The following is a 109,947-nucleotide window of genomic DNA, read 5'->3' as shown; positions in this document are numbered from 1 at the left end:
ATGCACTCGAGCTCGTGGGGCGACTGGGCATGGGCCAGCTCGAATACCTGATGGAGTTCGTCCGCTACGGCGGCATAACGAGCCAGAAGGGCGAGCCCTTGGCCAACGGCGCGCTGCTCGAGGGCGACAAGCTGGTCGAACAGCTTAAGGCCGTACTGACGGGCTACACCCTCGGAGGCTCCAAGTCCATCGGCAGCGAATCCACCCCTACGGATGCGAAGATTGCGTTCGAGCTTTACAAGGCCATTCGCCATCGCCTTTCCTGGGTGCACACACCCGAGGGCGGACACGGCGTGCATTTCACGGACCCCTATCTGCTGAAGCACACGGCGGAGCCTAAGGTGGCCCTTGTTCCCGAAGGCCCCGCGGCGTCGTCGCTTGACCAACTGCCCCCAGGTTGTTTTGTTGGCGAACGCGACGGTCGCTGGACAGTGGTGCAGCCAACCGACTCGACGTGGGCCGTCATTGCCGAGGCACGAGATGCCGCAACCGCGGTGGCCAATGCGCGGATAAAGCTTGGGCTGACCGACGGCATCTGACCTCCACTTTCATTTTAGGACGCCCCAATCACGGGGCGTTTTTTTATGGCGCTTGGTTGCAGCAACTGGGCGCCGTTTGGTGAAGAAGAAAAGAGGAAACGGCTCTCAAACGACATTGCTTTCGTTAGTTGCGCAGTGCAACGAACGATGCTATACTAAAGGCCTGCGCAGGCCTTGCGCTTTTTCACACCATAAAGCATGACTTCCCCGCTCCCACCGTCTTCCTTCGACCTCGCTGTCTATATCGGCCGCTTCCAGGGCATGCACCTCGGCCACCAGGCCCTCATCCTCGACGCACTGGCGCTCGCACCGCAGGTTGCCATCGTCCTGGGCTCCGCCTTCCAGGCGCGCAGCCCCAAGAATCCCTTCACCTGGCAGGAGCGCGCCGACATGATTCGGCTGGCGCTGCCCGAATCGGACCGCGAGCGCGTGTTCTTCGTGCCGGTCCGGGACTACTACGAGGACGCTGACTGGGTTGCTGCAGTGCGTGCCGGTGTCGCCGAGGTGGTGCCCGCTGCCCGCAAGGTCGCGCTGGTCGGACACTTCAAAGACCACACGAGCTATTACCTGAACCGATTCCCTGGGTGGGCGCTTCAAGAGCGTCCCCGATTCTCGGACCTGGACGCAACAGCGATTCGCAGTGTCCTGTTCGACACCCCTGGCCAGCCGCGCGAAGCAATTTTCATGTTGCTCAAGCCAATGGTCCCCGCGGGCGTCTACGACTACCTGACGGCCTGGTGGTCGCTGCCCTGTCGGTCGACCCTCGCATGGGAGGCTGAGTGGCTGCGTGGTTACAAGGCAAAGTGGGGGCATATCAAGTCTTCCAACGCCGGCGACGCGGTGGTCATCTGCGGTGGGCATGTCCTGCTCATCCAGCGAGGTGAAGGCGCGGGCAAGGGGCTCTACGCCGTGCCCGGTGGCTTCATGGAGGATGGCGACCGCTTCTATGAGACAGCGGTGCGGGAGCTTGCGGAGGAGACCGGGCTCGCCTTCCTGGATACCACGCTGCTGGACGCGCTCGAGGACTCGGCCGTCTTCGACCACCCAGGTCGCAGCCCGCGCGGCCGCATCATTTCTCAGGCCTTCAAGTTCAATCTCGGAAACCTGCGACTCCCGGAGGTCAACGCGCAGTTCGACCCTGATGGAGGTGCCAAGAAGGCGCGATGGGTGCGAATCTCTGACCTGGCACGCATGGAAGACCAGTTCTTCGAAGACCACTTTCACATCCTTGACCACTTCCTGCGCATTACGTCGCGACCGCTCGGCGTTGGTCAAAAGAGTGCATCCCGACAGAAACTGTCGATTGCCTAACGCCCTCCCCGGCCGGGAGGGTTGGCAGCGCATGGAAAAGCGGAGCATGTGCTCCGCTTTCGGTATTTGTGAAGGCGACGGTGTTCAGGCCCTTGGTGTCACAGAGGAACCGCTGACCAACCGTGCCAAGGGACCTCCCGGCGAGCCTGGAGCCGGGAGCCAACTCAGACCATACTTCTTGCGGTCCGGGATGGAGAGCGTACGGACAGGCTGTTGGAAGGCTGTGTTGCGTGAGGCCTTTGGGCCGCCCGCCGGCGGTCCCGGCGGCGATGTCCGGGGCCGGGCCTCTGCGCGACGCCGGTCGTCCGCATCGCTCCAGTTGACCGCGAAGGCCATCAAGGTCGCGATGACCGCGAGCACGAGCAGGCACTCGAAGGCGTTCCACGCTGCTTTGCCTCTCGGGTTCGGCTTGAGCACGTCCGGTGGCGTCCAACTGCTCGAAGTCTCGCGTTTCACGCTCGGACTCCACTCGCCAGGGCGGCTAGCGGCATACGATTCGCGCGTTGCCTTTACCGCGCTCGTGGTAGGCGTCGCGGGGCTGCCCATGCCTGAAGCGGAAACCCCCGCGCTGAAGCCTTGGTATGTCGGCGGGCTTCCACCTTCGGGCTGCGCTTGCCGCCATTCAACCGTCGAGAGCACGTCGGGCGGCGCTGGGGAAGCGGCGGCTGGAAGCGGCGCGCCCGGCTCAGGTGAACTGGCTAGCGCGGGGTCCGGTAAAGCGCATGCCTGCCCGCTTTGGCTGGCTTCCTGAACGGCGGCGTCGACCAGCTTGTCCGGGACGTCACAGAGCTTGTGCTCAATTTTCTGAAGTTCCCGGTTGAAGACCAGGCACTGCTCTTTGGCAGCTAGGGCACTTGTGGATAGCTGCATCGCGGTGAGCGCGATGGCAGCAAGGAGCGCCTTTCGTTGTGTTTGCATGGGGTGCTAATGATTGGTATATAAAACGTCTAGCAACCTCGTGCATAAAATTGGCTCGCGCTTAATAAAAACCGCGGGAAAATCCCCAGATTCCGGCCAAAAACAGCCCAAGCACCACAACTGCACGAGCCTTCGCCAGGAGGCCGGTGCCCGCCGAGCCCAACGCGCGCTGCAGTCGCCGCGACTCCTTGGCGAAATCGCGGCGGCTTCCGAGCCGAAAACCGTCGTCGTGCAGGACCTTGTTCCTCATGGTGGCAATCCAGCGCAGGCCCGGTTCGGTGTTTGGAGGCAATCGGTGGCGCGCGGCAGTCGTGAGCGCGTGAAGCCCCTTTCCTCGGGCACCATAGCGTGTGGCCAGCAGTTTTTCCAGCCGGCGGGACCAGGTGATGACAAGCTCGATGTCGGACATGCAGCGCAGAAGTAGTTCTCGCGTCTAGGTATCGAGCATAAAAAAAAACGCCCCTGGATGTGAGGGGCGCTTGGGAGAATTACCGCAGGCTATGCGGCCAGGACAGCCCTACGGGCTTCCGCCAGGGCAGTGAGGCGCGTTCTGTGAACGGCGACGCCGGCGGGCGTGTCAATGGTCTCGTAGGGAGGGATGGGGTTCTCAAGCAGGAAGCGGAACGCCTCGCGCAGGAAGATTCCCTGCCGATAGTCGCGATGCAGCTGCCCGGCCCGGCCTCGCTTGTCAGCCTCGACGGCTATCAGGAAAGGCTCGAGCAACTCGGGCTGGGCAACGAGCGGAAGCCGCTCGAACAGCCGAATCACGCCCCGTGGGTTCATCTCAAACGCGCGGTGCACGTTGAGATGATGCTCGCAGACGAGCAACGCCAGGGTCTTCCAGTCGTTCGGGACGCCGAGCCTGTCGCTCACCTCAGCGACCGGAGCGAGGCCGGCGTGCTCGTGGTTGATGTGCTGGGGCAGCTCGCCCTGTGGCGTCAGCGCCTTGCCCAGGTCATGGACGAGAGCGGCGTAGCGCACCTTGGGGTCTGAGGACAGCATCGCTGCGGCCTCCAGGGTCAGCTCGATGTGCCTTCCTGTGTCGATTTCGGGGTGGTGCTCCGGGCTTTGCGGGATGCCGTAAAGCGCGTCGACCTCTGGCAGGAATCGTCTGAGCTCACCGCTCGCGCGAAGACGAGCCAACTCCTCATGAGGGGCTGGGGCAGTTAGCCAGGCGAGCTCGGCGGGGATGTCAAAGTGAATCGTCATGCAATTTCCTTGGGGTTCTATTGCCCGTCTAGACACGAACGGCCCGCAGCCCCCAAAAAAGAGCCTACCAGGTTGGTAGGCTCTTGAATCAGGCAGCGAGCTGCATGTTCGGTTCGTTCGAGGCGTGGGTGCCGCGCAGCTGGACCGGGACGGGCCGGCCATTCGCTTCGCGGAGGCCAACGCGCAGGGTGTCCACCGCGTCCTGCTGGTCCAGCCCTTGGGCGCGCAGGCCATCGATGGTCTGCTTGTAGAGTTCCTTGCCAAGGTACAGCCCCGAGGCCGATGGTGCAGACTTACTCGCAGCAGCCTTCTTCGGCGTTGCCCGCTTGGCGGGAGCCTTCTTGACAGCAGGCTTTTTGGCCGCAGGAGCCTTCTTCGTGGCCGGCTTTTTTGCCGTGCCAGTCGCCGCAGCGGCCTTGCTGGATGCGGTCCTCTTTTTGGCCTTGGCCGTGGTCTTCTTGGTCATGGTGATGGTGTCCTGTCCTTCTGGTGAGCCCCGTATCGGAGGGGTAACGACATGTCTAGCAACCGGGACACGCCCTGCTAAAAGAAAAAGCCCGCCGAAGCGGGCTCTATGTAGAGGAGCTAGCAGCTCATCACTGGCCTGGAAGCACGGGCTCGTTGACGATGCCACCTACGGTATTTCCAACGCCGCCGTTCCCCCCATTTGCCGGCACCGGCGGAGGCTCACCGCCCGGGGCGATGTCTGCCATCGCGCACGATTGGGTACGCACGCGAATCCAGCCTTCCCCGTTGCCGGCAACGATGACGCGGAAGGAGAGGGTGTTGTACCCCGCGACCAGGAAGGGGCGAAGGTCAACATAAGCGTTGAAGAACCAGCTTTGGTTGAGTTCGGGGTACCCGCAGCCAGTGCCTGTTAACGGGTTGGGGTTGAGGTTGTTGATGTTGTGCAGGTACTTGACCATGAAGGGCCTGCAGCCCTGCCCACAGGTGTACCCTTCCACGGTCGGATTCGATGCATCGCCACCTACGCCGGACATCTGAGCGTCGCAATAGTCGAAGGACTGGGGCGCGCGAATCACGCAGGTTTGCTCTTCCAGGGTGTACCCCTCGGGGCACTGGCAATTCAACCGGCCCCCGAAGCAGCTGGCGGGGGTTGAGTCGACGATGGCCCCTCCTGCACACTCGTACTTCCCGGTCGCACCAAGGGTGCAGCCGGCACTAGCGGGGAGACCGGTCCCTGGCGTCGTGCTGAGCTCCAGTGTCTCCATGCCTGGGGCGGGCCCAAGGAAAACGATGTGCTCGTTCACCTTGACCATCATCCAGTCGTCGAAGCCCTCGGCAATCATGGCGAATTCATCCGTCGCTTTTGGGTTGCCTGTCGTGAACCCGACAGCTCGGTCGTAGACGCCCGAGGGCCAGTAGTTGTCGCCAATCGTGCCGATGTAGAACTCGCGCACCGGTCCGACTTGCGACACTTGATTCACCGCCATGTCAGGTGAGGCTGCAATGTTGTCGAAGTTGCCGCTTCCTGCAGCGTCCGAGCGCAGGGGCGCTACGTACAGGATGTTAGGCGTGCTGTCGTGGCGCATCAGGCTGTTGTCGCCCGGATGCGGTGAAATCACGTACGTATCGGGGCTAAGCCCTTGAAGCTCGCCGATAGGGATTTCCTTCGAGAACGGCTCAGTCGGAGAGGCCATCTTCCCTTGGAACTGCTGAATCGCTTGGTACTGAACCAGACCGGTGGACGGCGTAGCCAGGTACCGCTCGGCGGTTAAGCTCAACGCGTAGCCGAAAAAGCCGGAGTTCTTGAGCGAGCCGCAGCTGACAATGCGTGCGTCATAGGAAATCGCGCCCTGTGCGACCATGTCGCCGTTCGCGTCTTCTACGTACACCGGCTCGAGCTGGCGCACGTAGTCGACGAAGGCCGCCGTTGCCCCATAATCGTTGAGCAGCTGCCGGATAGTCGTCGGCCCGTAGCAGATGCCCGGGTAGTAGCCGTGGTCCATCAGGCAAGCCAACTTGTCCGAGCCGGACTGGTCCTGGTCATAGGCGCCGCCTGTGTCCACCGTGACACGGCTGGTGATGGGCTCCCACTTCTTGTTGCGCACTTCGTATGAGAGCATCCCGGCGAGGGGGCTATTTGCCCAGCTCTGAGGGAGGCCATCCACCATGGTCTTGGGCGTGTATTGGGCAAGGATGAAGACAGGGTCGCTGTCGATGATTTTGGGGCTGCCGTACACAGCGCGGCCGCTGGTGTCGATGTTTGCATTCCAGGCCATGGCCTTCTTGCGCACACCGGTCGCCGTGGCCAGGTTGAATTCCTGGGTAAAGGAGAAGAAAGCATTCGAGATGCCTTCCTTCTTGATGTACCGCCCCACCTTCGTTGTGAACGCGTTCTGGTTCATCTGCATCCACATCTCTGCGGCCATCAGGGCTGCTTGCTGGGTGCTCGGATTTCCAATCGGGATGTTCGGGAGCGTCCCGACGTCATAGCCTGAAACCTCCGTCACAAGCCTGTCGGCAGCGAGCCCCCCCGACGCTACCGCCAACGGGGCAACCCGAGCATGCGCCACGCTCTCGCCCTTGATATTGACCTCCTGGCTGCTGTACAGGACGGTCTTGAAGGGAGAGGACGTCAGAGGACGCGCCCGCGGCGTCTGCGCGAGGCTGCTTGTGCCGACAAGCAGCGCGGCAAGGATGATGAACAGGCGTTTCATTGAGGTGAGGCCGGGTTGTGGTGTACGCGGTATAGGGAACGAGGGTTTAGCCACGCCGGTTCGGCCTGTCTAAACCGCCGGTAGCTAGACGGCGTAACGTCTCAATGAAAGCTGAAAATGCTTAAGCCATTTCTGCGCTCCGTCTCCTATCTCGTGATGGCAAGCTTGCTGTTCACGGGCATGCCTGCGCCCATGCCCAAGGCCTTCGCGCAAGCCGCGCCTATCAGCAACTGCGCCAACGTCCTCGCAGCCGACCAGGGCATGGACCCCGCCTGCAGTGCGAAGCGCTTCGGCAGCCAGGTCGTCGCCTATCCCAAGCTCCAGTGGGAGCGCATTGCCGAGGTCCCAGCCCCCACGGTGACAACCGGCGGAGGCGTCTTGCCGCCCTCGACCGAATCGTTGGCCATGGCCAATCGTGCTGCAATCGCGCTCGGCGTTCCCTCCAGCGAGGTCACGAGCGCCGTCCAGATGTTTCCGTCCAACGTGCCTTTCGTGTTCGCGCGCTACAACCCGCTGGACAACACGATGTCGGTCGACATCTTCAAGCTCGAAAAGGGTGGTAGCGGCAACAGTGTGACATCGGGCCTCTACCATGCGAAGTTCGCGCCGAGCCACGGCAACTTCTGGAAGGCGTCCGGCGCCTATCTCGACCCTCAGCGCCGTATCGCAGGGGACACTCCGGGACTGAACCCCTTCGAGGCCTTCACCTGCCCGGCTAGCACGACGTTCTGCAACCTGAGCGTGTCGGGAGCGCAAGTGGTTGTGGGACATGCAATGCGATATGTCGGAGCTCCGCTGAGCGTCCTTGCGGTTGCTCAAACTCGGTTCGACCAGACGCAGACCAAGAGTGGCAACGCCTTTAAGAAAAAGGTGACCACCAAGGTCTACGGGATGGCAAAACCCGCATGGCTGATTGGCTATCCCGCCCAGTTCCAAGCGCGCTCGAGCACCATCCCCATGGCCGCATACTGCGCCAATGACCCTCGCGCCACAACCTGTGCCCTGTACCAGACGGCAAGTGCCGGCGTCATGTTTGAGCAGTACGAAGGCGGCTCGCTCTCCGCGTATGAGGACGCCTGGCTTATCGACCAATGGACGAAGTCCGGCCTTGGCTGGCTCGCTGTGCTGGTCGTCGCGGTGGTGCTCAGCTTTACCGTTGCAGGCATTGGTGCAGCCGTCGGTCTGAATGCCGCGGCCGCGACCGGCGCGGTGACGTCCGGCGTTGCGACAGGCGTCATGGGCGGCTACCTTGCGGCTGCTGGCGTCACCATGGGTAGCCTCGCCATGTCCGTGGCGGTGGAGGCTGCGCTTATCGGGGGCGCGATGATGCTAGGGGGGGCCGACCTCAGTGGCCCCTTGAAGTTCGGCTACAACGCCATTTATGGCCAGGTGGAGAACGTCAAGGGATACAACGACCCCCCTAACTACGACAAGAACAACCAGCTGCTGAACATGAAGGTCGTCCCCCTGACGCACAACGAAATCACCGGAAACGCGTACGGGAACGCGCTGACTGGCTTCGCAACCACCTTTCAGGGGACCTGCCCTCCTGGAGCGGCCTTGGCCAACTGCGCCGGTGCGACTGGCGTCATCCAGCACGCGGACCAATATATCGAGCAAAATCAGGTTCAATTCTTGCGGGATAACGGCGGAAAGATTGTTCGCAACGACGCGGGTGGCGGGTTCGGCCAGTAAAGGGGCCCATCCTTCTCATGCCACACAACGGCGCCGACATCTAAAATCGTCGGGGACCGTTGGCTTATAGGGATGGCATATGGTATAGGCCGCCTTTGTGTGCTAAAATAGGCGCACTAAGTACGAAAGAATTCCGACAACGGTCGGCGCAAAGATTCCACCTATATCAAGGCAAAGAAGTGAAGATTGTTTCCCGATTCGCCGTGGCCATCACGGCAGTGATGCTGTCGGCATGTCAAACTCCCATCATCCATGGAATCAACAAGACGCTCAACGCTGGGACGGGGCTTCCTGCGAACATGCAGCATCGGAATATCGCGGCTGAAGTCGTGCTCGACGAGGCTTGGCCCGGCAACTACCCCTTTGCCAATCGCAATATTCTCTACACCTTCGGAATCGAGTCTGGCTCTCCGGAGTACGACATGCGCGTAGTTCGACTGAACATCCGGCAACCCGAGTACGGCGCGTGGGTGAGCACGGGGCAGAAGGTATGGCCGACGTCGGCCATGGTTCCTGACCACCTTCGGGCCCTGAAGGCGGGCGACCGCGTGGAGGTGCGGCAGACTGGCATGTACGACGTGAACAAGGACTTTGTGGCCAAGGGTGAAGGCAACATCGTCGTAGGCGTCCTGTGCAGCAAGGGTGACCCTGGATACGACGACTGCTTGAAGAAGCTCCCGCGCATCGGGAAGTTCCCCGGCTTCGGCGAGACGGGAACGCTCTACCCGGCAAGCGTTCAGGAGTACGGTTTTACGTTCACGCCGAAGTACGACAAAGACGGCAAGGCAATCCGCTGAGGCATCCGGGCCCCCGTTACCTAAAGGCCGCGCCCTCGCCCGGCGCGGCCTTTCTACATCTGGCGCATCAATGAGTACCAAGGTCTATACCGGCTTTCGAATGACGGCCAAGCACTTTCCTGAGGTGCTTTCGAGCCTCGGGAGGGCCTCTGCTCAGCTGGCTGACTTGGCCGAGCGCCAGCAGAACCAGTTCCTGGCGCTGCGAGCGGCTTCATTCGTCGACGCTGTAGCACTTGGCAAGGCTTCGGCAGGGGCGGGAGCGGGGCAGAGCCCGCTGGAGGCGGCGCAGGCCGAACTTGAGGCTCGGCAGGCAGCGATTCGCCGCACAAATCGACGCGACCCTGCGGTCGACTTTGAAGCCAAGTTCGTGTTGTGGCACTGCCGTCGCCAGGACAGCTACCTCGGCCTGCTCCAATCGGAACTTCCCGGGGCCCTGAACCGGGTTCTTGGCTTGGGCGTCGCACGGGCATACGGCTATTGGAACAACACGGACAAGCCGGACGATGTGTCGGTGCTGCAGTGGAGCAAGCGCCGGCTCGCCTGGGATGAGTGCCTGGATGGCCGGTCTGGGCCGAGCTTCACCGTGGAGGTGCCTGAGCCCGCCTGGTTGACGGCCGCGGAGGTGTTCAAAGCCCTCCCATCCTACGAACAGCGAGTTCGAGTGGCGGTCGACGAGATGGCACTGACGGCCTATTTTGAGGCGCATCCGCTGGATGGAGGCTCTGCCTACACCGCGCTCAGTGCTTTTCGCCAGGCTAAAGCACTTGAAGGAACGCTGGCGTGGCAAAGTGTCCAGGATGCTCAGCGGGTCGTGACTGAAGCGCTGGCGCCTGAGCTAACGCTTTCGATGCTGACCACGGCCATAGGGCAGCCATGCCTGCAAGGGGCTGGCGCATAGTCAGGGCGCCTCCGCTCGGTCTCAGCTGCGGAGGGCGTGGGCCTCGTCGAACAGGCGCTCGAGCAGGGGCCACTCGCCCCGCAGGCCGTCAACCACGGCTTTCGCCCAAGCGAAATACGCCGCCACCCGCTCGTCCGGCCATCCCACAGGCGGGCTTTTGGCCATGTCCCTCAGGTTGCAAATCTTGTCAGCAAGCTTGGCGGCCTTCGCCCTTCGGGAGGCATGAGGCGCATGGTCGATTTGGAACTGTTTTCGCAGTGCCTTCGGTAGGCTCTTGTCGTCGGTCATCTCGAGAACGACCTGAAGGACCTCAGCGCCGAACAGCTCCAGCAGCTCAGCTTCCGTGGCGTCCGTGTCCTCCAGCGTGTCATGGAGAAGCGCAGCGGCCAGGATAACCCCGTCATCGATGCCCGCCTCATCCGCCAGCACCGCGGCCAGGGCGAGCGGGTGGTTGATGTACGGGTCCGCCTGCGCGTCCTTGCGGCGCTGCCTGCGATGCTTCTCCGCCGAGAAGAGCGCGGCCCGCATCACTTTACCAGCATCTGAAGTCATCGTTTAGCTCGGAAATTGTCAGGTGTCGTCAAACCTCGACGACCAGCGCTGGATTGAAGGACGAGTTTTCGAAGCGCATCGGTTCGCCCTTGGGAGGGTACTTGGAGCGCGGGTATCCGCGTGGATTCACGACGAAGCGCGTCTGCCCATGCTCGTAGGAAAAGGAGTCGTGAACGTGGCCGTGAACCCACAGGGCGGGCTGGAGCAATTCTATGAGGGGCCGCAGGTCGCTGATGAAGGCAGGGGTGATGGAGTCCCCCGCATAGCGCGGCGCGATGCTTCCAGGGTGAACGCCATGGTGCGTGATGACGACCGTACGGCCGGCAAACGGCGTGCTCAGCTTGGTTCTGAGCAGCCGCAACGACTTCCGGTGCGCCGCTGCAGCGTCGGAAGGGTCGAAGTGCCTGAGCTCCCCCTTGCGGCGCAGCGCAATCGCGCGGTGGTCCACCAGCATCGAACGCGCGGCGTGCATGCTGTAGGCGGCAGAACCACCGTTTGTGCCCAGCAGGTAGTTGGTCCACAACGTGGCGCCGAAGAAGCGTACACCCCCAAACTGCACCAAGCGGTTGTGCAGCAGCGTGACGCCGGCCTTCGGCAGCTCACGGCTCAGTTGGCGCAAGGCGTCGCTCATGACCGCAGAATAAAATTCATGATTGCCAGGGACGAACAAAACTGGCCGGCCGGCGGCGGCGTAGTTCGACACCAGTTCGCGCAGCGGGCCTAGGTCGCGCGTCAGGACGATGTCGCCCGCGAGAACGAGCGCATCCGCGAGGACAGGCAGTGGGCCGGAGGCGTAGAACTCCAAATGGAGGTCCGACAGGACATGCAGCTTCATGAGTTCCCCTGGGTGGTCTTGGCCACTCGTTCGTATTCCGCCGGGTTTGTTGGCAGCCCCGCGAGCCGGAGGTGGTCGACCGTGAATTGGAAGGCCATCGCGCGGTTGGTCAGAATCAGCCAAGCGTGGTACGCGCGTAGCCAAAACGGTCCGTAGGAGCCCTTTGGCTTGGCGATGTAGAAGCCGTCGGGGCGGAGCTCTTCGCGCGGCCCTGTATACGGCTGGCCCTTGACCGAATCGACCGTCACCGGGAGGTGCGGCCGAGCCCGGCCACCGAACTTGGTGTGCTCCCACGATTCCTTCATGGCGCCCCCGTCGCCTCGAGCGCCTGCCGCGCGCGCTCCTTGGCTCCGCCGGCGTAGTCGACGGTCAGGACAATGCGCCCGCAGTCAGGGTCCTGCGCCGCGGCGATGAGCCAGGGCACATTCGATAGGGCATGCTTGGCCAACTGCTCGGAGAAGACCGGAATCGCGACAACGGCCTCATCCGTGCAAGAACGCAGCTGTGCGAACCGGGCGCTGTCCAGAGTGGCTCGGAACGTGAAAACCTCGAAGCCGTCACCGCGGAGCACCGCATACAAGTCCCATTCGCCCACTTCCGTGCTCACGTCGGCCTCTTCTCTGAACTCGCGAACCATCGCCTGGAGCGCCGTCTCGCCCGGCTCTACCTTCCCCCCAATGCCGTTGAGCCGCCCCGCCTGCCAAGCGGGGCGAGCTTTGATGATGAGAGCGACCTGGGCGCTGGCCTGCTCAAACGCAAACCCTAAAACGTATTGTTGCATAGGTGACAAGGGCCGGGAAGCGGCCGCGGGGGATGTCACCCATTTAGCGAGCGCTGTTTAGCCGTCGCGCGTCACGCCCTTAGCGCTTGCCGTCGAGCTGGTAGATAAGGTTATATCGGCCCGTTTCGAGCCAGGACAGGTCCACGTGCCAGTAGTAGCGGTCTCGCTCCTGGGCAAGCTTTTCGGCCTGCTCCATGGCCTGCCCAAGCTGTGCGTGGGACCAGCTGTTCACGTCCATCATCTTCTCGAGCACCTGCCCATAGACGCCAAGGCGTCTCGCAAACCCTAGATGGTGCGCCTTGTGACAAATACCGCAAAGGCTGATGAGCCCCCCGAGAGACTGGACGCACATCAGGTCGTCAAAGGCCCACTTTTCGTGGCATTCGACCCGCCCTGCTTCCCCGCAGATTTCGCAGCGGTTTCCTGCCGCCGCGTAGCAGTGGCGACGCAAGGCATCCCACTTGGCTGGAGTGAGGGCCGTTCGCAGATTCTGTTCCCAACTGGAGGAAGGGAGCATCTCGGGGAGCAGCGCAGGCTTGTCAGGGTACTTCCACCGCAGCGGAAGCCAGTTCCAGACGTTGTCAAGGTAGGCCTCCGCGGGCACGTGGAAGCCCAACTCTCGGCTGTATTCCGCCCCTTCCTTCAGGGCGGCGCGTTCATCCCAACGTGGAACGCATAGGGGAATTGCGTTAGCTGTAAGCATAAAGTGATAGTGTCAAGGCAATAGCTGATACTTTCTAGTCTATACCGTAAATAGCAGCCGATTTAGCCTTGCAACGGTATAGGTCTCAAGCTAAAATGTAGGCTCCAACAACGCAGACATGTAGGAATCGACCGACAGATGAAAAGCACTGCAACAGCCTCCACCACGCCCTCCGAGAAACGCCCCGCCCGCGAGGCCGGCAGCGTTGGGACGGCCGTCCTGGAGTCCCGTTCTATTGGGACAACGGGCGTCTTGAATGCCCGTCTGCCAGCTGATTTGCCCCGCGCGGCACCTCGATAGGTCTAAAGTATTCGCTGAATGCTTAAGTGAGCGCGAATGTGAGGATGCCCACATTTGAGCTCTGAAACCGGATGCAGGAAATGTCCTACCTGCGTACATTTCAGCCTATCGATTAAATGGTGTTTACGGAGCTTTTAGATGGTTTACGATTTTAAGGTTGTTTCCAGTACGAAGATTGAAGAGTCGGAGCAAGCCTATTTTTTCCAGCTTCAACGCAACGCTGAACGCGCCCTTGCCGCGGATGCGGTGCAGGCTGGTGACGCCCTCGCTGCATGCGAGTACATGGATTGCGTTGACGGTGGCGACCTGGAGATGGACAAGTCGGTGTATCGCCAGTGCACTTCGCTCGTGATGAGCTACATGTTCTCCGTCGAGAAGAAGGTTGCTGAGGCCCTGACCGCCAAGAGTTGGGCCGCCAAGACGCTGTTCGGCCTCCTGACGGCGCAGAACGAGCAGTTCGAAGACCTGCCGACTTTCCAGATGGTTGCTTGACCTCATTTCCTCCGGCGCTGCTGGCCCGGGGTGTCCTTTGGCGCAGCGGCGATGGTCGCTAGACCGATTAGGACATCGAGAGATGAGTTTTAGCAGCACGCGGGCGCCCAAGGGTGACTCTCGCGTGTGTCAGAGGAGAGTATGTAATGGCAGTCGTGAACCAAAAACTGATTGGGCCAAGCGGCAAGGCGGCCTGGACGTGCCAAGTCACCGGCGAAGTATTGCACTCCGAACGTGCCTTTGAGACGCTCGTGTCGTCGCGTGGCGGCGGCGGCTCGGTAGGTCCCTCCGGGGGCTACGTGGCGCCCCCGCGCATCACTTCGGAGTCCGTTGAGCATCAGGACTTGTTCGTGCGAGATGACGCCGGCGTCGAGCATTCCTTCAGCTGGAACAGTTGGTCCCTGCCCGTACGGCCGGGGAACAGGGTTTCGGTTATGTGGGGTGGCCCAGAAGGAAGTAGCAGTGGCACGTACCTCTTTGCGAGCAACCTGGATACCGGCGAGTCGCGAGAAGACCCGAAGGGGTTCCGGTCGTTCGTGCGGCGCGGCGGCTTGGTGGCCGACGTGATTTGGATGAAGACGATTTACGTGCTCACGTTTCTCGTCACCGCGTTCGCCATGTTCTACCTGCTCGCGAGCTATGCCAACGACCGGCCGCCTCGCTGGCTCGCCGAGTATCCGCCGTACAACGTGGCATACGCGGAGATGGCCAAGGCCAGGGAAGTCACTGTACGCGCCGACCGCCTCCGTCTGACACCTGGTCGTTACGCAGAAACCGAGCGGGTCTATTCGGCATACCGCGCGACGCAAAGGCGCTTGAAGGAGGTTGAATCCGAATTCAATGCGGCCCGCCAGCGCAATTGGACAGTCGCAGGGGCGCTCGAGTTCGCCGCGACGGATGGTACGAAGTACCTGTGGTGGCTGCCGGTGGTTTTCCTTTGCTCGTTGGTCGCGTGCATGGTCGTTGTGCAGGTCCTGATGTCGGGTGCTTCCCAGCACAAGAGGGAAGTGGCCGCCGACGGCATTCGGCGCCAGGCCGGGTCCTTGTTTGCGCAAGGCCTGCTCCAGCAGCCCGCGAAGGCATAGCGCCGTCTCATTTTCGTGAAGCTCGCCAGTATCGGGCGAGCTTCTTTTCTTTTGCCGCGCCTCGGCCTTACTCAAGTTCTACCCGGACCTACGTGCGCGGACGGTTGCGCCCGGTCCTTATGACCTCGCTGACGGTCATTCTCTCCATGCTGCCGGCGGCGATGGGTTTCGGAGCTGGCTCTGAGAACAACGAGCCTCTGGCAGTCGCCATTATCGGCGGCATGGTCAGCTCGACTCTTCTGAGGCTGGTCGTGGTGCCTGCCGCCTACAGCTTGTCCGGTCGCAGAGTGACGGCATAACCGACGCAAGCGGCGAATACTCGCTCTAAGAAAAAGGCACCTCCCGCAGGTGCCTTTCCCTTTGCATTGCAGATGAACGAGGCCCGGCCCCCTGGCCAGGTTTCCGCGTGCCCCACGCTAGGGGAGGTGCCTTTACTAAGGGCGGCGTCCCTCGCCGTTTGTTAGTGAAAGGATTTAGATGAGAACGAAAATTAACCGCCTGCTGCTCGCCAGCGCGATGACACTCGCCGGAGCGAGCGCCTTTGCGCAAGGCGCGCCGCTTGTGAATCGCGTGCAGCCCCCGACGAACCACGCTCCGGGACAAGTGTCCACGCCTGCGCAGGCTCGAGACGACTTCAAGGCTCTCCCTCCGCCGCTCCATTCGGAGCTCGGCCCCCGCCCGGAGTTGCGTGCACACGCCGAGAAGGTCCAACGCGGTGAGCACGCGCATGCCAGGCGCGCGAAGTTCAAGCCGACCCCGGAGATGCACCGGCTCCACGCCGCGATTGCCGAGAGCCACGCCAACCTGGCAGAGGCCGAGCGTACGGGCGACCAAGCCGCTACCCTGGCCATGAAGCACAGGCTCAAGCGGGACCACGCCGCGCTGCGTGCAGCACGTGCCGAGCTGAAGCAGCGCGCGGACGCCGAATTCCGGCATTCCGAGTTCCGAGGCGGCCGACCACCAGGCCCTGATGCCGAAGGACGCCATCCGCCTCCCCCGCGCGACGGCTTCGGCCCGCCGCCCGCCCGGCCAGCTCCGCAACCTGCGCGCTGAACCGACAGGCCCCAAGCCCCGCCCTGCTTCGTGCAGCGCGGGGCTTTTTCATGGGCCGCGGCTAAACCAGGTAGCTGCACGCAATTGCTATAGCGCTCCGTCTGACCCATTGGCTAGACGGGTCAGCTTCCCCAACACGAAGGATTCCGAATGACATTCAACCGCATCTCTGTTGCTACCGCCCTGTGCGTTGCAGCATCCGTGTGCCTGGCGCAGTCCCCGTCGCTGGCCGGCGCGCCGAGCTCGGGCGCCCGCCAAATCTGGCTGGACCCCGCCAGCGTCCCCGGTGGCGCTCACGCAATTCCTGCCAATGCGGAAACAGACGCCATCGAAGCTCGCATCAACGCCACCTTCGAGCGACTGGGTAAGGCGAAAACGCAAGGCGACATCGACTCGATGGCGGCCGTCAAGCAGAAGCTGAAGGCGGACTTCGAGGAGCTCAAGGCCAAGCGCCTTCTCATCCAGGCAGCGCAAGGTGGCAAAGACCCCGGCGCACCGCTGCGAGGTCTGCCGCTGGGCTCGCGCGCCGGCTCGGCCGGGCAGGCGCCCGGTCGCTAACCGCAGTCCGTTCAGGCCCGGAAATCGACGCAGCATATGACCACCCCTCTCCAATTCGTGGAATCCCTGAGGGCGCTCCCAGCCTTCCCGGATGTCTTCAATCCATGGCGAGACCACGACCCGGTGAACGACCAGAACGAACTGGGCCCCAGCATCCGGGCAGCCAATCTGGAGCGTTACCTGGCCGCGCGGGTGGGCAAGGCCCGCCTGCTGTTGGTAGCAGAGGCACCCGGCCACAGAGGTTGCCGCGTCAGTGGCATTGCAATGACGTCGGAGCGCATCATGCTCGGGCACCACCCGGTGATTCCACACCACGCGGTCTTCGAGGGACCGAAGCAGCAGACCAGCCTCCCGGAGCTGCACAAAAAGGGGGCCAACGAGCAGACTGCCAGCACCGTATGGGGCTTGCTGCTCTCCCTCGGACTGGCCCCGGAAGAATTCGTTCTCTGGAACGCCTTTCCGTGTCACCCGCACAAGCCCGGTGAACCGCTGTCGAACCGTGCCCCAACGCCGAAAGAGGTGGCTGCCTGCGCGGACGTGCTTCGTGACATGCTGACCTTGCTAGGTACGGCCCGTGTTGTTGCGGTCGGCCGAGTGGCCCAACGGCAACTGCAGGTCCAGGGCGTCGAAGCGCCCTACGTTCGCCACCCGGCGATGGCAGGTATCAATCAGTTTCGCGAACAGGTTCAGGCTCTCGCCTCGTCGTTCCGTTGAAGTGCCGCGCGTGCGCGCGGGATAAGTCCCCTCCCTACACGGCTAGTACCCCATTTTTGGACTTCCGTGGTCATGGACTTCGTTTCTCAATTGGCGCCAGCCTTCTGCGCCGGACTCAGCGGCGCTGCGCTCCTGTGGATGTGGCGAAAGTGCGCATCCCGGTGGAACAACGCCTTCCCGTTGGTCAAGAAGGCGTTGGAGCTCTCGCTGTGGGCCTGGGCCATAGCATCCGCGGGTTGGTTCCTCTACGCCGTCGGGCATGCGCCGGACTTCAAGCTCGCGCTCGTTGCAGGCTTGACCGGCTTCGCCGTTCCAGCCATCTACAACCTCCTGAAGTCGCGTCAAGGCGGTAAGGATGAAGTCAAACGCGGGACGAACGTCGCAACCGCTGCTGTCGTCAAGCGTCAGGTCAAAGCGAATCGCAAGCCCACCCGGCTCGAAATCGGGGGCGTGCCGATTCCCTTCGACTCCGAGCCGTACCACCTGCTTTTCGCCGGTTCAACCGGCACAGGCAAGTCGGTCGCCATCAACCAGGTCCTGGACCAGCTCCGTGCAGCCAATGACACGGTGATTCTTGTCGACAGCGGCGGCGGCTTCATGGAGAAGCACTACCGTGCCGACACCGATTTTGTCTTCAACCCATTCGACGCCCGGTGCGTCAACTGGTCGCCCGTTCTCGAGATGCAGGGTGAATGGGATGCCGAAGCCATGGCGCGCTCCATCGTTCCCGATGGTGTCGGTGACAGTAAGGAATGGAATGGATACGCTCAGACACTGGTGTCGTGCGTGCTGCGGCAGCTGTGGTCAAAGAACAAGATGACGTTGCGGGACTTCCTCTACTACGTCCAGGCGGCCACGGTCCCTGAGCTCAAGGAGCTGCTTCAAGGCACAGCTGCGATGGCGCAGCTCTCGTCGGAGAAGACGTTCGGCTCCATCCGGACCATCGCCGCGAACTACCTGACCCCCTACGCATACCTGCCGAATGCCGGTGAGCCGTTTTCCGTGTCGGAGATGATTCGACAGGAACACTCAGGCTTTCTCTATGTCACCTACAGGGACGACCAGCTCGACAGCCTTCGAGCGCTAATCGCCTGCGTGCTGGACGTGGCCGCGCGAACCATTCTTTCGATGCCCCCCGACGAGAACCGTCGAATTTGGCTGGTGCTGGACGAGTTCGCCTCTATCGGCCGCGTGCAGTCCATCGAGGCTGTGGCCACGAAGGCTCGCAAGGCGGGAGGTTGCTTGCTGCTGGGCGTTCAGTCCGTCTCGCAGCTTCGGGACCGATACGGCGAGTTCGGGGCGCAGACCATCCTATCGTGCTTGTCCAGCTGGCTGGTGTTGCGGTGCGCTGACGCAGACACCTCGGAATACATGTCGCGCTATATCGGCGACGTTGAGCTTTTGCGGAAGAACCGCAGCAGCAGCACATCCGACACCGGCGACTCGACGAGCCAGAACGAGCAGCAGGCCACCCAACGGGCCTTGCTGCCGTCGCAGATTCAGGGACTTCCCAACCTGCAAGGGTTTCTGAAGCTGACCGGAAACTACCCCATCTGCCAGGTGAAGCTCGAGCTGCCTGCCAAGCGCCGCCCCACTACTGCCGCCGCTTTTGTGGGCCGGGACTTCACGAAGCGCCCGATGCTGAAGCTCGTGGCTGACGTCCCGGCCGCCGACGCCTCGACGCCCCCACGCCCTGAGGTGGGGGCCGCGGCGAAGCCGAAGGCGCCCGTCCTACCGCTAGGCGGCGCGCCACTTCTGCCAGTCCATCCACAAGCGACGGCGCCTGCCAAGGCCGAGGTCGGACTACTTCCGGCGGATTCGAAGCTCCTTGTTTCCCGAGCTGGCCCTGCCGTCAAGCTTCCCGGCCTCGACCTGCTGCGCCGAGCTCCGCAATCTGATTCCAGCCGCTGACCATGTCGACACCTCACTCGTCCCCATCGCAGTCGAATTCCGGGGGAGGGCCCCGTCCAAAGGGAAAGCGGCCGCGCAGTGGCGCTCACGCCGCGGAAAACGTGTTCTCCTTCCTGGGAACTGGCGGTTCCCGCCCTGCCGGCGGGCCCGGCGCGCAGAAAGCCCCTGCGGCTTCCGTTTCAAGGGGGCCGTCAGCTGCTACGCCTTCACAGCCTGTCGGAGTGAAGGGAAAGCCACGCACAGCTGCGTCGACGGCTCAGACCGGCGCAGCGGCTAGTGCACAGGGCGAGCAGAGCAGGGAAACTGAGAGGAAAGAAGCCAAGCGCGCGCCTGACGCGGCGCCGCTGAGCCTTGGCGGCGCGGTCAAGGGGGCGGTCACCGCCGCTGTGGGTCTCGCAGGCGTGGAGCAGGCGAATTCTAAAGTCGCGGCTTCTGCTGCCTGGCGCGACCAGTTCAAGGCCGAATCGAAGGAACTCAACCGAGCTGCGAACTTCCTGAACTCGGCGCTTCAGCAAGGTAAGGCTCGCGAGGAGATGCTGGTCGCTGCCCAAAGCCGACTTACCGGGCCGCCTCTGGCTCATGTCTCCGACTTGCTTGCAGATTCGGAGTCCCTGGAGCTCATCAAGGAAAAGGTCGGCGCACTCAACAAGGTCGCTGGCGCGCTGCAGCGTGCCGCTGACCGAGGCGACGCCCCTGGCGACGCCATTTCATTTGCGCACAACAAGGGGGTGGCCCAGCACCCAGGCTTGCTGAAGGCGTTGGACGCCGCGGTCGCCGAGCAGCGAGCACCCGAAGGGGCTGCAGGTGCGAGTGCCGCGCCCAGCACCTCGACCGCACAAGTCAAGCCACTGACGGCCTTGGAGGCAAATCGCGAGCTTGTGCTCGAAGCTTCAGACCGCCAGATTGATGCTTCGTCCCAACGCGCGGAACAGCCTGACGCCGCCGCGGCGCGGGAGGTGGTCACAGCTCAGGCTACTGCCACGATAGAAGGGGCCAGCACAGCGTCCGTCGCGAAGGCTCAGCGAGAAGAACCTGCGGCAGTGAAGCAAGGGCCGCCGCAGCCGGCAAAGAGCGCCTCGCATCCTGCCCGACCCACGACCGTCCAAGGGGCGGGGCAACAGGCCAAGGATGTGACTCGCGCCGCTGAAGCACCAACACCGCAGCAGGGCTCCGCTCCAGGGCCCAGGCAGGTTGACGGGCAGGGCGAGCAGGCCAGGGTGGCTGCCGAGCGTGGGCGCGGAAGCGCAGAAGCTCCGGAATCTGCGGCGCCCCTGCGGTCCAATCCAGCCGGTGAGCGCCCCGGTGCCGAACCCGAACCATCTGGATTGCGAAACTCATCCCAAGGTCCAAGCCGCGGGGAGGCCGCACCTGCCGAAAGGCCCGTCGACACCAAGCGTATCGAAGTTGTTCAGCCGTCGGAGGTTCGTGCTTCAGGTGGCCTCGCCCACCCGCAGTCCGGTGCACCAACGAAGGAGATGTCCGAAGCCAAGCCGGTGGTCGCGCGCGAACCCGGCCTGCCGGCTACTGTCGTCGCTGACAAAAACAGTCCTGCTGTTGGCAAGCTTGAGCCATCGCGGGACCTGGAGAAGGCTCTCGCAGCGCCCTCCCCTGCGCCAGCGGCCGTGCCTCGCGCGACCCTGGAACAAACGCTCGCAGAGCACATGCGCAGCCAGGGCTTCGACCGCGAGGCGGTGTCCAAAGTTGGAGAGATTGCGGCTGCTGTGCGCGCGAATGCCAATGTGCGGCCCGAAGGGCAGAGCGTTGTCGTGCTGCACAAGTCCGGCGAGGCCCTTGCCACGGCGACCACCGAGCGCAGCGCTGCCCAGGTGGCGAGGCAGGGCGACACCGTCGTGTTTGCAAAGACGCTGGAGCACATCGCAGAGAAAGGCCTGAACCTTGAAACGGTCAGGAACCTGCGTGCCGCTGCGCCCAACCTCCCTGTGGGGACGACCAATCTTGAAGTGGCCGACCGCGCCGGTCGGGACTTCCTTGAGCGAGCGGACCGTAGCGTGCAACCCCGGGATGCGGCGCAACCGCGGGCCGCCGCAAGCGCACAGCCTGCAGCGGCGCCTGCGGCGGCTGAATTGGGCGATGACACCCTCAAGAGGCGCATCCAGGAGATGCGTGACCGCACAAGGCAGGTCAGCGAGAGCCATCATGAGGCGCCTGCGATTTCCCGCGAGGAGCTCAAGCGGGAGGAACCGGCTGCGAGGGAGCTAGAGAGGGTCAAGGTCTTCAAGCTGGGCGGCGGCTCGTAAACGATGCGCTACGAGAAAAGCCCCGCGATGCGGGGCCTTTGCTTTGCGGAGCCTGGGATTACTCGGCCATGGACATCTCTTCCGCCTCGGCTGCTTCAGGCGCTTCCGAGGCGCGTTCCTGTTCGCCTGCTGTTTCCCTGAAGTCTGGCTCATCAGGCGAACTGGTGGCAGTCTCCTCGCCGAACTTCCTGAAGGTTTCCGCCAGGTCGTGTGGCTTGGTCTCCTGCCCCCGAAACCCGGGCGGCTTGCTCGAAGTCCACGGCCTTGGCTACCTCGACGTCGGGCTTGCCGCGAGACTCCTGGTCGAACCGGTCACGGACGGTGTCCATCTGCTTGTTGTAGGCGGGGTCCGCCAGGCTGTCCAGTCCTTGAATGGTGTTCGACAGCTCTGCCGCTCCCGAGAGCTCCGAAGTAACGCCAAATGATGCGTCTAAACTGCCGGCGAAGAAGCTAAACTGGTTTAGCTTCAGACCTTAAGCTGCTAAAATAGATGCAACGCCTAAGCACTGCCTCTATCTCTTACAGCCTGCCTAAACCCGCACCAAGCGGCGCAAGGGCGGCGTGGCCCTCTCTGCGCTATACGCCAGACAAGGACACTCAACATAAAGACCAATCCAATGACCAACAACAACAAACACAACACCCAGGAAGGTGTCGTCACCGCCCATCCAAAAGGCTTCGGCTTCCTGACCACGGCTGCCGGCGAAGAATTCTTCGTTCCGCCGCCACTCATGCGCAAGGTGGTCCCCGGAGACACCGTTCTCTGCAGCATCGTCGAGTCGCCCAAGAAGCCCGGCCAATTCCAGGCGGGCGACATCCGCGTTCTGGAGCGCAAGCCTTCTACCTGGCAGGGCACCATCAACGTCGTTGACGGCCGGCTGATGCTGGTTCCCGATGCGCCGTGCTTCATGCCCATCGAGGTGCGAGGGCTGACGTTCGCCGCCGCTGGCGTGGTTTCGGTTCGAACCGAGGCCATCGACTTGAAGGCACCGGTTCTCCGGACTCGCCTCGAGCGCATCCTGGGGGCGCGCGACCGCCGCGGCTTCGACCAGGACTACGCACTTGCGCTGCACGATTTTCCCCCGCACTTCGACCGGCGCGCCCACGAGGAAGCGGTTCGCATCCCGCTGAGCTTGTCGGCTGACGACCTCAAGGGTCGCGCGGACCTACGCCAGATTCCCTTTGTTACCATCGATGGTGAGTCCACCCGGGATTTCGATGACGCCGTTTACGGCCTGCCTTTGACTTCTGGGGGCGCGAAGGTCTACGTGGCCATCGCCGACGTCTCTCACTACGTCAAGCCGGGCAGTGCTCTGGACCGTGCGGCGCGCGAGCGTGGCACCTCGGTCTACTTGCCGGGCAAGACGGTTCCGATGCTTCCCGAGAAGCTCTCCAACGGGGTCTGCTCCTTGGTTCCGGGCGAAGACCGCCTCGTGGTGGTCGCCGAGCTGGAGCTGGACGCCGACGCTCGCGTGCTGAGCAAGAAGTTCTATCGCGCTGTAATGCGCTCGGCAGCGCGCCTCACGTACAACCAGGTTCAGGCCTGGTTTGACAACGCGACGCACCTTCCGCACAGCATCGAAACGTCGCTGACGGCGTTGACGGCGGTCTTCCGCAAATTGCTCGCAGCACGCGAGGTCCGCGGCCAGCTGTCCTTTGATGACAAGGAGGCAAAGCTGGTCATCCGCGAGGATGGCGAGTACAGCCTGGAATTCGAACAACGCACGGACGCCCACAAGCTCGTCGAAGAGCTGATGCTGCTGGCAAACAATGCCGTCGGCCAACACCTGAAGGACAAGCTGCCCGCCGGCCTCTTCCGGCACCAGGCAACCCCCGAAATGGAAGATTGGACGGAGCTCAAGGACTGGGCTACCGCGCACGGCCTGACGCTCGAGGGTGAAACGCCCGCTCTGCCCGCTCTCGCTCAGCTCATCAAGAGCGCGCATGAAGGCGGCAGCGGCCTCAAGGCTGAGTTGGCAGTTCGGGGCGTCATGCAGTCCGCTGTGTACCAACCGGGCACCGCCAGCCACTTCTCCCTGGGCTATGCGGCGTACACGCACTTCACGAGTCCGATTCGTCGGCTGGTTGACCTGCTGGTGCACCGGCTCCTGCTGGGCGAGGACCTCGGCGAGTCCGTGGTTTCGCTAGGTGAGCAGTGCTCGCGACGCGCGCACGGTTCGCGAATGGCCGAACGCTATGTCTGGGACCGCATCAAGAAGCGGCTGCTCGCACGCGACGTCGCGAAGAGCGACCTGCTCAACGCCCACGTGGTCAGCTCCAGCCGGCGCGGATTGCGGGTGGTGATTCCAGCCTGGCAGTGCTCTGCGCTGTTGGAGTCGGATGTGCTGCAGGCCCACGGCTGTGAGTACGATGCCGAGGCCGGCCACTGGGTCAACGGCGCCGTCTGGGAACCTGGCCACAAGCTCAGCGTCAGCTGGGTGGACCTCGAGGACGCGGACGGCCGCACCGAGCTCTACGCGATTCCGGAGGCGGTCCGCCCGCGTCTGTACTAAGTGATTTCAAGCCCCTATCGGTTATCCGGCGGGGGCTTTTCTTTGGGCGAGCCCCGCCCGAATTGGCAATAAATTGGCGATAAAGCCGGATATGCGTCAGTTTATTGACGCGCTGACCTGAATGAAGGCATTGAATCATGCGTGTTGCGTATACCTCAAAGAATTGGCTGCTCTCGGAGGGCGGAACCCTTCAGGGCTTGAGCCTCGGTTTCGACCACTGCGCTGAGCACGGCTGTGGCGTCAAGCCGTTGATGGCCGCGCTGGGCATCGCCCTGCCGCAGTTTCCGCAGGGAGTCGAAGACCACCGAATCCAGGTCGTTCCCGACCTACTGGCGTACATCGAGTATGAGGGTCGGTCCAAGGACAAGCGGTTCAAGCCCTATCCTGCCGCGCTGCTGATGTACAGCTGCGACTTGGCCGCTCTGCCGCCGGGTCGGCCCCGCACCCAGGCAATGGAGCTCGTTCGCGAGACGCACACCGAATTCTGGCCCGACCACCCGCAGAAGCTCGGCGCCAAGGCTCGCGATGACCTCATGACCGCCTGGAATCGGAATGGGTTTGCCATCCATGTACGCGGCGCCGAGAACATCGCACGGTTGCGCGAGCTTCACGAAGCAATTCAGCGAAAGGACGTTGTCCTGGCGATGCCCTGGTCTCACTCGTTCCTGCGCGGTGGCCTGAGCTTTGCCATTCTCGGGGCGCTCACCGCTGACGACAAAGCCGCTGCGGCCACGCGCTACGCAGACGCGAAGGCCTTGTCCCTGGCGGCCGAGGCGACCGGCATCGAAGTTCGGCTCAAGGCCGCGGGCATGCGGGTTGACAGCATTCGTGCGGATTGGGCCGACGAACGCAAGCAGGGGGTGGTCTTCTTCATGTCCCCTCACTACTCCCACAAAGCGCGCTACGGCTGGTACACGGTCGCTGACCTTGACGCATGGATTGCTGGCACCGGCCCGGTGCGGGCCCATCCGGAGCTGACGGTGTACGAGGAGCAGCCCGCTGCCCGCGAGTGGTCCATCCGCCTGCTGCGGGGCTTGAACAAGCAGGGCATTCAGCAGCGCTTTCACTCGCAGCTCGTCTGGAAGGACGAGGCTGCCAAGGTGCCTGGCATCAACCTCAGAGTGCACTACCAGAGCGAGCACCTCCTTGCTTCGGGCATATACGACTTCGAAGAGCTTATGACGCAGTACGCGGACCCGCTAGAGCACCCGGTGCCTTACGACCGGCTGGAGGCAGCCGCGATTTAGGCGGTCCGCGGGGGCCTGCCCTATACGAAGAAGGCAACCCTCAAAGGAACTCATGAGCAAACAAAACATCGTCATCTACCACGCGGACTGTCCAGATGGTTTCGCCGCAGCGCTTGCTGCCTGGCTGAAGCTACGGGATACCGCCGACTACCTGCCGTACCAATACGGCATGGCGCCCCCGGATGTCACCGGCAAGGCCGTGTACATCGTCGACTTCTCGTTCCCGCGCGAACAGGTCGAGGCCCTGGAGGCTGTCGCAACACGCGTCGTGCTTCTCGACCACCACCAGACCGCCATCGACAAGCTTGCGGGCTACAAGTGCACCTGCGGGAAGGTCCGCCTCGTGCGCGACGCCAAGGCTGGTGCATCCGAGCCTGCGACCGTGCACCGGCACAGCAGTCACACGGCGCTTGACATCTCGAAGTCGGGCGCCCGCCTCGCGTGGGAGTACTTTCACGGTCAGTTCGATGTGCCTGAACTTGTTCAGTTCGTCGAAGACCGTGACCTGTGGCTCTGGCACTTCGGGGACCACACGCGGCACTTCCTCGCCAAGCTCGACTCGCTTCCCATGGATTTTCCGACGTGGAATCGGGTGCTGCAGATGAACGAGGGCGAGCGCGCAACGTTCATGGCGGCCGGCCAGGCAATGTGCCAGAAATTTGACGCCATTGTCGCGACCATCGCCAAGGAGGCCGTGCCGGTCAGCGTCATGGGGCACCAGGGACTGATGGTGTGCGGGCCGCGGGAACTCGCCAGCGATGTTGGCGCGCTGCTTGCCAAGCAAGCGGGCACTTTCGCAGCCGTCTGGACACTCGAGAACACCGGCCAGCTGAAGCTCTCGCTGCGGGGCGTCCGCGGCTTCGACGTTCGGGCGCTGGCGGAGGCTTTCGGCGGCGGTGGTCACAAGGAGGCTGCGGCGCTGCGCCTTCCGGCTACCCGCATCACCGACCTGGTTGCAGGCGTACTGAACCCTACGCCGGCAAGCTGATTTTGAGCCCCTCCTCCCCAGCTACGGCCCGGCGAGCGAGGGGCTTTTCTATTGCCGCCGGCCAACATCGGCAGCAGCAACCTGGCCCCAGCTCCGGGGGCGACTTTGGCGTTCAGGGCGTGTGTTTTGGCCAGGCCTTGACGCCCGCCAGCTCAAGACGCCGCATCACATCCGCGTGTTCCAGCACCAGCACCCGTTCGCCCGGGCCCATGTAGGCCGCACCACGGTCAAAGTGGAAGTGGGAGCGGTGGAGCAGGCTGCGCTTGAGCCGGTTGTGTCCGCAGTAAGTGAGCGCAACGCCGGGCTCAAAGGGGTTACCTGTGACCTCGAGGACCTCGCCGTCGCCAAGGTCCACCGTCAGCGCTTTGTGTGCGCGCCGGCCCTCTCCGCAAAGGGCGCGACCCCATGTGAGGAAGGGTTCGGCGTACTCGAGCAACTGCTCATCCAGCAGGTGCTCCTCTCTGATGAAGCCGGAGGTGCGGTCGCGAGTCAGCTGCGCGTGTGTCACATTGAATTCCCCTGCTTCGTGGGCGACGCGCATGACCAAGGGGCAGGCTTCGAGCAACGGAATGAGCGAGTTCAGCTCGACTTCGTCGGCGAGGGACAGCCCGTCGAGCCAGCCCGTTCCGTTCCGCGGGTTGTAGGCATCGAGGATGCTGTGGTAGCGGGATGGTCGCCCTGCCCGGCGAGTCAGAAGCAAGCCCTCGTGATTTCCGAGAACGGCCTTGAACCAAGGCTGGCGCAGCAGCCCGAGGCAGTCCAGGTTCTGCGGCCCGCGGTCGACCAGGTCCCCTACCGAGAACAGCCGGTCGCGCGACGGATTGAATCGCACGGCGACCAGCTCTGCAACCAGCTCCGCGTAACGGCCGTGGATGTCTGAGACGATGAAGTCCCTGCCACCCGCTCGGCTATTTGTGCCGATGGCGGCAAATGGGGCGCCAGGGAAGATGCGGTATTTGTCGGTCATTACGTGGAATCCAATTCCACGTAAAGCGACCGGCTTTAACCCTTTTCCCCAGGTCCCTCGTTGTCTGCCTGACCCTAGATTGAACGTCTAAAACGCATCTTTTGGCGTTTCAGCCTTGCCGTGCTATAATGCTTTCACGCTGTGGAATACGCAGCCCACTTTCGAACTGTCCTGGGCGCAAAACCCCTGTCCTCACCGACAGGGGTTTTTGCATTTGGCGGGCGTCGTGGCCATCCCGCCGGATGCGCCGGCCAAGAAAAAGCACCCGCGGAGGGGTGCTTAATGAAGGGCGAGCCCTACGCTGGAACCAAGTTGGAGAACTGTTCCCCGGCGAAGAGCTTCTTGTACGTAAACAGCAGCTGGGTGGCTTGGCGCTCGAACATGCCTGACATTAAATTCGGCTGGCGAGACCAGGCGTATTCACCGAAGCTGTAAGCAAGCCAATGCTCGAAGCTTGTGTCGAGCTCTGCCGCGTATGGCCGTGCTACCAAGTGGCCTGAGCAACGTCGGAGAAACTCCGCAACTTGCTCGACACCCCAGCCGCAGAACTCGAAGCAATTCGCGAGATTCGTGTCGAGCTTGCTGCCGAAGTAGTCCTCCGCGGGGCTGAAGCCATTCGGATGCGGCGGATTTCCGAGCTGCTCCATTCGAAGGAGCAGGTACTGCGAAACCAGGTAGTCGAAGTTGTGGACGACGAGACCTGGGTGCTCGCCTGAGCCGCCGCCCAGCACCAGGTTGGAGGGGGTGCAACCGAAATCGGATGCTCCGCGCGCCGCCTTGACGGTGGCGTTGGAGTGGTAGACCGGATAGCCCGCGAGCGTGCCGACGCGTTTGTGAGGGATGGTATCGATGTAGCTCATGATGAGGTTGATGTTGTCCTGTCGCCTATAGGGACATCGGGTCCCTCGGCTATTGCGGAAGAAAGGAACGGCCGCCTCGAAGACGAGGCGGCCGTGAATCAGAAGGCTGGCAATCTGCGATGCTGCGTCCACCATGCGGCGAACTCGAAGAGCGAGCGATGGACGCTATCGTGAGGGTACTTGCCCTCAAGGCCCCTGTTGGGAGAATCGACGTTCTGGTAGTCGACCCAGGCGCGATGCACGCGTTCTGAGATGCCGTCGAAGTTCTCGAGCAGGTCGTCGACGAATGCAGCGGGCTGCAAGTCGGCGATGGCGTCGAGCTTGGGATTCCGGTGGTCATCACCGCGGCCGGTGGCAATGACGCGCTCCACAGGAAACCCCAACTTCTGGAGGTTTTGGTGTCGCGCGCCGGCGTACTTCTTGGGCATCGAGCTTACGCAGACAATGCGCCAGCTCGCGGCCGAGAGCAGCTTGGCGCCTTCAACGGCGCCCTCGAGAGGCTCCATCGTCGACCAGAATCGGTCGTCGAACGCATCGAAAAACTGCTCCTTTTGAGCTTGGTCACGGAAGGCCACGCCGTATTCATTGGAAGCGTGGTAGCAGTTGTCTCGCACACGGGGCAAGTCGCTTCCGAACGCTGCGCGCCAGACACGCGGGTAGGTGGCGTTGTAGTCCAGCTTGACGCCATCACAGTCGATGGCGAGCACATTGTTTTCAGTCATCTAGGTTCCTTCAAAGGGATTGGGTGCCTTCTAGGTCTAGGGACCGTCCATTCGCCCTATAGGGCCCACGTCAGGGCCGGAGGCTTCTGGAGACCGAGGTGACCGCTCGTCTCGGCTTGAAAGCATCATTCCCGCAGCCCCTCTCAGGGGCTGCTTTTTTGTTCTCTGCTCGGGCTTGTGGTCGGCAGCGCTGCCTACTACACTGGCCCATTCAGCAATGGCAACACTGAGATGCCTAGCCTCGGCGAGGTCTTCTTGCCGGCGAGGTTAGGCAGAGCCGGCTCTTATTGGTCCCCAATATGAGCCGGCTGTTTTGAGACGAAAGAAGACGACCCAAGAGCAAGGTGCTCTTGGGTCGTTTCGAATTACGCAGCAGCCAGCTGGACTTTGTTCGCGCGCAATGGTGCTACAGCGCCGGCCTCCAGCCATTGGTTCAGCTGGTCGAAGCTGTAGGGCCCCCAGTAGTCCGCGTCCACATTGAACCCAGGGTTCATGGCGTAAATGACCTCCCCGTCAACCACGCCGTCCTTCCAGATGGGCCAGATATGCAAGATGCTGCGGTGCTGCAGGGTGCGAGCTTTTGCAAGCAGCTCATCTGCTCGGCCGTTGGCATGCAGCCGCACATCGGATTCAAACGCGGCCTGGGCCTTCGCCATGGCTTCCCTGTGCCGCGGCTCCAAGAGGTCCTCAATCGCGATGATGACGCCGCTCAGGCCGAGGAGACCCTCCCCTTCGAGGAACGTCCCCGCGAAGATGGCTCTGCCAGCCTTCACGGCCTGCGCGAAAGCACGCAGCTGCTTCACGCGCTCCTGCCCCTTCACCTTGATGCCAAAGCTGCGTTCATCCCACGCCCCGCCCAGGCCGGTCGAATCGCCCACGACATTGAGCCTAAGCTCCGCATCGATGAACGAATTGCCGAAGGCTGCCGCGCGCTTGCCAGCGATGTACACCAGGGCAGCCGCCGGCTCGCCCTGTACCAGGCGCTCTTCGTAGACGACATTGGCCAGGTCCCGGACAATGCGCTTGGTTGCCATCAGGTCTGGGCAGTGGAGCCGCCCATCCTTGCGAAGCCTTTGAGCAAGCGCCAGACGGGATACGCCGGGCCCTTCCGTCAGGGCCGCACTCAGGGCATCCATGCCGCCTTGATGCTCGGTCGTTGCGTCAGAACCTGTGGCGACTGCCACCAAGGCCCCGGAGCTGTTCACGACCAAACGAGGCTTGTTTCCTTTTCGCATGCTCGAGCTTTCCTTGAGAGTTGCTACCTCCCCTATAGCGAAAGCGCGCGCTCAGGATGCTGTATCAGGCAGGCTCGCCGATTTGGTGCTCACCAACTGCCAGGGTAGCGACGAACCGGTCGAATTCGGCGAGCCGGCCATGCGCCTGAAGGAGCCGGAGGAGGGTGGATAGCTGCAGGTCCCCTCCCCGTTCCGCGGCGATAAGCGTAGGCTTGGAGACGCCCGTGCTTTCGGCCAGGCGCCGAAGCGAGCTCTGCTGGCGCAGGTCGCGCAGGTGGCTACCCAACGATGCGAGCCGGGCAGTGTGCTCAGGCGACGGTGACATGTTCATCGACCGGTACGCCGGCATACAGCGGCGCGCCCGACAGGGATTCCTCCATCGCCACCCCTTCGAGAAGCCGCTGCGCTTCGGCGACAGCAGCTGCCGGGGCACCGTCCACGATGAAGCGATTGCCGACACGAGCGCGGGCGCGCTGGCTCCACATGTAGGCGGTGGTTCTCGACTCGCCCACTTCGATGAACCAGCTGATGTCATGCGGCGCACTGAAGCCGAGCATATCGGGCATCGTGACTTCGTAGCCCTTGCGAAGCAGGTCTTCCCACAAGGTGGGCGCCTCTTCGAGGACAACTTCCAGGTTCAGGCTCTCGTCATCAAGTTGGGCGAGATTGCGAATGCGGGGCATGTTGTTCTTCTTGGTGCCGAACACCTCGGCTGTCGTTTAAGTGTGTGGGGTCAATTATACGTTACCAGAGGCTAAAGCGCAACTTACGTTCCGGTCATTGCGATTTGCGCGTCTTGCAGCTCCCCAACTCTCCTAGCGCCGTCGCAAATTCATTACTTGCTGGTGCTAGAACGACTCCACGACAGCTTTACTACGCTCCCCTGAACATCGAACCAAAAATCGCGATAGAGTCTAAGACTCTGAAATATCGATTCTTCACACCAATGACTCAAACGTACAGCCAACTCCAAAAGCAAATTGCTGCGCTTCAACGACAAGCCGACAGCGTTCGCGAGAAGGAAGTCGGGGGCGTTGTTGCCCGCATCCGGGAAGCAATTGAACACTATGGACTTACTGCGGAACAGTTGTTTGGCGGCAAAGGCGTTAAGTCGACGAAGGCAGTCAAGGGGCGCACTGGCGCTCGAGTGGCGAAGTTTGCGGACGAGAACGGCAACACCTGGGGAGGAATGGGTAAGCGCCCTGATTGGCTGAAAAAGGCCCTTCTCTCGGGGAAGTCGCTTGCGGACTTTGCTACTGCCGGTGCGCCAAAGAAGGCAGCTTCTTTGAAGTTGTCAAAAGCAGGCAAGAAGCGCCAGGCGAAGGTCAGCTACAGCGACAATGCAGGCAACAATTGGTCGGGTATGGGCCCGCGCCCCCGTTGGTTGCGCGAAGCTTTGGAAGCAGGCAAGTCCCTGGACGATTTCGCGCAGAAGGCCTGATGGCCTCAGAGCGATTTCAGGCTGTCCGGCTGGCCTTTGGCGCTGACTGCAGGGGCTAGCTGGTCCAAACGGTCCAACTCGACGATGCTCTCGCCAGGGCGCAGGCGCCGCAGGACCATCGTGATTCCTCGCGCATCATCGGATGGTCATCGATGACATAGATGTTCATTCGCCGCTGTTTATGGCGGGAATTCATCCGCTGCGTGTAAGACACTTGCGCAAAGAAAAACCGCCCGAGATGTCTCGGGCGGTTGAAGAAAGCCTTTAGGCGGCCAGTTTTTCAATGATTTTCTGGAACGGTGGAAGCTGTTCCAGCATCTGGCGGCCGTAGCTGGTGGATGCCAGCCGGCGGTCGAAGACGGTCACGCGGCCGCGGTCGGTTTCACGACGCAGGAGGCGACCCACCATCTGTACGAGCTTCACCATGGCGTCCGGCAAGCTGCGCTTCGAGAAGTATTCCTTTCCGAGCAGGTCGGACAGTTCCTGTTCCACCGGATTGGTCGGCACCGCGAACGGCAGTGACACAATGATGACGTGCTCGCACAGCTTGCCAGGGAGGTCGAGACCTTCCGCCAACGTTGCCGTGCCAACCAAGATGCTTCCCTTGCCCGCCTCAACGCGGTCGGTGTGCATCTTGCGCAGCACAGGGACCACATTGTCGCCCTGCACCAGCACTGCGTCCTCGCCGAACTGATAGCGCAGCTTCGGCACGAACTCCTTGAGCATCGCCCAGCTTGGAAACAAGATGAGAGTCGCTTCCTTGCGGTCGATGGCCGTCGGCAGCTTCAGGGCCAGCTCGCCCATGAACATCTTGCGCTCCGCCATCTTCGGCGTTGCGTTCATTCCGGCGACGGTGAGCGTGCTGTTCCTGTAGGGGAACGTGTACGGCAGCACCATCGTCTTGGACTTGTCCGGCATGCCGGCGCGCGACTTGAAGCGAGAGAACCCGCCGATGTCGCGCAGCGTTGCGGAAACGATAGCGACCCCCTTTGTGCGGGCGCTCTGCCAGAGCAGCGGGCCGAGCACGTCAGCGCCTTCCAGCGGCGAGCAGTGCAGCGAGAGTGCCTTGTCCTTGCGGAACAGCCACTTCACACGCCGCCCAGGGGCGACCATCATGCTGATGCACTCGGAAAGCTCCTTGAACGCTCGGTGAACGTCCAGGGCGCGCCGACCGAGGTCGGTGGCCTTGTCTTCCACTGGCTTGGGCAGGCCGGTGAGCTCGCGCAGCGCGGCCAGCGTACCCGCCGTCACCAGCATGGCTGGCATCATGGCTGCAAGCAGCACCTTCATCTGCAGCTCCACGTTCGGAGGCAATTCGCCCTTCATGAAGCGACGCTGCGCCGTGTCGGGGTCCACTTCGATGTCGTTGAGCAGCGTCGTGAGCTCGTCCAGCGGGCCCCCAATGGGCTTGCGGTCGAAGTCGTCGATGTGCACGTTGTACGCGCCCAGCTGTTTCGTGAGCTCCGGGCTACCTTTGAGGATGGCTTGAATCCCGCTCAGCTTGGGCAGAACCCGCAGGAACGAGGCCAGGTCCGCTTCGCGCGCGCCCACTGCAATCGCCTTTTCCGGGAGGTGGTGCCCCTCGTCGAAGATGATGTAGTAGTTGGCCACCGGCAGCGCCGACGTTTCGCCGTCCACCGCGAGCAGCAGGTCGCGAAGGACGAGGTCGTGGTTGGCAACGATGATGCGTGCGCCTCCAAGGCGGCCGCGAGCGCGGAAGTAGGTGCAATCCTTGTAGCGGCTGCATTTCTTGCCGGTGCAAGTGTCCGAGGACACTGCAATCGACCGTACGTTTTTCGGGCGGCCGTGCGTCCAGGTGTCAAAGTCACCATCCCAGCGACGAGCGTTGGCTTGGTCGACCATGAAGTCGAGCTGGTCGGGGTCGACCGCCGCGGCAGCGTCGTCGATGAAGGTCTCCTGGCCATCCGCGTTCAGCAGGTCCCGGATTTCCTCCGCCTGCGTAAGGCAAAGGTAGTTCCCCTTGCCCTTTGCGAGGGCGACGTCGTTCGCCATGACGAGCCCTGCGCGCACGAGTGCGGGCAGGTCCTTTTCAAACAGCTGCGACTGCAGCGCCTTGGTTGCGGTGGAGACCACGAGGGGCTGGACCGGGTTTTCGCCCAGCACATCGGACGCCGCGAGTGCGCCGATGAGGTAAGCGATGGTCTTGCCGGTGCCGGTGGGGGCCTCCGCAGCCAGGGGCACCGCGGTGAGAAATGCGTCAGCGACGGCCTTCGAGAGGTCCACTTGCTGGTCGCGCAGCAGGAAGGTGCGGTCGCGGGAGAGTGCCGCGTAGGCAGCGTCGACCCAGGCGTGAGCGCGCTTCGACGAAGTCATTGTGGTCATGTTGTTCTTCCTTGGTACGAGAAAAGTTGTTCCTGGCACCTGTAGCTACGACGCTTAAACGACGAGGCCTTTAGGGAGGCGGCCGGATAAACGCTGGCCTTACACAGCCGGCATCTCCCTGACCACGTTTTCACAGGCCACCTCGTGTCACAAGCTCACATCGACCTTCCCCAGCTCCCCTTCTGGCTGCTGCGAATGGCAGCTCAACCGGACCTTCTGCCTCGCTTTGTCCACAATCCGGTCGTCTTCGCAGCCTGGTACGCACCGATTGCTGCCGCGCTCGAGTGGCCGGCTGACGTCGTGGCCATCCAGACGGCCCAACGGGGCAAGAAGATGAACCTGGAACGCATGAGCAGCCTCCTCAAGCAGGTGAACTACGCGACGGATTCCTCATCCCGGGACGTCGAGTACATGCGCAGCATCCTGGAAGGTCTTGCCGTGCACGACTGGGTCGCAGCCGAGCCACAGGCCTTCCTGGAACTCGTGAACGCGGCGCTGCGGAAGTTCAGCAAGCACTACGATTTCATCCTCGACAAGGCAAAGAACAACTTTTCCCATCGGGTGCAGGAGCTGGTGGACTGCCTTGAGCTAACTGACCTCGAGCGCGATTTGCTCGTCTTCGGCGTTGCGTCCGCCGTTAGCGACGAATTGCGCACCATCCTGTCGAGACTGGACCAGTCCAACCGTCTCGCCCCTGAGGTGTTCGCAGGGATTTTTGGTGTGTCCGTCGCAGAACTGGCAGGTGCCCTGGCGGAAACGTCGCCGCTGCGCCTTTCGGGGCTGCTTCGCACCCGTGGCACCTTGAACCGCTACCCAGTCGTCTCGGAGTTCTGGATTCGCGTCCTCGCCGAGTCCCCCGAGGGGCTGGCCCGCACGCTGACCGAGCCCATCGTCTTTCGCCCGACCTCCGGCGTCCCTGCCCGCTTGCCCTCCGACGACCTCGACCTGGCCGCGGCGCTGGTCGCGAATGCATCCGAGCCTGGCGTCAACCTGATGTTGTACGGGGCCGGCGGCCTGGACAAGCAGGGGGTCCTGCGGGAGCTGGTGGAGCGAACCAACAGGAACGCCCATCGTCTCGCCAAGCTGGAGAGCTCGTACGGCGAGGAGCCAACCATTGCGTACATCGCCCAGCGCTGCCTGCCGACGGTCGACAAGGCCGCCCTCCTCGTGCTCGACCGGCCGGATGCCATCCTGGAGGCGCAGCCTTCAGGTTACATGGCCAAGATGTTCGGGCTCGAGGTCGACCCCGGGCAGGTCGCGCCCTTCGATGAGCTGATACTGACGTCAAATCCTTTGCCCACGGTCTGGCTGTCGGCGAATGTCAGTAGCTTGTCACCAGACACGGTGTCCCGTTTCGTGTTTCACGCGGGCCTGCAGAAGGCGCGGCGTGAAGACCGGCGCGCCCAGCTGGAGCGCACGGTGAAAGGCCTGGACCTTTCGCGCGAGACCGAGGAAGCCCTGCTGCGGCTGGAGGACGTGTCAGGCGTCCAGCTGGAGGCCGGCATGCGCGCCGCACGCCTTTTCGGAGTGCAGACACCGTCGGAGTATGAAGCGGCGCTTCTGCAGGCCGTCAAGCGCAGCCTGAAGGCCCTGGAGCGCGGCACCTCGCCCAAGGCGAAGGAGTGCGTGACGCAGTACTCCCTTGATTTCCTGAACTGCGCGGGGCGCTTCGGTCCGAAGCAGATTCTCACCGCGCTGACCCGTACTCCGAAGGGGTCCATCTGCCTGTACGGGATACCGGGCACCGGGAAGACCCAGTACGTCGAGTACTTGGCCCAGACGCTGGGCAAGCGGCTGCTGGCCAAGCGCGGGTCCGATATCATGAGCAAGTGGGTTGGAGAGACCGAAAAGAACATTGCAGCGATGTTCGAAGAGGCGGAAAGCGAAGACGCAATTCTCTTCCTCGACGAAGGCGACTCGCTCTTGGGCGACCGCAACAAGGCTCACGCCTCGCACGACGTGTCCAAGGTGAACGAACTTCTCGCCGCCATGGAGCGCTTCACTGGGATTTTTGTACTCGGAACCAACCTTTTCGAGGGCTTGGACACCGCCGCGCTGCGCCGCTTCACTTTCAAACTGCAGTTCCTCGCCCTGACGGCGGAGCAACGCTGGGAGATGTTCCTCAACGAAGCCAGCCTGCGAGAGACCCAGGAAGGTATCAGCGAAGCGGACAAGGCTCGGTGGAGCGAGGAGCTCATCTTCATGCCAAACCTCTGTGCCGGCGACTTTGCGACCGTCAAACGCCAGTGTGTCCTGCTCGGGGAGAGCCTGTCGCCAGACGAGTGGATTGGCCAGCTTCAGCTCGAGTGCCAAGTCAAGTCCAGGGCCCAGGCTCAGCCTGGGGCACCCCGCACGACTGTCGTCTGAACAGCAGGCAGCCGGAGGTTGCCTTAGTGCTTGCCGCTGGCCATCACGTCCAGCCGGGCGCGTGGGCAGCCGCCGGCGCGAAGCTACCAGTCCGCTACGAGGGACATCGGGTCGACGCCGCGCGTAAACAGGTTCTGAATGACAGGCCAGTCCCGGAAAGGTGCTTCCAGTAGTGCGTCATTGCCCATGCCCTTCTTGGCGTCAAGTAGCGCTTCCGCTGCGAGCACGTGATGGCACGCGCTGGACATGACCGGCATGTGTTCCGCCCACCGAGCAAGGTGCTCCAGGTCCTGAGGCACTTCTTCTGACATATCCCAACTGCGGGCAACCTGCGCGCTGAGTTCGAAGGCCTCGTCGAACTCGGGCATGCCGTGGAGCCAGTGGCGGGAGTCCGATGCAACTGCCATCATCGCCGGCATCGTCGCGCCGTGCATGCGGCCCATGGCGAGGGCGATGCCCAGCTTGTCCACGATGGCCACGAACGCAAGGTGCGTCTGGTCCGCCACGACGTGCTCCGGCGACGCGTAGGGCGCGATGCGTCGGGCGGTCGCGAGGACTGAGAAAATGTGCCGGGTCAGGAAGTTTCGCAACGGCTGCAGGTGCGTTGGGAATGTGACCAGGTCGAGTGTGAAGATGGCCAGCAGCGCGTCGTACGAGGCGCGCGTGCCAATCACTCTCACCGCATCCCGAACGGACTTCACTGAGTTGCCGCTGCGGTGGTACCCCGCGGCGTTTGACAGCGAAATGAGCCGCGCGACTGCAGCCGGGTCCTTCAGGGTCAGCAGCTCGAAGGTGCGAGGGTTCGTCCGCTCAGTTGACGTGAGCCCCATCAGCCGAGAGAGGGCGTCCGACAGAGGAGGAATCCGGGAATCCGAGGTTTGAAGGGGAATAGGCTGGCTTGTGGCAGGCATCTGGTCAGTCAAGGCGGGTAACTCGGTGTCTCACGGGGGATATCGGCAGGAGGTAAGGAAAACTGTAGTGTGCCCCACCCACAATTTACTTACAGGGCATGGCATCTAAAACGTAACTCGCCTCTTTATGCGTCAAGGCCAGTGACGAATGGCAGTTCCCCAGGCATCCGGGACCCCGCGTCCTCCAGCGAGAACAAGTGAACGATGGAGTCCATTAACTCGAGGCCGGCACTCGTTTGACTGATATGCCCGGTCTTTTCGAGCAGTGTCTTTCTTCGACTGACTTCTTCTCGCCCGACTCCCAGGTACGACGCCACGAGTTGCTGGGGAATTTTCACCTTCATGAGCCGGCGGCCGTCCGTCGTCGGCTCTGACATGGCCCAGAGGAAGTAAGCGTACTGAGCTTCCCCTGAAAGATGGACCACGCGGGCGCGGTGAAGATAGTGATGGGCCAAGCGGCGCTCCAAGCCGTCGAGATACCAGACCGCAAAGTCGGCGCTGGACAGAAGAGCCTCACGGAAAGCTTCGACGGGCCACAGCACTGCGGCTGAAGCGCTGACAGCCGACAACGTGCCGGACGAAAAAATTCTCAATCGCGTCGACCCGCTGAATACGTCAAGCGGCCTGACGAAGTCGCTTGCGATGCCTCCCTCGACATCGCCAGTAAAGGAAAGGACTAAAAGTCCGGAGCGCAGGGCGACCACCGGTGGAGACAGCTGTCCGGGCGGAATGACGACCTCGTTCCTGGCGAACGTGCGGACCGTTGCGCTCTCTGCCAGCTTCTGGCGTGCATGGTCCGGTAAATTCGAGAAGGCCTGGGGTAGCCCCAAGAGCGCTTTGGACAATCCGTGCCTCCGTTCCGTGCGGCCCATGCCGCTGCATCGTTGCGCACGGAGCCTGGTTCGCGGACATCCGAGCAAAAGCTCCCCTAGCGTAACGAGCGTCTGTGACCGCAGAGGGGCGCCCGGGAACCTGTAAAAAGCTATCCCTTTCAGGGTGGGCGAGGAGAGTCTAACGCAGCAAACCTGACCTATCCACCACCCGCTGAACGTCCGGGCCGGCAGCTGCGCTCTTTCGTCACGAAAGGGCAATCTCTATACGAGTCAGGCTTAATATTGGAGGTTTGATGTACGTACGCATTGTCAGCAAGCGGAAAGGCGGCACGCCCCCACGAGATGGGGAACTGGTTGTTGCTGTGGACCGCACGAACGCAGTACTTGGCAACAAAGCGGTTTTGAAGGACCACCTGGATGCCGCTGGCCGGGATGCGGCCATCGCGAGTTTCGAGCGAGAGAGAGCCCTGGACGAAGAGCGCGAAGGACCCATGACCCGAGAAATTCGACGCTTGGCCCTGCTTGTTCAAAGCGGCCAGGCCGTTGCTCTCCAGTGCTGGTGTGCCCCGCGCCGCTGTCACGCTGAGCTGATTCGGGCCCAAATGGGGCGCATTCTCGGTCGCGAGCTCGCACCTAGGGACGAAGCCGGTCAAGGTGCGCCGCCCGTGCAAGATTCCTTGTTTTGATTCCTCACCGCGCCAAATGGGCGCGGTGTCTCTTTTGCGGGCCGGTGTGCGCAACGTCACAAACCGCAAACTCGCTCGCGACGCACGGGTTTGGTGCTGGCAGGAAGTGCTCGCCCATCCCGGGCCGCTCCGCAGTCAAAAGCAGGCCGCGGGTTTACGGCGCTGGGTTGCTAAAATGCGGCGCCCTATAGCCAAAAAGTTCGCATGCGCGTTTCTGTAGCCACCCTTCTCGAGGCGCCCATCCCGGCGCGCCTGGCCAAGCGTCCTCGGGATGCCAGAGGCTTCCCAATTCCGATGACGGTGCTCATCAAGCCTGATGGAGCTCCGGATTTCCGGGTCACCGACGTCAAGCGATGGCTCCGGGTCGTTACTGGCCGCATTTGCGCGATGTGCGGTGAGCCTCTCGGCCGCCACCTCGCATTCATCGGAGGACCGCGGTCCCATGAGTATCGGGTGTTCACGGACGCGGCGATGCACACGGACTGCGCAAGCTACGCGATGTCTGTTTGCCCCTTCCTTGCATTGGCGAACAGCCGGCACTCGCGCAAGCTTCCCGAAGCCGGCGGTGTCGCGTTGCGGGCCACCGACGAAGCTGTGCTTGACCGCCCGGAAAAGATGTTTATCGGGGTGACCACCAGCTACCAGCCGCTGCGCCTCGAGGATGGCACGCTGGTTGTGCAGGCTGGCCAGTGGGAACGCGTTGAATGGCATGAGCCGCACGCGCGCGGCGTCGCAGACGCGGCGTAAGCGCATTGCAATCGTCGGGGCGATGCGCTACCTTTGCGGGCTCTTTTTGAAGGTTGACCTCCGTGAAGAAACCCCTCAGATTCATGATGGTCGAAGACGAATCCAAGCTTCCCCTCGTGGCCGACCCCTTGGTCCTGGATGCGGACGAAAAGAAGCTTGTCGCGGCCGCACTCCTGAACCGGCTAGGCCTGTCCGAAGATTCACCGGCGGCATTCCGGGACCGCTGCGAGGTGATTGCCTGCTATGACTCGGTCGAAGGTACCGATTGCTACTACCACTGCATCGCAGAAAAAATGGACGGCAAGAAGCCGTCCATGTGGAAGTAGCTGTTGCGCTGCGTTACGCGGCGGCGAGGCCGAGTTTCACGAGCTCCTTGTGGCCAAGCTGGCGCCTGGAGATACCGTAAACGTCCTTGCGGCCGTACAGCCTCTCGAGGTTGCCGCGATGGTAGTCATCAGCCTGGCCAAGGACAGCGTCGCAAAACACCTTCGGGTCGGCGATGCTCGTCGTTGCGTACACCCGTCCGCGCCTTGCGAAAGGAAGCGGGGTCAGGTGGCTGTAGCGCACCAGCGGCGCCAACGGTGCCAGCTTGACGGCATACCAGATGCCGTCGACGAGGTGTGCCTGAGTTGACGCGTCGATGTCGCGGCGGCGAGCCGCGACCTCCTCGGCCGCGCGCTCCGCCCAGCTCTTGCGACCGGATTGGCGCGGAGTGCCGCCATGCAAGCAGCGCGACGTCGGGTGAACGTAGAAGTCGTACCAGTCGGCCGCGATTTGCACCCCGTAGTAGGGCGTGGTGACCTTCACGACGCCATCGATGTCGATGAACGTATTCACGGCCACGTCGCCGACGGCATGGGCAATGGCTTCCTCGGAACGAGCGCCCTTGAGGCCGCGCAGTTCCGAGTGCACCTCGTCCCAGGGCTGACCGATGCGGCTCGCCAGGAAGCGATGAAGCGGCTTGAAGGAGAGGTAGCTCTCCTTCGCGGCCCGACCGTAGCCGGTGCGATAGCGCAGCTGCATCGGTTCGCGCGAGAGGGAAACAACTTCTCCGTCAATCACGCGGACCCGGGACGGGGCGTAGCGGTAGCGAGAGGCGCTTCGGCCGTGTTCGGAGAGAACTTTCTGCATGTCTTGACGCATGGGATAAGGCTTTCTGTGTTGTTGACCTATCCCATGTAGCGAACGCCGGGCTCGTCCTTCCCTTCCGACCGGCATGAAGCCGCCAGGAAGGTCCGGCGGCGTTCTCCGAGACAAGCGCTTCAGTCGGTCAGGCCAATCTGAATGAAGCCTTTCTGAGCGGTGCCGCGCCCGCCGACGACAACAGCCAGCTGGCCGCTTTGCACAGCCCAGAGGCCACCGGGCCCCTGGTTGGCGATGCGCATGCCCTGCGGACCGGCAGTTCCGGTGCCGATAAGCCCGTAGGCGAGCGCTTCTTGGGACCCGTCGTAGCGAGTCACGGCTGCGCTGTATGTCGTCGCGTCAAGTACGAATTTGACCCAGCCGGCCGCGGTGTCGGCGCCTCGAGCCGTCGTGTACGGCCATGCCGCGGAGTCTTGCAGCCCGATGCGGAACACCGACATGTTGGCGACCTGGCTGTTGAGGCCCGCTGCCAGGTACACGTTCTCCTTGCCCACCCGAGCGACAGCGAATGCGCCGACGTCGTTGGGATTCGCCCTGTTCGTGATGCGCCAGCTCGTAGCGGAGTTGCCTGGCGTCACGTCGTAGGTGAGAACCGATGCGGGCGGGCAGGCCTCGATGCGCCTGACGCCAATGTCGTCGCACATCAGGACGGCCGCGCCACCGGGGAGGACCTGGACCTGACGGATGGTCGAATCCCGTCCAGTTGGCGTCAGGTCGATGCCGAACCGGTTGTACGTCCCTTCCAGGCCGGCCTGCTCAGTCACGAGGTTACGAACAGCAACGAACGGCTGTACGGAGTAGGCGATGAATGGACCCGCCTGCGCGAGCTCCAAGGGAAAGGACCCGACGACCACGTCGTCCGTCAGCCGGAAGCGGGCGTTGTCCACGGCGATTTCTACCCGGGCGCTCTTGAACGAAAACGTGCCGGGCTCCTCGGCGCGGGCGCTGAACGTGCCCGTGACGGTCGAGCCGGCCGAGTTTGTCAGCTCGTAGGTGCTCAGGTCGAGATTGAGGGATAGCTTTTGCTGCGTACCGTTGGTCGCAAAAACGAGGAACTCGCCGTTGCGTGCGTCACCTGCCATGACCGCCAGGACGACCTCTGAACTCAGGTCGCTGCCAGCAGCGTTCGCAGTAACCGTATAGGTCGTCTGCTGCGCCTTCGTATTCACTACCTGCGCCGACCATTGGTTGTCGACAGCTGTAGGGTTTCGCAGTTGGACAAACCCGGGGTCGGCAGCCTTGGTCGACCATGTCGCACCCTGGCTGGGCGTGATGACGACGGTGTCGCCTGGGCGCACAAGGTATCGGCCGTCACTTGCCGCAGAAGCCTCCGCGCCGTTGATTGCAACGACCGTCGTAAGCTTCGCCGCAGGCGCTGAGGGGCCCGTCGCGATGAGGCCACCAACCCCGCTTGACCCTCCCCCGCCTCCGCCGCACGCTGCTATTGCCGTGACCATTGCCACTGCTACGAAACATCGAATCGCACGCATCATCCAGTCCGCCCTCTTGGTTGATTGGGCCGAACGGATGCCGGCCCTTGGGCGCGACTGTAAAGGGCGGTGACTTCGTGTCCGTCTAAAGGATTCGTTTTCCGGTGGCGGGTAGCACTTAAGGGCTACCTGCGTGAACTACTTCACGGGCTACTTTGGCGAGGCAGAAACAGAAAAGGCCCCGAAGGGCGAAATCTGCAAAGACTCGGCCGAGCGCCGAGCCAGTTGCGTGCTCAGTTCGGAAGACCGAGGAACTGCTTGAGCTGAGGCGTCGACAGGGAGCCGGACTGCGAGCGAACCTCCCCATTGACCTTGGTGACGATGAACGGCACGCCGTCGTCCTTCGCTCGCATGCTGTTGAACAGTGCGGTGTTGGCCGCGACCTTGTCCTTGAAGCGCGCGACGGCGTCGCTGTCTGCCGTGAGTCCGCCCTGGCGATTGAGGATGCTGGTCTCGTTCTCGGTCATCGCCTTGGCCGGGTCTGCCGCGCCGAGGATGGTTGCGCCTTGCGGTGCACTGGCGCGCGAGAGCATGCCAATCGGAATCCAGACGATACGGGCGCTCGCGCCAAGCGGCTGGGCCGCGTTCCACAGGTGGGCGCAATGCGGGCACTGAGGGTCGAAGAACACGTAGGCCACCTTGGCCGCCAGCGGCGCGCCCAGCGTGAAGCCGGTTGTCTGGCCCGCGATGGAGTCATAGGCGGCCTGGACGGTGGTCGAGAAAGGCGCCGGGGCCGGGGTGGCAGCCGTCGCCACGGAAGTGTCGCAGGCGCTCAGGGCGAAAACGGAGGCTGCGGCGGCGAGGATGATGGTGCTGAGGCGGTGTTTCATGGAAGCGAAGCGTTTTAGGTTGAGCTGTTTGAATCTTTGGTGGCCAGTGCTCGAGCACGGCGGCCGTGTACGTGAGGGGCCGACGGGTCTTCCCCTCCGAGGAGGTGCGGCATCCCGAGTACCTGCGCGAGACGTCCAACCTGTCCCCACGCAACGGAAGGATGACCTCGCTCGATGCGCGACACGGTCTGCCTGCTCAAAGCGCTTGCAACTGCCGCGTCCTCTTGGGTCATGTTCCTGTCCATGCGCGCCGAGCGAAGTACCTCGCCAATGCCGCGGAAGCGCTTTCGCAACTCCTCGTCCATGCGCGCTTTTTGGTCCACTTTCATGGGGTAAAAGCCTTATATCTCACTTTGGGAATGGACGCATTATAGTCTAAAATCAAACTGCGCACCATTGGCTAAAATGATTCAACATCCAGCAGTGCCGGTTTGCTGTGTAGCCACTCTCCCCCTCGATGCGTTTTAGGTCGCGGCTGGCCGACGAGCTGCCGCACGGTATGCTTCTGCCTTCATCGAGAAGGACCACCCGCGGCGCTCTGCCACCAAATAACCCCTGGTCGTGAGCTCATTGAAGACCGGAGCGCTCATCCGGTCGCTGCGAAGCAACAAGGCCTCGAGCGCCTCGGGCGAGAGTTCTTCGGTAGCGTCTGCCGCATGCGCTGCACGTGCCACCCTCTTCAGGTACTGAATGTTTTTCGCCATGTCGCGTGTAGCGGCACGGCTTAGCCATGGCTGTGGCTGCTCGGAGAGATGCCCCACCATGGCAGAGCAAGCTTCGAAGAAAAGCCCTCCTCGCAGTCGCGCGGGAGGGGGGCTTCATGGAATCAGCGGGTGACATTCCTCCCGCCCCTGAAGGCGGGGGCTTCCTACGTTTTAGGTCAGGCGCTGAGCCCGGACCTGTCCGGCGTGGTGCTCGTCTCAGCCGCTCAAGTTGGGCGCCAGAGCGCCTGGCAAGAGCTGCGGGTTCTTGACTCCCGCGGTAGCTTGCGCACCCGCGGTACACGCCAGCCGTCGGCCGGTGGAGGATGGACGCTTCACAGGAGGCTCTGTCGCTTTGCGCGAGGCCTTCACCGGTCGCCCGGCTTGGCACTTGCCTTCTCCACGTCTGACGAGGCCCTGCCCGGGCTCCGGGGGCTTCACCGCCCCGAGGTTTGAATATCCGAACGCGATGTCCATCGCGATGTTGGCGCTGACCGCGTCGCGGTCCGCCGACAGGCCGCAGGCCGCACAGACGTGCCAGCGCTCCGAGAGGGTCTTGGGCACCGATGCGCCGCACAGGCACGTCTGGCTGTTGCCTCCGATGCCGGGACGCCGGCTGGCGACCGGAACGTAGCGCTCTCCGAGTGCGTGCTTGAGCAGTCCCTTGAACATCGCAGGGGCGACGTCCGAGACGCTGCGGCTGGTGCGCCGGTTCCGCTTCATGAACTCGACCCCGTGCTCCTCGACCGCGATGAGGCGGTACTTCTGCTCGAGCTGGCGCGCGACCTTGCGCAGCTGGTCTCGGCGCACGCACTCGATGCGCGAGTGCAGGATGGCGACCCGCCGAATCTGGCGCTTGAGCCGATTGCTGAGCGGGCGGTGGTCACGCTCCGGCAGCGGCCCATGGAGCCCCAGGGCCCGAAACGCCTTCCTGTATGCCGCGAGCTCGCGTTTGCGGGCCTCGAACTGTCGGCTCATCTTGCGCTGCTCGGCCTTGAGCCGCGGCAGCATTTGCTTCAGGGGCTTCGCCGGCGTATGGGTGGTGCCGTCGGCGAGCGTAGCGATTCGCGCGAGGCCCGTATCGAGCCCCGAATCCGGCAGCAGCGCCACCTCGGGAGAGGCGTGGCGACGCCGTCGCTCGCAGTGCTGCACCTGCACCTCGCAGGTGAATTGCGCGAACCAGCGGCCCTGCTTGAACACGAGGGTCACACTCTTGACGCGGCCCGGCAGCTTGCGCAGGCCGATGAGCCGCGCCTCGCCGAGCCGGCTCATGTGCAGGCGCCCGCCTTGAATCTTCACCGCAAAGCCGTACTGCGTGAAGGTGAGGCTGCGGTAGTTCTTGCGCGGCACGGCCGTGGGTGCCCCGCGCTCGCCCTTGAGCCACGCCTTGGTGGCGTGGTCGAGGCGGTCGGCAACGTTCTGCAGGACCTGGGAGTGCACGCCGGCGAAGCGATGGTCGCGCGCCGCCAGAGCGCGCACGGTCTGGTACTGGTCGGCCTTGGCGAGATAGCGGTGGCTGCCCCCGGTGGCCCGGGCGGCGCGGCCCAGGGCACGGTCGTGCTCGCGTTCCCGGCGCAGATGCTCGCGCAGCTCGCACAGCACGTCGAGCGTTCCGTGCAGGCGTGCACCCAGCGCGGGCGACACCTCGAGCACGCCTTCGCGGACCTCGTAGGTCACGTCGTGCTTGGGATAGGAGGTCCGCTTGGCGCGAACTTTAGACGTCGGTAGCAAAGTCAGGCTAGATTTTAGGAAAGTATAGCCTATAGAGGTCCGCTTTGACTCAGCCTAGTCCGAGTCGGCTCACCTATATCGGCAAAGCGCAGATAGCCTGCAATACTCGCGCCTTACATCCACGGCCTGAAGACCGTGGGTTTACGGCGCTGGCTGGCTAAAAGGCTCGCTTTGCGACTAGGCGATAGCCGAGGCGGTCCGCCCAAGTCTCGAGAAGTCGCACTTGGCCTTCATCCGTCGTGTGCTTGCAAAACGCTCGACTTTGCACCTTGCCGAGGTTCTCACCGACAGTGATGGCCACGGAGAAGTCCGCGTGATGGCACTCGACGACGTGGGCGGCATTCGCGTAGTTGCCCGCGGCGACGTCCTGCCTCGTGTCCGGAACGACCGAAGCCGTTCGGATGGCTTCGGCGAGCTTGGCGCCGAAGCGCGGGTCGGATTCGATTTGTCCCAAGGCGTCGTGCATCACGACGACGGTGGCGTTCATTCCCATTTCAATGTCCTGTTCAGCGTGGTTGCTGCAGAGTCTAGCCACCTCGGCCAAGCCCAGGACGAAAAAATCGCCCTGAGCTCACGAAGTCTCAGGGCGAGGCGCCATGCCTGTTGCCGGGCCGGCTGCAAGAGCGGAGGTGTCCAGAACCATCCGATGGGTCAGGGAGGAAACCATGACACAGCTGTATAGGGGACGTTTTTATACGCGGCGCTGAGCAGGGGATGGGCAAAAAAAGGCCCCGGACGCACGGGGTTCCGGGGCGGGGCGAGTGCCGATGAATATTCGGCTGCCCAAGGTGCGAGCCGCGAGGCTCCATCAACATCGTCTGGAAAGGCGACGAACTGTCTATCGAGAGGTTTTAGCCGCGGGGCCGAGGCGTCGCTATTCGATGTCAGGACTTCCACAACCAGCCGCAGGGCATCAGACACCAGACACAATGGACGGATACACCAACTTCACCATTCAGGAGCGCAACGGCTACCCGCACTACGCTGGCCCCCAGTTCCTAATCACGGCATCGGCCTGCGAGGCAACCCCATTGGTCGGGCATCGGCTGAGGTCGCTCGACGAGGCGCGGCGCGAGGTGCGCGGTCGAATCATCAACCGGATTCACCGTGCCGAACAGTTGCTCGCTGGCTGGAAACGGCAGCTGACCGAAGTCGAGACAACCTACCAGCCCGTGCGAACGCTGCTGGAGACGCTTGCAGCTTTCCGCGACGACATCGTCGGGCACCTGACTGAGTTCCGTGAGTCGTCGGTCGGCGGCCTGTTCAAGTTCGGCCAGCTCAGCATCAGCTGTGGCTACATGAACACCCCGAACCTCATCGTGTTCCAGCTTGCAGAGTACGACAACATCACCCTGTTGTTTTTGCCGCAGGACCTGCTGGCCCTCAACCAGCTGTTGAAGGATGCAGGCTTCAGCTTGCCGTACACCGACTGGAACGGGGAGCATTGCAATTCGTACTCGGTCAAGCTTTGCCCGGCGGATTTCCTGGTCAACCAGGTCCCCGCTGCCGCCTAGACAGCCTTCTCCTTCTCCCCTTGTCCCCTCATTCGGGCGCTCCTTTGCGGAGCGCTCTTTCTTTTTGGGGCAGCGCGCTCGGGCCGCGCTTGCTATAGAAGGTAGTTCAACTGTGCTCAAGCACCACAAGGAGTCTCCTATGAAGAAGTTTCTGTTTGCCGCTTTCGCTGCGCTGTCGATGATTGCTGTGTCCGCCCACGCTGACGCTGTCAACACCACCAGCTCCAAAGCTCTCGTCCCCGCGTCCGAAGCAGTTCCCGCTGCATCGGTTTCGGAAAAAGCCGGGAAGTTCGTGGGCCTGGCCATCACTTCGCCGTTCGCGCTCATCAAGTCGGTCGCCCCAACCGCGCTTGATGGCATCAAGTCGGTTGCCGGTGATTTCAAGGAAGGTTTCGTCAAGGGCGCCACGTCCTTGACCAGCTCCACCCCTGCCGTTTCGCAAGACAACGGCCAAACGCAGGCTGCAACCTCCACCTCGGGTCGTTCCAACGATTCCGTCGAGAAGGGCGTAGTTGTCAGCGAGTCCCCGTCCACTCCCACGGCCGGTCCTTCGCTGCCTCCGCACGTTGCCAAGGTAGTTGCGCTCCTGCGGTCGCCCTCGGCTTCCGTTGCGCATCGGACCGATTACCCTAAACAGTAATCGTCATTCAAAGCACCGACCCCTTGGTCGGTGCTTTTCTTTGCGCAATCGACTCGGTCGCCAGCTGCTCTGCAGCGCATAATAAAAAAAGCCGCCCCGAAGGTGGCTTTCGAAATCACGGTGGGCTGACGGTGTCCCAGTCATAGCGACAGTAGCCGGTAAGCGTCACACGGAAGCGTCCCTTCTTGCTCCCGGGGCGAAGGGCCCCAGCAGCTGCCAGTCGGTTCGCGTCGCGCAGCTCGCAGCCGATGAAGCGGTACTCGGGGCACTGCCGTGGTGCCTGTCGCGACGAGAAAGCCGTCGGTCAGTGACCAGCGGCTGTGAATCGTGCTCAGTTCGTCACGGTGACGTGAAAGGCGGCGTTCAGCTTCATGACTGTACGGCCCATCTGTTCCCCTAGGTGCGGGCTGCTGTGCCTGGTTGATAATCGACCCGGTGGGACTCGGTGGGCAGCGGCACCTCCCACCGAAACAGCATGCCCAGCAGGGCCTTGTTGCTCAGTGTCGAGTCACGCTTGTTGTTCCGGCTCAGCAGGACGTCCTCAGGCTGCTCGAGGTAGACAATGCGGACACGAGCGTCGTACGCGTACAGCAGGTCCAAGGTCTTCTGCCGCATCTGGGCGCTTAAGTGCGTGCTGTTCCAGGCGAAAGGAACACGCCGGCGCAAGAGCTCCTTCGCCTTGTCGACTGCGAAATGCGCGGCCTTGCCGTCGTTCTCGCCATGAGCCAAGTCCAGCTCCTCGCGCGCGTCGTCGAAGGAGACGACAGGAAGCTCGGGGTGGTTCGTGTCGAGCCAGTGGTTCTTGCCGGTCGCTGGAAGCCCAGACAGCACGATAACTTCCGAGCCTGGCTGCGCGAAGAAAGGGTAATCCGGGCTGATTTCGCCCTCCCTGCGGAAGTACGAGACGGCAGTGTGCTCATCGGCCATGTGCCGTGGTTGGCCGTAGCACTCCTGCTCTTGCGCGAGCAGGCGGAACAGCTCGACGTTGTCGATGGTGTTCTGCCAATCGCTTGCGGGGTCGGTGCGCCGGCCGCGCGCGTCAGCCTCCGCCAAGAGGGCCAGCTCCCGCAGGTTCACTTCGTGCGACCACTTGTGAGCAAGGAACGCGGCGTTTGCCTTGCGCAAGCTGATGAAGGGTTCCTGGTGGTACCGAATCATGCGGCAAACGGCCTCGCGGTCCGAGAAGTCGTAGCCGGCTCGCCAGAGGCGAATTCGGGCGTCCACCTCGCCTCGCTTGCTGTGGCCTTTGCTCGAGATGCGGCCGTTCTCGTCGACCTTCGTGACGCCGGGCTTCGCAATGTCGTGCATCAGCGCACCCAGAAACATGCGTTGCTGGCCCCGGGCGTCCAAGGCCTGGAAATCCGCCAGGTTCACGAGCTCCTCGCAGACCATTTTGGTGTGCGTCCAGCAATCGCCTTCGGCGTGATAGTGCCTGTCTTGAGGGGTTTCGGCTAGGCTGCGCCACTCGGGGTACGCGTCCTCTACTGCCTTCCAGTCGATGTCCCTTCGGCCAGCTGCAGGGCCGACCGCGAGGATGGCGGCGTCATACTTGTTCATTTGGTTCTCCTCGCCTCGACCAATCATGGCGCGAAGCACTTGTTCTTTGATGTTAGGGGTAGCAGCAGGCCAATGAAGCGCCCTTGCGTCAGGGCCCGGCGCATGCCGTCGTCCTTGGCCAGCGGCCCCGCTTCGCGCATCCCGTCCTCGAGGACGATGTTGCCCCACTTGTCAAAGCGCGCGGCGGGGTCGAAACCGTCCGGAAGTACTGGCGCCTTGATTCCAGCAGCTTCCCTCACCTCTTCGACCGTCAACTCCGTGGTCTCGCATTTCCAGTGGTGTTCGTCGCATACCGCGGCGCCATTGCCCAGGAAATAGCCCCCCGTGATGGGGTAGAGCTTGCGCTCGAGGATGTGGTGCGCGTCCACGGCCGGTTGGTCGCAGAAAACGCACTTCCCACCCGCGCGAAGGAAGACGAGCCGCTTAAACTCATCACGAGGCAGCAGCTGGTCCTCTGGCGGTAGCCAACGGCTTCTTGCTACCATGGCTCAGCGTTCCATCCGTGCGTCAGGCGCGGCGCGAAGATATCGACACCAGGCCGCAGCAGGTTCGGTATGAAAGGCTGCTCCGCATGGTGCTTCTCCGAGTCGAGGATGGCTTGCACGAAGTCAGGCCGTACCAGCTTGAAGCGGTCGACCGTTTCGTCACCCTCTTCCACCTTGCCGTAGAGTCCTTCGGCTCGGTCTGAACCGTCGCATTGCTTCCACGCCTTCTCGACGTCCAGTCCCTCGCGTTTGACGATTGCCTCGAACGCCCTTCGCCATTGCGAGGTACGCCCCAGCGACGGCTTCACCAGCACCCACAAATCGGAGAGCTTTGGAGGTGCAATGCCGTCGTAAAGCACGGGCACAGAAAGCACCGGGCCATCAGCGAGAAGGCGCCGGCGAGCGGCGGTTGAGAGGAACTTGCCCGTCACCTTGTCGAGGACGTCAAATTCGCAGAAGTAGTGAGGAAGCGCGTCGTACCACATAGCGTGCTTCTTGTGCATCCACTCACCATACATCACGTAGCGGTCCTCAAGGCGCTCCAACATCCAACCCTCATGTGCGACTGCCCACTGCTTGAACAGGTTGAACTGGCGCTCGCGGCCGCCACCAGTGAGGTAGTGTCCACGGGACTGCAAAAGTAGCTCTCCGGCCGCGCTGAAGCTGACGCCACAGTTGCCGCCGTCGAGCTTTTCTTCGAGCACGATGTACTTGCCCTTGTGCTGTGCATAGGGCACCTGGCCATGTCCCTCGTCGCCCACCTGCAGCCTGGAGCTTTCCAGGTGGGGAGTTCGCATGTACTTATGAATGTCGAGGCTGATGATGGCGGACTTGGTGGCTTGTTCCATGGCGGGCTCTTGTCAAATACTTCGCGGCTGGCGAACCGTGCGTGCCCGGAGGAACTGCTTGTTTCCGCGTCTTAAATCGTGCTGTATTTTAGACGATTTACAGCGCGCGGTCAATTGCACATCTAAACCGCAACTCGCAGGGGCCACGCCGCGGCTCTCGGCTTGGGAGCAGATTGAATTGGCTTCTGCCTTATAGGAAGCAAGACTCCCTTAAAATGCTCCTGGCTAAACGAGAACGCTAAACAAGGCAAGGCGGTGTCTTCCGCCACCCGTCATCAACATCATTCCCAACGAGTATCCATGAAAAAGACCGCTCTCACCGTCCTCCTGGTCGCTGCCGCAATCGCCGGCTGCTCGAAGACCGATACCGCGCCTGCAACCGCAAAGGCCCCGGCTGCCAAGTCCCAGGTCGCCAAGCCCGTGATGCCGCCCGGTTCGCCGCCGCCCGCCCCGGAGCTGAAGTTCGACGAGAAGGGCCAGCCCATCATTCCGAAGGTGGTTGCGCCCGCCCCTCCGAAACCGCCAGGTGGTCCGTCGGCGCCTGGCCTGAGCCCCGAAGCTTTGAAGGCTGCTCAAGCGAAGCTGGCCGCAAAGAAGGCCCCGTAAGCGCCTCGGCAGAGCGCACGCCGCAAAAGGCCGCCTCCGGGTGGCCTTTCTCCGTTTGGCCGTCAGCCTTTTAATCCCCGCAGGGTGGTTCGCGTCCAGCGAGTTTTCGCATTCACGCCGCCAGGGTGGAGGGCGCTAGCTAGACGGAGAGTAAGCCTGCCGGTGGCAATTCACTCGAGGTGGGCTGGCTCAACGTTACAGCTGGAGTTCCCCTTGAAAGCAATCATTTTTGATTTGTTCGGTACGCTCGTTTACATCGACCACCCTGCCCATCCCTATCGCCAGCTGCTGGCAGGCGCGACTGCCTCGGACGCGCGCGAGCTTGTAATGACGTCGAACGCCTCGCCGGGCCGGATGGCGAAGAAGATTGGCAGCGTGCTCTCACCTGAAGCACTTCGCGAGGTGACGGCAGAGCTCGAGGCTGAGGTTCATCGCATCAAGCTCTTCCATGAGGTTCGCGACGCACTCGTGCAGCTCAAGGCGGCGGGATATCTCATCCTCGTCAGCTCCAACCTGGCCAAGCCGTATGGCCAGGCAAAGTTGCTGCTGGCGGACATGGTTGACTACTGGAACTTCAGCTTCGACACGGGCCTGCTCAAGCCTGACGCGCAAATGTTCTTCGGACCCGCGGCGGCCTTTGGCATCCTGCCGAAGGACTGTATCGTGGTTGGAGACAGCGTATCAAGCGATGGAGGAGGTGCTGCCGCGGCCGGCATGGACTTCGTTCTCGTTGACCGCTTCGGCCGGCACCCGGCCCTACCGGCGATTCAAGGCCTGGATGAACTGGTGACGCGACTGCTGGGGCCTTGAGCCGTCGTCCTGGAGCACAGAAAAGCCCCTCTGGCCGTTGCCGAGGGGCTTTCGCTTAGGTGCGTTCAGGGAACCTGGATGCCGGTGCCAACGCTGTTGTCCCACTGCCATGACGCAGACACGTTCGGATAGGCAAGCTAGCGTTCGGCAAAAAAAGAAGCGGGCCGCCAAAGGGGGCCCGCTCTCAAAGAATCATCCCATCGCTCAGGCCGTGGCCAGTGCGTCAGCCCGTGCGCCCTCGGTACCGAAGATGCCGCCCTTCACCGTAATGGCATAGGCCTCGCTGATGAGCGAAGTGTCCAGCCCCGAGAACCGGACGGTGAAGTAAGCGCGCTCGGTCGGCTCGCCGTCCTTCTCTGGCGCCAGGTAAATCGTTCTAACCATCTCCGTCCCGGGAAGGCTGCGGTTCCAGCCGTCGGCGGACTCGACGACGGCGGTTCCGAAGTCGTAGGCCTGAAATGCGGCGTTTGCTTCTGCCGTGCGCCTGTCGTTCAGTTGTTGTGTACTCATGTTGTTGTCCTTTTACCTCCAAGGATTTGGAATCAACGACCTATAGGGAGGCGCGCGCACCGCCCCGGTCCCCAGCAGGCCCACGGTCCTGCTGCATTTCGCTAGACAACGTCAGGACAACTCCAAACATCAAGCATGACCAAAGAACTGTTTTTCTCAGTCGAGCCGGGCTTCGTGGTCGAACACGCCCGGGACCTGGTACTTTCCGACGACTGGCGCGGCGCCCTCTCCTTCCTCATGGAAGGCCTGGAGGGAATGACCCTCGATATGGCTGTCGCCATCTTGAAGGGCGAGCGCTCTATTTCCACCGACGAGGATGGAATGTGCGATGGCCCCCAGGACCCGAACGATACCCGCCTGAAGCGCTATCTCGGCACCGCCGCCTGGCAGACCGCAGGCATCTACCGCTCACGCGGCGAGTTCTACCAGCCCTACGCGTACATCGCGGGCTTCGGACGCGCCGACAAGGCCTACGCGAGAGAGCACCTCGAGCGCATGGGCAACGAGTGCGTGACGCTCGACGAATACCGGGTGCTGCGGGCCAAGTACCACATGTACAGCCGCGAGTCGGACCTGGTGTTCTTCAACCTCCAGGAGACAGCAGCGCTCTTCAAGCGGGTCCAGGGCCCCGCATTCTGGGTTCCCACCTTCAATGAGCCGAAGGAAGCTTTGGCCGCCTACCGCGAGCACCGCGACCTCAGCCGCATCGGCGACAGCGAAGAAGCGGAAAACGCGTACTTCGAGCCGAAGTGCTGGGAGTTTTACGAAGATGCCATTCGAGATGGCGTGGTCTACGGTAGCCGAGGCTCAGACGAGCTCCTCGACCAGCCAACGCAAGCGATTCTCGACCGGCTCACCGAACTGGCGGACAGCATTGGCCAAGCCAAGGTCCAGGAAGAGGCGGAAGTCGAAAGCGGAGGGTCACCGGGCAAGAAGCGCGGAATGTTTTTTCAGACCCGCCCGCCAGCTAAGGCGGCGGAGGAGGACTACGAGCTGGAGGTTCTACGCCTTCGAATTGGTCAACAGGCCCCGAAGTTCGGCGGATACCTCGACTTGCTTGTGCGCGACGAAGCTGGCGACCGATTGGTCAAGGTGCCTGCAGCCCCCTTTCTCAACTGGGCATCAAGGCATGCGACCATGGACACCCACGAGGCGCTCCCCAAATGGCGCCCAGTGAGCCCTACCGGCATGAAAATGGGGGGAGATAACCCCATGCACACGGACTGGTGGCTGGGCGCGGGCTTGCCCTTGAGGGCTGCGTACGACATGGACCATCCTGTCAACAGAGCCGCCTGGCGGTTTGCGACAGGCCTTGGCCGTGCTGAAGGACATGACTGTGTTCGACTCGCAGGAGACGGCACCGTCTTTGGCCAGGTCGTGTTCCCCAAGCCAAACGAGGCGGTGCCGGAAGGCTCGATTGCAGTGGTGCCCTATGCTGGCGTCGACTACGAACTCGCGATGCTGTCTGCCTGCAAGGGCGGTCGCGGCGCGGTGGTGAGCGCCGTTGGAGGCAAGCTCGCCCACTTGGCGACAGTCGCGCGCGAGACCTCTTGCCGCGTGCTTGTGGTGGATGACGCAATGGAGGCTTTTCAGGAGGGCCAGTTTGTGACCATCAACCTGGACCTACTCACAGTAAAGTGTCATGAGACCTATCTCAGCACGCCTGACCCCTTGGACCTCTAGGCGAACCGCGGGCAGCCCGCAGCGGCCCCTGCTCACTTCTTCAGGACCGGCGTCATGCCGGTCCTTTTTCTTGTCCGCCAAAAGTCGCTGAGATGCAGCTGCTGGGTGCCGTAGCAGACGCCTCCCTACACGTAACAGCGCTAACCCGTCCGCGGGACCGCATATCCCTCAACTACACCCCGTCAGGGGCAATGAAATGAAGAAATCCCTCCTCGCACTCGCTCTCCTCGCAGCTGCAACCCTCGGTGGCGCAGCTCATGCGGCTCCGGCTCTCGACAACTTCTACGCCGGCGCGGGCCTCGACTATTCGCACTACCGCCTGAGCGACAAGACTGCCTTCGGCATCAAGGCCGGTGACGTGGGCGCGACCATCTACGGCGGCTACCAGTTCAACCCCCACGTCGCAGCGGAAATCGGCTATGCGCGGCTGGGCGACATCGAGCAGCGCGATGGCGTCGGCTTCGCGCAGAACTCGATGCTCTCCGCCAGCGTGCTCGGCTTTGCCCCGTCGTACCGCGGTGTGACCGCATTCGGTCGCCTCGGTATTGCCGACACGGCCAGCGAAGTCGAGGGCCGTCGCTTTCACCGCAACGCTCCGCTCTTCGGAGTCGGCGCGGAGTACAAGCTGAATGCGACCTTTGCGCTGCGCACCGAGCTCCAGTACGTGCCGAACTTCGGCGACTCGCGAGCGGACCTGTACAACCTCAGCGCTGGCATCAAGGCGTCGTTCTGACAAACCAACGCTGCAGCTAACCCTGCTGCCCTGAAGCCCCCGGCCTTGCACCGGGGGTTTTTCCTTGCGGCTCGGCTGCCACGAACGCAGACCACGGAGAAAGTCTGCCCCATTCCGCCAGAAAAAGAAAAATGCCCCCCTCGCATTTCTGCGAGAGGGGCATTGGCAGTAGACGTTACTTGCCGCCACCCCCTGCGGGCTTGCAGTATTCGTAGTACACGTTGACGGGCATCTGGCCTGCGGCGCCATAGGCAGTGGCGGTTGCGTACACCTGCCACTCCGGGGATGACGTGAGCGTCGAGACGGCGGTGCCATTCGCATCCGAGTATGAGACGCCCCATTGGCCAACGCCAAGAGAGCCACGGTCCACTGCCCAGGTCACAGGCGCCCCGACCACCACGTTGCCGTTCGCATCGCGCATTACTGCGTAGAGCGTGGTGGTGATGTTGTCCGGATAGACCGAGCCGCAGACCCAAGACGGGCTCGCGACAACCTGAACCGGGCGCGCCGTGGTCACGTCACCGATAAGGCTGATGTATGTTGCTTGGCCAGCATCTGCCGCTGCGCCCTTGACGCGAACCGTTGCCGTGCCGGCTGCAACGCCTGCATACAGCACAGCGTAGGTCACGCCGTCTGCGCCTGCAGCGGTGGTCGCGGCAATGGTGCCGAGGCTCGTCGTCCAATTGGCGATGGCGCCTGGCAGGAGGTTGCCGTTGGCATCCTTCAGCGTAGCCGAGAGCGTCACGGCCGGCGCTCCGTTGGCAACGGCCGTGTAGGCATTGCTGCTCATCGCGGTAACGCGAGCAGTCGCAGCGTCGCCCGAGAAGGTGACGGTCTGGGTTTGGCCAGCATCGCCCCCTGCGCGGGTTTTTGCCCGAACGGTCGCTGCGCCAGCAACGGTGCTGCCGTTCAGCACTGCGTGGGCGATACCGTCTCCACCGGTAGTGGAGCTCGCGGCAATGCTGCCCAGGGTGGTCGTCCAATCGACGGTTGCCCCAGTCACCCGGTTGCCGTGGGCGTCCAGCACGGCAGCGGACAAAGTCGCCGCGGGCGCCCCGTTTGCCACTGCGGTTGTCGCGTTGGTGCTCAGCGAAACCACCCGAGCCGTCGTCGCGTCTGCGTCCAATGAAATCGACTGCGTCTTTCCTGCGTCGCCTGAAGCGCCCCTGGCGGTGACCGTCGAGGTCCCGCTGACGGTGCCCGCCGTAAGAACGGCAGTGGCGCGACCTGCTGCGTCAGTTGAGGAAGTCGCCGGGGCGAGGTTCCCTAGTGTGGCTCCCCAGCTCACCGAGGTGCCAGCCGGCGCGAGGTTGCCATTTGCGTCACGCAAGAGCGCCGAAAGGGTCGCGGTTGCGCTGCCGTTTGCGGTCATGAAGGTCCTGTCGGCCGTGACAGACACCACCTTCGAGGTCGCGGCGTCCGCGATGAAGGAGACGCCCGCAGTCTTGCCTGCATCTCCGCTATTGGCTGCCAGGGCGCGCACCGTGGCGATGCCGACCGTGGTCGGGGCGGTCAGGTGCGTTGCGGCCATCCCGTTCGCGTCGGTCGAGCTGCTGGTCCCGGTCAGGGTGCCGATGTCGGTCGACCAGGTCACTGGGATGCCAGCACCGAGAGGATTGCCGTAATCGTCTGTGACGGAAGCAGTGATGAGCGCCTGGGCCGAGCCGTTGGCCGGAAGAGTGCCTCCCGGCGCGGAAACCTGGGCGACCTTGGCGCTGACCTCATCAGCGATAACGTCGACCACCGTCGAAAGCGAAGCCCCGCTCGAGTTGAGAAGTGCGCTGACCGTGACGGGACCTGCTACCGTGGGCGGCGCAAGCGTAATCACGGCGGCCCCGCCGACAGTGGCGGAGCCGGCCCCCAAGTCGCCGCCGGACGTGGCCCATGCGACGGTTTCGCCATCAATTGCCGGCCTTCCGTTGGAATCCGCGACGCTGGCCGTGAGAGTTACCACGCCCGAGGAGCCCGCGACCACAGTTGGCGGGTCCGCGGTCAGACTGGTGATGGCGCCGGTCGCGGGAACGTAATCCGGAATGACGTTCATCGTCTTGAGCGGGACACGGTATGAGAACTGTGCGCCCGCGGCGGCAGCTGCGACCGATTGGACGGCCAGGGACACCGCAAGCAGGGCGGTGACGAGTCTACGGGACGTGCGGTTTGACATTGGGGCAACCTTAGGTGGGGCTAGACGGATGCTTTCGTATAGGGACCGTCTTATTCCGGGTATGGGTGGCTCGCGGGTTGTCTGGGCTTGCGAGCCTTTCCCAGGGCCGGCAGGCTAAAGGGAGCTACTAGACGGACGCATGCTCAGCTCCATCCACCTGTTCATCTCCCTGGGAATGCTTTTCGGCCTGGTGCTGGGAAGCTTTGGCAACAGCGTCGTCTACCGCCTGCCGCGAAAGCTCTTGCTGGAGTGGCGACAGGGGGCACAGGAGGAGCTGGGCCTGCCTGTGGACGATGACGCACCCATGCTGCGAGCAAAGCGGTCCCATTGCCCAGCCTGCGGCGTGCGGATTGCCTGGTATGACAACCTCCCGGTGGTCAGCTGGCTACTCCTGCGGGGCAAGTGCCGGGCTTGCCACCGTCTCATCTCTCCGCGTTACCTTGCACTCGAGCTCGCCGGCGCCGCAACTGGTGCGGGCAGCGTTGCCTGGCTCGGATTCACGGCTCAGGCTGCCCTCGTCGGCGTGGCGGCCCTTTTGCTTCTCTGGGCTGCCGTCATCGACATCGAGCACCAGCTGCTGCCCGACGCGCTGGTCCACCCTTTGGCTGCCCTTGGCCTGGTTGCGGCCACGCAGTCCTGGTTCATTTCGCCGACGCTGGCCATCTACGGCGCCCTGGCGGGCTACGGCCTTCTAGGAGTCACCGGGGCCGCCTTCAAGGCTTGGCGTGGCGTCGACGGCATCGGCGGGGGCGATGCCTGGCTCTTGCTGGCAATCGGCACGTTCGTCGGGCCCTTCGGGGTCGTTCAGACATTGGCCACGGCGTGCCCGCTTGCGCTGTTCGCAGCTTTAGCCGCCAACCGCCAGAAGCTGGATGGACAGGTCCGCCTGGCGTTCGGCCAGTGGTTGGCCCTGGGCGGCGTCATCATCTTCGCGCTGCAGCGCTCTGGCCGGCTGCCCATCCCCTACGCCGCATTCGGTTGACCCGCCGCGAGGGGCGGCGTGCGCCGATTTCCTCGCGCTGCCGGCGCTGCGCTACACCTTGCAGGACAACTGAAAGGAACACCTGTGATTGACATCCTCCCCGCCCTAAAGGACGGGGATTCCCCCTGCTGGACGGCCATGCCCGGCCGCGGCACCTAGCCCTGAAGGGCCAGGCACCTTATTCACTGCGGCCGCACTCTTCGTCGAGCGCGAATCCGCAGCGGAAAACGTCTTCTCCAACCAAACAAGCCCACGCGCAAGGATGTTGCGCGCCGCGTTCACATCGCGGTCGTGGGACGCGCCGCAACAGGGGCAGGTCCATTGCCGCACCGCGAGCCCTGCTCGGCCCTTGGGGCCGGCCCGGGTGCCGCAGATGTTGCAGTCCTGGGTGGAGAAGGATTCGTCGACCTCCGCGAACCAAGCACCTGCGTCATCGCACTTGTACTTGAGCATGGTTCGGTAGCTGCTCCAGCCCGCGTCGTGCACGGATTTCGCCATTCGGGTCTTCGCGAGGGTAGCGGCATTGACGTCGCCGACGAAGACCGCCGCATGGCCGCGGGCCTGGGCGGTGGAGAGCTTGTGCAGGAAATCCTTCCTGCGATTGGCGACCTTGGCGTGCAGCGCACGCACCCGGTGCGCCTTGCCAGCGCGCTGCGCGCTGGCAATCTTCGACTCGAGGTCGCGATAGAAGCGCTGGGCGTCCACCGAGGTCCCCGCCGAGTCGGTCATATGACTCTTGAGCCCCAGGTCGGCTCCAAGGGCCCCTTTGAGGCCCTCGGGCGACGGCTTGGCCTTCGGCTGCACCTGGACCGTGACGTTCAGGTACCAGCGTCCGCGCGCGTCCTCGCTGATGCTGCCGGCCCCGAGTTCGTGGCCGGCGAGACCGTAGCTGTCCCACAGGCTCAGAAGGTGGCCCTGGAAGGCCACCTGCCCGCCCTTGTAGCGCAGCGAGCGAGCCTTGAAAGGAATCCACCCTAGGCTCCGGTTCGCGCGCTTAGGGTCGGAGATACGCCAGCGCAGGCGCGCCTTCTTGAACTGCCGCCGGCGCGTGGCGAACTCCTCAGCGACCTGCTGGAACACCGCAGAGCCCACGAGCAGGCCCGCTTTGCTTGCGCCGTTGAGGTACTTCTGAAAGTCGAACCCGCTCATGAAGCGACCTTCGCGGCGCAGCACCTGCTGGCCGAGGTCGTTGCAGTAGTTCCAGACCTGGTTCACGTCGCGCGCCATAGCGCGCAGCACGGCCGCATGCTTGTCCTTCAGCCGAAGCCGAAGGACACGGGTCGAAAGCGGGGGAGAGCTGGGAAGGGACACCGAGGAGGCACTGTTGTTTCATCCAGTGTATCGCCGCTTTTTAGATAGGGCAACGCCTTCGGCTGCAAACAACCGCCATTCACTCCCCGCCCTAAAGGACGGGGCGCTGCGCTGCTCCCGGTGCGTCGTCGGAGCGTCGGTATCCCTATACGGGGCAGGAAATCTGTTCAACCCAAGGAGTAACCAATCCATGAATACCGTCAATCCCACCGCTACGCGTTCGGTCTTGGCCATTGCCGCCAATGCACAGCGCATGCTGGCGACCGGCCTTCTCGCCCGCTTGGGCCTGGTGAAGGAAACCCCAGACGAGCATGCGGCCAGGGCACTGGAATCGCGTGCCTACGTCCGCGCGCTGGTCGAGCTCGACAATCGCACAGCCATCTCCGCTTCCATCGCTCAATGGTCTCCGGCCACCGAGGAGTACGCGGAGCACTTCTTCATGACCCACCGCGGCGACCGCAAGGCGCGCCAGGAGGTCATCCGCCTCCACCAAGAGCTGAAGGACGCGCGAGCTGAAGTCGAGCGTCTGAAGACAATGTTGGCTGCTGTCTCGGTCTGAGCAGGTCGTTCCCCTGATGAGAATGCTCAAGCTCAAGGAGGTCTACCTCCTCCCAACGAAGCCAGTGCTTCATACCACCTGGGTTCTCAGCGGCCAGTGGCTGCCGGAGATTCAGGACCTCGACAGCAACTGCACAACCGAGTTCCTCGAGACGCTCGACCTCGAAAAGCGCTTCGACGTGCGACAACTCATGTTCGAATACTTCGACGGTGAGCGGTCCGCCCAGATGCACACGCTCTGGTTTGACGGCAAGCCGGTTTGCATCGTCCAAGATGCAGGCCGCGGCCTACGAGACCACCACCGGCGCTGGGTGACCGATGCGGCCGCCTTCGAGCAGCTGGTTGCGTACCTTCGCAGCCGCCTGCCCTGCGAGCAGGTGCACATCTCGGACCCCGAGGCGGACCTCTACCCAGAAGAAGTTTTTTGCTTCTACGGGATGGACTTCAGCGAGAGGTTCGGCATCCAGGTCGAACCGCTCACGCCTGGGTTCATGCTCGTGCAGAGCGTGAACCTCTTCAAGGACCGGCGACCGGTACCGGAGGTGCTGCTTTCCACCACTTCGGCGGAAGCACCAGCGTACGTCCGTCGCGGAAGCTCGGTCTTCAAGCTGGTCCGTCCTGTATCCGACGAAGAGCATGCCGCGAATCCGCGAATCGCGCAGGTCTTGGCTGAGGACGGGTTCATCGGCCACTACTGGTACGAACGGACAACTCGACCCGAGGGCCTTCCGGTCATCTCCATCTGACGGGCCCTGCCCGCTCATTCCGCCCAGGCTTTACCAGCCTGGGCGTTTTCATTGTTGACGGCACGCCCGGCCTCCTCGTGGCCGGCCTGAGCCCGCAGGGCTATAGGTCGACATCCTCCCTTGCCTATACGGCGCAAGGCCGTGAAGTCGCCTGCCGTTTGCGCCTGCTCCCGCAGGTATGGCGAAGACTTTTGAGGACAACCAATGCGAAATCTATCCCGTGAATCCGGGGCCTCGCTTGGCAATGCAAACACCGTGCAGCAATTGCGCTGCAGCGTTTTTCAGGGCCAGCGAGGCCCCCAAGGAAACACACCATGTATTTCGAGACCAAGAAACAAGCCAAGACCACCGTGAGCGCTCTGCGCCGCGAACTCAAGGGCTTCACCAAGCCAGCTTCCGAACTGAGCCACAGCGAGTGCCTGACCATCCTGGCCAAGGCGCTTGGCCACAAGAGCTGGAACGAGCTGGAGGCAAAGCTTCCGGATGACAGTCCTCTGCGCGCTGCCGCAGCGAAGCCCGTCGAGCGGAAGTACCCGCTCAAGAACACGGGCCAGTTCGACTTCGTGAAGCCGGGCGAAGACGGCAAGCCGGTGCACGGCTCCTTCATGGAGCTCATTGGTGCCTGCGAATTGGTGCCGGGCACCTGCAGCGCTGCATCCGCTACGCGCCGCAAAGACGGGCTGGACTTCCAAGGCGACGGGGAAACCGAACTTTCCTGGGATGAGCAACACACGGAGCGTAATGCCAAGGGAGAAACGCTTTGGCTGAACGGCGATTGCAAAATCGTTCCTGAGTCAGCCCTTGTGCTGTTGCCCGAGGACTACGAAGGCGACCCCGAGGATGACGACCTTCCATGGCTCGAGGATGAAGACGAGCTTCCGGTGCGCGACGTCCTCTTGGCCGCCTACCGGACGTACTTTGCCGAGGAAGGCATCACGCTGACGGAGACCCGGAGTCTGCCAAAGACAAAGGCCCTCCTTGAGAAAGCCGCAGCCGTCATTGGCTTCGCGCTCACCAAGTGGGAAATTGAAGCGCTGCAGCATACGAGCGATGCCGGAACAACCGGCGCGGTGAAACCTGCTGAAGACGTCGACCTGGAAATGCAGGCCTATCGCCAAGTCTTCAACCGCCTCTTTGCCGACGAAGGTGACGAAGCGGGAACGCCCTCGGTGATTTCGAAGGTGATGGAGGCGCTTGCCAAGGCCACTCTGCGGGAACAGAACAAAAACGCCGAGACGTTCCTGCGGCAGAATGTGTCGGAACTCTTCACGCTCAACGGCCCGTACGACGGATATTGCGTTGCCCAACTGGCCTCCGAACTTCGCGCTCGGGCCAAGACGGCCTACGAACGGCTGGTTCTGAAGACCCGCCGCTAGTCGACATTCACAAGCCGCCCTACCCAGGGCGGCTTTTTCTTGTGCGACCGCATGCCGGCTCCTTGACGAGGCAGCACGGGGCTCGGTATCATTCCCTTACGGTTCGTTGGGACCTCGGGATAGTTGCCCCGTCAGTGCGCGCACCGGACCGTGTCCGGCACGGCAAAAAGCAGCGTCAGAATTCGTTTTCCACACCATTGCCTGGTTTTCTATTGAAGAGCCTGGGTAACGCGCGCCGCTCATTCGACGAGCTCTTCGATGGAGTTGACCATGAGCGTTCAATCGCGCGCGTTTAATCCCGCGCTCCCGTCCACCGACCCCCGTGCACTCGCGCTTTGGGAATTCGTTCGTCGCGAAAAGCCTTGGTTCACGCCAGCGCTTGCCGCGGAACTGCTCGAAGGGCTTCCTCCCCCGACCGATGTCGACGCGAAGGAGTTGGCTCGTTGGTTGCAGCAGAAGTTTGCGGCCAGGAACATCAAGCTCAAGCTGACCCACGCACAGCAGGCGATTGCCCGTGTCCTCGGCAAGCCGAGCTGGCACCTGCTGCCTATTCACAATGCCGTGGCACCCCGGCTTCTCTGCCGCCAGCTTGGTGCCGCCGACGGCGAGCTGTACGAGGACTGGGCTTCAGTCAAGCTGCTGATGCAAGCCTGCATCACTCGCTGGGCAGAGGCGGACCCGACAAAGGTCTACTGGGTCGGCCTGGTGGATGGCACTCTGGTCCTGTCTGCGCTCGAGCCACGGGGGCACGAACGTGCAGGCGAGACGGTGCTGCTGGAGGTGGTGGCGGCCGAGGGAGTCGCCCACTGGCTGGACGGTGCCGCTACGGCCCTGGAGGGACTTCGGAGGTTTGTCGAAAACGACGCCATCCTCGACGGCTTCGCCGCACTTTCAGCCTACCTACGCATTTCGCGAGCGGACGATAGCCTGCTCTCCTTCGACGACATCGGCAACGCTGAGCTGGTTGTGCTGCGCGGTGGCGCGGAGTTCGCCCGGGGGGACGAGTTGGGCTGCTGGCTGGAGATTGAGCACTCGCGTCGCTCGGATGCGCGATACGGCCAGCCGCTTCACGGGGACGTGGTGTTCGATGGCCAGACGTGGCTGTGCGGCGCTGAGGCACTGACATGGCACGTGTACGAGGTCCGCAAGGGTATGGTTGGAGTCGGCGGGTCGCGCCGTCCCCTAGGTGTCGAACAGGCCGCGAGCTTGTTTCGCCGTTACCAGCGCGCGCGTAGGATTTTCAAGGAGGCCCCGCCTACCCGTGGCGGGAAGCGGCTCCTGGGGCTGCGCACTCCGAGTGCATCGCTTGCTTCCGTCGACCTTCGATTCGTCGAGCAAGCCTTTGCGCAGCGAGGCCTCGGGTGGCCGCAGTTCGCCGCCTCAATCGATGAAGATGTTCCGGCGCTGACGGGCCTGCTCCCGAGCCCGCTGCTGCCAAGATTGGCGAAGTTCCTCAAGCTGGAGGACCCCAGCCGGCTTTTCGTTACGCCGGCGCCGTCAGAGTTCATCAGGGTCGCGTCGGGTGAAGCGTTGCGGGCCTACTACTGCGCTGCCGACAGCATCAAGTTCGGCCGGCCTGCTGGCGCCACACCTGACGTCGCCCGTGCTATCGAGAACGCCATCGAAAACTTTGCGAACGTCTGGGAGATGGGCAAGAGCATCGCCAACGGCACGACGAGAATTGGAGGGGACTGGCAAGATGCGCCGCATCAAGCCTACGCGGCTGAGGTAGACGAGTTCGTGCAAGTCCTCGGTAAGCTGGGAATGGCGGTTTCCGCTACTTTTGCTCGCAGCTTCATCTTGCGGACAGGCAAGGACATCTTCGAGCATCAGGACTTTCCATACCGGGATGGGCTGACCTTGCTCGTTCGGATTGCTCCGGCCCAGCTCTAGCTCGGGCACGCGAGCCCTGCCCTGTCGCTCAAGCCGCCCAACCGGGCGGCCTCGCTCGCTACACCGCAGCAGGACCACAACGCGAAAGACCTGTATGCCTACAAAAATCATCGATGCCCTGCCCGCAAAAGCAGTTCCGGCGGAGCTGCGCCCCGATTACCTGGAGACGAGGCTCGACCCGACCGAGTACCAGTTTTGCGCGCCAGGCGCACCCGCGCTTCGGGTTTCGGACATGTCGTACCATGACCTGATGCAGGCGCTGTGCCTGACCATCGACCTTGTCGAACGATTCAACGCAATGGGTGACCAGATGCAGGGGCTGGTGCGAGATTGGCGAGACGGCTCGTTCGAGCCCACGCCGCCGGAGGCAGACTCGAAGACCTGATTGAGCAAAAGCCTTCGCGGAGCACATGCCCCGCGAAGGTTTCTTTGTTGGCCCACCACGTCTTAGGCGTCCACGCCCTCGACCCTGAACATGCCAATCCCGCTTGTGCTCAGCCTGCCCGCTATTTCCGGGGCTCGAGCATTTTGGAGATGCACCGCCAGGTCGTATGTGCACTACCTTCGACCTCGAGCATCTCCTCGACGGTGGCCGGCGCCGTCTCTCCCAGGAACTGGTCAAGCGACGAGTAGCGGCTTCCTACGAATGCGACTGATGGCTCGTGCCCACCTTGCTCGAGGACGCCCAGGGCGCCTCGCACCAAAGCTCGGCTGTGCGTGATGATGAGAACGCCCTTTGTGCCATCCGCCGGCGCGGTCGCAAACTGGGCGATGAGCGCTCCCAACGGATGGGCATAGCGGTCCGATAGGCCCGTGTCTGGCTCGTCGAAAAGGGCGATGTGCGCCTTCGAGCCCCAGCCTTGCATGGAGCTGATAGCGCGCCTGACGACGCCGATGCTGTTGAGGCCGGTGCTATGGTCCTCGTCCGAGCCGTACATGAAGGCCCGCTCGATACCTGCTCGCGTGCGGTAAGCCATCGAAATCTGGAGGGGCGTGCAGTCGTCGGACCGCGCGTAGGCGCTCAGGACCTGGACAAGGAAGCTCTTGCCGGCGCCGTTGTCTCCGATGACCAGGTGCAGCGGGCAGTCTGCGCGGACCGCATCGGTGTTCAGGCGGAGCGGGCTTTCGCCGTTGAAGTAGACCGACTCGGACACCTCTTGCAGGAGTTCAGCCAGCGGCGGGCAGGTCTTGGGGGCAGCTTGCTTGCGCGCAACTCGGGCCATGGATTTAAAATCTTTCTTGTTTTCGGAGGGCGTGCCGCGCTGGGGCAGCGTTGTGTTATAGAGGCGCTGGTGTGTGAAGATGCATTTTAGCTTTTAAGCCCGGCGCTGTCCAGCCTTCCAATCGTATATAAGGCCGCGGGCGTTCAGAAGTACGACAAGCCCAGCGCGCGCTTCACCTCCCCCAGCGTCAGCGCTGCCCTCGCGCGGGCAGCCTCCGTACCCTGACGCAGAACCTCAAGTACAGCGCCGCGGTCTGTCGCCAGAGCTTCTCGGCGCGCGCGAATGGGTGCGAGCGCATCCTGCAGAAGCGCGTCCAGGCGCTTCTTGAGAACACCGTCTCCAAGGCCGCCGCGCCGGTAGTGCGCCTTGAGCTCGACCAGGGCGGCTTGGTCGGGCTCAAAGGCGTCGAGAAACGAGAACACCACGTTTCCCTCGACCTGACCTGGGTCCTCGACGCGCAGGTGGTTTGGGTCGGTAAACATCTTCTTGACGGCGGCGCTGATTTCCGCCGGGCTGGCGCCAATCGCGATGCTGTTGCCAAGCGACTTGCTCATCTTGGCCTTGCCGTCGATGCCGGGCAGTCGGCTCACGCTCGAAAGCATGGCCCTGCACTCGAGCAGCACCTCCTTGCCGGCAATGGCGTTCATGCGGTGCACCAACTCGTTGGTCTGCTCAATCATCGGCAGCTGGTCGTCTCCCACGGGGACCACGGTCGCTTTAAAGGCGGTAATGTCTGCTGCTTGGCTGACAGGGTACGTCAGAAAGCCCGCCGGAATGTCGCGCTCAAAGCCTCGCAGGTTGATTTCCCGACGGATGGTCGGATTACGCTCGAGGCGAGAAACCGTAACGAGGTTGAGCAGCAGCATGTTGAGCTCCGCCAGCTCGGGCACTTGGGATTGGATGAAGATGGTCGACCTCGCCGGGTCGATGCCGACAGCCAGGTAGTCGAGCGCCACCTCGAGCACGTTGCGCGTGACCTTTTGGGGGTCGGCGAAGTTGTCCGTCAGCGCCTGCATATCTGCCAGCAGGATGAACTGGTCTGCCGTGTGCTGCAGCTCGACGCGTGCACGCAGGGAACCGACGTAGTGACCCAGGTGGAGTGGGCCTGTGGGCCGGTCACCTGTGAGGACGACTGTCCGGGACGGGAGAGAAGGAACAGAAGAAGACGTTTGCATTGGAAAGCTCCGAAAGTGGTCGGACGCCGCCAGCAAAGGTCGAGACAGAAATGCCGCCAAAGCTGGCGGCATCACAGAGAAGAAAACGCAAGGATGTGGCCGCCGGGGTTAGCCGTGCCACCAGGAAAAAGCGATGAGGGACTTGCGATTCATGATAAGCATTATAGCAAAGCGTTTTAGATGCCCGAGCCGAAAGCTAAAGCGCGCTGGCTACAGGGGTGGCCACTCTCGGAGCCATCATGAAACGCTTTTGCCTGTCCACCGCCCTTCTGGTCGCTTTGCTGTACCAGCTTCAGCACTTTCTCCCGTCGCTCGCCTGGGGCGGCGTGCTCGCCATCGCAACCTGGCCCCTCGTCCAAAAGCTCGAACGGCGTGGCTTTTCGAATGGTGGTGCAGTGGCCACAGTCGGCATGGGCCTGTTGCTGGGTTTCGGGTTGCCAGCGCTCGCGGTCATCGATGCGCTGAGCCCTGAAGTCGCGGCCGCCTCGCGGTACGTCCATCAATTGAATGCCACGGGGCTGCCTTCTCCGGACTGGCTGCAGCGTCTTCCCCTCTTTGGCGGGCAGGCGGCCGCCTGGTGGGGTGCGCATCTGTCTGCGCCTGGCGCTCTGCTCGAGATGGTCAGCCAGGTGTCCGGCACCTCGGTGCTCAACGCCACCGGCAAGCTGGGCGGGATAGGCGCCGGCCTTGCAGCCAATGCGTTTTACATCCTGCTGAGCCTGCTGACCTTCGTGGTCTTCCAGCTGAACGCCTCGGTCATCGTGAAGCATCTCGACGCCGCTGGAGCCAAGCTGCTGCCTGCCGAATATGCGGTCGTACGTCGCCTGCTTCCCCTGTCCCTGCGCGGAACCGCGCTGGGCCTAGGCTCCGTTGCCCTCCTCGAGGGCGTGGTGCTGGGCATCGCCTACGCCATCGCCGGCGCTCCGATGCCGGTCCTCTTGGCCGTCCTGACCGGCTATCTTGCCCTGATTCCAGGGGGCGCTCCGCTCTCCTTCATCACGGTGAGCCTCGTCTTGCTTGCAAAAGGCAGCACCGCCGCGGCGCTCGGACTCGCGCTTTGGGGGACTGTGGAGCTGTTCCTTGTCGACAAGTTCGTTCGCCCACGCATCATCGGCGCGTCGGTGGAGCTCCCCTTCCTGGCAGTACTTTTTGGGCTGCTTGGCGGGGTGTCGACGATGGGCATCATCGGCCTATTCGTGGGGCCCTTCTTGATGACAGTGCTGTTTCACTACCTGCGCGCGGCAGCCAAGCCTTAGGCGCCGGTCAACGTCGCCTCCTTCGGCCGGCTCATGTCGTGCCATCCAGAGAGGGTCAGGCTGGTCCAATCCTTGTGGAACTGCTTGGTGAACGAAGAGCTTCTAGGAAGGCTTGCGTGCATTTTCTTTGGGGCCGGGCCCGCTTTCGAGCGCATCAAAAAGACCTTCAGGTGTCTCGAAGCGCTCGCGGCCTGACTCCCGAGCTTCCGCCATCGCTGCGGCGGTGGCGGGGTTGGGCTTGTCCGGTACGGGTCGCGCCGTGCTCTCGGGCTTGTTTGACGTCCCGGAAGCCTGCGGCGCAACCGTTTCGGGCTTGGCTGCCCTCGGCGCTTTCCTTTTCGCCGGTCTTGGTACCTTGGGCTTAGCGGTGTCCCCGGTCTCGGGCGGTTCTGTAGGAGCGGGCGGCCCTTCGGGCTGTGCCGGCTGCCTCCGCTGAAACGATACAAATACCCCGACCATTGATGCAAGCGAGGCAAAGGCGCCCAGCCAGGTAAGTACCAGCGCGGCCTTTATGCCTGTGAGGGAGAACCGCGTCCATATTTTCTCGGGTTCGTACTGTGAGGCAGACAGCAGTTGAGTGAACTCGCCTGGACACTCGTCCGTTGGGGTCTGCCCGTCGCCCTTGAGAATCAGCCTGGCATTGTCAGTGAGGCCACAGCCCATGACGACCCGGTTGTCGTTGTTCGGTATCGGGTAGACGAAGGCGGCATTGAGCACGAGGTGGAGGATGCTGAAGAGAAAGACCAGCACCGCCGACGCCACAACGACTTTGTTCGCCGTGGAGCGTTCCGCCCTATGGAGTAACTGGAACACCACGACGAGGACCACAAGTTCCACGAGCGAGGTCATGACGGTGAGACCTGGTCCAGGCGGCCAGGGCGGGCTGAAGCCCGCGAGACCAACCCCCAGGGGAATAGCCAGCAGCCCGCCCGCGGCCACAAAGGCCATTTTCCGGACGCGCTTTACGTCGTCCATGAACTCGTCAAGGCCTGTTCTGGGGCCAGTTGCCATACGCCACCTCCATCCTTGTCTGTCGCAGTAGTCGTTGCGTGCTAAGGCTGGACAGCGCGCCGCTGGCTGGTCGAAACCACTCCTGCCGTCCAGTTGGCGGGCGCACGCACTCCTGCCGAGCCGAATACTGAAGTATCCAGTGCGTTCGCGCAACGAAATTCCTTGGTTCGGCGCGGCCGAGGCCGGCAGGGCCGGTCTAAAGCGCATATTGCCCTGCGGCATAAACGCGCTGGCTACAGGTTGGCCTCACCCAGGCCCCTGCTCCATGAAGCCACTTTCGAAACCAGTCCGCTCTCTCCTTCGCAATGTCGCTCTCGGCCTTGCCCTTGCCGCGGTAGCCGCCACCTCGGCCTATTTCCTCAAGAAGGATGAACCGAAGGCCCCCGAGCTCACCGGCGTAGCGCAGCAGATGCGGGCAGCCCCCGAGGAATGGTCCAAGGTCGAGAAGGACGGCTCGGAGCTTCTGAGCGACCTCCGCGCAGACAAGGTCTCCGCGGTGGGTATCGCCGGAAGCGGTATCCTGGTCGCCACGACCTCCGGGGAAAAGTACTTCGTGGTCGACGGTCGGGGCTCGTTCGCGGCTCTGGCGGTCGGCGAGGCAAAAAACCCCGAGAAAAAGCCGTTCCAGCTGGTCGTGCTGCCCAACTCCAAGGTAGGCTCGCCCGACGTGGAGGGTGCATGGCTCGGGACCGCGCGCGACGTGGCCGGTCTGCTGCTGCCGTTGCTCCTCATCGGGGGCCTTGTCTTCCTGGTGCGCAAGGAGCTTGGCGGGAATGCAACCCTTGTCGAGCAGCCCACGGGAATTCGATTCGATGACGTGATTGGTGCCATGGAGGCCAAGAACGCGCTCAAGGACGTGGTCGCCTACCTCAAGGACCCCAAACGGTTCTCGGCCCTTGGCGGGCGCCCACCCTGCGGCGTGCTGGCGCTAGGCGGGCCTGGCGTGGGCAAAACGCTGCTGGCCAAGGCCCTAGCCGGCGAATGCGGGGCGAGCTTCATCGCCATCAACGGCGGCGAGTTCACTTCGAAGTTCTATGGCGTAGGCGTGCAGAAGGTGAAAGGTGTCTTCGAGCTTGCTCGCAAGAACGCCCCCTGCATCCTCTTCATCGACGAAATCGACGGCATCGCCAAGCGCACGAGCAGCGGGTCCGGCCCGGTGGAGTCCGAATCGAACCGCATCATCAACCAGGTGCTGGTCGAGATGGACGGCTTTGCGTCCAACGAAGGCGTCATTGTGGTCGGCGCCACCAACCTGGCGGAAAACCTGGACGAGGCACTCCTACGCGAAGGCCGCTTTGACCGCCGCGTGACCGTCAGGCACCCGGACGTTCGTGACCGCGCTGAAATCTTCAAGCTGTACGGCAAGAAGCTGAAGCTGCACGGCCCCATGGATTGGGACCAGCTCGCCCGCCTGACGACAGGCTTGTCCCCGGCGACAATTGCCCACATCGTCAATCACGCGGCGATTGTTGCCGGCCGACACGCCAGCAGCGGCGTAGAGATGCACCACTTTGTGGAATCCGTGGAGACCACGCGCATTGGTGAGCTCAACGGCGCCGAACGCGCCTTGAGTGACGAGGAGCGGGCATACATTGCCGTCCACGAGGCTGGACACGCCATTACGGCAGCCGTGCTGAGTTACGGGAACGTGGAGAAGGTGACCATCCTCCCGCGGGGTGGGGCGCTCGGCGTCACCCTGGTGACGCAGGATGAAGACAAGACGCTCATGCTGCGCAGCGACATGGAGAACCACATCGTCATGCTGCTTGGCGGCCGGAATGCCGAGCTCGAGGTCTTCGCGGAGGCCTCGAGCGGGGCGTCCCATGACCTGCAGGAGGCATCAAAGCTGGCGCTGGACATGGTTGGTCGGTACGGGTTCGGCGCCGACGGCTCCCTCTTCAGCCTTGGGGCCCTCCCCGCTCAGCATGCGGCTCAACACGTGACCGCCGCGGTGCGGCAGGCCGACATCCTGCTGAAATCGCTCAGCGAGACCGGAAAAGCGCTGCTTCGTGTGTACAGGGGCGCCTTGGATGCGCTGACGGATGAACTGCTGCGGGACGAGACCGTTGACGGTACCCGGGTCCTTGAACTGGTCCGCCAGGTCAGGGCGACCCGATAGTCGGGCAGGTCGACCGAGCAACGGCGGGCTCTGCGATATAGCCCGCCGGCGAGTTGGCTACACGAGGAAGGTCAACTCCAAAAGGAACTCATCATGCTCGTTCGTCTCTTCCTTGCAATCGTCTCCTTTGCGGCACATGCTGCCGCCGCAATGGTTGTACTTGCCGTCTACCACTGGCTCGGCACCCCCGTCGAAGCGACGCCATATGACGTCATGACGCTCGAGAGCCAAATGGTCGCAGTCGCCGGCGTCATCGGCATGTTCCACGGCTACACCTTCCCGGCGCTAGGCCGTAGTGCACTCAAAACTTCCATCGTACGGACAGCGACCGCCCAGGTGGCCGGTTGGTCGTGGTGTCTCGTCGCTGCCGGCGGCATTGCAGTCGGTTTCCTGTCCGACCTTCCGGACGCGTTCGGCTCTGCCGGCTTGTGCATCGCCGCCGGCGTCGTATGGCACATCCTTGCCTGCAGGGGAAGTCGCAAGTTCGAGCGCCTGCTCGCGCAGCGCGGCGCTGTGATGTTCTCGCTCGCAACGTAATTCTTAAGCCACCTCCCTGGAGGTGGCTTTCTGCTTGGTGTGCGGTGGGCATAGGTGGCTTGTGACTTCGGTCACGCCATGCAATCCAAAAGCACATAACGATATAAATGTATAAAAGTTTTAGCCTACACCTTTTATACCGTCGGCGACGTGGCCCCGCTCAGTGAGCCCGCCGCCCGGGAACTCATCCTAAACTACTTCACACCACTGCAATGCGCAAACAAGTCCTCGCCGTCCTGGCCGCCACCCTCCTCGGTTCGTCCGCCTTCGCGGCCGACAACGCCAACGTTCAAGTCCTGGCGAACGTGCAGGGCACCTGCAAGTTCCTGGCGGCCCCTGACGTCAACTTCGGCACGCTAGACCCGGGCGCCGGCGGCGACGTTAACGCCAAGACGGACGTGAGCTTCTGGTGCACGAAGGGTGCCAACTACACGCTGAACGTCGGCAACGGCGCGAACTTCGACTCCGCCACCACGGCTCGTCGCATGAAGAGCGCCACCGGCGACTACATCAAGTACGAGCTGAGCCCCGTGAACGCCTCGGGCATCGGCACCGGCCGCAGCACGCCGCTGACGTTCTCGATGAACGCCCTGCTGCGCGGCTCGGACTACATCGACGCGACCGTCGGCGAGTACCAGGACACAGTCCAGCTGACCGTCACCCCGTAAACACCCCGCGCGGCACGCTGCTGCATTCCCACCCAAAAGGAGGCCTCGGCCTCCCTTAGTCATTTCGCGGCACGGGGCCACTTTCAGTCGTCGCGCGCATAAAGCCGGCTCCCTATCCAAGTAAGGCCGCTTTTTGGGGCCTCTTCCAAAGGACCGCTTTTCCATGAAGAAACTACTTGCTCCCCTCCTGTTGGCCATTGCTGCCTCCAGTGCATTCGCCGGCCAGTTCACCGTTGCGCCGCTACGCATGGACCTGACCGACAAGGCCCCAGCCGGCTCGGTGTCGGTGACGAACGACGACGCCGAACCGCTGCGCCTGAAGGTGAGCGCTGTGCGATGGAAGCAAAGCGCCGAAGGTGTGGACAGCTACGAGCCCACCGACGACGTGGCGTTCTTCCCGATGGAGGTGGAGGTCGCTCCAGGCGCGAAGCGTGTCGTTCGGGCGCGCATCAAGCGGCCCGCAGGCACCGCGGAGACAGCGTATCGCCTGTTCCTGGAGGAAATTCCCTCTGCCGCTGGCCGCGTCGGGGCTTCGCGACTTTCGGTGGCGGTCAAGTTTGGCGTCGCAGTGTGGCACAGGCCCGCGACCGAAACTCTGGCCCTGAGCTTCAAGCCGGAATCATTCAAGGACGGGCAAGGCCAGGGTTGGGTTGTCAACAATGGCAACGCGCACGTCCGCCTGACGAGCCTGGCAGCGGACCAGGTGTCCTTCGGCGAACTGAATCCTTGGTATCTGCTGCCGGGTGCCGCCCGCAAGGTCGAATTCAAGACAGCCGGCCCAGCCTGCAGTGCCGCAAGCCTGGCGCTGGTGGCAGAGACCGAGGAAGGCAACCTGCCGACGGCTCTACAGGGTCCGCTCTGCGCGGACTGATGTGTGCGCAGGGGGCTGACGGTGGCGGCACTCGTGCTGCTCCATGCGGGGGTGCGCGCCGAGGTCGCACTGCTCGATGTCGTGCTGAACGACTCGCCGCGCGGCAACTTCAACTTTGTCTTCGACAAGGGGGAATACTTCGTCGCGCGCTCGGAGCTCGCCAAGCTTGGCATCAAGACCGTCGGCCCCGAAAGCACCGTAGATGGCCAAGTCGTGCTTCCTCTGACCGGGCTCGAGGGCGTCGAGGCGGTCATCGACGAAAGCGCCCTGGAAGTTCGGCTCACTGCTGACACGGCGCGTCTAGGCACCCAGGAGATTTCGCTTGCGAGCGTCAGCCCGTACGGGCTCACCCCGGCTGAGACGAGCTTCATCGGCAACTTTCGCGTCGCGACGGACACGGTCAAGCCGGGAAGCCCCTTGTTCTATTCGGAGAACTCGTTTCGCCATCAAGCATGGCTGATGCAGGCCAACCTGTACTCCGAGGACAACACTTGGCGCTCCAGCCTGCTGCGGTTCAGTCGGGACTTCCCAAGCCAGATGCAGCGCTTGAGCATCGGCGATGTACCCAATGACGGCTATGCCGGACGAGCCATGCGCGGCGTTTGGTTCGGGCGCGCCTTCGAGATGAAGCCGTACTTCCAGCGGGTGCCAGGCCTTGCCTTTACGGCCGAGGCGGCCGTGCCCGCGATGGCCGATGTCTACGTGGACGGAATCCGGGTGCGCAGCGTCGCGGTCAAACCCGGACCTTTGTCGATGTCCGACCTCAACGTCGGCGCAGGGCTCCATGCGACGGAGGTCGTGCTGCGTGACCGCGCAGGAAACGTGCTGTCCCGCTTCACGGACCAGCGCTACCTGCCAAGCGAGGGGCTCGCGGAGGGCGTTTCTGATTATGCGGTGTCGGCCGGCGAAACCTCGGGTGGCGTCGGTGCGGGGCCTTCGTGGGGCTACAACCTGCGGTATGCCCGCGGGCTCAGTCCAGCGCTGACGCTTGGCGGGTTCGCCCAGGGGACAGCAGGCGGAGCGCATTACACCGGCGGCCAGGTCACGGCGGTCCTCGGCCAGTTCGGCAGCTTATCCGCGCAGCTGACACAGGCGAGCGGTGTCGCGCACGGCCAGGGCTTGGTCGCCGCCTTCGTCCGTCAATCCAAGCACGGCAGTGTGCAATTCCAAGCCGAGCGCTACTCGCGGGGCTTCTACGGCGAAGCTGTCACCGACCCAGGGGTGCGGGGCGCCGCGCGCTACAGCGCCACCTACCAGGCCACGGCTGCCGCTGGCGTGGTGTTCGCGCTCACCGGGGCCAAGGTCGAACGGATGGACGGCAAGGGGAGCCAAAGCCTGTCTTTCAGCGTTTCAAAGCGGTGGGGCGCCCTGAATGTCACGCTGCGAGGGACCACCGGGCACGGACCGGACGTGTCACCAGGCGTGGCCGTCTCCCTGAGCTACGACCTGGGTCTGAACCAATCGTCCGGTGCCTACGTCTCGGCCTCCCGCGGGCAGGTGGTCTCTGGCGCCGACTACTCAAGCGTCGGCTCGCGACAGCGCGGTCTCGGGTACCGCCTTGCCACCCAGCGGGTCGGTGACCAACAGGACGTGCGTGCCAGTGGCCAGTACCTCCACGAGCGGTTCAGCACTTCCTTCTCTGCCGATGCCTCGGAACGAACCGGGCAAGCGGGGGTTTCGGTGGCGAGCACGGTGGCCTGGACTCGGGGGGACGGATTGCGCATAACGCGGCCCATCGACGGTGCGTTCGCGGTGGTCGACGCGAAGTTGCCTGGTGTCAAGGTCATGATGGACAACCAGTACATGGGTCGCACCGGAGATGATGGTCGTCTCCTGGTGCCATACCTTACGAGTTGGGCCCAGCATGGCCTCACCCTGGACGAACAGAACATTCCCCTGGACTATGCAGTCGAGTCCCTGCAGAGGAACGTCTCTTTGCCGGACAAGGCTGGCGTCCTGCTGGATTTCAAGGTGCACCTTGCTCAAGCCCTCTCCGGAAGGCTGGTGTCCGCCGACGGCGTGGCCTTGGGCAGCCATCGGGTTTCGCTTGCCAGCCCTTCGGACACGCTCCGGCTGGTCACGAGCAAGGACGGCACCTTTTACACAGATGAAGGACCGCCGGGCCTTTATGAAGGCGGTCTTGTGGTGGACGGCCGGCCCTGCCAAGTATCCGTGCGCATCCCGGAACGAAAAACAGCTTTTCTGGAGATTGGGGATGTCCCTTGTACGAGCCCTTAGCCTGGCACTGCTTTGCCTGGTCTCTTGGCCGGCGCACGCTCTGCTTGGGCTGGAGATGGGCTGCTCAGTCAGCACCCGCCCACTGCAGTTTGGCAGCTACGAGGCGACAAGCGCGCAGCCCCTGAAAACCTCATCGTCGCTCAACGTCCGGTGCCTGGCGGGAGCACTGGTGAACGTCAGCTTCGGACCATCAGAGACATCCGGGAGCATCGCGACTCGCAAGATGAAGCACACCAGCAAGGCCGACACGCTGAGCTACAACATCTACTCCGACAGCAGCTACTCGCGCGTGTGGGGCACGGTCGCGTCGCGCCAGTCGGTGCCGGTCGTCCTTTCGCTGCTGCTCCTGGGGCGCGACATTCCCGTCTTCGCCAGCATTGCGCCTGGCCAGGACGTGTCGGGCGGCCAATACCATGACGGCGTGACCGTCTACATCGAACCCTGAGCACAAGAAAAAGCCCCGCGGGAGCGGGGCTTTTGGGCAGAATCACCAGTTGAGTGCCCGGCACAGTCGCGCGTAGGCCTCGGGATACGCGGCGCTGAACAGGCCGTAATACATCGGCATTTCCTTGCGATACATCGGGAGGAACTCGAGTTTGCCTTCCTCGACGCACGCCTCGACGTTGGCCAAGCGGTCCAGCAGCTTCAGCGGCACGTATTGCGGATTGTGCTGCAGCTTCCCGACGATGTCTTCGTTGCGCTCGCGTCGGGTTTCCCCAAAGCCAGAGACGCAGTCGACCATGTCGCCAATGTCCACGCCGAACGACTGCGCAAGCTCTTCCTGGGTCACCGCGGTGTCTTCCAGTGTGTCGTGCAGGTATGCGCCGACGCGAAAGAAGTTGGGCAGCTTGTAGAAGCGCACCAGGGCCTCAACGCGGTCCAGGTGGCCTTCCACGTAAGACTTGTCGCCGTACACCTGGTCGCCGTGTGCCTTGATGGCGAAGGCCCTGGCCGCGACGACTGCCTCCTCGGGAACAGGGGCATCGAAGCGTAGATGGTTGAAAGCAGAAGTAGTCATGGCCTATACCTCAGAGTTTACTTGTGAGGTATAGGCCACGAGGGTCAAAGAGGGCTGTCGGCCCTCTTTCTGGGCTCAAAGGTAGACGTCGAGGAGGTCGCCGGCAACAGAGCGCGCGGCTTCCTCGGTGATTTCGTCCGCGCGCAGCTTCTCGGCTGCGTCGATGGCGATAAAGCGCACATGCAGGTCTCCGCTCATCAGAGCCTCGAGGTCACGGGCATCGTCGTAGCCGATGAACTCCGACAGCACCGTGGGGGCGAGGTCCTCGCGGGAAAACGGCGAGCCGTCGTCTTCCGCGGCTTGGTCAACCAGCACCTGTAGCAGCGTCGCATTGAGAATGTCGCCAAGGCGCTCCGCCGGCACGCCGGCGCGGTAGAACTGGTTGACGATTTCTTTGGCGCTGCCTGCGCGAAGCGACGCGAGCACGATGTAGCCTTGCTCGGCGAGCTCGACCACCATCTGCAGATGCTTGGCATCCCGCAACGGACGAGAGAACACGTAGACGTCGGCGTCCATGCGGGCGAGCGCTGCACCGTCGTCGGCCTTGTCGACCCAGATGACCTCTCGTCCTTGCTCGGCGAGTTCGTCTGCGGTGGCGCGCAGGGTCGTGCGGATGCCGGTACCGTGAACCAGGCACAGCCCGTCCGACTGCTCGGCGGCGTCCATCCACCGGTCGACCTGGGTAATGCCGAGGTCGTAGATGGACAGTGCGGGCTTCTTTGCCGGCAGCGCCGAGATTTCGTAGCCGTCAGCGTCACGGTCCTGCTGGGACGCGTCGAAGCGACGAACGGTGAGGAAGACCTCGGTGCCGTCGGAGAGGGCCACCACGCGCGAAACCTGGTTGTCCTGCTCCAGCTCGACGCCAAGCAGGTCACGCAGCGCCTTTGCGACGTCACCGGGGGCAGAGATGTTGAGCTGGCGTATTCCGCTACGGATGGTTGGGTCCAGCAGCGCGAGACGGGCGGTGCCCTCGGACTGCTCAAGGATGTAGGTCTGGCCGCCTTGCAGGGCGTTGCGCACCAGCGTCTCCGCAGCGCTGGTTGTCGCCAGGTGGGCCGGAGCTTGCGCGGGGTTCGGGGCTTGCTGGGGCTGCGCGGGGCGGCCGCTGCCCTCGCTGGCGTAGACGGCGCTCTCCACCATGTCCAGAACATCGGCGATTGACACGTTCACGCGGCAGCGCGCGAAGAGTTGAGCGCTCACCTGGTGAGCGAAAAGGTGGAGGCTGTCGTTCTGGGGATTGGGCATGGGGCTTCCTGCTGATGGATGAAATGAACAGGGGTTTCCTGTGTCCATCGTGTAGAAAGCCCGTTTAGCCCGGACTTACGGAAAACATTATCCGGAGAGCCCTGAAGCGCGCCTCAATCCCTTAGAGGAGTACGCCGGGCATCGTCACGACGTCGTGTTCGTCGAGCGCGTACAGGTCGCTTCCCTCGGCCCGGGCCAGGAGCCGCGCGGCGGCTGCCGCCGCCATTTCCAGTCGTCTCACGTGCCTCTCGTCGAGATGGGCCGACGGGGCGACGTTGAAGCCGCAAAGCGTGCCGTACAGCCGCCCGTCTGGGAGTTGGACAGGAACTCTAATGTGCACACCAACGCCGTGAACGACGGCGCAGACCTGGCGGAGCACGCGGTTGCCGCCCACGGACTCGGCGACAAAGAGGACCTCGAGCTTGAGCTGGTCGCGAACAATCTTGAGCAGGTCGGAAATGGAACGTTGGAGGTGCGCGCCGCCGTCGTCAGCAGCGGTGATGGTGGCAATGGGAGACATCAGCGAAGAAGCGGCCAGGCCATGGCCTGGCTAAGGAAAGAAATGCACGTGGCACTACCCCGCAGGCGCAGTGACCATCGTGGGGGAAAAAGAGGCCCGCCGCGAGGCGAGCCGAACCTTGATAACCCCTTGAACAACCCCTAAGGACTGTAGGAGGATTTTCCCCTGAACAAGGCCCCCCGCAGAAGCGAAGAATTCGGCACTTCGGCGGCTTTTCAAAACACGCCGGCGGGCGTTCGCACCCGAAAGTAGTCATGGCGGTCGCGTTGACGAAAAAGCAGCGCCTGGAGGGCGCTGCTGAAGAATTAACGATAGAACTTCCCGACCGTCCGGCTGCCCGCAAAGGCAGGCGCCTTGGCGCGGCGGATGCCGTTGGTCCGCTCGTAGTCGTCATCTCCGAGGGGACCAAAGGTGTCCTTGATGTAGCTGCCGCCGCCCCCCGCATGTTCCCGGCCGGCGTCCTCGTGGTATTCGTCGTTGCCATGGAAGGAGCCGCCAGAGCCGCGCGTCCATTTGACCTTCGCCAGCAGCCCGAGGAAGGCCCGGCCCATGTACGACTGGCGCGCTTCCTCGCACGCGTTCTTGTTTTCGTACACGTTCCACTTCGCGGTGCGGCTTTCGTCCACCAGCGTGATGGATGCCTCGTTGCCAGCATAGAACTGGCGTGCGTCCGACTTCACCGGCGCAAAGCTCTTCGCCTTTGGCGTGGCGAGCTTCACCTTGCCGGTAGCTTCATCATTCACGAGGAGCGCGGTCTTGACGTTCCATTCCGAGACGACCTTGAACTCATAGCGTTCGGCCTGGTAGGTGCCCCCGCCCCCGAAGTAGCCATAGCCCGCAGAGCGCTTTTCGTCGGTGGCGTGGATTTCAGCCCAGACCGCCTTTTCCCAGTCCACATTGCGCTTGCCCTTCTGGGCGGCTTTCACACGCTCGTGCACTCGCTTGGCGAGTTCGAAGTCCGCGGCGATGGCCTTGTTGTACGCCTCGCGCAGGTCTTTCTTGAAGCCAGCCCAGGCGGCCGACGGGATGACGACCTCACCCTTTTCCCACTCTCTTCTACCCATGATGTCCTTTCGTTGAAATTTACGGCCGTCAGGCCACACGAGATGTGTAGTGACGGACCGAAGACCTGAACGAACAACGGAGGCATTTAGAACGGCAGGCGGGAGGCCGAGCGCCTCAGCTGGGCGACTGAGGGGACACCGGCAAGACGCCCTCGTCTTCCAGGAGGCGCTCGACAGTTGGAATCAGCTGCAGCCATTCCGGCCCGGTTCGCTTGATGGCTTCCGCTAGCGTGTAGTCGAACTCGGCCAGCCAGTCGGCTCGATTAAGGACCAATGCCACGGCCACCTTCTCGCCTGTGGACTGAACGGTCCAGGCTGCATGGCCGCCGCGCGCTGCATCCCTGGCCCTTGCGAGAAGGTGCCGAAGTTCCGCGTTGTCTTCCATGATGTGACCTTTTCGAGGTTGAGGTCTGCGTGGGGGTACAGGCCCAACTTTACTGCCGCGCGGGTTGCCGGCGGTCAGGCGAAGAAAAGCCGCGCACTCGAAAGTGCGCGGCTAGGAATCAGCTGAAACGCGGCCCCGGGGCTAACCGGGACAAAGTTCAGCGATTAGGCTGCTTGCAGCCCATCGTTCGCGGCGGGCGTTGCCGAAGGGACGGCGACATCCGGTGCGGTGGAAACGGCCACCTCCGGAACTGCCAGTTGACCGACTGCCAGGCCGCTGGCCAGCAGGTTGTCGAGGGTGGCGCCGGTGCCGAAGCCCACTTGTGCCAGCAGCGAGTCCACGACCGGCTTCTGCGACTGGTACGTCAGCGCGCCGCGCACCACCTGGTCGACCAAGCCGCCGCCGTTGCCGGCCGTGTTGCCGTTGCCACCATTTCCGTCGTTGCTCGAATTGCCGCCCAGACCGCCGATGTTGGCGATGCGGATGGAATCGATTTTCTCCAGGGGAGCAACCGACTTGGCGATGATTTCCGGCAGCGCTGCGATGAGCGCCAGCTTGACCTGCTGAGCGATGACATCCGGCGACAGCGTGTTCTGGGCAGCGTTGTGCTTTTCCAGCGCTTCGGCCGTTGCTTCGCCTTCTGCCAGGATACCGGCAGCGCGTGCCACTTGGGCGTCACGATGGCCTTCTGCTTCGGTGCGCAGTGCCATGGCGCGGTGGTTGGCCGCCGTCTGCTCGGCTTCTGCTGCGACCACGATGCCGATGGAGTCTTCCTCGGCGCGCTGCTGCGCGGCGATGACGGCCACGGCCTTCGTACGATTCGCGATTTCCGTTGCCTGGGCCGTGCGGACCTGTTCCTCGGCAGCGACAGCCAGCGCACGCGCCTTGTTCGCTTCCGACTCGGCCTGCGCTTCCTGCGTCGTCTTGTTCGACACCGTGATGGCCTGCTCTTGCTGGGCGAGGCGAACGGCAGTTTCCGAGGCGGTTTCCGCCGTCTTCACCGTCTGCGCCGAGGCGACGCGTGCCAGTTCGATTTCACGCTCTGCGTCGATGCTCGCCTGCTGCGAACGACGACGACCGTCTGCCTGGGTGGCGGCGATTTCCGCTTCGCGGTTGGCCGTCATCGTGGCGACTTGGAGGTCGTTCTGCAGGGTCACTTCAGCCGTGTCGCGCTTGATTTCGGCACGTTGACGGGCGGCTTCGAGGTTTCGCTGTTCGATGGCCACCTGGTTCGTCTGTTCCACGTCGTTGATGGTCTTCTTGTTCGCTTCGGTCACAGCCGTCAGTTTGGCCAGGCCCTCCGCATCGAGGACGTTGTCCACGTTGAAGTAGCGCTTGTCCGTCTGATTCAGCGAGGTCAGCGACACCGACTCCATTTCCAGGCCGTTCTTTGCCAGGTCGGGGGCGACGGCGTTCTGCACGGCCTGCGAGAACTCGTGGCGCTGCTGATGCAACTCGTTGAGAGCCATCTTTGCGGCCACGGCACGCAGAGCGTCCACGAACTTGGCTTCGACCTGCCTTGCAAGCAGTTCCGGCTTGGTCGTCAAATCGCCGAGCGTTTGCGCAGCCAGGCCGATGCTTTCAGCGTTGTTGCCAACGCGCACGAAAAAGTCAACCCCCACGTCCACGCGGAGACGGTCTCCGGTCACGAGCGAGTGGTCGTCCTTCTTGGTGACCTCGAGGCGCAGCGTCTTCAGGTTCACCCACGTGATGGAGTGGAAGATGGGCAGCACCAGGGCGCCACCGCTGAGGACGACCTTGCGGCCACCCATGCCAGTGCGCACGAACGTGCGTTCGGCGTCCACCTTGACGTAGAGCTTCGACAGTACAAAGCCGATGACGACGATGACGATGAGGACGGCGAGGAGGGGGATGCCGATGCCGGCGAGGGATGAGAGAAAGCTCATGGATAGGTTCCTTTGGTTGGATTGGGAAACGGGTTCTTGAGAAGGGGCTACTTCACGGCGCGTGCGCGGAAGTTCGAGCCATCGAAGGCCAGGAGCTCGAGGCGGGCGCCGTGCACGAGGTCGGGGGTGCCTTCCTCAGGTTGAACGAAGACGTAGTGCACGTTGCCGTGCTCGTCCCGAACGAGTGCTTCGCCGAGGAAGCCGATGCGTGCGAGCTGGCTTTGCAGCACGGCCTCGCGGCCGACCAGTGATTCCAGGGACACAGCGGTGCTGTGGTGGGCGATTTGATAGCGTTTGAAGAATGCGCCGATACCGCGAACACTGGCGAGGGCCCCGACGATGCCGATGCTTGCTGCCGGCAGCAGAGCCACTGGCTCGCCGGGGGTTCCTAGCATCGTCTGAACGGCCAAACCGGCGCAGCCGAAGCCGCCCAGAGCCGTGATGAGGGTCACCATCAGGGGGACACCCTTGATGAGGACCCAGTCCAGACCGGCGAAGTCCGGCGTATCCAGGTCCAGCAGGTTGTCGAGAACATGGGTGATGGCGGCGACGCCCAGGACCACCAAGCTGAGGAGCTCGAACATCCCTATGACTGCCACTGCCGCAAGGGCAGCTGTGAACGGTGCGACTTGAGGTAGCAGAAAGAAATCCATAGTGCCTCAAAAAAATGATTACTGACGGGTGCGCTGCCGAAGCGCGCAACAGGTTGTCCTGTGCCCTGTGTAGGGAAGCGTTTCATACGGGTACGGTTTAAGCGGTCTGCCTATCCTTACGCCCCTGGAAGTACCTAAAGCCTTGTGTCTATACGGTTCAGGTTAACTACAGGAATTTTCGTGAAGGCCAATGTCAAAACCGCGCTTGCGCTGGAACAAGCGGCACATAAGTCAGCCAAAGGCACCGTGCTCGAAGTCGCCAAGAAGAATCCCGGTCTTCTTGCGAACCGTCTCGCCCAGTCACCCGACTTGGCGAACGGTCTCGCAGACTTCGACTACATCGTCGACGAGCTGCTCTCTGCTGGCCAGCGTGAGCACATCCATCGGATGCTGGACTCCCGGTCGCTCAACGCCAAGGCTCGCCTCATCATCGTGACGGCACTGCTGACGACGTAATTCGCAGTTCTGGAATTTTTAATTCCGAAGGCTCTCCCCTGTGGAGAGCCTTTTTTCGTCTCGGGGAGTTCGACGGCCTACCGCGCCTCAGAAGTCCAACGTGGCCTGGCCAGCGTCAACCTGGGCGGAGGGTGGCGGGCCTGCCTTCTTTTCGACGCCAAGGTCCCGCAGGTGCGCCACAAACCGCGGCTCAAGGTAGCAGTTGGGCGGCGCGTCACTGAACAGTGGTGCTATCTGAGCAGTCAGGAACCCGGCCAGGCCGCAGCCAACGCCCTGCACGTCGAAAGTCAACTCCGGGTGAGCATGTGCGAAAGCGAGGAAGCGCGCAACGCCTTGTGCGACGTCTGGCAAGGAAAGGGGCCTTAGGAACCCATCCTTGGTCGGTATGCCGTAGCTGCGGCCCTGGAGGCCCTCCCCTTGGCCGTAGATGGCGCCATGGCGCAGGCGAGCCGTCAGAGCATCGCCCTTTCCGTGTCGACCCGCCCTGTTGCTGCCAAAGACGTAGATGGTTGTCACTGCGACCTGGAGTTCATGGGGCTAAATCGAAAGCGCCTCGGCTGGGCGGGGTCTGGGTCCTCGAAGGCAACTAGGTCGCGCTCGGCACCGCTCCCGCCGCCCGCACCAGGTCCTTGTACTTGTGAGCAGCGATAGCGCTGAAGCGCCGGCGGAGCGTCGAGACGTCTTCCAGCTCAGGCATTGGCTGCCAGCAAATCGGGGTGAGCGCGATGGGGCGCCAGTCGACGGCCAAGGGCGAATGCTCGTCGGCAGATTCCATCCGTTCTGGCGTCATCAGATGGGTCGGCAACCGCGACGTGGGCGAAACGCCCCACCATGCGAGCCGGCCGCCGCCGTACAGATTCATGAACGCCGCGGGCATGACGTTCCACGCCTCCCCATTGGGGGTCTCGCACACGAGGATGACGGTTCCGTCCTTCGGGGCCTTCGCCATGGGGCGCCACGCGGAAGTTCGCTCGGTAATGACGGTGAGCTTGCTGCCACTCCACTTCGCCCCAACAGGCTTGCCGCTCATGCCAACAGGTCCAGGGCCAGCGCTGCCAGCAACTTGTCCTCCGCGGTATCGCGCTGGGCGTGGTACTCCGATGCATCCTGGAGCGCCTTGTTGTGCTCGGCCACGGTCGTGGGAGCCGGAAGGCCCTCGCCGCCGGTGATGGAGGCAAAAACTTCACGTTCATTGGAAGTCAGGCGGATTGAGTCACCAGAGCGGAGCATGTGGGGAGGACCTTGATGTCTTGTTCGTTGGAGTGCACGCATTATAGCGTAACGTACCTAAAATGACAAGTAAAGCACTGCGTCTATAACGCATGAACGCTAGTGTGGAGGACTCCTGCGGCAGTGCGCGAACGTTTGCGGCCCCGCCGCGGCGCGGCCAACTGACACTGCCTGTACCTAAAATACCTCCATATTGCGGTTTAGGCGCCTTTCATGGTACGATGCGTAAAACACAAACCCACTCGGGGACCCTAGACTTCATGAACAAGCAAATTCGGTACGTTCTCCTTGGCGCGCTCGTGCTTGCCATCGGCGGAGGCATTTGGAAATCCATGTCCAGCGTGCCGGCTGCAGACGGCGCTGCTGCGGGCGACCCGGCCCCAGCATCCGCCGCCAAGGTCGCGACCGTCAAGGTGCTCACCGGGAGCGCGAAGTTTGCCTTTCTCAAGGACGAGCAGCTGACCGCAATCCTGGCTGCTGAGGGGCTCAAGCTCGAGCTGGAGAAGTCGGGCAGCACGAGCGCCGATGTGGCTCGAGCTGGCACGTTCGATGCCGTGTGGCCCGCTGGCGCCAATACGGCCAGCGATTTCAGCGCCGTCCTGCCCGGCTCGAGCGCCTACCCCGTCTTCTCGACTCCGCTGGCCGTCGCAAGCTGGAAGAAGCTGGTGCCGGTTCTGTCGGCAAACGGGCTCGTGAAGGTTGTTGGCAAGCACGGCGACCTGAACCTGGAGAAGGCGCTGCCCCTCATGGTGTCAGCCAAACGCTGGAACCAACTGTCGGGCAACGACGTCTTCAGCGTGAACCGCGGGTTTTTAGTGAACACGCCCGATGTCCGCAAGTCCAACACGGGTGCCCTGTTCATCGCTACGCTCGCCTACATCCGCAATGGCAACGAGGTCCCGACTGACCTCGCCAAAGCCGGGGCCCTTGCGGACGAGCTTTCGCCGCTCATCAGTCGGCAGGGCTTCCAAGAGAGCACTCTCTCCGGCCCCTTCGAGGACTACATCGGTCAGGGCATGGGAAAGGCCCCGCTGGTGCTCGTTTACGAAAGTCAATTCGTCGAGGCGAAGCGTCAGGGCAAGCTCAACGATGCGCACACCCTGCTCTATCCGCAGCCCGGCCTGGTCCTGAAGCACATCTTGGTCGGCCGCAGCGCGAATGGCAAGAAACTCGGCGAAATCCTTTCCAACAACCGTGAAGCGCAGGTCATCGCCGCGCAATACGGGTTCCGAACCACCGACCCGGCAATTTTCGAGGCTGCGGCCAAGGAAATCGAGCTGGATGCTCCTGAACTTCTCAATCTCGCAGATGCGCCCTCGACACCGGTCCTGGACGCGATGAATCAAGTGCTCGTCAACAAGCTCGAAGGCAAAGCCCTGCAATGACCCAACCTCTCTCTCAGCAAACCGAAGTAGCCGTTGCAACCGCCGTTACCGTGGCTCCCCTGGTACTCACACCCCCGGAGGCATTGACCCCCATGGTGCCGGCTGACGCCAAAGGGCGCGTGAAGCTGCCGGAGGCGACCCGACAGGCGGTGGATGCCCAGCTGGAGGCGTTCGTGGCCTCGCTGCAAAACGCCGACGTCGCCTCGGACGAGTTCCAAGCGAAGCTGCAGCAGGCTTTCCAGGTTGGCCGCAAGGAAATCGCTGACGCGACGACGCTCACGAACTCCTTCACCAGCGCCAATTTCGCGAAAGATGCGGAGTCGCCGGCATACCTGGCGATTCAGGAGATGCGCGAGCTCTTCGACCAGTTCAACCCCTCCAAGCAGGGCAATCTCTTCGCCCCTACCAAGGTGTTGGGCGTCCCAGTGCCCTCGAAGGTATTCGGGCTGGAGCTCCCATGGGGTGACCGCCTGACGCGCTACCTGCGCCGCTATGAGTCCGCCGACTCACATATGTCGGCAATCCAGGAGAACGTCGTCGCCGCAAAGGACGAGGTCGGCCGAGGTGTGAGCGACCTGGGGACCTCGCAGACGAAGCTCTGGGCGGCGCTCGAGAAGCTCGAGGCGGCTGTCTACTTCATCCACGGCCTGGACCAGCGCCTGAGCACGAGCATCGAAAGCATTCGCACAGCGGAACCGGACCGTGCTCGTGCGCTGGAGCAGGAAGTGCTCTATTACATTCGCCAGAACCAGGGTGACCTGCTGGCTACTCAAGCCTTGACTGTGAACGCACACCATGCGCTGGGCCAGATTCGCCGCACCGGCCGCGAAGCCATGAACGGCTGCGACCGCGTGTCCACCCTCGGCATGGCAGCAATGTCCCTCGGTGTGACGATGGCCCGCTCGTTGGGCGTCCAGATGAAAACGATGGCCATGCTCAAGGGCGCCAATGCAAGCGTCGAAGGCTTGGTCGAGGCCACCGGTACCGCTCTGAGCGACCACGCCAAGGCCACGACCGAATTCGCCAGCGACCCGCTTTTCGCCGTGCAGAAGCTGCAGGCGATGTTCGACAAGACGTACGAGGCGATGGAAATCATGGACAACTTCCGTAGCCAGTCCCTCCTGACCATGGAGAGCAATAACGCTGTGGTGCGCGGAATGCTAGACGAGCACATGCAGCGCATTCGCAACGACCAGTCGGCCACGGCCGGCAATCTTCCCGCCCCGGTTGCCGCCGGCGGCATCGCACTCTGAACCCAAAAGCCACTTCACTCAAGGAAATCCACATGCTGCTCGCAATCATCGCTGTCGTCGCCGTCACGTCCTTCACCACCGGCGCCGCCTTCCCCGTGGCCGTGCTTGCTGCCGCAATGCCGCTGTAAAGCGCTTCTGTCGAATCCCAAGGAAAACACAAAGAATGCTCGCATCCATCGCAGTCGCCATCTTCATCTTTGCGGCGTCGCCCAACCCGTTCGCCGTTGACGCCGTCGGCAATCCGTTCTCGTCCTGGTCTGGCGACGTGGTCTCTGCACCGGCCGCCAGTACCACCACGAACTGACAACTGGCCATGTCCGTCCTGGTGACCACCTTCGACATCAAGCTCCAAGCACCCGCCGTCCGGACGTTTTGCACCGCCAAGTAGGGCCCTGCCCAATTTTCAACATCGAACTGCCCCAAGCGCACCATGTTCAAACGCATTCTCTCGCTGGCGTCGGCCGTTGCCGTTGCTATCACCCTCGCAGCGTGCGGGAAGGTCGATTCAGCGGTCGGCGCCCCTTCGGCGCCCGGTGCTGCTTTCAAAATCCTGGCCGGCTCCGAGCTCAAGGATGTCGCTCCTCTTGTGACGGCCTATGGCGCTCAGCATGGAGTGCAGGTCACGTTCGAGTACACGGGGTCGCTCGACGCAATTGACCGCGTCTCTGAGGCTCACACGTACGACGCACTCTGGCTCTCAAATGGCAAGTACCTGCAGCTGATTCCTGGCCTGAAAGGGCAGGTCAAGGCATCGGAAAAGACGTTCTATTCGCGCGTCGTGCTCGGCGTTCGCAGCGAGAAGGCCAAGGAACTCGGCTGGGTTTCTGGCAAGACGAGCTGGTCGGATGTCGTCAAGGCCTCCAAGGACGGCAAGTTCCGTTTCGGCATGGCCAATCCGGCAGCCTCGAACACGGGTTTCGTGGCGCTCGTAGGCCTGGCCGCCGAGCTCTCGGGCAAGGGAGATGCGCTGGAGGCCAAGGACATCCCGGTCGACGCGCTCAAGAACTTCTTCTCCAGGCAGAGCATCACCTCGGGCTCATCTGGGGACCTGGCAGACAAATTCGTCGCGGACCCCTCCAAGGCTGACGGCCTAATCAACTACGAGTCGGTCATCCTTGGCATCAACGCCAAGGGGGCCGCCAAGCTCGACGTGCTCATCCCCAAGGAAGGGGTCATCACGGCGGACTACCCTCTGATGCTGATGTCAGGCAGCAAGTCGGCCGAGTTCTACGGCCAGTTGGTTGAACACCTGCGCAATGATGACACCCAGCAGCGCATCGCGTCGACTACGTTCCGCCGTCCGTTGGCCGGCGTTGCGTCGGACGAGGTCGTCAACGAGCTCCCCTTTCCCGGCTCCCTTGCCGTGGTGGATGCCATCCTGCAAGGATTCGGCGACGTCTATTCGCGGCCGGCTTCCTCGTTCTTCGTCCTGGACATCTCCGGTTCGATGAGTGGCGCCCGCCTGGCTGCCCTCAAGCAGGGCATGACGGCGCTGACGAATGCAGACGTCGGCTCCGGGTCCCGCTTCTCGACCTTCCGCGCACGGGAGGAGCTGACCATCTCTCCGTTCAACCACGAGGTCTACGAAAGCCGCTACGTTGCTCTGACGGACGACCCCGTTGCGAACAAGGTCGCATTGCGCTCCGCCGGCCAGTACGTCGAATCACTGGTTGCCAACGGCGGCACCGCCATCTACAACGCAGCCCGGGTGACCTACCAGGCAGCCCAGGCGCGCGCCCGAAGCGGCGAACGCAGCGTGAGCATCGTGCTGTTGACCGACGGCGAGAACGCTACGGGCATCAACGCTGACACATTCAAGGCCTTTGTGAAGGACGCCGGCGAGCCGCGCATCCCCGTCTTCGCCGTGGCATACGGTGACGCGAACTTTGACGAGCTCCAAGGACTCTCGGCCGCCACCGGCGGCAAGGTGTTCGATGCTCGTTCGACAAGCCTCGCTCGCGTCCTGAAGACCATCCGGGCATACCAGTAGACCTCGCTGGGCCTGCTTCCATCCTCGACACCTTTCGCGCCATGCCCGCCAAACTGCTCAAGTTCCTCCTTTGCGACCGCAACCTTTACGCAGTCGGCGCCTCGTGCGCAGTGACGGTTCTGTACCTGCTCGGCATCATTGACGCCTGGTGGTGGCTTATTGCGGCTGCGGCATACGCCGCCGTCTGGCTGCTTCCTATCGGTCCAGAGACAAAGGTTGAAAGCAAGCCCATCGACCTGTCGACCGAAGCCAGCCTCCAGTGGCTACGGGACAACGCCATGCCGAAACTTCCCGCGTCCGCGAGAGACATCCTTAGCGACCTCATCGAGCGTGCACACGACCTCATGCCTCGCCTGAAGGAGATGGAGGGCGCGGGCCTGGTGCAGGCGACCAACCGTGCAGAGCTTAAGCAGACCGTCAAAATCTTCTTGCCACAGGCGGTCGAGGCTTATCTTCGCCTGCCGCCGCTCTACGCCCGCACCGCCCGTGTTGCAGACGGCCAAACGGCGGAGGACCTGCTGCTCGGCCAGTTGCGCACCTTGCAGGCGCACGTCGAGACGCTGCAGGCGGGCATCCTGTCCGCCGAGGTGGACACCCTCCTGGCGCAAAGCCGTTTTCTCAACCAACGACTCGCCCAGCCCGTGAGCGTCCTGGAATCTGCGAAATGAAGGCCCTGAGCATCCAGCAGCCCTGGGCTTGGCTCATCGTGCATGGGCACAAGCCGGTCGAGAACCGCACCTGGCGCACCAAGCACCGCGGCGCCTTCCTCGTACATGCCGGCAAGAAGTTCGACCGCGTAGGCTACGACTGGGTTCGCGAGACGTTCCCTGAGATAGCGATGCCGGCGCCCGGGGAGTTCGAGCTCGGGGGCATCGTGGGCCAGGCATCGGTGGTCGACTGCGTGGAGCCGGGTAGCAGAGCGAACGGGGCGTACAGCTCGAAGTGGTATTTCAACGAGTTCGGCTTCGTCCTCGATGAGGCCGTCCCTCTCCCGTTCGTTGCGCTCAAGGGAAATCTCAACTTTTTCAACGTCGAGTCTGTGCCATTGGCGGCCTGAGGCGCCGGCGTGGCCTCGTTGGCTACACAGCCCAGGACAACAACGAGGCGTCGCCTCCTATCGACATGACAGATACCATGAATCCGGCCAACCCGGCCGCCCCTGCGATGGACGAGCCAGCTCCGGCCGTTCCTCGCGCACGTTACAACGAACTGCTGAAAGTCATCGACTGGCTGCTTTCCGTCGGCGCTGTCGCCCGGAATGCTGGCACCGAGAGCGCGTGGGAGGATGCCTTCTCTCTCGTCTTCAGCTCCAACGGAAGTCTTCGCATCGCGGACCTGCGGGCGAAGCTTGGCCTGTCGTTCGACTACTACGACCTCGATGCGTCGTACCAAGAGGATGTCGAGGCGTACCTGAGCGCCCTTGAGTCGCTCAAGGCCCGCCTCGCAGCATTCGCTCCCGCGTTCTCAGCGTAGGCGGACTGCCGCTCTTCGAGCCCCGCACGCCCTTCGGCTGCGGGGCTTTTCATTTGGAACGGCCAGGAGCAGAGGGCTTCCTGCGCGTTCCCTATACGAAAGAGGACTATCGACACAAGGAAATCTCATGAAACTCGCAAAGTTGCTGCTGCTCGCAGCGCCGTTCGTTCTGAGCGCGTGCACCATTACTCCCGTGGTCTACGAGCCAGCCTTCGAGCCGGCGGAACCCCAGGTGTTCACTCCCTATGGCTACCGTGAGCCCGTTCCAGTCGTGTTCGTTGAGCGCCGTCCTGACGTTCACTACCTGCAACCGCCTCGACAGCGGGTTCCGCGTGATGGCACGGTGCATTTCTACGGCCCGGAACGCCTTCGCGGTCGCTGACCATTCCAACTCCAGCTTCGTGCTGGAGTTTTTCTGTGCGGCAGTTGCATTCAATACGTTTTAGGCCAAGAGCTAAACCGCTTGTGCTATAATGCCAGTCACTGCTTCCAGCAGATTGCGCCTTTCCTAAAGGGTGCAGCCTCGTGGGTGCCGCTCGGGATAGCAGCCCGAGCAGACGACGTGCGCTGGCAGACATGGAATCGGCGAAGCTTAGGCTTTCAGGACCGCCCATAGTCGCGGGGAAACACAGGCCCCGCACCAGTCGGATACTGCCCGACCGCCCACGACCAATTCGGACCGTTATCCGGTCCAACGAGGTCCCCGATGAGTCGGGCTTTTGAGACTCCTCCTCCCCAGCAAGGGAGATGCGGAGCTGCTGCGTGAGCAGAGAAACGCTAGGTCCGACGTTGGCCGAATCGATGGGAGCTTCGGCCTCCATTGCGAGACGTGACTGCCGTGAGAGCGCGGCGATAATCCATGAAGCGTCGCGCAGCCCGCCGGCGCACCCACGGCAGACCAGCATGGCAGACCTCGACGCAGCCCTCCGTAACCTCGGATTCGAACGCGCTACCGGCGACGCCACCCGGGCCCGGCTCTTGCTGGCGATTCAACGCTTCGCAGCCGATGTCGAGGACCCCGACCTCAAGGCGGGCGCCTCCGCCCTCGCACCTGTCGCCAATCCCTTCGTGCCGCCAAAAGCCTGGCTGCGCGGCTTTGTCCTGGGTTTCGAGGATACGGCCGACGACGAACGCGGGACCGACCCAGACGGCGGCGACATGCAGGGCCACATGCTGTGGCAGATGTCGTCTGACGAATGGCGACGTGCCCGAGTTGCCGACCTCGAGGCTCAGGGCCGTGAAGATGGCGAAGCAGAGGCCGCGGCACACAACAATCTGACCTAGCGGCGCGCGGCCGCGCCCGGCTCCGACCCTATGCAAGCAACCCTTTCAGCCACGTTCGCACAATCAACCGTCGGCATGGGTTCGGCCAAGTTCTGGTGCGTGCTCAGGCGAGCGCAAGGTCGCAGACTACGAGCTCCAGCGGATTTGCTACGAGAGGGACCAGTTGCTGAGGTAGCCCGACCCCGGCTTGGCGCACAAGTGCACATGCTTTAGAGTCACCCCTACGTTTTAGGCCGCGCAGGGCGGTTCCTAAATTTCCGACAGAATTCTGAATTGAGGTCAAGCAATGTTTTTTGAGGCGGAGAGGCAGCGGTTCTTCAGGCCCGTCAACAGCTCCCGACGGGAGTTGGTCGTGGCTTGCCTCCGGACACTGTATGAACGCCTTCACGGCCCGCAGGCGGACTACGCCCACAACATGACCCGTGATTCCCTGCGGGAGTTGCTACTGCCTGTCGTGCGGGAGCACCAGAGCCAAGTTTCCGACGACGCGCCTCCTGACGACTTCAATGCGCCTGAGGCCGAAGACCCCTCGCAGCTGACAGCCCTTGTTGTCCGCTCACTGTTGGCAGATGGCTGGCTCGAGAGTTTTGCGGACAGGCAAGGCCTGGTCACCGCGTTTCGGTTCTCCCGCCCCGGGAAGCTGTTTGCGCATGCTTTCGCATCCTTAGACCGGCCCAGCCGTAGCCGACAGCGCAACATGCGCAGCTGCCGAAATGCTCTTGAGTCCGCACTCGCTCGCGGGGATGCCTACGACCTGGTCGACGCCTATGAATATGCGGAAAAGGTCATTGAAGACCTCAACGAGGGCATCGACTACTTCCAGGAACTGCTGCGGCACGTGATGCAGACGGCCACCGCAAGCCAGCAGTGGGAGGAGTTCGTCGAGTTCCTGCGTCGGTTTCAGCGCGATTTCGCAAAGCAGCTCACGGCGGACAACGTCACACTCAACCGGCAGGCCATTCGCCAGAACATCGAGAAGCTCCGGCATGTTCCGGAGGCCCGGTTCGAGCGGATGAACGCGCACCTGAACGACATGGCCCACTGGCTCGTTAAGGACCATTCGGGTGCCTCAGCGTACGACTGGGTGCTCACGCGGATTGAGGACATCGTGGACGCGGCGTGCGACTCCAAGCAGCCAGGCTTTCTGAAGGCGATGGAAACCTACCTCAAGCGGGTAAACGGCCTGGCTCTGCAGTCGATGATGCTGCGCTCGGGCCAGACCCGCCACGCTTACCTCGCAGCCATTCAGCGCATTGCGGAATCAACAGAAGCCGGTCAGGATGAGCTACTCGAACGCATCGGCCAGCAAATCGCTGGCGCGGAGGTTCGACTGCTTGACCCTGCCAGCTTCAAGCTCCGCACGGCCACACAGCGCCGGAAGGCGGTGACGGTCACTCTCCGCCCGCGACCTACCTGGGAGTCCAGGCGCGATGCGGCGGTTCGCCGGGCCGAATCAGAGGTGTTTTCCGTGTCGAATGTCGACCTTGCCGCACGGCTGCGTGCGGACCTGCGGCTGTTCCGGCATCCCATCCGACTTTCCGCCCTACCCGCGTCCACGGCGCGCGAGGTCATCAGCATCATGCAAACGGTCGAGGCTGCGCGAAGCGCGGCGGACAAGGACCTTGTTGCTCGCAAGCTTCCCTACCGCCTCGAAAACGAGTTCTACAGCGGCAACGACTACGAAATCTCCTTCAAAGAATGAACCTATCTTCCCTTATCCGCGAGCAACTGGCTGAGGCCAACCTGCGTCCTGAGCGCTTCCGCGAAATCATCGCCCGACTGCTCTCCTACGGCGTCCTCCTGCGCGACGAAGACCGAACAGAGCAGCTGCTCTACGACGACGTCCGACGTATCGAATCGCTGGTAACGGAGTATTTCGAGGTCGCGGGCCTGATGCTTCACCACGACGCGACTAACCAGTACTTTCGACTCTACGCGCCCGGCGCGCTGGTCGACGGCGTACCGCCCGACACGCACCCTCCCGTGCCGTCGTTGCGAGCTCGGGTATCGGCCGACTTCGTGGCTGCAGCCTTGGCGCTGCGGTTCATCTACCAGAACAAGTTCAATAGCGGCGACATCCAGCCGCAGGGCGAGGTGTTGGTCGGCTTCGAGGAGGTCGCGGCGACCCTGCAGACCCAGCTCAAGCGACCGTTGCCGGCGGGCATGGGCGAGAAGATGGCATTGCTCGCAGAGCTGCGCCGCCACCGCCTGGTACGGGTGGCCCCGAACTTTTCTATTGCGGACGAGGACGCGCTCATCGCCATTCGGCCGACGATTTTGGGCATCGTCAGCAATGACGCGCTGGCTGCAGCAATGGATTCCGACGGTGTGATTCAGGTCGAAGCCTCGGCCCAAGAGGAGGTCGAAGAATGAAGCTCGATTGCATGGTCCTGGCCAACTGGGGGCAGATGTACCCTGGAAGCTACGAATTCGGAGAGAAGACCCTTCTGACCGGCGAGAGCGGGTCAGGCAAGTCCACGATGCTGGACGCCATCCAAACGGTGATGACGGCAGCTTATCCGGGCGTCTACAGCTACAACCCGGGCCAGGACGAGGTGACCCAGGGGCAACGCCGCGGGGGGAAGACCAAGCGCACGCTAGAGTCGTTCATCGTGGGCGCGGACCGAAACAGCTTCTCCCGGGTCGATGGCGCGCACGGTTATGTCGCCGCGGTATTCAGGCCCGACGTGAACGAAGATTCCGCGAAGACCTTCACTGCCATCGTGGGCGTTTCTGCGCGTGTCGACGGGACCGGTGACCGACGTGACGCAAAGCTGGAGCGGCTGGAACTCATCATTGTGGACGACGCCGCCCTCGCGCTCGACGACTTTATGGTCGACGCCGAACGCGGTGAGTACGTCGCGGTGGAGGACATCGTGCGCCGGCTCAAGGCGCGCTACCCAAGGGTCAACTCCTTCGAGGCCCACAAAAGGGACTACATGTGCGCGCTCTACGGGCGGTTTCGGGGACGCGGGTCCGCCCCGTGGGATGAAGCCCAGAATGCCGCAAAGGCCTGGTGCCAGTCCATCGCATACCGCCCCATCGGCTCGGTCAACGACCTTGTGCGCGACGACATCCTGGAGTTCAACGCGAAGAACCTCCAAGAGAGCATCTCGCGAATCAGCGAGCTGATGCAGCAGGTGACGAACCTGAAGCGGGAGGGCAAGCGCCTCGAAGACGCGGTTCAACAGCTTGATGTACTGACGGCTGTGACTTCGAAGGCGACCGCCGCCTACGAAGAACTAGTACTGCATGAACTGCTACAGGCGCGGCTGCACCAGCGCAACGACAATGAGCGAATCGAGAAGGAACTGGGGCGCAAGGCAGAAGCCAACGCACGCGCGACGCGCTACGAGGACCTCGAGCGTGAACGCAAAAAGGAGCGTGAGCAGCTCGACGAACGCCGCATTGCGCTCAGCGCACAGCTCTCCGGCATTCGGGCATACAGCGACAAGATGAAGCTTGAAGCTGACCTGGGGCGGCTGACCGAGTCGGCAAGCGCGACTCTTTCTGCCCTAGGGGCCTCCGTCACGGCTGCGGCGCGGTTGGACAACGTGGCGCGGCACCTCCTGGGGAAACCAATTCCTGACCAATTCCCACAGTTACGCACCGCCGTGGAAGCCGTGGCCCGCTCCTTGGGGGCGACGTCACTTGACCGGCTCACCGGCCTTCGGGATGTCCTGGTCGAGGCGTCGAGCGAGCGACCGCTGAATCCGAGCCGCCTCGAACAGCTCGCGGAGGGGTTTCGGAACTCCAACGATGGCTTGAGCGAGGTGTACCACCGCTTGGTTGGCACTGAACAGAGCGTGGCCATGGCACTGGCGGCGGAGGAGCGTAGCCTCGAGTCGCGCAGGGACAGCGTCGAGGCCACGATTCGGGAACTCGATGCGACCAAACAGCGCCTTTCGACAGGCGGCGGCGACTACCCTCGAGAGACGGTTCCAGCTCTCGAATTGATTCGGACACGGCTGCCGGGCGCCGAAGTTCAGGTCCTTTGTGACCTGGTGGAGCCGCTTTCCCTCGAGTGGCAGCCAGCCATCGAAGGCTACATGGACGGAGCGCGGTTCAACCTCATAGTGCGGCAGGAGTTCGAGGCGCAAGCCATCGAGCTGCTGCAGGGTGTGCGGTCCCGCTGCCGGGTCATCCAGGGCGCACATTGCCTCAAGAGCGCCAATGCGGCACGTGTGCCGGCAGACTCCATCATCCACGAGCTGCACACCGACAACCCCATTGCCAAGGCGTACTTGATTGACCAGTTCGGCGCCGTGGTCAAGGTCCGGTCGACCGAGGAGCTCCGATTCACTTCGCGCGGGGTGACCCGGGACGGAAAAGGGAGTGGCTCGCGGACGATGTTCACCTCTGGGAGCAAGAGCCTGGTGTTCGGTAAGGCCGCGCGGGAGGCCGCGTTGGCAGAGTACGGGCAGAAGCTCGATGCAGCCGCTCAACAGGCCCGGGAGCTGGAGGCGTTGAACGAAGGCCTCAAGGAGGTCCGTCGCAGCCTCAACGGCCTCAAGGAGCCCGCCTTTAACGCCGCTCCGCTGGGGGCGTTGGCTGCGGATATCGAGCACGTACAGCGCTCCCTCTCACAATTGGACCTCTCCGAGGCGTCCGAGCTTGCGGACGAACTAAAGCAGTTGAAGGGGGAGCTAGCCGAGCTGGACACCTCCATTCAGGCCGCCCAAAGAGCCGTGGTCTTGGCCGACCAGGAAGTCGAGGCGGCAGAGGAAATCATCAAGACCGTCCGCGGCCGCTACGACTCACGGCTGCGAGACGTCCAGTTGCAGACCAGCAGACTGGCCAGGCTTTGTGAGCTCAACGTGCAGCGCACCTACCCGTTGATGGCACAGAGGGTGGACGTGATGCTCGAGGACAGGCGTCTCGACGTCGCTGAAGTCCAGCAACTGCTCACCACGAGTCTACTGGTGCTTCCTGACCAACTGTTGGGGGATGTCCGAGGTCTGCTGGCGGACTACAACGCAACGGCACGGCAGGAGGAGCGATTCGAAGCGATTCCCATGCTTTTCGAGCCGGCAAGCTTCGAACCCTACTATTCGGCCCTGCTGAAGCTCGGCGCCGCGGCCGGCGAGCTGCATCAGTCGATGAAGAGCGTTGGGCTCTACAACAACCGGGAAGAAATCGAAGGGGCTGAGCGGTCGTTCCACGACGTGTTCACCAAGCAGTTCTGCGTTGAAATCAAGACCAAGGTCGACGATGGCATCCGGACGCTGCGCCAGCTCAACATCGAGCTGGAAAACCTCAAGTTCGGCGGTGAAAAATTTAGCATCGACTGGACGCGATGGGTGCCGGAGTATGAGGAGTACTACAGCTTCTTCAAGGCAGTCGCCGAGCTTTCTGAATCCGGGGATGGCGAGGATTCGGTGGACCTGTTCGGAAAGTCCGAACTCTCCGAAAAACATCTTCTGGTGAGAGACCGCCTACGTGCGCTCTTGCTTGACCAGGACCAGGACCGGGCGAGCCGGGAGCTCATGCGCATCGCCGATTATCGGAACTATCGTCAGTACGAAATCTGGAGCCATTCGTCCGACGGGAGCCGCATCGGGCTCTCGACCTGGGGCACGGGCTCTGGTGGCCAACTTGAAACGCCGGCGTACATCGTGCGTGCGGCGGTGGTGACCAACCGACTCAAGGTGTTCGAAAAAGGCCCGAGCCTCAAGCTCCTGGTCAACGACGAATCATTTTCCAAGATGGACGAGCAACGCGCCCGAGCGGTTCTGCGATTCTTAAGCGACGGGCTGCGGCTCCAGGTCGTGAGCTCCATGCCAACACGCAATGCCGGGCCCTTGCGGGATGAATTCAACCGGGAGTACAGCGTTTCTCGGGCGAAGGTCGAAGCGAACGGTGAACTCGACTTCGTGACCGACCACGACGAGCGCATCCTCAAGACCGACCGCATGCGCGCGCTCTGGGAAGCGCAGCGTGCACAGGCCCGTGAGCAGGCGGCGCTCGACTTCGAAGCTGCCGAGCCACGGCCGCAAACCGGCTCGACGGCGAGCGAAAAGTCCCCTGACACGTTGGCGCCGGAGGTTGCCGCGTGAACGTGTGCCCCCTTTGGGTCGGCTCGCCGGGCGTGGCCTCCCTGCTCAACCTGCTGGTGGACAGGCTGGACGCTTCGCAGGTACGGGGCAGTGCTCGCACGGCCTCACTTGCGCTCAGCGAGCGCACCTGGCCTGCGCTTTACGGCGCCGGACGGGAGTCGGACAAGGAAGAGCTCTGGGCCCACCTCTGCGACATGGCGCGCTGGGGATGGGTCGCTGTCAAACCTGAGGCCGCGCTGCGTTCTCGCTCGGGCTATGCGATGGCGCCCCGGCTGACGGTACAGGCGGAAGCTGACGTGCGACGTGCAGTCAGCCGGCTAGAGCGGCCCCGCTCCAGCCTGGAGCGCTGGCGTGCAGCGGTCAACGAGCACCTCATCGGGACACCCGAGCAAAAAGCCGCGGTGGCCGACTTCTGCATCGATATCCCGAATCGCGACATGGCAGAGGTAGTGAAGCGCCTCAACGCCCTGCCCAACCTGGTGCCAGAGTCCGTACTCCTTCGAGAGGCCTCGAGCCGGCTGTTCTGGGGCATGTCCAAGGTGCTGGACAAGCGGCAAGCGCTGGTTTGTGCGGTCCTCGGCGTCCAGGAATGCCCCTTCCCCGAATCGCCTGTGCAGCTTCAGGTGTTCCTGCCGCCAAGTCCGCCCAGCGGGGTGCTGTTCATCGAGAACGCAATGACGTTCGAGCAGGCTGTCGGCGCGCCCACGGCAATGCTTGAGGGACTCATCCTGGCATTCGCCTCAGGCTTCCGGGGCAGCGCACAGCGCTTGAGGACCGCCGCGGGCAGCTCCCTCTACTACTCGGCCAAAGGTGACGCATCCGCCGAGGGCCGTGCGCGGTTCGAGGGTTGGCTGTACCAGACGGCGGGTTCGACCTTGAGATTGCCAAGCTACTTCTGGGGCGACCTGGATTTTGCGGGGATGCGGATTCTTGCAGCTCTTCGTGCCTCCTTTCCAGAGACTGAGGCGTGGCGGCCAGGCTACCTGCAAATGCTTCAGGCGCTGAAGTCAGGGGGCGGCCACGCCCCGGAGGCTGCCGACAAGCAGGGCCAGCGTGAGCTGCAGCGAACCGGTTGCCTGTTCGCAGACGCCGAACTCATCCCCGCCATGTCCCGCACGGGCCAGTTCGTCGACCAGGAAGCTTTCCGGCCGTAGGGAGTGCCTCCGTGCCCAGACTGGGCACGGTCATGCCCAAATTGGGCAGGCCGTAGCCGACATGCGGTACCCCTGCGCCCAGCCTAGCGAGCTTTCAACAGCTCGGCAATTTCCTAGGCAATTCGGCCTCGGCACATCGCAATCTGGCCGGTTGGTAGGAAAAGTGGCGCGCGCCGTGAGCGTTTAAGCCGCCTTCCTACACGGCTTCGCACGGAGCTTAGGTTGCGGCGGGTGCTCTTTCCCAGGGCGGCCATTGCCACCCGTGGGCTTCGAGCAGTCCAAGAGCGTTCGCGCGCTCGCGTACCCGGTACACGGTCCGGGCGAGAAAGAACGGAGGCGAACGCCTCGAACGATGTCTTCGATAGGGACATGCCGCATCGTACGTAAGCGGCCATCGTCCACCTGTCCGTGCTCCCTGCCCATGCGTTTCGAGCGCTCCAAGTCCCTCTGCGTTGCAGCCGCGGCGCTGCCCTTCCTTAAAGACCTCGATGCCCTGTACCCGGGTTCGAGCGGTGGTACGCCGGTAAGGTCGTGCCCGGCCTGGCCGCCGGCAGTGACATCCTCCTGCTCGCAAAGGAAGCGGACCACGTCGTCGGCGTGGCATTGGGAAAGCGTGGCGAGGAGGAGACCAAGCTTCGGTGTGTTCGGGTGCTGCCCGCCTACCACCAGTCTGGGGTTGGTATCAGGCTCATCGACCGAATGCTTCACGAGCTCGAATGTGAAAGGCCGCATTGCACTGTGGCGGAAGAAATGCTGCACATCTATAGCCGCGCATTCGTGAACCGCTACGGCTTCGCCCTCAGCGCCGTCGAAAATGGCCGCTATCGACCTGGCCGGCTCGAGTACGCCTTTAACTAAGCGGTTTGCTCTGGCGCCGCACCGGGCCCACTGAGCGCTACGCTGGACCTGGCTACACGGAGCAGGACCACTGGGCACTGCCCTCAGGGAAAAACATGACGAAACTACTTTTGAATGGGGCCTCCGCATGAGCGCCAAGCCATTCCATCGCTACGACGGACACGACCTGCCAGGCGTCGACCCCGCACGGAAGATGCCGCGGGCGACCATCAACGCATCCACGTCACCGCGCTCCATCGGCGAGCTCGTGGGCCGACTAGAACTGTTCACTTCAAAGGAGGCTGAGCAACGCCAGCTGTACCCCTGGGCCAGCCGGTTCGTGCTTGGCTACCCTCTGCCCGACTGGCAAAGGGCTCTCGTCTGGAGCGGGGAGCAGAAGGCCAGGTTCATCACCTCGCTGTGGCTGGACATCGACGTTGGCACCTACCTGGTCAACGACATGGCCGACTATATCGAGGAACCCGGGAAGCCTTTGTTTGCCAGGAAGTTCACGGATGTCCTGCTGGACGGCCAGCAACGCCTGTCGGCTCTGGAGGACTACCTGCTGAACAAGCTGGCGGTCCCTGACGTCAACGGCCAGCCCTGCCGGTGGGAGGAGCTGGGCAAGGTCGAGCGCCGGCTTTTCTGCAACAAGACCTTTGGCTGCTCCTTCGTGCGTTCATGGGATGAAGCAACGCTGCGCCAAATCTACGACCTGCGCTCGTTCGGTGGAACGCCGCACCTCGAGAGCGAGCGTGCCTCGGCTTCGCCTGAACACGAGGTCTGAAAACACCTTCTTCGACGCCGGGCCTTGTGCTCGGCGTTTCTCTTGGCTCAGCACCTGCAAGGAGAAGCGCCCTGGTCATGAGACCAGGGCGCCTGCAATCAGGAGAGGAGGCTTTGCACCTCTGCGACATAGCCAGGCACCGCCTCGATGAGATGGAAGTGCTCTGGGTGCATCATTGGGTAAAGGCTGTGGGTCGCAACGATGACCTGCAGCCGCGACATGTCGGCATCTGCTATTTGCCGCCAAAGCAGCGCTTCCGCCTTCGCGTCGAGCGACTGCTCCGGTTCGTCCATCAGGACGACGGGCACCGCGCCGGCGGCGACGTTGCCGTATCGCTTCTTGAGCACCTCGGCTCTGAGCGTGCAGTCGGACGCGTCGCGGAGTCGGTCTACAGCGAGGGGCTGCGTGCCGCCATGCCAGTTCACGTACTGGTAGCTCAGGGTTGGTTTGTCTCCGGAGAGCAGTGCCTTGAGCTTTTCCAGCAACGCTTGGCTTCGCTGCCCGGACGATTTGTCCTTGATGAGCGTGCCGTAGGCTCGAGCTTCGTCGAAGTACCCGCACATCATTGATGCGGCGATGCTGTTGTCGTGGCCCGGGATGTGGCCTGGCTGGTAGTACAGCGCTGGCGCTCCGTCGGTTGCGACCTCGAGCCCGTTCAGGTAACGGAAGTCTCTCGACCACCGGTAGCCTGCCTGGTGCCAGTAGTCGTCCGAGTCGAGGCCCCTGGTGTAGTTGTCGTCGAAAGCGCTCTCACCTGTTTGGTACGAGAGCGTCTGGAGCGCCAGAGTCTTGAGCAGCGCGGACTTTCCGGCGCCGTTCGGACCAACGATGACATTAGGCCGTTTGGTCGAAAACGTGATTCCCTTGGGATGCTCCTGCATGAGGAGCGAAGTCTCAAAGTACGGGACAGCGGTGAAGCCGCTGGCTGTGAGTTGGGTTATCAAGAGAGTATTCCTTTTCCGAAGCGATGGGTGTCCTGCCTCGGTATAGGGACGTTCCGGCGGCGGAAAACGGGGGTCCGCGCTTCAGTCGCGCACCCGCTCTAGGATTTCCAACGCGTCCACCAGCATCAAGGCCTTGCGCAGAAGGTCCTCGAGCGACTTCGCAACGAATACGTTCGGCTTGCTGACCCTGTCCAGGTGCGCACGAGCAAGTATTCGCGCCCTGCGCGAAGCTTCGGCCTGGGCCGGGATGCCTGCCACAGCTCCTCGCTGACGTCCTCCGCGATATACAGAAGTACGAAGTGCTGCGCGCTGGTCGCGCGCACCGCGTGAAGTGGAAAACCAGTTTCTGCCAGGGAGCCGAACCCAAACGTCTCCTCGGTCACCGCGAACACCACCAACTGGTCGTTCGCAAGGTGCAATGCTTCCAAGGGCGCGAGCTCGGGCGTCCAGCTCTCCACTTGCGGGTCGAAATAGGTGACTCCTCGAGCCTCGAGCGCAGTGCGGAAGGCCCGCCTCCAACTGCTGGGGCCGCACGTGCCGAAGAGGCCGAAATTGGCCGGCGTCAAGCCGGTGTGGGCAGGGGTATCGCAGGAGCTCATGCCTAGGATAGGCACGTCGTTGCTTGCAACGCAGAGGGCTCCTGGCTGGGCTTCGGTTTTCGGGCTGACGGCTATACGGTGCACCTTGACCCAAAACTCCCTGCCCGGCCGTTCGCGCCTCAGCCCCCCGCGCCCTCGTAGCTCGGCGCCGCATTTGCGCCCGCGAACCCCTCAAATGGATGCCGTGGCAAGAGCTATCCACGGGTGCACTGCGTTCTCCTTCGAGGGGGCCTGCCGGGCTGTGAGTCAGGCGAGCAACTTGCGATTGCAGGAGCATGCGGTGCCCGGGGAGACCCTCCTCCGCACCCACGAGCCTTGATGGGATGACAAAGACCGTCAGCAACGCTGGCGGCCTGGTGAATTACGCGCTGAAGATGCCTGGATGAGGTCCGGCTGCCCAACCTGTCCAACCACCGCTGCACGTTCATGACGTGCACCCTCGCCCATGCCTTTCAGCTCGCTGCAAGAATAGTCGCCAGCTATCCCTTAGCGGCCTCGAGCTTTGAAGGCGCTCTTGGGCGGCTGTTTCCTGGACACGAGGACGTCGTAGCCGGCACGGCCCAGTACCCTCACCAAGAACTCGAAGCCCTGCTCGGAGCCCAGCCACTGGATGGCCGTCGCCGCCGCCGAGGCCTGCTCCTGGGTGTGGTTCGGGACTAGGGTCTGCATGAGAGGGGGCAGCCCGAGCCGGTCCTGGTTCGCGGCCTCCCATTCCTGGGCAAGCGCCGCCTCGCGCTGGCGGTCACGGTACTCGAGGTCGCTCTTCGTCCGGTTGAATGCGTAGCCGCGGTGCACGATGCCGGCCGGCAGGGGCGTGTACTGGTCTTTATCGTCGTCGTCGCTCTTTGCCACCAGGCGCGGAGTGTGATTCAGGGCGAGTGCGAGCAGAACGAAGGTGCTCAGGCTGGTGTCGGCGTCCTCCGCCTCAGTTCGTTGGATGGTCATGCGGCTCACGCCGGCGCGACTGGCCAGTTCGGCCTGGGTGAGGCCCATGGCGGTACGTGCATTAGCCAGCTGTGACAGGAGCGTGTTCTTGACGAGCGGCGCCACGTGGGTCAGGTCTTCCTTCGTTGCCATCAGAGAGCCTCCATCGGCAAAGTCTCTTCCTCGACGACCATGGTGTGCGATTGCAACGTGACCTTAGCGAGCCGTGCCGTTCCTCCATGCATCCGGGCGGCTTCCGCGAAGCAGCAAACCAAAAACGCCTTCACGGCAGCGGCCGTGGGAGTTTCGAAACAGTTTTCCGAATGAAGTGAAACGACCCACGCGAGCTTTCCCTCAAGCTCCTCAGCGCCCTCAGCGGCGCACAGGTCGTACGCGGGAACCTCGTACTGGATGCCGCCGTCGTTGACGGCCTGGATGGCAACCGGCAGCTTGCCGATTCCAGTCTCGACGGTCTTGTAGGCCGTACCGAAGATGGTACTGCCTCCCTCGCTGTCCTCTGACGCGGGCAACTCGTTCAGAACAAACCAGAAGTTGAGGAATTGCTGCTGCAGGTATTTGGTGGCCATGTGTTATCCGTTATAAGCGTGCAGTCTCATGCTACACCGATGTAGCCAGGTAGGTCAAGGGATACGGTTGTGTGCAGTGGCCTAAAGCGCATCGCGGTTGCTACACCGTGAAGGCCAACTACTACCAAGGATATGAACATGAGTGAAGCTGCTCTCCTCGAACGACCCACTGCAGACAAGACCTACAGCAAGGACGACATCATCCCTTCGTCCGCCTGGGGCAAAGACCACTGGTCCACCCTCTCCTACGTGGAAGCAGTTGCGACGGACTGTGCCGGCTTTCAGGTTGGCGCGGACGCGCGCATGCGCAGCACGCGGCGCAACCTCCGGGTGATGCAGAGCGAATGCCCCCGGCCGAAGCGTGCTGGCGCTCGCTCCTGGCCGCACGCAGTCGATTCCCACCACGGAACGCGCCTTCGCGACGGCTCTGAAGTCGACGGCCACGACGACTGGGCCTGCCTGCAGGACCTGGCGGCCGAAGGCCTGTTCACGAGCAACGAGCAGGACATCGAGCCTGGAGAGGTGCTGCACCTGTCCAAGAAAGGCAAGGCATGGGCTTCTGCCCTGCGCTCGCACAAGCAGGCGGGCGGCGCCTTTTCGACGTTCACTGCCGACGGGCTCCCCCAGATGGAGCTGGAGGGCAAGGCACCACCGAAAGAGGTTTTTGTGTGGATGAACAAGCGCATCGACGTTAGCGCCATCCTTGCGGACATTGCCAGCAAGAAGCTACGCCCGAAGGAAGTGACCATGGATGCGGAGTTCGTGGCGACCTACGCCCGAACTTTCCTGGGCATCGACAAGGCCAAACGCGATGTCGACCAGATTGGTTCGCTCTTCATCGCGGTGAGCTCGAAACACGCGCTTGAGTTGCCACAAGAGGTGCTGGACCAACCGGCAATCCTCATCTATGTCGGCAAAGGAAAAGGCGTTCTCAAGACCGAAGGTGACACGGCCGACTACCTGCTGTGTGACGGCAACCACCGTTACATCCGCGCCTACATGGATGACCTCGGCGACCGAAAGGCCTACGTCCTGAGCCCGGCTCAGTCGCGGGCTTACCGGAAATAAGCCCTCACGAGCGCACGCTCGCTGCTTCTAGCACCCTGCTTTGCCGGGGTGCTTTTCTTTGGCTCCCGTGCTCGAGCCCGGAGCGGTGCCGGAGAAACGAAAACCCCCGCTCTAGGCGGGGGTGAATGACGCACTGGCTCTTGTCTATTGGGATGCGGCAGCGGCCCTGCGCTTGGCCTTGGCTGCGGTGATGGCGGCCTGCGCAGCTTCGCGGTCGCCTTTTAGCGCCTTGATGACCTCGGCTTCCGGGATGTGCTTGAAGCGCGACAGCCATTCCGACGCCGGACGAACCCAGGTGTCGGGCTCGAAAGGCCAGACGTGGCGGTAGACCACGACGTTGCTTGCATCCTCGGTGTGCTTGCCGAAGCACGTGAGAGCGTAGATGCCGCCATCGGTATGGCGAAAGTAGGTGGGAACGGCTGTAAGCACGTAGGGGCTCCATGCAGATATCGAATGTGCCATATAGCGACCAGGTCGGCGGCCGCCCCGCGCCCCGCGGCGCCATCCGAAGCGCGGCTTAGCCCGGTCGGCATACAAAACACGGGGCTACATGTGTCACGTGGCCCAGCACCGTTGAGCTGGCAGGCACCTGGCGTTCAGGGCAGAAGCCACGACTTTGCCGACCCAGAGAACCATATGCTCAAACGACTCCCCCAGGCCCTGGCCACCGCCGCCAGCCTGTTGATGGCCACCCACAGCGCAGCCGCCGGCGGTGTCATGCCGATGAGGGACCTGACCGTTCTCGGCAGCGCCGCCTTCCCTGGCTCAATGCTCCCGCCCGGCGCGCGACCGGCGCAGCCCCAAACGTCCAATCCCTCCCCCGCTCCCGGCAGCCCGACGGAAGCTGCCCCTGCGCCAGACGCAGCGGGTCCTTGGAGCGACACCCCGACGCTGACCGTGGCGCGTGCCCTACAAGCCGAGCTTCATCGAACGGATTCGCTGGTCGCGACGTTCCAGAACACGACCGGGAAGACGCTACAGCTGAATTACCTGCCGGTCGGCGTGCTTGCCTATCCCTTCTCGTCACAGGTCGAGTCCGGGTGTCCCGCTGTCGGCGGGACGCTCGCCGTCGGCGCCACCTGCAAGCTGCTCCTCCAGTTCGCGCCCGGAGCCGGTGCGGCAGGGACCTACCAGGACGCAGAAAGCTTCTTCTTTCAATGGCAGTTCGAGGCCTGCGCGGCTGGAGCTTGCGGTGACCCCGCTGCAGCAGGCCACAAGACGTTGGCGATGCTGACCGGGCAGGTGACTGCGCCGGCGCGCCCGGTCATGTTGGCTTTCGACCAAGGTGGCGCCCTGGGTTACTTGCCCGCAGGAACCGTTCTAACGAGGAAGGTGAAGCTCCACAACAGCGGTACGAACAACTACCAGGTCTACAGCGTTGGCTTCTTCCAGGACGGCTCACAGGGGCAAATCAAAAACCTCAGCTCGACCTGCCAAATCGGCGTTGCCGGTGGCCAAACCTGCGAACTGTCCTTCACCGTGGAGGTGAGCCAGTGGCAGCCGGCTGGAACCTACCGCTCGACGCTACGTGTTGGCGGCGCCGACCCGGCTGCAAACAACTACAGCCTCAACGCGGACATCGAGGTGAGTTTCACCAAGTAGTGATGCGCGGAAGGAACGAAAATCGCCTGGGGATGGCGACGGCCCCTGCTGACCTCGACCCTCTGAAGGAGCTCGCGCGCCTATGTCGAACCGCGGCTGTTCGCGAGACGCTCGAGCGACTTGGCAACCTGCTGTGCCACAGCCTTGATGCCGCGGGCGTGCGCTGGCAGGCGCTCGAGACGGGCCATACCGTAGCTCAGCGTGCCGACGGCTGTGACGCCTGCTGCTCCATTGCCCTCCTCGGCAAGAAGCCCGTGTACAACAGGGCCGCTCCCCTTCCCGCCCCGGAGTTTCGCCTTGACCTGAGGTTTCGGACACAACTCGCCTCAGACTGGGAGGTGACTGCCTGCCTAGCTGACAGGTCTGGCGCTTTCCCTCAGCCACCAGCTCGATTTTGGTCCCGCGAGGTGCTGCTCGGCGACCTTTGGCACCTGAACACCGACCTTGACGTCCTCGAACTGGACGGCCTTTTCGACGACTGGGAGCAAAGCTGCCTGCTCGAAGTTGCCGACTTCGTCGGCCATTCGTTCTAAACCCTGCGTCACCCGGCGTTTGCTAGACGAAGGACAAAACCACCTAGGACATCATGAAATACGCCCTCCCCTTCGACATCGAAATCGAAACTACCCTCGACGGCGCCGGCCGCATCGTGCGCTCCGGCCTCAGCAAGGAGCTTGTTGGCAACCACGGCGCAATGCCTGTGGAAGCGTGGGTGAAGCTCTCCACCCTGGAGCAACACAAGGTGTTGAGCCAGGGCGCGAAGCACCCCTTCGCCGCGCATGCTGAAGACCGGGTGGCCAGTGGCATCGTCGCCGGCATGGAGGCCCTCCTCCTGGCGCTGGCCTGTGAAGGCATCAACCTCAACTCCGTCTCGGCCGCCAAGGCCCTCGTGACCGCTGTCGAGGCCGCGGCCAAACAGCAGGCCGACTGAGCTCCCCTCATTCCCTTCGAAGCCCGCTCACCGCGGGCTTCCTTATGGGCGCTTGCGCAGTGGCGCGCCCGACTCTCTAGATGACCCGAGGCCTGCTCGCTATACGGCCTAGGACAACTCACAAGGAACCAATTTTGGAAACACTAGCCCTCCTGCTGGTCGTGCCGCTCCTCTGGCCCTTCATCGCGAAGGCAATTTGGAAGCATGAGCTGACCGTGCGGGAAATTGCCATCAATCTGGCCGTCGGCGCCGCCATCGTCATCCTCGGATGGGCCGGCGGACGCTATGCCCAGACGCACGATGTCGAGTTGCTCAACGGTGAAGTGCTCCGCAAGGAGTCCCATCGTGTCTCCTGCGAGCACAGTTACGAGTGCAACTGCACGTCCTCAACCAGCACCGATTCCCAGGGCCGGACCACCACAACGAAGAGCTGCTCCACTTGCTACGAGCACACTCATGACGTCGACCACACGCTGTACACCAACGTGGGGGACATCGACATCGACCGCGTTGACCGTCAAGGGCTCACAGTCCCTCCGCGCTTCACCAAGGCCGCCGTTGGGGACCCGGTGGCGAAAAGCCACAACTTCGTGAACTACGTGAAGGCTGCGCCCGAGTCGCTGTTCAACACGCTCGCCGAGAAGGCCGCGTACGCGAAATTCGACGGCCACCTGCCTCCCTATCCGGACGAAATCCATGACTACCACTACGCGAATCGTGTTCTGGTCGTCGGCGCAAAGGTGCCGGACGCAGCCGAATGGAATGCAAAGCTCGCAGGCGCCTTGAAGAAGCTCGGCCCGGCCAAGCACGCGAACGCCGTCCTGGTGTTCACCGCCGACACGGACCCGAACTACGCGCAGGCCCTGCACCAGAAATGGCTGGGCGGAAAGAAGAACGACATTATTGTGGTCATCGGCGCGCCCAGCTACCCTGAGGTCGAATGGGCCCGCGTCGTGACCTGGTCCGACAGCCAGCTCTTCAAAGTGCAGCTCCAGGATGCCATCCAGGACCTGAAGACCGTGACGCCCGATTCCGTCATCGCCTTGCTCACAGAGCAAACGATGAAGGGCTTCGAGCGCAAGAAAATGTCCGACTTCGAGTACCTGAAATGGGAAATCGCCCCGCCTACGTGGCTGCTTGCCCTGCTGTTCGTGCTCTCGCTGGTCGCCAGCGTCGTCACGTCAATCAAGCTTGCTAACAACTCCGAATCGTCGGGCGGCTACATGCCGCGCCGGTTCGCACGAAACGCTAAAAGCCGGCGCTAAACGCCCCTGCCTCCCAGTTCATCAATCACCAAGGAAATCACCCCATGAAGAAAAATCAACACGGCTCGGCCGCTGTCGGCATCCTCATCGCAATCGTCGCCCTGTTCGTGCTGATTGGCGCGGTCTTCGGTGTCAGCTACATCTCGGCCTACAACGCCGGCAACACCATGGAGCAAGGCATCAAGGCCACGCACCAGAACAACCAAAACATCCTGGCGACGTACTCGCAGAAGGTCCTGGAGGCCGCACAGGTCACAGACATGATGCGCGACGACCTGGTGCGGGTGACGAAGGCAGCCATCGAGGGCCGCTATGGCGCTGATGGCTCCAAGGCGGTGTTCCAGGCAATAACCGAAACCAACCCGCAAGTGTCGGAAAAGCTCTACCTGAAGCTTCAGCAAATTGTAGAGTCCGGTCGCGACGAATTCAAGGTCAACCAGACTACGCTCATCGACAAGAAGCGCGTTTACCAGCAGGAGCTCGGCTCCTTTTGGCGCGGTATGTGGATGCGCATTGCCGGCTACCCGAAAATCAACCTCGACGACTACAAGGTTGTCATCACCGAAGGTGTCGAAGCAACCTTCAAGAGCGGCAAGGAATCGGCACCGATTCGACTGCGCGCTTCCCAGCAATAAGCCTCTGGCTTGATTTCGAGCGGACCCTCTCTGGGTCCGCTTTTCTTTGCTCCTCGGACTGAGGCAGTCCACCGCCAAGAAAAGGCGCCCCGACGGCGCTGTGGCGGTCGGGGCGGAATGGTTTGTTTAGGCTAAGGTGGCCGTTAGAGGTCCTCGGTATGCTCCGCTTTGAGGCGCCGTTCTGTGAGGTCGAACCAGCCCTCCAGGCGCTGAAAGATTTCAGCTTGGGAGAACATGTCGCGGCTTTCACCAATGAGCTGCAACAGCTGAGCCTCTTTGCCGCTGTACGCGACCCAGTCGGGCATATGCCGGCAGAGGTGAGCGCAGTAAGCTGCATGGGCCTCGAAGTTGAGCTTCATGCCGAAGGCGTCGGCTAGGCGCGCTTGGATGCCATAGGTGCGGCACTCGCGCTCCGTAGCCTGGCCGGTGACAGGGTGTTCGTACTCGCGTCCCGCAATTTCGATTTTGCCCAGGTTGAAGGTGAAGCCGCCCCAGGGGTTGCAGCGTTCATCGAACCTGTCCGGGCCGAACTCGACTGCGTGGGCCAGGTCGTGGCAAATCGCTCCGAATTCTGACGAGTAGGCGTAGCGCCCACCAAACACGTATTCCTTGTAGCCCTCTTGTTCTAGGTCGAAGTGAAACCCTGGGTGCCGCATCAGCGGAATGCGCGCGAGGCGCTCGTCAAATACGCGACGCAGCCGCGGGATGCGCGATTGGGGGATGGTCTTCATCCCCAGTCCAAAAATGTCTGCCATGTCGTGTGCTCAAGTGGTCCTAACGACGTCTAGCGACGAGGGCAATGCCCGCGAGCGCCCCCTACCTGCCGCGCGCCTCCTCTTCCTCCATGCAGGTCTCGCACCAGCCCGTGGGGTCGCCAAGATGTGCCTTGGCCAGGGCGAGTGTCGGATGGTTGACGACGTGGCCATGTGCTTCGCAAATCGTTGCCCAGGGACCTCCGCTTTCATCCAGGTCGGCCTGGGCGGCGGAGTACAGACCCACAAGGTGTCCGGTTTTTCGGCTTTCGCGCTGCAAGACGCACCCCGCAAGGTCTGCGAACTCGTATTTCTTGACCGCTCCAGTCATCCCCCGCTCCTTTCGCCAAATCAGCTAAAACTAAAACGCATCGGCGCACTTTTGAGATGCTAAAATGTATCATACGACAATGCGCTTTAGGCGGCGGCTTCGTGCTTCGAGTCCGGCGCCGCGATAAGCGCAGTCCATATACAAAGCTTCCGCTGAGAAGCGTGTTGGCCTCAAACTATGAACACCCTCGAAATCCATTGCGAACTCGGCGAGCTGAGCCGCCCCTTCGTCTGCGAGCCGGTCCAACCCAACCAGCTGGTGCACCTCACGCTCATCGTCGACGGCAAGCCCTTCGCCTCCACGAAGGATGAGACCACCGACGGTCCCCGCCTTGACGGAAACATCCTACTGGCAGGTCGACTGCGCGGGGCGCAACTCTTCCTCCTGAACTGTGAGTGCGGTGTGCCTGAGTGCGCCGGCGTCTTCGAGCCGGTTCATGTCCGTAGAAGGACGGGCGCGGTCTCCTGGACGTTCTCGCAGGCTTACTTCGACTACCTGCGCAGCAGGGGCTTCGTCGAGGGGGAGCCGCGGGAAGTGTCGTTCGAGTTCGACCGCGCCGCCTACGAGAGCCTTCTAGAGTCAGCTGAGGATTTCGCGGTAGCCGCTGAAGGGGGCGGCAAGGTCGCTCTCCTCGGCGAGAGCGAGCGCCCTGTTGCCAAGTCCATCCTCCTCCAACTCGCGGCGGAGCGCCAGCTGATGGCAGCTCGGCTTGCCAGCCGGTGGTTCGTGTCCTCGGCGGCCGGCCGGCAGGGCTACGAGGTCATCCGTCCCCGCTCGGTTGCGGGGCGGACGCCCGATTTCAAGGGTGCATTGCCCGAGCGGCCCAGTGTCGACCGGGGCATCCGCATAGGGGTGGGCTCGCCGGAGCATCACCTTGTCTACCAATATCAGTTCGACGACCGGTCTGGAGCCGGGCATTGGGCCTACTCGTACACGCAGGTCGACGGCACCTTGTGCGACTTTCCGCCACCGTGGGAGGCGTGAGCCATGGCCAACGTCGCGGCCCACTGCCGCCCGGGCCACCACGCTCATGCGGGCCATACGCCGGTCTGT

The 109,947-nt window shown here is 62.9% G+C and carries 111 protein-coding genes and 1 pseudogene (2 of these 112 running past the window's edge); 64 read left to right on the top strand and 48 right to left on the bottom strand.

Translation table 11 applies throughout. From position 1 onward, the window contains the following. On the top strand, positions 1-539 hold the 3' portion of the coding sequence (locus WDLP6_RS30730) for a hypothetical protein (RefSeq protein WP_162571027.1). The gene continues 73 nt to the left of window position 1, outside the view; 539 of the gene's 612 nt are visible here — the last part of the coding sequence; its start codon lies off the left edge, out of view; it ends in the stop codon at positions 537-539. 198 nt (positions 540-737) lie between these two features. Further along, entirely contained in the window at positions 738-1,850 is a 1,113-nt protein-coding gene (locus tag WDLP6_RS30725; protein WP_162571026.1) for an NUDIX domain-containing protein, read from the top strand. Between the two features lie 979 nt (positions 1,851-2,829). On the opposite strand, the gene WDLP6_RS30720 is transcribed toward WDLP6_RS30725, so the two are convergent. The 4 genes from WDLP6_RS30720 to WDLP6_RS30705 form a co-directional block, all read right to left on the bottom strand. Further along, on the bottom strand, positions 2,830-3,177 hold the full coding sequence (locus tag WDLP6_RS30720; RefSeq protein WP_162571025.1) for a DUF4145 domain-containing protein: 348 nt from the start codon (positions 3,175-3,177) through the stop codon (positions 2,830-2,832). Positions 3,178-3,266: 89 nt separating this feature from the next. Further along, positions 3,267-3,977, bottom strand: coding sequence for an HD domain-containing protein (locus WDLP6_RS30715; RefSeq protein WP_162571024.1), 711 nt, complete (start codon positions 3,975-3,977; stop codon positions 3,267-3,269). An 88-nt stretch (positions 3,978-4,065) separates the two neighbouring features. Continuing rightward, positions 4,066-4,443: a hypothetical protein gene (locus WDLP6_RS30710; protein ID WP_174258344.1), complete on the bottom strand. Its 378-nt coding sequence runs from the start codon at positions 4,441-4,443 to the stop codon at positions 4,066-4,068. A 130-nt stretch (positions 4,444-4,573) separates the two neighbouring features. Continuing rightward, the gene (locus WDLP6_RS30705; protein WP_162571023.1) at positions 4,574-6,658 is read right to left on the bottom strand and encodes a hypothetical protein; all 2,085 of its coding nucleotides are present in this window, start codon (positions 6,656-6,658) and stop codon (positions 4,574-4,576) included. A 117-nt stretch (positions 6,659-6,775) separates the two neighbouring features. On the opposite strand from WDLP6_RS30705, the gene WDLP6_RS30700 reads away from it, so the two are divergent. The 3 genes from WDLP6_RS30700 to WDLP6_RS30690 all read left to right on the top strand — a co-directional run bounded on the left by WDLP6_RS30700 (position 6,776) and on the right by WDLP6_RS30690 (position 10,048). Further along, positions 6,776-8,353, top strand: coding sequence for a hypothetical protein (locus WDLP6_RS30700; RefSeq protein WP_162571022.1), 1,578 nt, complete (start codon positions 6,776-6,778; stop codon positions 8,351-8,353). Between the two features lie 179 nt (positions 8,354-8,532). Next, positions 8,533-9,150, top strand: coding sequence for a hypothetical protein (locus tag WDLP6_RS30695; protein ID WP_162571021.1), 618 nt, complete (start codon positions 8,533-8,535; stop codon positions 9,148-9,150). Between the two features lie 70 nt (positions 9,151-9,220). Continuing rightward, positions 9,221-10,048, top strand: coding sequence for a hypothetical protein (locus WDLP6_RS30690; RefSeq protein ID WP_162571020.1), 828 nt, complete (start codon positions 9,221-9,223; stop codon positions 10,046-10,048). A gap of 21 nt (positions 10,049-10,069) precedes the next feature. Here WDLP6_RS30690 and WDLP6_RS30685 read toward each other — a convergent pair whose 3' ends face one another. The 5 genes from WDLP6_RS30685 to WDLP6_RS30665 all read right to left on the bottom strand — a co-directional run bounded on the left by WDLP6_RS30685 (position 10,070) and on the right by WDLP6_RS30665 (position 12,832). Continuing rightward, on the bottom strand, positions 10,070-10,600 hold the full coding sequence (locus tag WDLP6_RS30685) for an HD domain-containing protein (protein WP_162571019.1): 531 nt from the start codon (positions 10,598-10,600) through the stop codon (positions 10,070-10,072). Positions 10,601-10,628: 28 nt separating this feature from the next. Next, positions 10,629-11,435 (bottom strand): metallophosphoesterase, encoded by an 807-nt coding sequence (locus tag WDLP6_RS30680; RefSeq protein ID WP_162571018.1) that lies wholly within the window; start codon positions 11,433-11,435, stop codon positions 10,629-10,631. After that, positions 11,432-11,740: a hypothetical protein gene (locus tag WDLP6_RS30675; RefSeq protein WP_162571017.1), complete on the bottom strand. Its 309-nt coding sequence runs from the start codon at positions 11,738-11,740 to the stop codon at positions 11,432-11,434. The genes WDLP6_RS30680 and WDLP6_RS30675 overlap by 4 nt, the downstream gene beginning before the upstream one ends. Next, a complete protein-coding gene (locus tag WDLP6_RS30670; RefSeq protein WP_162571016.1) occupies positions 11,737-12,216 on the bottom strand; it encodes an NUDIX domain-containing protein in 480 nt (159 codons plus the stop codon). Before WDLP6_RS30670 ends, WDLP6_RS30675 begins: the two co-directional genes overlap by 4 nt. A gap of 79 nt (positions 12,217-12,295) precedes the next feature. Then, on the bottom strand, positions 12,296-12,832 hold the full coding sequence (locus tag WDLP6_RS30665) for a hypothetical protein (RefSeq protein ID WP_162571015.1): 537 nt from the start codon (positions 12,830-12,832) through the stop codon (positions 12,296-12,298). A gap of 525 nt (positions 12,833-13,357) precedes the next feature. Here WDLP6_RS30665 and WDLP6_RS30660 point away from each other — a divergent pair. From WDLP6_RS30660 to WDLP6_RS30610, 11 genes and pseudogenes are all read left to right on the top strand, one after another. Then, positions 13,358-13,711, top strand: coding sequence for a hypothetical protein (locus tag WDLP6_RS30660; protein WP_162571014.1), 354 nt, complete (start codon positions 13,358-13,360; stop codon positions 13,709-13,711). A 146-nt stretch (positions 13,712-13,857) separates the two neighbouring features. Further along, a complete protein-coding gene (locus WDLP6_RS30655) occupies positions 13,858-14,796 on the top strand; it encodes a hypothetical protein (protein ID WP_162571013.1) in 939 nt (312 codons plus the stop codon). Positions 14,797-14,897: 101 nt separating this feature from the next. Further along, a pseudogene (locus WDLP6_RS30650) lies at positions 14,898-15,095 on the top strand (efflux RND transporter permease subunit); the annotation flags it as partial. A gap of 178 nt (positions 15,096-15,273) precedes the next feature. Further along, entirely contained in the window at positions 15,274-15,849 is a 576-nt protein-coding gene (locus WDLP6_RS30645) for a hypothetical protein (protein WP_162571012.1), read from the top strand. 150 nt (positions 15,850-15,999) lie between these two features. After that, positions 16,000-16,407: a hypothetical protein gene (locus tag WDLP6_RS30640; protein WP_162571011.1), complete on the top strand. Its 408-nt coding sequence runs from the start codon at positions 16,000-16,002 to the stop codon at positions 16,405-16,407. Positions 16,408-16,443: 36 nt separating this feature from the next. Further along, the gene (locus WDLP6_RS30635) at positions 16,444-17,121 is read left to right on the top strand and encodes a uracil-DNA glycosylase (RefSeq protein WP_162577707.1); all 678 of its coding nucleotides are present in this window, start codon (positions 16,444-16,446) and stop codon (positions 17,119-17,121) included. A gap of 72 nt (positions 17,122-17,193) precedes the next feature. Beyond that, the gene (locus tag WDLP6_RS30630) at positions 17,194-19,032 is read left to right on the top strand and encodes a type IV secretion system DNA-binding domain-containing protein (protein WP_162571009.1); all 1,839 of its coding nucleotides are present in this window, start codon (positions 17,194-17,196) and stop codon (positions 19,030-19,032) included. A gap of 401 nt (positions 19,033-19,433) precedes the next feature. Continuing rightward, a complete protein-coding gene (locus tag WDLP6_RS30625; RefSeq protein ID WP_162571008.1) occupies positions 19,434-21,290 on the top strand; it encodes a hypothetical protein in 1,857 nt (618 codons plus the stop codon). 617 nt (positions 21,291-21,907) lie between these two features. Next, complete coding sequence (locus WDLP6_RS30620) at positions 21,908-23,803, top strand: ribonuclease R family protein (RefSeq protein ID WP_162571007.1); 1,896 nt, start codon at positions 21,908-21,910, stop codon at positions 23,801-23,803. Between the two features lie 137 nt (positions 23,804-23,940). Continuing rightward, positions 23,941-25,050 (top strand): hypothetical protein, encoded by a 1,110-nt coding sequence (locus WDLP6_RS30615; protein ID WP_162571006.1) that lies wholly within the window; start codon positions 23,941-23,943, stop codon positions 25,048-25,050. A 52-nt stretch (positions 25,051-25,102) separates the two neighbouring features. Next, on the top strand, positions 25,103-26,038 hold the full coding sequence (locus tag WDLP6_RS30610) for a DHHA1 domain-containing protein (RefSeq protein ID WP_162571005.1): 936 nt from the start codon (positions 25,103-25,105) through the stop codon (positions 26,036-26,038). A 112-nt stretch (positions 26,039-26,150) separates the two neighbouring features. On the opposite strand, the gene WDLP6_RS30605 is transcribed toward WDLP6_RS30610, so the two are convergent. The 5 genes from WDLP6_RS30605 to WDLP6_RS30585 all read right to left on the bottom strand — a co-directional run bounded on the left by WDLP6_RS30605 (position 26,151) and on the right by WDLP6_RS30585 (position 30,529). Beyond that, positions 26,151-27,005: a metallophosphoesterase gene (locus tag WDLP6_RS30605; protein WP_162571004.1), complete on the bottom strand. Its 855-nt coding sequence runs from the start codon at positions 27,003-27,005 to the stop codon at positions 26,151-26,153. 296 nt (positions 27,006-27,301) lie between these two features. Then, positions 27,302-28,000: a hypothetical protein gene (locus WDLP6_RS30600; RefSeq protein WP_162571003.1), complete on the bottom strand. Its 699-nt coding sequence runs from the start codon at positions 27,998-28,000 to the stop codon at positions 27,302-27,304. After that, positions 27,964-28,587 (bottom strand): HAD family hydrolase, encoded by a 624-nt coding sequence (locus WDLP6_RS30595; protein ID WP_162571002.1) that lies wholly within the window; start codon positions 28,585-28,587, stop codon positions 27,964-27,966. The genes WDLP6_RS30600 and WDLP6_RS30595 overlap by 37 nt, the downstream gene beginning before the upstream one ends. A gap of 365 nt (positions 28,588-28,952) precedes the next feature. Next, complete coding sequence (locus tag WDLP6_RS30590) at positions 28,953-29,822, bottom strand: hypothetical protein (RefSeq protein WP_162571001.1); 870 nt, start codon at positions 29,820-29,822, stop codon at positions 28,953-28,955. Positions 29,823-30,130: 308 nt separating this feature from the next. After that, positions 30,131-30,529: a hypothetical protein gene (locus WDLP6_RS30585; RefSeq protein WP_162570999.1), complete on the bottom strand. Its 399-nt coding sequence runs from the start codon at positions 30,527-30,529 to the stop codon at positions 30,131-30,133. 239 nt (positions 30,530-30,768) lie between these two features. Between WDLP6_RS30585 and WDLP6_RS30580 the strand changes: the two genes are divergently transcribed. Then, positions 30,769-31,263, top strand: a complete 495-nt coding sequence (locus tag WDLP6_RS30580) for an H-NS family nucleoid-associated regulatory protein (protein WP_162570998.1) — start codon at positions 30,769-30,771, stop codon at positions 31,261-31,263. Between the two features lie 264 nt (positions 31,264-31,527). Here WDLP6_RS30580 and WDLP6_RS30575 read toward each other — a convergent pair whose 3' ends face one another. Further along, entirely contained in the window at positions 31,528-33,606 is a 2,079-nt protein-coding gene (locus WDLP6_RS30575; RefSeq protein ID WP_162570997.1) for a helicase C-terminal domain-containing protein, read from the bottom strand. A gap of 195 nt (positions 33,607-33,801) precedes the next feature. On the opposite strand from WDLP6_RS30575, the gene WDLP6_RS30570 reads away from it, so the two are divergent. Beyond that, positions 33,802-35,973: an ATP-binding protein gene (locus WDLP6_RS30570; RefSeq protein ID WP_162577709.1), complete on the top strand. Its 2,172-nt coding sequence runs from the start codon at positions 33,802-33,804 to the stop codon at positions 35,971-35,973. A gap of 83 nt (positions 35,974-36,056) precedes the next feature. Here WDLP6_RS30570 and WDLP6_RS30565 read toward each other — a convergent pair whose 3' ends face one another. Together WDLP6_RS30565 and WDLP6_RS30560 are read right to left on the bottom strand one after the other, a co-directional pair. Further along, positions 36,057-36,896: an HDOD domain-containing protein gene (locus WDLP6_RS30565; RefSeq protein WP_162570995.1), complete on the bottom strand. Its 840-nt coding sequence runs from the start codon at positions 36,894-36,896 to the stop codon at positions 36,057-36,059. 113 nt (positions 36,897-37,009) lie between these two features. Next, positions 37,010-37,729 carry a Crp/Fnr family transcriptional regulator gene (locus WDLP6_RS30560; RefSeq protein ID WP_162570994.1) on the bottom strand — a complete coding sequence of 240 codons (720 nt, stop codon included), beginning with the start codon at positions 37,727-37,729 and terminating at the stop codon, positions 37,010-37,012. A gap of 281 nt (positions 37,730-38,010) precedes the next feature. Here WDLP6_RS30560 and WDLP6_RS30555 point away from each other — a divergent pair, with 281 nt between their 5' ends. The 3 genes from WDLP6_RS30555 (at position 38,011) to WDLP6_RS30545 (ending at position 39,476) form a co-directional block, all read left to right on the top strand. Beyond that, a complete protein-coding gene (locus tag WDLP6_RS30555; protein WP_162570993.1) occupies positions 38,011-38,403 on the top strand; it encodes a DUF4326 domain-containing protein in 393 nt (130 codons plus the stop codon). Positions 38,404-38,697: 294 nt separating this feature from the next. After that, on the top strand, positions 38,698-39,150 hold the full coding sequence (locus WDLP6_RS30550; protein WP_162570992.1) for a hypothetical protein: 453 nt from the start codon (positions 38,698-38,700) through the stop codon (positions 39,148-39,150). Positions 39,151-39,212: 62 nt separating this feature from the next. Continuing rightward, on the top strand, positions 39,213-39,476 hold the full coding sequence (locus WDLP6_RS30545) for a hypothetical protein (RefSeq protein WP_162570991.1): 264 nt from the start codon (positions 39,213-39,215) through the stop codon (positions 39,474-39,476). A gap of 13 nt (positions 39,477-39,489) precedes the next feature. Here the strand turns inward: WDLP6_RS30545 and WDLP6_RS30540 are convergent, their stop codons facing one another. The 6 genes from WDLP6_RS30540 to WDLP6_RS30515 form a co-directional block, all read right to left on the bottom strand. Further along, on the bottom strand, positions 39,490-40,281 hold the full coding sequence (locus WDLP6_RS30540; protein ID WP_162570990.1) for a hypothetical protein: 792 nt from the start codon (positions 40,279-40,281) through the stop codon (positions 39,490-39,492). A gap of 131 nt (positions 40,282-40,412) precedes the next feature. Continuing rightward, positions 40,413-41,462, bottom strand: a complete 1,050-nt coding sequence (locus tag WDLP6_RS30535) for a hypothetical protein (protein ID WP_162570989.1) — start codon at positions 41,460-41,462, stop codon at positions 40,413-40,415. 554 nt (positions 41,463-42,016) lie between these two features. Next, positions 42,017-42,613 carry a thioredoxin domain-containing protein gene (locus tag WDLP6_RS30530; protein WP_162570988.1) on the bottom strand — a complete coding sequence of 199 codons (597 nt, stop codon included), beginning with the start codon at positions 42,611-42,613 and terminating at the stop codon, positions 42,017-42,019. A gap of 14 nt (positions 42,614-42,627) precedes the next feature. Then, the gene (locus tag WDLP6_RS30525; protein ID WP_162570987.1) at positions 42,628-42,942 is read right to left on the bottom strand and encodes a helix-turn-helix domain-containing protein; all 315 of its coding nucleotides are present in this window, start codon (positions 42,940-42,942) and stop codon (positions 42,628-42,630) included. Between the two features lie 591 nt (positions 42,943-43,533). Next, positions 43,534-44,991 (bottom strand): RNA-guided endonuclease InsQ/TnpB family protein, encoded by a 1,458-nt coding sequence (locus WDLP6_RS30520; protein ID WP_162570986.1) that lies wholly within the window; start codon positions 44,989-44,991, stop codon positions 43,534-43,536. 211 nt (positions 44,992-45,202) lie between these two features. Continuing rightward, positions 45,203-45,532 carry a hypothetical protein gene (locus WDLP6_RS30515; RefSeq protein WP_162570985.1) on the bottom strand — a complete coding sequence of 110 codons (330 nt, stop codon included), beginning with the start codon at positions 45,530-45,532 and terminating at the stop codon, positions 45,203-45,205. Between the two features lie 442 nt (positions 45,533-45,974). On the opposite strand from WDLP6_RS30515, the gene WDLP6_RS30510 reads away from it, so the two are divergent. Beyond that, positions 45,975-46,559, top strand: a complete 585-nt coding sequence (locus WDLP6_RS30510; RefSeq protein ID WP_162570984.1) for a hypothetical protein — start codon at positions 45,975-45,977, stop codon at positions 46,557-46,559. 139 nt (positions 46,560-46,698) lie between these two features. Beyond that, complete coding sequence (locus WDLP6_RS30505) at positions 46,699-47,199, top strand: hypothetical protein (RefSeq protein WP_162570983.1); 501 nt, start codon at positions 46,699-46,701, stop codon at positions 47,197-47,199. Between the two features lie 396 nt (positions 47,200-47,595). On the opposite strand, the gene WDLP6_RS30500 is transcribed toward WDLP6_RS30505, so the two are convergent. The 3 genes from WDLP6_RS30500 to WDLP6_RS30490 form a co-directional block, all read right to left on the bottom strand. After that, positions 47,596-48,756 carry an AAA family ATPase gene (locus tag WDLP6_RS30500; RefSeq protein WP_162570982.1) on the bottom strand — a complete coding sequence of 387 codons (1,161 nt, stop codon included), beginning with the start codon at positions 48,754-48,756 and terminating at the stop codon, positions 47,596-47,598. A gap of 23 nt (positions 48,757-48,779) precedes the next feature. After that, the gene (locus WDLP6_RS30495) at positions 48,780-49,124 is read right to left on the bottom strand and encodes a hypothetical protein (RefSeq protein ID WP_162570981.1); all 345 of its coding nucleotides are present in this window, start codon (positions 49,122-49,124) and stop codon (positions 48,780-48,782) included. Positions 49,125-49,234: 110 nt separating this feature from the next. Further along, positions 49,235-50,089: an RNA ligase family protein gene (locus WDLP6_RS30490; protein WP_162570980.1), complete on the bottom strand. Its 855-nt coding sequence runs from the start codon at positions 50,087-50,089 to the stop codon at positions 49,235-49,237. A 300-nt stretch (positions 50,090-50,389) separates the two neighbouring features. Here WDLP6_RS30490 and WDLP6_RS30485 point away from each other — a divergent pair, with 300 nt between their 5' ends. Then, on the top strand, positions 50,390-50,695 hold the full coding sequence (locus WDLP6_RS30485) for a hypothetical protein (protein WP_162570979.1): 306 nt from the start codon (positions 50,390-50,392) through the stop codon (positions 50,693-50,695). A gap of 213 nt (positions 50,696-50,908) precedes the next feature. Then, entirely contained in the window at positions 50,909-51,505 is a 597-nt protein-coding gene (locus WDLP6_RS30480; protein ID WP_162570978.1) for an HAD family hydrolase, read from the top strand. A 204-nt stretch (positions 51,506-51,709) separates the two neighbouring features. Here WDLP6_RS30480 and WDLP6_RS30475 read toward each other — a convergent pair whose 3' ends face one another. Next, complete coding sequence (locus tag WDLP6_RS30475; protein ID WP_162570977.1) at positions 51,710-52,015, bottom strand: hypothetical protein; 306 nt, start codon at positions 52,013-52,015, stop codon at positions 51,710-51,712. A 135-nt stretch (positions 52,016-52,150) separates the two neighbouring features. Here WDLP6_RS30475 and WDLP6_RS30470 point away from each other — a divergent pair, with 135 nt between their 5' ends. Next, positions 52,151-53,698 (top strand): hypothetical protein, encoded by a 1,548-nt coding sequence (locus WDLP6_RS30470; protein WP_162570976.1) that lies wholly within the window; start codon positions 52,151-52,153, stop codon positions 53,696-53,698. A 196-nt stretch (positions 53,699-53,894) separates the two neighbouring features. Beyond that, positions 53,895-54,431, top strand: a complete 537-nt coding sequence (locus tag WDLP6_RS30465) for an outer membrane beta-barrel protein (RefSeq protein ID WP_162570975.1) — start codon at positions 53,895-53,897, stop codon at positions 54,429-54,431. Positions 54,432-54,606: 175 nt separating this feature from the next. Here WDLP6_RS30465 and WDLP6_RS30460 read toward each other — a convergent pair whose 3' ends face one another. Further along, entirely contained in the window at positions 54,607-56,595 is a 1,989-nt protein-coding gene (locus WDLP6_RS30460) for a beta strand repeat-containing protein (protein WP_162570974.1), read from the bottom strand. Between the two features lie 139 nt (positions 56,596-56,734). Here WDLP6_RS30460 and WDLP6_RS30455 point away from each other — a divergent pair, with 139 nt between their 5' ends. Continuing rightward, the gene (locus tag WDLP6_RS30455) at positions 56,735-57,577 is read left to right on the top strand and encodes a prepilin peptidase (protein ID WP_162570973.1); all 843 of its coding nucleotides are present in this window, start codon (positions 56,735-56,737) and stop codon (positions 57,575-57,577) included. A gap of 105 nt (positions 57,578-57,682) precedes the next feature. Here the strand turns inward: WDLP6_RS30455 and WDLP6_RS30450 are convergent, their stop codons facing one another. Continuing rightward, positions 57,683-58,888, bottom strand: coding sequence for an RNA-guided endonuclease InsQ/TnpB family protein (locus WDLP6_RS30450; RefSeq protein WP_269475013.1), 1,206 nt, complete (start codon positions 58,886-58,888; stop codon positions 57,683-57,685). Positions 58,889-59,078: 190 nt separating this feature from the next. Between WDLP6_RS30450 and WDLP6_RS30445 the strand changes: the two genes are divergently transcribed. The 5 genes from WDLP6_RS30445 to WDLP6_RS30425 all read left to right on the top strand — a co-directional run bounded on the left by WDLP6_RS30445 (position 59,079) and on the right by WDLP6_RS30425 (position 63,846). Then, on the top strand, positions 59,079-59,447 hold the full coding sequence (locus WDLP6_RS30445; protein ID WP_162570972.1) for a hypothetical protein: 369 nt from the start codon (positions 59,079-59,081) through the stop codon (positions 59,445-59,447). A 22-nt stretch (positions 59,448-59,469) separates the two neighbouring features. Continuing rightward, a complete protein-coding gene (locus WDLP6_RS30440; protein WP_162570971.1) occupies positions 59,470-60,192 on the top strand; it encodes a hypothetical protein in 723 nt (240 codons plus the stop codon). Positions 60,193-60,506: 314 nt separating this feature from the next. Beyond that, entirely contained in the window at positions 60,507-61,568 is a 1,062-nt protein-coding gene (locus WDLP6_RS30435) for a glyoxalase superfamily protein (protein WP_162570970.1), read from the top strand. A 270-nt stretch (positions 61,569-61,838) separates the two neighbouring features. Further along, positions 61,839-63,461 (top strand): hypothetical protein, encoded by a 1,623-nt coding sequence (locus WDLP6_RS30430; RefSeq protein ID WP_162570969.1) that lies wholly within the window; start codon positions 61,839-61,841, stop codon positions 63,459-63,461. 94 nt (positions 63,462-63,555) lie between these two features. Continuing rightward, positions 63,556-63,846: a hypothetical protein gene (locus WDLP6_RS30425; RefSeq protein WP_162570968.1), complete on the top strand. Its 291-nt coding sequence runs from the start codon at positions 63,556-63,558 to the stop codon at positions 63,844-63,846. Between the two features lie 121 nt (positions 63,847-63,967). On the opposite strand, the gene WDLP6_RS30420 is transcribed toward WDLP6_RS30425, so the two are convergent. Together WDLP6_RS30420 and trpS are read right to left on the bottom strand one after the other, a co-directional pair. Further along, on the bottom strand, positions 63,968-64,684 hold the full coding sequence (locus tag WDLP6_RS30420) for an ATP-binding cassette domain-containing protein (protein ID WP_162570967.1): 717 nt from the start codon (positions 64,682-64,684) through the stop codon (positions 63,968-63,970). A gap of 143 nt (positions 64,685-64,827) precedes the next feature. Beyond that, positions 64,828-65,859, bottom strand: coding sequence for a tryptophan--tRNA ligase (gene trpS, locus WDLP6_RS30415; protein ID WP_162570966.1), 1,032 nt, complete (start codon positions 65,857-65,859; stop codon positions 64,828-64,830). Between the two features lie 239 nt (positions 65,860-66,098). Between trpS and WDLP6_RS30410 the strand changes: the two genes are divergently transcribed. Next, positions 66,099-67,115 (top strand): AI-2E family transporter, encoded by a 1,017-nt coding sequence (locus WDLP6_RS30410; RefSeq protein ID WP_162570965.1) that lies wholly within the window; start codon positions 66,099-66,101, stop codon positions 67,113-67,115. A 102-nt stretch (positions 67,116-67,217) separates the two neighbouring features. Here the strand turns inward: WDLP6_RS30410 and WDLP6_RS30405 are convergent, their stop codons facing one another. Then, positions 67,218-68,090: a hypothetical protein gene (locus WDLP6_RS30405; RefSeq protein ID WP_232077603.1), complete on the bottom strand. Its 873-nt coding sequence runs from the start codon at positions 68,088-68,090 to the stop codon at positions 67,218-67,220. Positions 68,091-68,391: 301 nt separating this feature from the next. Between WDLP6_RS30405 and WDLP6_RS30400 the strand changes: the two genes are divergently transcribed. The 6 genes from WDLP6_RS30400 (at position 68,392) to WDLP6_RS30375 (ending at position 75,004) form a co-directional block, all read left to right on the top strand. Continuing rightward, the gene (locus tag WDLP6_RS30400) at positions 68,392-70,245 is read left to right on the top strand and encodes an AAA family ATPase (protein WP_162570963.1); all 1,854 of its coding nucleotides are present in this window, start codon (positions 68,392-68,394) and stop codon (positions 70,243-70,245) included. Between the two features lie 93 nt (positions 70,246-70,338). Then, a complete protein-coding gene (locus WDLP6_RS30395; RefSeq protein WP_162570962.1) occupies positions 70,339-70,782 on the top strand; it encodes a hypothetical protein in 444 nt (147 codons plus the stop codon). Between the two features lie 212 nt (positions 70,783-70,994). Continuing rightward, a complete protein-coding gene (locus WDLP6_RS30390; protein WP_162570961.1) occupies positions 70,995-71,450 on the top strand; it encodes a Csu type fimbrial protein in 456 nt (151 codons plus the stop codon). Between the two features lie 163 nt (positions 71,451-71,613). Then, positions 71,614-72,321 (top strand): fimbrial biogenesis chaperone, encoded by a 708-nt coding sequence (locus WDLP6_RS30385; RefSeq protein WP_162570960.1) that lies wholly within the window; start codon positions 71,614-71,616, stop codon positions 72,319-72,321. Positions 72,322-72,342: 21 nt separating this feature from the next. After that, entirely contained in the window at positions 72,343-74,559 is a 2,217-nt protein-coding gene (locus WDLP6_RS30380) for a fimbria/pilus outer membrane usher protein (protein WP_162570959.1), read from the top strand. Next, entirely contained in the window at positions 74,450-75,004 is a 555-nt protein-coding gene (locus WDLP6_RS30375) for a Csu type fimbrial protein (protein ID WP_332105974.1), read from the top strand. Before WDLP6_RS30380 ends, WDLP6_RS30375 begins: the two co-directional genes overlap by 110 nt. Before the next feature lie 42 nt (positions 75,005-75,046). On the opposite strand, the gene WDLP6_RS30370 is transcribed toward WDLP6_RS30375, so the two are convergent. The 7 genes from WDLP6_RS30370 to WDLP6_RS30340 form a co-directional block, all read right to left on the bottom strand. Then, positions 75,047-75,577 carry an HD domain-containing protein gene (locus WDLP6_RS30370; protein WP_162570957.1) on the bottom strand — a complete coding sequence of 177 codons (531 nt, stop codon included), beginning with the start codon at positions 75,575-75,577 and terminating at the stop codon, positions 75,047-75,049. A gap of 75 nt (positions 75,578-75,652) precedes the next feature. Beyond that, on the bottom strand, positions 75,653-76,822 hold the full coding sequence (locus tag WDLP6_RS30365; protein ID WP_162570956.1) for a hypothetical protein: 1,170 nt from the start codon (positions 76,820-76,822) through the stop codon (positions 75,653-75,655). A gap of 121 nt (positions 76,823-76,943) precedes the next feature. Further along, the gene (locus WDLP6_RS30360; protein ID WP_162570955.1) at positions 76,944-77,342 is read right to left on the bottom strand and encodes a hypothetical protein; all 399 of its coding nucleotides are present in this window, start codon (positions 77,340-77,342) and stop codon (positions 76,944-76,946) included. Positions 77,343-77,647: 305 nt separating this feature from the next. Further along, a complete protein-coding gene (locus WDLP6_RS30355) occupies positions 77,648-78,445 on the bottom strand; it encodes a hypothetical protein (RefSeq protein ID WP_162570954.1) in 798 nt (265 codons plus the stop codon). A gap of 76 nt (positions 78,446-78,521) precedes the next feature. Next, on the bottom strand, positions 78,522-78,791 hold the full coding sequence (locus WDLP6_RS30350) for a hypothetical protein (RefSeq protein ID WP_162570953.1): 270 nt from the start codon (positions 78,789-78,791) through the stop codon (positions 78,522-78,524). Positions 78,792-78,955: 164 nt separating this feature from the next. After that, positions 78,956-80,698 (bottom strand): flotillin family protein, encoded by a 1,743-nt coding sequence (locus WDLP6_RS30345; protein ID WP_162570952.1) that lies wholly within the window; start codon positions 80,696-80,698, stop codon positions 78,956-78,958. 47 nt (positions 80,699-80,745) lie between these two features. Further along, positions 80,746-81,351 carry an OB-fold-containig protein gene (locus tag WDLP6_RS30340; RefSeq protein ID WP_269475014.1) on the bottom strand — a complete coding sequence of 202 codons (606 nt, stop codon included), beginning with the start codon at positions 81,349-81,351 and terminating at the stop codon, positions 80,746-80,748. 180 nt (positions 81,352-81,531) lie between these two features. Here WDLP6_RS30340 and WDLP6_RS30335 point away from each other — a divergent pair, with 180 nt between their 5' ends. Further along, entirely contained in the window at positions 81,532-81,807 is a 276-nt protein-coding gene (locus WDLP6_RS30335) for a hypothetical protein (protein WP_162570950.1), read from the top strand. 87 nt (positions 81,808-81,894) lie between these two features. On the opposite strand, the gene WDLP6_RS30330 is transcribed toward WDLP6_RS30335, so the two are convergent. The 3 genes from WDLP6_RS30330 to WDLP6_RS30320 all read right to left on the bottom strand — a co-directional run bounded on the left by WDLP6_RS30330 (position 81,895) and on the right by WDLP6_RS30320 (position 83,037). Beyond that, positions 81,895-82,323, bottom strand: coding sequence for an A1S_2505 family phage non-structural protein (locus tag WDLP6_RS30330; RefSeq protein ID WP_197893621.1), 429 nt, complete (start codon positions 82,321-82,323; stop codon positions 81,895-81,897). 70 nt (positions 82,324-82,393) lie between these two features. Continuing rightward, positions 82,394-82,837 carry a hypothetical protein gene (locus WDLP6_RS30325; RefSeq protein WP_162570949.1) on the bottom strand — a complete coding sequence of 148 codons (444 nt, stop codon included), beginning with the start codon at positions 82,835-82,837 and terminating at the stop codon, positions 82,394-82,396. Then, positions 82,834-83,037: a hypothetical protein gene (locus WDLP6_RS30320; RefSeq protein ID WP_162570948.1), complete on the bottom strand. Its 204-nt coding sequence runs from the start codon at positions 83,035-83,037 to the stop codon at positions 82,834-82,836. Before WDLP6_RS30320 ends, WDLP6_RS30325 begins: the two co-directional genes overlap by 4 nt. A gap of 260 nt (positions 83,038-83,297) precedes the next feature. Here WDLP6_RS30320 and WDLP6_RS30315 point away from each other — a divergent pair, with 260 nt between their 5' ends. From WDLP6_RS30315 to WDLP6_RS30245, 15 genes are all read left to right on the top strand, one after another. Next, positions 83,298-84,422 carry a hypothetical protein gene (locus WDLP6_RS30315; protein ID WP_162570947.1) on the top strand — a complete coding sequence of 375 codons (1,125 nt, stop codon included), beginning with the start codon at positions 83,298-83,300 and terminating at the stop codon, positions 84,420-84,422. Beyond that, on the top strand, positions 84,419-85,675 hold the full coding sequence (locus WDLP6_RS30310; RefSeq protein WP_162570946.1) for a toxic anion resistance protein: 1,257 nt from the start codon (positions 84,419-84,421) through the stop codon (positions 85,673-85,675). Before WDLP6_RS30315 ends, WDLP6_RS30310 begins: the two co-directional genes overlap by 4 nt. A gap of 163 nt (positions 85,676-85,838) precedes the next feature. Beyond that, positions 85,839-85,979, top strand: a complete 141-nt coding sequence (locus tag WDLP6_RS30305; protein WP_162570945.1) for a hypothetical protein — start codon at positions 85,839-85,841, stop codon at positions 85,977-85,979. A gap of 126 nt (positions 85,980-86,105) precedes the next feature. Then, positions 86,106-87,665: a substrate-binding and vWA domain-containing protein gene (locus WDLP6_RS30300; RefSeq protein WP_162570944.1), complete on the top strand. Its 1,560-nt coding sequence runs from the start codon at positions 86,106-86,108 to the stop codon at positions 87,663-87,665. 41 nt (positions 87,666-87,706) lie between these two features. Next, positions 87,707-88,333 (top strand): hypothetical protein, encoded by a 627-nt coding sequence (locus tag WDLP6_RS30295; RefSeq protein ID WP_162570943.1) that lies wholly within the window; start codon positions 87,707-87,709, stop codon positions 88,331-88,333. Beyond that, on the top strand, positions 88,330-88,722 hold the full coding sequence (locus WDLP6_RS30290) for an ASCH domain-containing protein (RefSeq protein ID WP_162570942.1): 393 nt from the start codon (positions 88,330-88,332) through the stop codon (positions 88,720-88,722). Before WDLP6_RS30295 ends, WDLP6_RS30290 begins: the two co-directional genes overlap by 4 nt. Before the next feature lie 77 nt (positions 88,723-88,799). Beyond that, the gene (locus tag WDLP6_RS30285) at positions 88,800-89,138 is read left to right on the top strand and encodes a hypothetical protein (protein WP_162570941.1); all 339 of its coding nucleotides are present in this window, start codon (positions 88,800-88,802) and stop codon (positions 89,136-89,138) included. A 127-nt stretch (positions 89,139-89,265) separates the two neighbouring features. Beyond that, entirely contained in the window at positions 89,266-89,520 is a 255-nt protein-coding gene (locus WDLP6_RS30280; RefSeq protein ID WP_162570940.1) for a hypothetical protein, read from the top strand. 521 nt (positions 89,521-90,041) lie between these two features. After that, entirely contained in the window at positions 90,042-90,422 is a 381-nt protein-coding gene (locus WDLP6_RS30275; protein WP_162570939.1) for a hypothetical protein, read from the top strand. A gap of 415 nt (positions 90,423-90,837) precedes the next feature. Further along, a complete protein-coding gene (locus WDLP6_RS30270) occupies positions 90,838-92,124 on the top strand; it encodes a Wadjet anti-phage system protein JetA family protein (protein ID WP_232076897.1) in 1,287 nt (428 codons plus the stop codon). Then, entirely contained in the window at positions 92,121-92,795 is a 675-nt protein-coding gene (locus WDLP6_RS30265) for a DUF4194 domain-containing protein (protein ID WP_162570937.1), read from the top strand. The genes WDLP6_RS30270 and WDLP6_RS30265 overlap by 4 nt, the downstream gene beginning before the upstream one ends. Continuing rightward, positions 92,792-96,478: an SbcC/MukB-like Walker B domain-containing protein gene (locus WDLP6_RS30260; protein ID WP_162570936.1), complete on the top strand. Its 3,687-nt coding sequence runs from the start codon at positions 92,792-92,794 to the stop codon at positions 96,476-96,478. The genes WDLP6_RS30265 and WDLP6_RS30260 overlap by 4 nt, the downstream gene beginning before the upstream one ends. Before the next feature lie 32 nt (positions 96,479-96,510). After that, positions 96,511-97,632 (top strand): Wadjet anti-phage system protein JetD domain-containing protein, encoded by a 1,122-nt coding sequence (locus tag WDLP6_RS30255; RefSeq protein ID WP_232077600.1) that lies wholly within the window; start codon positions 96,511-96,513, stop codon positions 97,630-97,632. A gap of 531 nt (positions 97,633-98,163) precedes the next feature. Next, positions 98,164-98,490 carry a GNAT family N-acetyltransferase gene (locus WDLP6_RS30250; protein ID WP_068673969.1) on the top strand — a complete coding sequence of 109 codons (327 nt, stop codon included), beginning with the start codon at positions 98,164-98,166 and terminating at the stop codon, positions 98,488-98,490. A 127-nt stretch (positions 98,491-98,617) separates the two neighbouring features. Next, entirely contained in the window at positions 98,618-99,256 is a 639-nt protein-coding gene (locus WDLP6_RS30245) for a DUF262 domain-containing protein (RefSeq protein ID WP_083944139.1), read from the top strand. A 98-nt stretch (positions 99,257-99,354) separates the two neighbouring features. Here WDLP6_RS30245 and WDLP6_RS30240 read toward each other — a convergent pair whose 3' ends face one another. The 3 genes from WDLP6_RS30240 to WDLP6_RS30225 all read right to left on the bottom strand — a co-directional run bounded on the left by WDLP6_RS30240 (position 99,355) and on the right by WDLP6_RS30225 (position 102,310). Beyond that, positions 99,355-100,200: an AAA family ATPase gene (locus tag WDLP6_RS30240; protein WP_068673971.1), complete on the bottom strand. Its 846-nt coding sequence runs from the start codon at positions 100,198-100,200 to the stop codon at positions 99,355-99,357. A gap of 1,085 nt (positions 100,201-101,285) precedes the next feature. Further along, positions 101,286-101,876 (bottom strand): helix-turn-helix domain-containing protein, encoded by a 591-nt coding sequence (locus WDLP6_RS30230; protein ID WP_102905960.1) that lies wholly within the window; start codon positions 101,874-101,876, stop codon positions 101,286-101,288. Beyond that, positions 101,876-102,310: a hypothetical protein gene (locus WDLP6_RS30225; RefSeq protein WP_162570935.1), complete on the bottom strand. Its 435-nt coding sequence runs from the start codon at positions 102,308-102,310 to the stop codon at positions 101,876-101,878. Before WDLP6_RS30225 ends, WDLP6_RS30230 begins: the two co-directional genes overlap by 1 nt. Before the next feature lie 138 nt (positions 102,311-102,448). On the opposite strand from WDLP6_RS30225, the gene WDLP6_RS30220 reads away from it, so the two are divergent. Beyond that, positions 102,449-103,378 carry a hypothetical protein gene (locus WDLP6_RS30220; RefSeq protein WP_162570934.1) on the top strand — a complete coding sequence of 310 codons (930 nt, stop codon included), beginning with the start codon at positions 102,449-102,451 and terminating at the stop codon, positions 103,376-103,378. 144 nt (positions 103,379-103,522) lie between these two features. On the opposite strand, the gene WDLP6_RS30215 is transcribed toward WDLP6_RS30220, so the two are convergent. After that, complete coding sequence (locus WDLP6_RS30215; protein WP_068673977.1) at positions 103,523-103,807, bottom strand: DUF1653 domain-containing protein; 285 nt, start codon at positions 103,805-103,807, stop codon at positions 103,523-103,525. Between the two features lie 207 nt (positions 103,808-104,014). Between WDLP6_RS30215 and WDLP6_RS30210 the strand changes: the two genes are divergently transcribed. The 5 genes from WDLP6_RS30210 (at position 104,015) to WDLP6_RS30190 (ending at position 107,811) form a co-directional block, all read left to right on the top strand. Then, positions 104,015-104,980: a hypothetical protein gene (locus WDLP6_RS30210; protein ID WP_162570933.1), complete on the top strand. Its 966-nt coding sequence runs from the start codon at positions 104,015-104,017 to the stop codon at positions 104,978-104,980. A gap of 32 nt (positions 104,981-105,012) precedes the next feature. Next, positions 105,013-105,513 (top strand): hypothetical protein, encoded by a 501-nt coding sequence (locus WDLP6_RS30205; RefSeq protein ID WP_068673981.1) that lies wholly within the window; start codon positions 105,013-105,015, stop codon positions 105,511-105,513. Positions 105,514-105,566: 53 nt separating this feature from the next. Continuing rightward, positions 105,567-105,911, top strand: coding sequence for a hypothetical protein (locus WDLP6_RS30200; RefSeq protein ID WP_068673983.1), 345 nt, complete (start codon positions 105,567-105,569; stop codon positions 105,909-105,911). A gap of 134 nt (positions 105,912-106,045) precedes the next feature. Next, positions 106,046-107,176: a hypothetical protein gene (locus WDLP6_RS30195; protein ID WP_162570932.1), complete on the top strand. Its 1,131-nt coding sequence runs from the start codon at positions 106,046-106,048 to the stop codon at positions 107,174-107,176. Between the two features lie 44 nt (positions 107,177-107,220). Further along, positions 107,221-107,811: a hypothetical protein gene (locus WDLP6_RS30190; RefSeq protein WP_162570931.1), complete on the top strand. Its 591-nt coding sequence runs from the start codon at positions 107,221-107,223 to the stop codon at positions 107,809-107,811. 143 nt (positions 107,812-107,954) lie between these two features. Here WDLP6_RS30190 and WDLP6_RS30185 read toward each other — a convergent pair whose 3' ends face one another. Both WDLP6_RS30185 and WDLP6_RS30180 read right to left on the bottom strand, forming a co-directional pair. Next, positions 107,955-108,542, bottom strand: a complete 588-nt coding sequence (locus tag WDLP6_RS30185) for a hypothetical protein (protein WP_162570930.1) — start codon at positions 108,540-108,542, stop codon at positions 107,955-107,957. A gap of 85 nt (positions 108,543-108,627) precedes the next feature. Beyond that, a complete protein-coding gene (locus WDLP6_RS30180; RefSeq protein WP_068673992.1) occupies positions 108,628-108,894 on the bottom strand; it encodes a hypothetical protein in 267 nt (88 codons plus the stop codon). Positions 108,895-109,071: 177 nt separating this feature from the next. On the opposite strand from WDLP6_RS30180, the gene WDLP6_RS30175 reads away from it, so the two are divergent. After that, positions 109,072-109,878: a hypothetical protein gene (locus WDLP6_RS30175; RefSeq protein ID WP_162570929.1), complete on the top strand. Its 807-nt coding sequence runs from the start codon at positions 109,072-109,074 to the stop codon at positions 109,876-109,878. A 3-nt stretch (positions 109,879-109,881) separates the two neighbouring features. Then, positions 109,882-109,947, top strand: partial view of a hypothetical protein gene (locus WDLP6_RS30170; protein WP_068673996.1) — the 5' end (the start) only. The gene runs 435 nt beyond the window's last position; only the first 66 of its 501 coding nucleotides appear in the window; it begins with the start codon at positions 109,882-109,884; the stop codon falls past the right edge of the window.

Source organism: Variovorax sp. PBL-E5 (assembly GCF_901827185.1).
In the GTDB taxonomy this organism is placed as follows: Bacteria; Pseudomonadota; Gammaproteobacteria; order Burkholderiales; family Burkholderiaceae_C; genus Variovorax.
The sequence above is the reverse complement of the archived record's forward strand: the minus strand, read 5'-3'. Positions and strand labels throughout refer to the sequence as shown.

What these genes read in the sequence shown, in the direction of transcription:
- WDLP6_RS30555 (WP_162570993.1), top strand. Translation starts at nt 38,011, where the DNA reads ATGTACGTACGCATTGTCAGCAAGCGGAAAGGCGGCACGCCCCCACGA.
- WDLP6_RS30670 (WP_162571016.1), bottom strand. Translation starts at nt 12,216, where the DNA reads ATGCAACAATACGTTTTAGGGTTTGCGTTTGAGCAGGCCAGCGCCCAG.
- WDLP6_RS30350 (WP_162570953.1), bottom strand. Translation starts at nt 78,791, where the DNA reads ATGGAAGACAACGCGGAACTTCGGCACCTTCTCGCAAGGGCCAGGGAT.
- WDLP6_RS30615 (WP_162571006.1), top strand. Translation starts at nt 23,941, where the DNA reads ATGCGTGTTGCGTATACCTCAAAGAATTGGCTGCTCTCGGAGGGCGGA.
- WDLP6_RS30540 (WP_162570990.1), bottom strand. Translation starts at nt 40,281, where the DNA reads ATGCAGAAAGTTCTCTCCGAACACGGCCGAAGCGCCTCTCGCTACCGC.
- WDLP6_RS30285 (WP_162570941.1), top strand. Translation starts at nt 88,800, where the DNA reads ATGAATCCGGCCAACCCGGCCGCCCCTGCGATGGACGAGCCAGCTCCG.
- WDLP6_RS30360 (WP_162570955.1), bottom strand. Translation starts at nt 77,342, where the DNA reads ATGTCTCCCATTGCCACCATCACCGCTGCTGACGACGGCGGCGCGCAC.
- WDLP6_RS30295 (WP_162570943.1), top strand. Translation starts at nt 87,707, where the DNA reads ATGCCCGCCAAACTGCTCAAGTTCCTCCTTTGCGACCGCAACCTTTAC.
- WDLP6_RS30185 (WP_162570930.1), bottom strand. Translation starts at nt 108,542, where the DNA reads ATGAAGACCATCCCCCAATCGCGCATCCCGCGGCTGCGTCGCGTATTT.
- WDLP6_RS30190 (WP_162570931.1), top strand. Translation starts at nt 107,221, where the DNA reads ATGAAGAAAAATCAACACGGCTCGGCCGCTGTCGGCATCCTCATCGCA.
- WDLP6_RS30485 (WP_162570979.1), top strand. Translation starts at nt 50,390, where the DNA reads ATGAAAAAGACCGCTCTCACCGTCCTCCTGGTCGCTGCCGCAATCGCC.
- WDLP6_RS30465 (WP_162570975.1), top strand. Translation starts at nt 53,895, where the DNA reads ATGAAGAAATCCCTCCTCGCACTCGCTCTCCTCGCAGCTGCAACCCTC.
- WDLP6_RS30505 (WP_162570983.1), top strand. Translation starts at nt 46,699, where the DNA reads ATGAAGAAGTTTCTGTTTGCCGCTTTCGCTGCGCTGTCGATGATTGCT.
- WDLP6_RS30455 (WP_162570973.1), top strand. Translation starts at nt 56,735, where the DNA reads ATGCTCAGCTCCATCCACCTGTTCATCTCCCTGGGAATGCTTTTCGGC.
- WDLP6_RS30370 (WP_162570957.1), bottom strand. Translation starts at nt 75,577, where the DNA reads ATGACTACTTCTGCTTTCAACCATCTACGCTTCGATGCCCCTGTTCCC.
- WDLP6_RS30645 (WP_162571012.1), top strand. Translation starts at nt 15,274, where the DNA reads ATGAGAACGAAAATTAACCGCCTGCTGCTCGCCAGCGCGATGACACTC.
- WDLP6_RS30420 (WP_162570967.1), bottom strand. Translation starts at nt 64,684, where the DNA reads ATGGCCCGAGTTGCGCGCAAGCAAGCTGCCCCCAAGACCTGCCCGCCG.
- WDLP6_RS30315 (WP_162570947.1), top strand. Translation starts at nt 83,298, where the DNA reads ATGAACAAGCAAATTCGGTACGTTCTCCTTGGCGCGCTCGTGCTTGCC.
- WDLP6_RS30290 (WP_162570942.1), top strand. Translation starts at nt 88,330, where the DNA reads ATGAAGGCCCTGAGCATCCAGCAGCCCTGGGCTTGGCTCATCGTGCAT.
- WDLP6_RS30325 (WP_162570949.1), bottom strand. Translation starts at nt 82,837, where the DNA reads ATGAGCGGCAAGCCTGTTGGGGCGAAGTGGAGTGGCAGCAAGCTCACC.
- WDLP6_RS30680 (WP_162571018.1), bottom strand. Translation starts at nt 11,435, where the DNA reads ATGAAGCTGCATGTCCTGTCGGACCTCCATTTGGAGTTCTACGCCTCC.
- WDLP6_RS30660 (WP_162571014.1), top strand. Translation starts at nt 13,358, where the DNA reads ATGGTTTACGATTTTAAGGTTGTTTCCAGTACGAAGATTGAAGAGTCG.
- WDLP6_RS30265 (WP_162570937.1), top strand. Translation starts at nt 92,121, where the DNA reads ATGAACCTATCTTCCCTTATCCGCGAGCAACTGGCTGAGGCCAACCTG.
- WDLP6_RS30385 (WP_162570960.1), top strand. Translation starts at nt 71,614, where the DNA reads ATGAAGAAACTACTTGCTCCCCTCCTGTTGGCCATTGCTGCCTCCAGT.
- WDLP6_RS30525 (WP_162570987.1), bottom strand. Translation starts at nt 42,942, where the DNA reads ATGAAAGTGGACCAAAAAGCGCGCATGGACGAGGAGTTGCGAAAGCGC.
- WDLP6_RS30430 (WP_162570969.1), top strand. Translation starts at nt 61,839, where the DNA reads ATGAGCGTTCAATCGCGCGCGTTTAATCCCGCGCTCCCGTCCACCGAC.
- WDLP6_RS30435 (WP_162570970.1), top strand. Translation starts at nt 60,507, where the DNA reads ATGTATTTCGAGACCAAGAAACAAGCCAAGACCACCGTGAGCGCTCTG.
- WDLP6_RS30500 (WP_162570982.1), bottom strand. Translation starts at nt 48,756, where the DNA reads ATGAACAAGTATGACGCCGCCATCCTCGCGGTCGGCCCTGCAGCTGGC.
- WDLP6_RS30705 (WP_162571023.1), bottom strand. Translation starts at nt 6,658, where the DNA reads ATGAAACGCCTGTTCATCATCCTTGCCGCGCTGCTTGTCGGCACAAGC.
- WDLP6_RS30635 (WP_162577707.1), top strand. Translation starts at nt 16,444, where the DNA reads ATGACCACCCCTCTCCAATTCGTGGAATCCCTGAGGGCGCTCCCAGCC.
- WDLP6_RS30515 (WP_162570985.1), bottom strand. Translation starts at nt 45,532, where the DNA reads ATGAACGCCACCGTCGTCGTGATGCACGACGCCTTGGGACAAATCGAA.
- WDLP6_RS30715 (WP_162571024.1), bottom strand. Translation starts at nt 3,977, where the DNA reads ATGACGATTCACTTTGACATCCCCGCCGAGCTCGCCTGGCTAACTGCC.
- WDLP6_RS30200 (WP_068673983.1), top strand. Translation starts at nt 105,567, where the DNA reads ATGAAATACGCCCTCCCCTTCGACATCGAAATCGAAACTACCCTCGAC.
- WDLP6_RS30375 (WP_332105974.1), top strand. Translation starts at nt 74,450, where the DNA reads ATGAAGGCGGTCTTGTGGTGGACGGCCGGCCCTGCCAAGTATCCGTGC.
- WDLP6_RS30595 (WP_162571002.1), bottom strand. Translation starts at nt 28,587, where the DNA reads ATGACTGAAAACAATGTGCTCGCCATCGACTGTGATGGCGTCAAGCTG.
- WDLP6_RS30725 (WP_162571026.1), top strand. Translation starts at nt 738, where the DNA reads ATGACTTCCCCGCTCCCACCGTCTTCCTTCGACCTCGCTGTCTATATC.
- WDLP6_RS30710 (WP_174258344.1), bottom strand. Translation starts at nt 4,443, where the DNA reads ATGACCAAGAAGACCACGGCCAAGGCCAAAAAGAGGACCGCATCCAGC.
- WDLP6_RS30395 (WP_162570962.1), top strand. Translation starts at nt 70,339, where the DNA reads ATGCTCGTTCGTCTCTTCCTTGCAATCGTCTCCTTTGCGGCACATGCT.
- WDLP6_RS30620 (WP_162571007.1), top strand. Translation starts at nt 21,908, where the DNA reads ATGACCAACAACAACAAACACAACACCCAGGAAGGTGTCGTCACCGCC.
- WDLP6_RS30720 (WP_162571025.1), bottom strand. Translation starts at nt 3,177, where the DNA reads ATGTCCGACATCGAGCTTGTCATCACCTGGTCCCGCCGGCTGGAAAAA.
- WDLP6_RS30510 (WP_162570984.1), top strand. Translation starts at nt 45,975, where the DNA reads ATGGACGGATACACCAACTTCACCATTCAGGAGCGCAACGGCTACCCG.
- WDLP6_RS30605 (WP_162571004.1), bottom strand. Translation starts at nt 27,005, where the DNA reads ATGACCGACAAATACCGCATCTTCCCTGGCGCCCCATTTGCCGCCATC.
- WDLP6_RS30400 (WP_162570963.1), top strand. Translation starts at nt 68,392, where the DNA reads ATGAAGCCACTTTCGAAACCAGTCCGCTCTCTCCTTCGCAATGTCGCT.
- WDLP6_RS30405 (WP_232077603.1), bottom strand. Translation starts at nt 68,090, where the DNA reads ATGGACGACGTAAAGCGCGTCCGGAAAATGGCCTTTGTGGCCGCGGGC.
- WDLP6_RS30700 (WP_162571022.1), top strand. Translation starts at nt 6,776, where the DNA reads ATGCTTAAGCCATTTCTGCGCTCCGTCTCCTATCTCGTGATGGCAAGC.
- WDLP6_RS30690 (WP_162571020.1), top strand. Translation starts at nt 9,221, where the DNA reads ATGAGTACCAAGGTCTATACCGGCTTTCGAATGACGGCCAAGCACTTT.
- WDLP6_RS30180 (WP_068673992.1), bottom strand. Translation starts at nt 108,894, where the DNA reads ATGACTGGAGCGGTCAAGAAATACGAGTTCGCAGACCTTGCGGGGTGC.
- WDLP6_RS30570 (WP_162577709.1), top strand. Translation starts at nt 33,802, where the DNA reads ATGGCAGCTCAACCGGACCTTCTGCCTCGCTTTGTCCACAATCCGGTC.
- WDLP6_RS30345 (WP_162570952.1), bottom strand. Translation starts at nt 80,698, where the DNA reads ATGAGCTTTCTCTCATCCCTCGCCGGCATCGGCATCCCCCTCCTCGCC.
- WDLP6_RS30550 (WP_162570992.1), top strand. Translation starts at nt 38,698, where the DNA reads ATGACGGTGCTCATCAAGCCTGATGGAGCTCCGGATTTCCGGGTCACC.
- WDLP6_RS30365 (WP_162570956.1), bottom strand. Translation starts at nt 76,822, where the DNA reads ATGCCCAATCCCCAGAACGACAGCCTCCACCTTTTCGCTCACCAGGTG.
- WDLP6_RS30175 (WP_162570929.1), top strand. Translation starts at nt 109,072, where the DNA reads ATGAACACCCTCGAAATCCATTGCGAACTCGGCGAGCTGAGCCGCCCC.
- WDLP6_RS30590 (WP_162571001.1), bottom strand. Translation starts at nt 29,822, where the DNA reads ATGCGAAAAGGAAACAAGCCTCGTTTGGTCGTGAACAGCTCCGGGGCC.
- WDLP6_RS30220 (WP_162570934.1), top strand. Translation starts at nt 102,449, where the DNA reads ATGAGTGAAGCTGCTCTCCTCGAACGACCCACTGCAGACAAGACCTAC.
- WDLP6_RS30470 (WP_162570976.1), top strand. Translation starts at nt 52,151, where the DNA reads ATGACCAAAGAACTGTTTTTCTCAGTCGAGCCGGGCTTCGTGGTCGAA.
- WDLP6_RS30575 (WP_162570997.1), bottom strand. Translation starts at nt 33,606, where the DNA reads ATGACCACAATGACTTCGTCGAAGCGCGCTCACGCCTGGGTCGACGCT.
- WDLP6_RS30245 (WP_083944139.1), top strand. Translation starts at nt 98,618, where the DNA reads ATGAGCGCCAAGCCATTCCATCGCTACGACGGACACGACCTGCCAGGC.
- WDLP6_RS30530 (WP_162570988.1), bottom strand. Translation starts at nt 42,613, where the DNA reads ATGAAACACCGCCTCAGCACCATCATCCTCGCCGCCGCAGCCTCCGTT.
- WDLP6_RS30210 (WP_162570933.1), top strand. Translation starts at nt 104,015, where the DNA reads ATGCTCAAACGACTCCCCCAGGCCCTGGCCACCGCCGCCAGCCTGTTG.
- WDLP6_RS30425 (WP_162570968.1), top strand. Translation starts at nt 63,556, where the DNA reads ATGCCTACAAAAATCATCGATGCCCTGCCCGCAAAAGCAGTTCCGGCG.
- WDLP6_RS30310 (WP_162570946.1), top strand. Translation starts at nt 84,419, where the DNA reads ATGACCCAACCTCTCTCTCAGCAAACCGAAGTAGCCGTTGCAACCGCC.
- WDLP6_RS30630 (WP_162571009.1), top strand. Translation starts at nt 17,194, where the DNA reads ATGGACTTCGTTTCTCAATTGGCGCCAGCCTTCTGCGCCGGACTCAGC.
- WDLP6_RS30205 (WP_068673981.1), top strand. Translation starts at nt 105,013, where the DNA reads ATGGCGACGGCCCCTGCTGACCTCGACCCTCTGAAGGAGCTCGCGCGC.
- WDLP6_RS30305 (WP_162570945.1), top strand. Translation starts at nt 85,839, where the DNA reads ATGCTCGCATCCATCGCAGTCGCCATCTTCATCTTTGCGGCGTCGCCC.
- WDLP6_RS30445 (WP_162570972.1), top strand. Translation starts at nt 59,079, where the DNA reads ATGAATACCGTCAATCCCACCGCTACGCGTTCGGTCTTGGCCATTGCC.
- WDLP6_RS30580 (WP_162570998.1), top strand. Translation starts at nt 30,769, where the DNA reads ATGACTCAAACGTACAGCCAACTCCAAAAGCAAATTGCTGCGCTTCAA.
- WDLP6_RS30225 (WP_162570935.1), bottom strand. Translation starts at nt 102,310, where the DNA reads ATGGCCACCAAATACCTGCAGCAGCAATTCCTCAACTTCTGGTTTGTT.
- WDLP6_RS30410 (WP_162570965.1), top strand. Translation starts at nt 66,099, where the DNA reads ATGAAACGCTTTTGCCTGTCCACCGCCCTTCTGGTCGCTTTGCTGTAC.
- WDLP6_RS30675 (WP_162571017.1), bottom strand. Translation starts at nt 11,740, where the DNA reads ATGAAGGAATCGTGGGAGCACACCAAGTTCGGTGGCCGGGCTCGGCCG.
- WDLP6_RS30320 (WP_162570948.1), bottom strand. Translation starts at nt 83,037, where the DNA reads ATGCTCCGCTCTGGTGACTCAATCCGCCTGACTTCCAATGAACGTGAA.
- WDLP6_RS30640 (WP_162571011.1), top strand. Translation starts at nt 16,000, where the DNA reads ATGACATTCAACCGCATCTCTGTTGCTACCGCCCTGTGCGTTGCAGCA.
- trpS (WP_162570966.1), bottom strand. Translation starts at nt 65,859, where the DNA reads ATGCAAACGTCTTCTTCTGTTCCTTCTCTCCCGTCCCGGACAGTCGTC.
- WDLP6_RS30340 (WP_269475014.1), bottom strand. Translation starts at nt 81,351, where the DNA reads ATGGATTTCTTTCTGCTACCTCAAGTCGCACCGTTCACAGCTGCCCTT.
- WDLP6_RS30490 (WP_162570980.1), bottom strand. Translation starts at nt 50,089, where the DNA reads ATGGAACAAGCCACCAAGTCCGCCATCATCAGCCTCGACATTCATAAG.
- WDLP6_RS30475 (WP_162570977.1), bottom strand. Translation starts at nt 52,015, where the DNA reads ATGAGTACACAACAACTGAACGACAGGCGCACGGCAGAAGCAAACGCC.
- WDLP6_RS30610 (WP_162571005.1), top strand. Translation starts at nt 25,103, where the DNA reads ATGAGCAAACAAAACATCGTCATCTACCACGCGGACTGTCCAGATGGT.
- WDLP6_RS30440 (WP_162570971.1), top strand. Translation starts at nt 59,470, where the DNA reads ATGCTCAAGCTCAAGGAGGTCTACCTCCTCCCAACGAAGCCAGTGCTT.
- WDLP6_RS30460 (WP_162570974.1), bottom strand. Translation starts at nt 56,595, where the DNA reads ATGTCAAACCGCACGTCCCGTAGACTCGTCACCGCCCTGCTTGCGGTG.
- WDLP6_RS30260 (WP_162570936.1), top strand. Translation starts at nt 92,792, where the DNA reads ATGAAGCTCGATTGCATGGTCCTGGCCAACTGGGGGCAGATGTACCCT.
- WDLP6_RS30280 (WP_162570940.1), top strand. Translation starts at nt 89,266, where the DNA reads ATGAAACTCGCAAAGTTGCTGCTGCTCGCAGCGCCGTTCGTTCTGAGC.
- WDLP6_RS30685 (WP_162571019.1), bottom strand. Translation starts at nt 10,600, where the DNA reads ATGACTTCAGATGCTGGTAAAGTGATGCGGGCCGCGCTCTTCTCGGCG.
- WDLP6_RS30270 (WP_232076897.1), top strand. Translation starts at nt 90,838, where the DNA reads ATGACCCGTGATTCCCTGCGGGAGTTGCTACTGCCTGTCGTGCGGGAG.
- WDLP6_RS30600 (WP_162571003.1), bottom strand. Translation starts at nt 28,000, where the DNA reads ATGGTGGACGCAGCATCGCAGATTGCCAGCCTTCTGATTCACGGCCGC.
- WDLP6_RS30230 (WP_102905960.1), bottom strand. Translation starts at nt 101,876, where the DNA reads ATGGCAACGAAGGAAGACCTGACCCACGTGGCGCCGCTCGTCAAGAAC.
- WDLP6_RS30275 (WP_162570939.1), top strand. Translation starts at nt 90,042, where the DNA reads ATGGCAGACCTCGACGCAGCCCTCCGTAACCTCGGATTCGAACGCGCT.
- WDLP6_RS30300 (WP_162570944.1), top strand. Translation starts at nt 86,106, where the DNA reads ATGTTCAAACGCATTCTCTCGCTGGCGTCGGCCGTTGCCGTTGCTATC.
- WDLP6_RS30655 (WP_162571013.1), top strand. Translation starts at nt 13,858, where the DNA reads ATGGCAGTCGTGAACCAAAAACTGATTGGGCCAAGCGGCAAGGCGGCC.
- WDLP6_RS30390 (WP_162570961.1), top strand. Translation starts at nt 70,995, where the DNA reads ATGCGCAAACAAGTCCTCGCCGTCCTGGCCGCCACCCTCCTCGGTTCG.